Raw genomic sequence first — 115,343 nt, 5'->3', positions numbered from 1 at the left:
GTAAAAGATAATAAGGTTATTTCCACTGGTTACAATGGTTCGGTGTCAGGGACTGAGCATTGTATTGATCACGAATGTTTGGTCATTGAAGGCCACTGTGTTCGCACCCTTCACGCTGAGGTCAATGCTATCCTTCAAGGTGCTGAGCGTGGTGTTCCCAAAGGCTTTACAGCCTATGTAACCCATTTTCCTTGTCTCAACTGTACAAAACAATTGCTTCAGGTCGGCTGCAAGCGCGTGGTTTATATCAACCAGTACCGAATGGACGACTACGCCCAATACCTTTATCAAGAAAAAGGGACAGAATTGACCCATTTACCACTTGAGACAGTACAGACAGCTCTTAAAGAGGCTGATCTAATGTAAAAATTATCAAAAATAAATGGTTTAGAAAGATTTTTAAACCGTTTTTTGGTATAATGAGAAGAATAAATTGAAAGAAGGAATTCCAAAAATGGGAAAAATTGAAGTTATTAATCACCCACTGATTCAACACAAATTGTCAATCTTGCGTCGTACAGATACTTCTACAAAAGCTTTTCGTGAGCTAGTAGATGAGATTGCAATGTTGATGGGGTATGAAGTACTTCGTGATCTTCCACTAGAAGATGTGGAAATCGAAACACCAATTACAAAAACAGTTCAAAAACAATTGGCAGGTAAGAAATTGGCCATCGTCCCAATCTTGCGTGCAGGTATCGGGATGGTTGATGGTCTCTTGAGCTTGGTTCCAGCTGCTAAAGTTGGCCACATCGGTATGTACCGTGATGAAGAAACACTTCAACCAGTTGAATACTTGGTGAAATTGCCTGAGGACATTGACCAACGTCAAATTTTTGTAGTAGACCCAATGTTGGCAACAGGTGGCTCAGCAATCTTGGCTGTTGATTCTCTTAAAAAACGTGGCGCATCAAATATCAAATTTGTCTGCCTTGTATCTGCTCCAGAGGGTGTAAAAGCCCTTCAAGAAGCTCATCCAGATGTAGAAATCTTTACAGCAGCCTTGGATGAACGTTTGAACGAACACGGTTATATCGTTCCAGGTCTTGGAGATGCTGGAGACCGCTTGTTCGGTACAAAATAAGATCGAAAAGAAGAATGACTTGGAAAAGTATTTCCAGTCACGAAAGGAGGTTGGGTTTTTGTTTCTGTCTAATGAAAGCAGAGCAAAAATTTGACCTTTTTTGACCAAGATATTATAATAGTCTTATCTTCAGTCATTTGACCAACAAAATTAAAACTCAAAAGGAGAAATGAATGATTCCTGTAGTTATTGAACAAACAAGCCGTGGAGAACGTTCTTACGATATTTACTCACGTCTTCTCAAAGACCGCATCATTATGCTGACAGGTCCGGTTGAAGACAATATGGCTAACTCTGTTATTGCCCAATTGCTTTTCTTGGATGCCCAAGATAGTACAAAAGATATTTACCTTTATGTCAATACACCAGGTGGTTCTGTTTCAGCTGGTTTGGCAATCGTAGATACCATGAACTTTATCAAGGCAGATGTCCAAACCATTGTTATGGGAATGGCTGCATCTATGGGGACTGTCATCGCATCAAGTGGAGCAAAAGGCAAACGTTTCATGCTTCCAAATGCTGAATACATGATTCACCAACCAATGGGCGGTACAGGTGGTGGTACCCAACAAACTGATATGAGTATCGCTGCAGAACACTTGCTCAAAACTCGTAATACCTTGGAAAAAATCTTGGCTGAAAATTCAGGTCAGTCAATGGAAAAAGTCCATGCAGATGCAGAACGTGATAACTGGATGAGCGCCCATGAAACACTTGAATATGGCTTTATTGATGAAATTATGGCCAACAATTCATTGAACTAATGATGATAGAAGGCAAACTCGACTGGGTTTGCTTTTTTTGGTATAATAGGGAGAGATTTCTTAGAAAGAGGATTTATCATGTTTGAAAAAGTCAATCGCTCTGGCTTGATTATCTATCTTTACTATAATCGTGATGCCAAAAAACTGCAGGATTATGGAGATATTACCTATCATTCCAAGAAACATCGTTACTTACAACTCTATGTTCCAACTCAAGAAGTGGAGCAATTGGTCGGACGCTTGAGCAAGGAAAAATTTATTAAAAAAGTTAGGGTTTGTCATATCCAAGAGTTGGAAACACCCTTTGTGGGCAATCTTTATCGATAGGAAAACGTTATCATCGAAAAAGTTCAAGGAAAACATTGACAATTTTCTGATAATTCGGTATATTCTTAACAGACTATTTAAGAAATAAGGAGACAAAAAGATGAAGAAAAAATTTGCCCTATCGTTTGTGGCGCTTGCAAGTGTAGCACTTCTTGCAGCCTGTGGAGAAGTGAAGTCTGGAGCAGTCAACACTGCTGGTAACTCAGTAGAGGAAAAGACAATTAAAATCGGGTTTAACTTTGAAGAATCAGGTTCTTTAGCTGCATACGGAACAGCTGAACAAAAAGGTGCCCAATTGGCTGTTGATGAAATCAATGCCGCAGGTGGTATCGATGGAAAACAAATCGAAGTAGTCGATAAAGATAATAAGTCTGAAACAGCTGAGGCTGCTTCAGTTACAACTAACCTTGTAACCCAATCTAAAGTATCAGCAGTCGTAGGACCTGCGACATCTGGTGCGACTGCAGCTGCGGTAGCGAACGCTACAAAAGCAGGTGTTCCATTGATCTCACCAAGTGCGACTCAAGATGGATTGACTAAAGGTCAAGATTACCTCTTTATTGGAACTTTCCAAGATAGCTTCCAAGGAAAAATTATCTCAAACTATGTTTCTGAAAAATTAAATGCTAAGAAAGTTGTTCTTTACACTGACAATGCCAGTGACTATGCTAAAGGGATTGCAAAATCTTTCCGCGAGTCATACAAGGGTGAAATCGTTGCAGATGAAACTTTCGTAGCAGGTGACACAGACTTCCAAGCAGCCCTTACAAAAATGAAAGGGAAAGACTTTGATGCTATCGTTGTTCCTGGTTACTATAATGAGGCTGGTAAGATTGTAAACCAAGCGCGTGGCATGGGAATTGACAAACCAATCGTTGGTGGTGATGGATTCAACGGTGAGGAGTTTGTACAACAAGCAACTGCTGAAAAAGCATCAAACATCTACTTTATCTCAGGCTTCTCAACTACTGTAGAAGTTTCAGCTAAAGCTAAAGCCTTCCTTGACGCTTACCGTGCTAAGTACAATGAAGAGCCTTCAACATTTGCAGCCTTGGCTTATGATTCAGTTCACCTTGTAGCAAACGCAGCAAAAGGTGCTAAAAATTCAGGTGAAATCAAGGATAACCTTGCTAAAACAAAAGATTTTGAAGGTGTAACTGGTCAAACAAGCTTCGATGCAGACCACAACACAGTCAAAACTGCTTACATGATGACCATGAACAATGGTAAAGTTGAAGTAGCAGAAGTTGTAAAACCATAATAGAAAAATGTTGAAATAGGGAATGAGCCTTTGACTCACTCCCTGTTTCGATATTTAATACTCTTCGAAAATCTCTTCAAACTGCGTCAACGTCGCCTTGGATTATATATGTGACTGACTTCGTCAGTCTTATCTACAACCTCAAAGCAGTGCTTTGAGCAACCTGCGGCTAGTTTCCTAGTTTGCTCTTTGATTTTCATTGAGTATAAGAACCTATCAAAAAGTGAGGGAAACCCCTCGGAATTATAAATAGAAAGAGTGAATCTTATGCTCCAACAACTCGTAAATGGTTTGATTCTAGGTAGTGTTTACGCGCTGTTAGCCCTAGGATATACCATGGTTTACGGAATTATCAAGCTCATCAACTTCGCCCATGGTGATATTTATATGATGGGAGCCTTTATCGGTTATTTCTTGATCAATTCTTTCCAAATGAATTTCTTTGTAGCGCTTATTGTAGCTATGCTAGCGACAGCTATTCTTGGTGTCGTGATTGAGTTTCTTGCTTACCGACCTTTGCGCCACTCTACTCGTATTGCTGTTTTGATTACGGCTATTGGGGTTTCTTTCCTATTGGAGTATGGAATGGTCTATCTGGTTGGTGCCAATACCCGTGCCTTCCCTCAAGCGATTCAAACAGTTCGATATGATTTGGGACCAATTAGCTTAACAAATGTGCAGTTAATGATTTTGGGCATTTCCTTGATTTTGATGATTTTGTTACAAGTCATTGTCCAAAAGACTAAGATGGGGAAAGCCATGCGTGCAGTATCAGTAGATAGCGACGCGGCGCAATTGATGGGGATCAATGTAAACCGTACGATTAGCTTTACCTTCGCTTTGGGTTCTGCTCTTGCGGGTGCGGCTGGTGTTCTGATTGCTCTTTATTATAACTCTCTTGAGCCTTTGATGGGGGTTACTCCAGGTCTTAAATCTTTCGTTGCCGCAGTACTTGGTGGTATCGGAATTATTCCTGGTGCGGCTCTTGGTGGCTTTGTGATTGGTCTATTGGAAACCTTTGCGACTGCCTTTGGGATGTCAGATTTCCGTGATGCCATTGTTTATGGAATCTTGTTGTTGATCTTGATTGTCCGCCCAGCTGGTATCCTTGGTAAGAATGTGAAAGAGAAGGTGTAAACGATGAAGGAAAATTTAAAAGTTAATATTCTATGGTTACTCCTTTTGTTAGCTGGCTATAGCTTGATTAGTGTACTGGTTTCAGTCGGAGTACTTAATCTATTCTATGTACAGATTTTACAACAAATTGGAATTAATATTATTTTGGCTGTTGGTCTCAACTTAATCGTTGGTTTTTCAGGACAATTTTCACTTGGTCATGCTGGTTTCATGGCGATTGGTGCCTATGCAGCAGCTATTATTGGTTCTAAATCACCAACCTACGGTGCCTTCTTTGGAGCTATGCTTGTAGGGGCTTTGCTTTCAGGAGCAGTTGCCTTACTTGTCGGCATTCCAACCTTGCGCTTGAAGGGGGACTATCTTGCGGTAGCAACTCTAGGTGTTTCTGAAATTATCCGTATCTTTATCATCAATGGTGGAAGCCTTACAAATGGTGCGGCAGGTATTTTAGGGATTCCTAACTTTACAACTTGGCAAATGGTTTACTTCTTTGTCGTGATTACAACCATTGCAACCTTGAACTTCTTGCGTAGCCCAATTGGTCGTTCAACCCTCTCTGTTCGTGAAGATGAAATCGCTGCTGAGTCAGTTGGGGTTAATACGACTAAAATTAAAATCATCGCTTTTGTCTTTGGTGCCATTACTGCAAGTATTGCTGGGTCACTTCAGGCAGGATTTATCGGGTCTGTTGTACCGAAAGATTACACCTTCATCAACTCAATCAACGTTTTGATTATTGTTGTATTTGGTGGACTCGGTTCCATTACAGGTGCGATTGTTTCGGCTATTGTTCTGGGAATTTTAAATATGCTTCTCCAAGATGTTGCTAGTGTGCGTATGATTATTTACGCTTTGGCCTTGGTATTGGTAATGATTTTCAGACCAGGTGGACTCCTTGGAACGTGGGAACTGAGCCTATCACGTTTCTTTAAAAAATCTAAGAAGGAGGAACAAAACTAATGGCATTACTTGAAGTAAAACAGTTAACCAAACATTTTGGTGGTCTAACAGCTGTTGGAGATGTGACTCTTGAATTGAACGAAGGGGAACTGGTTGGATTAATCGGTCCAAACGGAGCTGGGAAAACCACCCTTTTCAACCTTTTGACCGGTGTTTATGAACCAAGCGAGGGAACAGTAACCCTAGATGGTCACCTTTTGAATGGGAAATCACCTTATAAGATTGCCTCTTTGGGACTTGGACGTACTTTCCAAAATATCCGTCTCTTTAAAGATTTAACAGTTTTAGATAATGTTTTGATTGCTTTTGGAAACCATCACAAACAGCATGTTTTTACTAGTTTCTTACGCTTACCAGCTTTTTACAAGAGTGAAAAAGAATTAAAGGCTAAAGCTTTGGAATTGTTGAAAATCTTTGATTTAGATGGTGATGCAGAGACTCTTGCTAAAAATCTTTCCTACGGACAACAACGTCGTTTGGAAATTGTTCGTGCCCTTGCTACGGAACCTAAAATTCTCTTCTTAGATGAACCAGCAGCAGGTATGAACCCACAGGAAACAGCCGAATTGACTGAGTTAATTCGTCGTATCAAAGATGAATTTAAGATTACAATCATGTTGATTGAACACGATATGAATCTGGTCATGGAAGTAACAGAACGTATCTACGTACTTGAATATGGCCGTTTAATTGCTCAAGGAACTCCAGACGAAATTAAGACCAATAAACGCGTTATCGAAGCTTATCTAGGAGGTGAAGCCTAATGTCTATGTTAAAAGTTGAAAATCTTTCTGTGCATTACGGTATGATCCAAGCAGTCCGTGATGTAAGCTTTGAAGTTAATGAAGGAGAAGTTGTTTCCCTTATCGGTGCCAACGGTGCAGGTAAGACAACTATTCTTCGCACCTTGTCAGGTTTGGTTCGACCAAGTTCAGGAAAGATTGAATTTTTAGGTCAAGAAATCCAAAAAATGCCAGCTCAGAAAATCGTGGCAGGTGGTCTTTCACAAGTTCCAGAAGGACGCCACGTCTTTCCTGGCTTGACTGTTATGGAAAATCTTGAAATGGGAGCTTTCTTAAAGAAAAATCGTGAAGAAAATCAAGCAAACTTGAAGAAGGTTTTCTCACGCTTTCCTCGTCTTGAAGAACGTAAGAACCAAGATGCAGCTACTCTTTCAGGAGGGGAACAACAAATGCTTGCCATGGGACGCGCTCTTATGTCAACACCAAAACTTCTTCTTTTAGATGAACCATCAATGGGACTTGCCCCAATCTTCATCCAAGAGATTTTTGATATCATTCAAGATATTCAGAAGCAAGGAACAACCGTCCTCTTGATTGAACAAAATGCCAATAAAGCACTCGCAATCTCTGACCGAGGATATGTATTGGAAACAGGAAAAATCGTCCTATCAGGGACAGGAAAAGAACTCGCTTCATCAGAAGAAGTCAGAAAAGCATATCTAGGTGGCTAAAACAATCCAGTGGATTGTTTTAGTCGGCAGATGAAGATTACGAAGTAATCATCAATATAGTCCGGGGGACCTTTTTAGTCGGTAGATTGAGATTGCAAACAAATATGCATCTACATTGAAAGCTTAATTTCTAATAATTGAAAAAATCGAATGAAAAATTTCTTACCTTCATTCACAGAGCTCTATTTCAGAGCTCTTTTTGCTAGCTTATTCATACTTTTCTGAATTTCGAAAAAGAAATGTAAGCGTTTGATAGATTTACAAAAAGATTGTATAATAGGGATAAGAATAGAAAAGGAGAAGTCTCATGGCAGTTAAAGATTTTATGACCCGCAAGGTAGTTTATATTAGTCCAGATACAACAGTATCTCATGCAGCAGATTTGATGAGAGAGCAAGGTTTGCACCGTCTGCCTGTTATCGAAAATGATCAATTAGTTGGTTTGGTGACTGAGGGAACCATTGCACAAGCAAGTCCATCTAAAGCAACAAGTCTTTCTATCTATGAGATGAATTATCTTCTGAATAAGACAAAAGTAAAAGATGTCATGATTCGCGATGTTGTCACTGTCTCAGGCTATGCTAGTCTAGAAGATGCAACTTATCTGATGTTGAAAAATAAGATTAGTATTCTCCCTGTCGTAGATAACCATCAAGTATACGGAGTTATTACTGACCGTGACGTTTTCCAAGCCTTTCTTGAAATTGCAGGTTATGGCGAAGAAGGGATTCGTGTACGCTTTGTTACAGAAGATGAAGTTGGTGTTCTTGGAAAAATTGTTTCTTTGATTGTAGAAGAAAATTTGAATATCTCCCATACAGTCAATATTCCGCGTAAGGATGGTAAGGTGATTATCGAAGTGCAAATCGATGGATCAATTGATTTACCAGCCTTGAAAGAAAAATTTGAAGCAAATGGTATTCAAGTGGAAGAAATCGCTCGCACTTCAGCAAAAGTCTTGTAAGAAGGGAAGCCCAAAGGCTTCTTTTTTCATGAAAAGGGGATTAGAGCAAAAGATGGAAAGAAATGATAAAATATGCTATAATGAAATAATGTAAAAAAGGAGTATTTATGGACATTTCAGTAATTCGTCAGAAAATTGACGCAAATCGTGAAAAATTAGCTTCTTTCAGGGGGTCTCTTTGACCTCGAAGGGCTAGAGGAAGAGATTGCCATCTTGGAAAACAAGATGACAGAACCTGATTTTTGGAACGATAATATTGCGGCCCAAAAAACGTCGCAAGAATTGAATGAATTAAAAAACACTTACAATACCTTCCATAAGATGGAAGAGTTGCAGGATGAAGTCGAAATTTTATTGGATTTTTTGGCTGAAGACGAGTCAGTGCATGATGAACTGGTAGCGCAGTTAGCCGAACTTGATAAGATAATGACCAGCTACGAGATGACTCTACTATTGTCAGAACCTTATGACCACAACAATGCCATCTTGGAAATCCATCCAGGTTCTGGTGGTACTGAGGCGCAGGACTGGGGTGATATGTTGCTTCGTATGTATACTCGTTATGGTAATGCTAAAGGCTTTAAAGTGGAAGTGTTGGATTACCAAGCAGGTGATGAGGCTGGTATTAAGTCGGTAACTTTATCATTTGAAGGGCCTAATGCCTATGGTCTCCTCAAGTCAGAAATGGGTGTTCATCGCTTAGTGCGAATCTCACCATTTGACTCTGCCAAACGTCGCCATACCTCTTTCACATCTGTAGAAGTGATGCCAGAATTGGATGATACTATTGAAGTGGAAATCCGTGAAGATGATATCAAGATGGATACCTTCCGTTCAGGTGGTGCCGGTGGACAAAACGTCAATAAGGTTTCAACAGGTGTACGTTTAACCCACATTCCAACTGGAATTGTTGTCCAATCAACAGTGGATCGTACCCAGTATGGAAATAGAGATCGTGCCATGAAGATGTTGCAGGCTAAGCTCTATCAAATGGAGCAAGATAAGAAGGCTGCGGAGGTAGATTCTCTCAAAGGTGAGAAAAAGGAGATCACTTGGGGAAGCCAAATCCGTTCTTATGTCTTCACGCCTTATACTATGGTAAAAGATCACCGAACTAGCTTTGAGGTTGCTCAGGTAGATAAGGTTATGGATGGGGACCTAGATGGTTTTATCGATGCTTATCTCAAGTGGCGAATTAGCTAAGATAGAAAGGAACTCACATGTCAATTATTGAAATGAGAGATGTCGTTAAAAAATACGACAACGGAACGACTGCTCTACGCGGTGTTTCGGTTAGCGTTCAACCGGGGGAATTTGCTTACATCGTAGGACCTTCAGGAGCAGGGAAGTCAACTTTTATTCGTTCTCTGTATCGTGAAGTAAAAATCGATAAAGGAAGTCTATCAGTTGCTGGTTTTAATCTGGTTAAGATCAAAAAGAAAGATGTCCCGCTTCTACGTCGTAGTGTTGGGGTTGTCTTCCAAGATTATAAATTGTTACCAAAGAAAACTGTCTATGAAAATATTGCTTACGCTATGGAAGTAATCGGGGAAAATCGCCGTAATATCAAAAGACGAGTGATGGAAGTTTTGGACTTGGTTGGATTGAAGCATAAGGTTCGTTCTTTCCCAAATGAACTCTCAGGTGGGGAGCAGCAGCGAATTGCGATTGCGCGTGCAATTGTAAATAATCCCAAAGTATTGATAGCTGATGAGCCAACAGGAAATCTGGATCCGGATAATTCATGGGAAATTATGAATCTCTTGGAACGGATTAACCTACAAGGGACAACTATTTTGATGGCGACTCATAATAGCCAGATTGTAAATACCTTGCGCCACCGTGTCATTGCCATTGAAAATGGCCGTGTCGTTCGTGACGAATCAAAAGGAGAGTATGGATCCGATGATTAGTAGATTTTTTCGCCATTTATTTGAAGCCTTAAAAAGTTTGAAACGAAATGGTTGGATGACAGTAGCTGCTGTCAGTTCAGTCATGATTACTTTGACCTTGGTGGCAATATTTGCATCTGTTATTTTCAATACAGCGAAACTAGCTACAGATATTGAAAATAATGTCCGTGTAGTAGTTTATATCCGAAAGGATGTGGAAGATAATAGTCAGACAATTGAAAAAGAAGGTCAAACTGTTACAAATAATGACTACCACAAGGTATATGATTCTTTGAAGAACATGTCTACGGTTAAAAGTGTTACCTTTTCAAGTAAAGAAGAACAATATGAAAAATTAACCGAGATAATGGGAGATAACTGGAAAATCTTTGAAGGAGATGCCAATCCTCTCTATGATGCCTATATTGTAGAGGCAAACACTCCAAATGATGTAAAAACTATAGCCGAAGATGCTAAAAAAATTGAAGGTGTCTCTGAGGTTCAAGATGGCGGTGCCAATACAGAAAGACTCTTCAAGTTAGCTTCATTTATCCGTGTTTGGGGACTAGGGATTGCTGCTTTGTTAATTTTTATCGCAGTTTTCTTGATTTCAAATACCATTCGTATTACCATTATTTCCCGCAGTCGCGAAATTCAAATCATGCGCTTGGTTGGAGCTAAAAACAGTTATATCCGTGGACCGTTCTTGTTAGAAGGAGCCTTTATCGGTTTATTGGGAGCTATCGCACCATCTGTTTTGGTCTTTATTGTTTATCAAATTGTTTACCAATCTGTCAACAAATCGTTGGTAGGGCAAAATCTATCCATGATTAGTCCAGATTTATTTAGTCCGTTGATGATTGCCCTACTATTTGTGATTGGGGTTTTCATTGGTTCATTGGGATCAGGAATATCCATGCGCCGATTCTTGAAGATTTAGGTAAAATAGCTGCTTTTATGAGGAGATTGTAAAATCTCCTTTTTTGCTACAAGAGTTTTTGAAAAGAGATGCGTAGAAGAAAAGAGCTTCCAAAGAAGTCCCCCAGAGAAGACTTCTTGATGGCTAATTTGAACTTGAAATTTGGCGCACTAGAAATTTTTTAGAAAAAAGTGTAATTTTTTTATAAAAGCCTTTACAAAAAAAATTAAAGTGGTATAATTAAATCATAGAAGGTGCAAACGTTTTCGTAAAACGTTTGCCTAAATAAAAATAAAGGAGATTTGAATGATGAAAGATACATTCAAAAATGTCTTGTCTTTCGAATTTTGGCAAAAATTCGGTAAGGCTTTGATGGTAGTTATCGCGGTTATGCCGGCTGCTGGTTTGATGATTTCAATCGGTAAGTCTATCGTGATGATTAACCCAACCTTTACACCACTTGTCATCACAGGTGGAATTCTTGAGCAAATCGGTTGGGGGGTTATCGGTAACCTTCACATTTTGTTTGCCCTAGCCATTGGAGGAAGCTGGGCTAAAGAACGTGCTGGTGGTGCTTTCGCCGCTGGTCTTGCCTTCATCTTGATTAACCGTATCACTGGTACAATTTTTGGTGTATCAGGCGATATGTTGAAAAATCCAGATGCTATGGTAACTACTTTCTTTGGTGGTTCAATCAAAGTTGCTGATTACTTTATCAGTGTTCTTGAAGCTCCAGCCTTGAACATGGGGGTATTCGTAGGGATTATCTCAGGTTTTGTAGGGGCAACTGCTTACAACAAATACTACAACTTCCGTAAACTTCCTGATGCACTTTCATTCTTCAACGGGAAACGTTTCGTACCATTTGTAGTTATTCTTCGTTCAGCAATCGCTGCAATTCTACTTGCTGCTTTCTGGCCAGTAGTTCAAACAGGTATCAATAACTTCGGTATCTGGATTGCCAACTCACAAGAAACTGCTCCAATTCTTGCACCATTCTTGTATGGTACTTTGGAACGTTTGCTCTTGCCATTTGGTCTTCACCACATGTTGACTATCCCAATGAACTACACAGCTCTTGGTGGTACTTATGACATTTTAACTGGTGCAGCTAAAGGTACTCAAGTATTCGGTCAAGACCCACTATGGCTTGCATGGGTAACAGACCTTGTAAACCTTAAAGGTACTGATACTAGTCAATATCAACACTTGTTAGATACAGTACATCCAGCTCGTTTCAAAGTTGGACAAATGATCGGTTCATTCGGTATCTTGATGGGTGTGATTGTTGCTATCTACCGTAATGTTGATGCTGACAAGAAACATAAATACAAAGGTATGATGATTGCAACAGCTCTTGCAACATTCTTGACAGGGGTTACTGAACCAATCGAATACATGTTCATGTTCATCGCAACACCTATGTATCTTGTTTACTCACTTGTTCAAGGTGCTGCCTTCGCTATGGCTGACGTCGTAAACCTACGTATGCACTCATTCGGTTCAATCGAGTTCTTGACTCGTACACCTATTGCAATCAGTGCTGGTATTGGTATGGATATCGTTAACTTCGTTTGGGTAACTGTTCTCTTTGCTGTAATCATGTACTTTATCGCAAACTTCATGATTCAAAAATTCAACTACGCAACTCCAGGGCGCAACGGAAACTACGAAACTGCTGAAGGTTCAGAAGAAACCAGCAGCGAAGTGAAAGTTGCAGCAGGCTCTCAAGCTGTAAACATTATCAACCTTCTTGGTGGACGTGTAAACATCGTTGATGTTGATGCATGTATGACTCGTCTTCGTGTAACTGTTAAAGATGCAGATAAAGTAGGAAATGCAGAGCAATGGAAAGCAGAAGGAGCTATGGGTCTTGTGATGAAAGGACAAGGGGTTCAAGCTATCTACGGTCCAAAAGCTGACATTTTGAAATCTGATATCCAAGATATCCTTGATTCAGGTGAAATCATTCCTGAAACTCTTCCAAGCCAAATGACTGAAGCACAACAAAACACTGTTCACTTCAAAAATCTTACTGAGGAAGTTTACTCAGTAGCAGACGGTCAAGTTGTTGGTTTGGAACAAGTAAAGGATCCAGTATTTGCTCAAAAAATGATGGGTGATGGATTTGCAGTAGAACCTGCAAATGGAAACATTGTATCTCCAGTTTCAGGTACTGTGTCAAGCATCTTCCCAACAAAACATGCTTTTGGTATTGTGACGGAAGCAGGTCTTGAAGTATTGGTTCACATTGGTTTGGACACAGTAAGTCTTGAAGGTAAACCATTTACAGTTCATGTTGCTGAAGGACAAAAAGTTGCAGCAGGAGATCTCCTTGTCACAGCTGACTTGGATGCTATCCGTGCAGCAGGACGTGAAACTTCAACAGTAGTTGTCTTCACAAATGGTGATGCAATTAAATCAGTTAAATTAGAAAAAACAGGTTCTCTTGCAGCTAAAACAGCAGTTGCTAAAGTAGAATTGTAATATACTTGAGGTTGGAAGCTGTATTCCAACCTCTTATTTTGGGAGAAAAGAATGAAATTTTTAACACTCAATACTCACAGTTGGATGGAGAAAGAAGCAGAGGAAAAATTCCAGATTTTGCTTGAAGATATTCTTGAAAAGGACTATGATTTGATTTGTTTCCAAGAAATCAATCAGGAGATGACCTCGTCAGAGGTGGAGGTTAATGACCTTTATCAAGCTTTGCCAGCAGCTGAGCCTATTCACCAAGACCATTATGTTAGACTCTTGGTTGAAAAGTTGTTAGAGCAAGGGAAAAATTACTACTGGACCTGGGCTTATAACCATATCGGCTATGACCGCTACCACGAAGGTGTGGCTATCTTGTCTAAAACACCTATTGAAGCCAGAGAAATTTTGGTTTCAGATGTGGATGATCCAACAGACTATCATACTCGCCGTGTTGCCCTAGCTGAAACTGTAGTCGATGGCAAGGAGCTAGCAGTTGCCAGTGTTCATCTCTCTTGGTGGGATAAAGGTTTTCAAGAAGAATGGGCACGATTTGAGGCTGTCTTGAAAAAATTGAACAAGCCACTTTTACTAGCTGGAGATTTTAACAACCCAGCAGGTCAGGAAGGTTACCAAGCTATTTTAGCTAGTCCATTAGGCTTACAAGACGCATTTGAAGTTGCTCAAGAGAAAAGTGGTAGCTATACTGTTCCGCCTGAAATTGATGGCTGGAAAGGGAACACTGAACCCCTTCGAATCGATTATGTCTTTACTACCAAAGAGTTAGCGGTGGAAAATTTACATGTCGTATTTGATGGTAACAAGAGTCCACAAGTGAGTGATCACTATGGCTTGAATGCTATATTAAACTGGAAATAATAACTGAAAAGAGGTTGGAACTATAAAATTCCAGCCTTTTCTTACTAGAGAAGCTACTGGAAATAGCCTAAATAAGTGAGACTACTGTAATGGAATAAAATATGGTATAATTGATAAGATAGATAGAATCGAGGATGTTATGTCATTTACGAAATTTCAATTTAAAAACTATATTAGAGAAGCCTTGAAGGAGTTAAAATTTACAACTCCAACAGAGGTGCAAGACAAGTTGATTCCTATTGTTTTGGCAGGTCGTGACCTAGTAGGAGAATCAAAAACAGGTTCAGGTAAGACTCATACTTTCTTGTTACCGATTTTTCAGCAATTAGATGAAGCTAGCGATAGTGTACAAGCAGTGATTACTGCACCGAGTCGTGAGTTGGCTACTCAAATTTACCAAGTAGCGCGTCAGATTTCAGCTCACTCAGATGTCGAAGTTCGTGTGGTTAATTATGTGGGTGGTACGGATAAGGCTCGCCAGATTGAGAAATTGGAAAGCAATCAGCCTCATATTGTTATTGGAACACCAGGCCGTATCTACGACTTGGTTAAATCTGGTGATTTAGCTATTCATAAAGCCAAGACATTTGTTGTTGATGAAGCAGATATGACCTTGGATATGGGATTCTTGGAAACTGTTGATAAGATTGCTGACAGTCTTCCAAAAGACTTGCAATTCATGGTCTTCTCAGCGACTATCCCACAAAAACTGCAACCATTCTTGAAAAAATACTTATCAAATCCTGTTATGGAGAAAATTAAGACCAAAACGGTTATTTCTGACACCATTGATAATTGGTTGATTTCGACCAAGGGACATGATAAGAATGCTCAAATTTACCAGTTGACTCAGTCGATGCAGCCGTATTTGGCAATGATTTTTGTTAACACTAAAACGCGTGCTGATGAATTGCATTCATATCTGACTGCTCAAGGCTTGAAGGTTGCAAAAATCCATGGCGATATTGCCCCTCGTGAACGCAAGCGAATCATGAATCAGGTGCAAAATCTGGATTTTGAGTATATTGTCGCAACAGATTTGGCAGCACGTGGGATTGACATTGAAGGTGTCAGCCATGTCATCAATGATGCCATTCCGCAAGACTTATCTTTTTTTGTTCACCGTGTTGGTCGTACTGGACGAAATGGCCTACCAGGTACAGCTATTACCCTTTATCAGCCAAGTGATGACTCGGATATCCGTGAGTTGGAGAAATTGGGAATCAAGTTTAGTCCTAAGATGGTCAAAGACGGGGAATTTCAAGATACCTATGACCGTGATCGTCGTGCCAACCGTGAGAAAAAACAAGATAAACTTGATATCGAAATGATTGGTTTGGTTAAAAAGAAAAAGAAAAAAGTCAAACCGGGTTATAAGAAGAAAATTCAATGGGCGGTTGATGAAAAGCGCCGTAAAACCAAGCGTGCTGAAAATCGCGCTCGCGGTCGTGCAGAGCGTAAAGCTAAACGCCAAACATTTTAATAGAAATTGTTGGAGTACTGAGCTCCAACTTTTTTATTTATGAGAACGAACTATCTAAACCGAAACACTACATTAAAGACTGCAAATTGCGATTAAAAATGGTATAATGATAAAGTTATATAGTCCCGATAAGATGGTAGGTATTTATTACGAAGAGTTTTCCTATCAGTAGTTTGCAATTCGCAAAGAATGACGGCTTCGAGGTCGCTCGTCTTTCTACGGTTGCCGCCATACTGCGGTCACCCTATGCGCCTTACTAGCTTCAGAAATAAAAAAGTATCGTTTTTATTTCTGAAGCTAGTAACTCTTAGATAATGGAAATTCCTATCAGTACTTTGTAACTCTATAACAATATTTTTTAAGGGGGGACATTTTTATGTCAGAACGTAAATTATTCACGTCTGAATCTGTATCTGAGGGGCATCCGGATAAGATTGCAGACCAAATTTCAGATGCGATTTTGGATGCTATTTTAGCAAAGGATCCAGAGGCGCACGTTGCTGCTGAAACAGCTGTATATACTGGTTCTGTCCACGTTTTTGGTGAAATTTCTACAAATGCCTATGTGGATATTAACCGTGTGGTTCGTGATACCATTGCAGAGATTGGTTATACCAATACAGAATATGGATTTTCTGCTGAGACGGTGGGAGTACACCCATCTTTGGTGGAACAATCTCCTGACATCGCTCAAGGTGTTAACGAAGCCTTGGAGGTTCGTGGAAATGCTGATCAAGATCCACTGGACTTGATTGGAGCAGGTGACCAAGGGCTCATGTTTGGATTTGCAGTAGATGAAACAGAAGAGCTCATGCCATTGCCAATTGCACTCAGTCATAAATTGGTTCGTCGTCTGGCAGAACTTCGTAAGTCTGGAGAAATTAGCTATCTCCGTCCAGATGCAAAATCACAAGTTACAGTTGAGTACGATGAAAATGACCGTCCGGTACGTGTAGATACAGTCGTTATTTCTACTCAGCATGATCCAGAGGCCACTAATGAACAAATCCATCAAGATGTGATTGACAAGGTCATCAAAGAAGTTATTCCATCTTCTTATCTTGATGATAAGGCAAAATTCTTTATCAATCCGACAGGTCGTTTTGTAATCGGTGGTCCTCAAGGGGACTCAGGTTTGACTGGTCGTAAGATTATTGTAGATACTTATGGTGGCTACTCTCGTCATGGTGGTGGTGCCTTCTCTGGTAAAGATGCGACTAAGGTGGATCGTTCAGCCTCTTATGCGGCTCGCTATATTGCCAAGAATATCGTTGCAGCAGGCCTTGCTAAGAAGGCAGAAGTGCAGTTGGCCTATGCTATCGGTGTTGCGCAACCTGTTTCTGTTCGTATCGATACTTTCGGTACAGGAACAGTAGCTGAAAGTCAACTTGAAAAAGCGGCTCGTCAAATCTTTGACCTTCGCCCTGCAGGGATTATCCAAATGCTGGACCTCAAGCGTCCAATTTACCGTCAAACATCGGCTTACGGTCACATGGGACGTACAGATATTGATCTTCCATGGGAACGTTTGGATAAGGTAGATGCTTTGAAAGAAGCAGTAAAATAAGATTTTAAGAGGGGAACGTCCTCTCTTTTTTATAGTTTTTAACTATACTGGGATACTGTTCTGAAAATCCATTTTGCGAAAGTAGAGATTTACATGTATAATGGATTGAAACTAGAATAGTACACCTCAACTTCTAAAACATTGTTAGAAATCGATTTGACTGTCCTGATCGATTTCTCCTGTTCTTGTTTCATTTTACTATATTTCTTTAAAAATGATAAAGGTTGAGATTTCTCCTCGTAATAGATAATCATGGGGATATTTCAAGCCAAAGTTTTATTCGTTATCACTTGACTATTGCAAGGTTTTCTAGATCAACAGAGTCATGGAATGGACTCATGGTTGAGATTTCTCCTTGTTGCTTGGACTTCATTCAAAAGTCTGTTACCCAAGCCTTGTTCAAACTTCCAATACACTAGCTGTTTCCATAGCATGACTTCTGTACTAGACTTTCTTTTCCGAATAAATAGATAGAACCACAGAATCTAGTAAACCTAGAATTAAAATTATGGTATAATATTAGCAATAAAAGAAATCTGGAGGATTAGAATCATGGTATCAACGAAAACACAAATTGCTGGTTTTGAGTTTGACAATTGCTTGATGAATGCAGCAGGTGTGGCTTGTATGACGATAGAGGAGTTAGAAGAGGTCAAAAACTCAGCGGCAGGAACCTTTGTTACTAAGACAGCGACCTTGGACTTCCGTCAGGGGAATCCTGAGCCACGCTACCAAGATGTTCCACTTGGTTCCATCAACTCTATGGGCTTGCCAAATAATGGCTTAGACTATTATTTGGATTATCTTTTAGATTTGCAGGAAAAAGAGTCGAACCGAACTTTCTTCTTATCTCTGGTCGGCATGTCTCCAGAGGAAACCCATACTATTTTGAAAAAAGTCCAAGAGAGTGATTTTCGTGGTCTGACTGAGCTAAATCTTTCCTGTCCAAATGTTCCAGGTAAACCTCAGATTGCCTATGATTTTGAGACAACAGACCGGATTTTGGCAGAAGTGTTTGCTTACTTCACCAAACCTCTTGGAATTAAATTGCCACCTTATTTTGATATTGTTCACTTTGATCAAGCGGCAGCTATTTTCAACAAATATCCGCTCAAGTTTGTCAACTGCGTTAACTCTATCGGAAACGGCCTCTATATAGAAGACGAATCTGTCGTTATTCGGCCTAAGAATGGTTTTGGTGGAATTGGTGGAGAATACATCAAACCGACTGCTCTAGCCAATGTTCACGCCTTTTATCAACGTTTAAATCCTCAAATCCAAATTATCGGAACAGGTGGCGTTCTGACTGGTCGAGATGCCTTTGAACACATCCTCTGTGGAGCAAGTATGGTGCAGGTGGGAACGACCCTTCACAAAGAAGGCGTCAGTGCTTTTGACCGCATTACCAATGAACTGAAAGCAATCATGGTGGAAAAAGGCTACGAGAGCTTAGAAGATTTCCGTGGGAAATTGCGCTATATTGACTAAATTAAATCAAAAAATCTGAAGAAAGGAGAGACGATGCTAGCCATTGAAGAAAGTCAGAAGTTGACTTTATCAAATTTACCGAGCCTGAGCCTATTTACAGGGACAGATCAGGGTCAGTTTGAAGTGATGAAGAGTCAAATGTTGAAACAGATTGGGTATGATTCTGCTGACCTCAACTTTGCCTACTTTGATATGAAAGAAGTAGTTTACAAGGATGTGGAACTGGAGTTGGTCAGCCTTCCTTTCTTTGCGGATGAGAAAATCGTGATATTAGATTATTTTATGGATATCACGACTGCTAAGAAACGCTTTTTGACAGATGATGAGCTTAAGTCATTTGAGGAATACCTTGACAATCCTTCTCCAACAACCAAGTTGATAATCTTTGCAGAAGGAAAGCTGGATAGCAAAAGACGGTTAGTCAAATTACTTAAGCGTGATGCCAAGGTCTTCGATGCAGTAGAAGTAAAAGAACAAGAATTGCGCCAGTATTTCCAAAAGTGGAGTCAGAAACAAGGTCTGCAGTTTACCAATCATTCTTTTGAAAATCTCCTCATCAAGTCGGGGTTTCAATTTAGCGAAATCCAGAAAAATCTTCTCTTTTTACAGTCCTATAAGGCGAATTCTGTTATTGAGGAAGAGGATATTGTTAACGCAATTCCCAAGACCTTGCAGGACAATATTTTTGATTTAACTCAGTTTATTCTGACTAAAAAGATGGATCAGGCGCGCGATTTGGTGAGAGACTTGACCTTGCAAGGGGAAGATGAAATCAAACTGATTGCAGTCATGCTGGGACAATTTCGGACTTTTACTCAGGTGAAGATTTTGGCGGAGTCTGGCCAAACAGAATCGCAGATTGCAAGTAGTTTAGGTAGTTATCTGGGACGTAACCCAAATCCTTATCAAATCAAGTTTGCATTAAGAGATTCGAGAGGACTTTCTTTGAGCTTTCTGAAGCAAGCTATTTCCTATTTGATTGAGACAGACTATCAGATTAAGACAGGTCTTTATGAAAAAGGTTTCCTTTTTGAAAAGGCACTCTTACAGATTGCTAGTCAGGTCAATTGACATTTGTTGAAACTACAACCCGCGTCAGGATTATCTTGTCGTGGGTTTCTTGCTGATTTGCTTATTTTATTAGAAAGTATGTCAGTGATTTCCTTATCTATAAGCAAAAAACTTGAAAAAAGTGAATGTTTGCGTTATCATTTTCATATAGAAAGAAAAAGAGGTATTACAGATGGCTATTATCTTACCAGAACTTCCATATGCATACGACGCTTTGGAACCATACATCGATGCGGAAACAATGCATTTGCACCATGACAAACACCATCAAACTTATGTCAACAATGCCAATGCAGCTTTAGAAAAACACCCTGAAATCGGTGAAGACCTTGAAGCCTTGCTTGCTGATGTAGAATCTATCCCAGCTGATATCCGTCAAGCACTTATCAACAATGGTGGCGGACACTTGAACCACGCTCTTTTCTGGGAATTGATGACTCCCGAGAAAACAGCTCCTTCAGCAGAACTGGCAGCAGCAATCGATGCAACATTTGGTTCATTTGAAGAATTCCAAGCAGCCTTCACTGCAGCAGCAACAACTCGTTTTGGTTCAGGTTGGGCATGGTTGGTTGTCAACAAAGAAGGGAAACTTGAAGTGACTTCAACAGCAAACCAAGACACACCAATCTCAGAAGGTAAAAAACCAATCTTGGGCTTGGACGTTTGGGAACATGCTTACTACGTGAAATACCGCAACGTGCGTCCTGACTACATCAAAGCTTTCTTTTCAGTAATCAACTGGAATAAAGTAGATGAATTGTACGCAGCTGCTAAATAATGATAGTTGGAGGGAAGAATTGTTCTTCTCTTTTTAGGTTATAAGATTCTGGTCTGACAAAATCGTCAGACTTTTTTCATTTTTATGAGAAACGTGCTAACTGCTAGAAATTATGGTAGAATAAAGTATTAAGTAATCGTGGAAAAAGGATATCTATGCGAAAAGAAATTGCACCTGAATTATACAACTATAACAAGTTTCCTGGTCCGGAGTTCCATTTACACGGGGATAAGGTCGAAACGGAAGGGATAGCTTTTTCCTTGGTTGAAAATATCAAGGATGCCTTTGATGTGACGACTTTTAATCAGCGTTTTTCAGAAGTCTTAACCAAGTTTGATTATATCGTGGGGGACTGGAGCAACGAACAGCTTCGCCTACGAGGTTTTTACAAGGATGACCGAACAGAAGAAAAACTTGAAAAAATCAGTCGTTTACAAGACTACCTTTTAGAGTATTGTAGTTATGGTTGTGCCTATTTTGTCTTAGAAAATGAAGCCCCTAAGCGAGCATCATTTGACAAGAAAATGCGTAAGACGGAAGAAGAAACACCTTCTAGAAAAGGAAAGAAACCGACTCAAACTAAACGAAAGTCGAATGCAGATAAGAAAAATAGACGTCGTCAGAAAGACCAGCATTCTCAGAAAGAGGACAAGGAACAACGTCATTTTGTCATTCGTCAGAAGTGAGTAGAGAATAAGGAGAAGAAATGAAACCCTCAATTCATAGTTTGGCACATCAAACCATGCAGGAATGGGTATTGGAGCAGGGAGAAAAGAAATTCCGTGCAGATCAAATCTGGGAATGGCTCTACCGTAAACGTGTGCAGTCATTTGAAGAAATGACCAACCTTTCCAAGGATTTGATTGCTAAGCTCAATGACCAGTTTGTGGTCAATCCCTTGAAACAAGGTATTGTGCAAGAGTCTGCTGATGGTACAGTCAAATATCTCTTTGAATTGCCTGACGGTATGTTAATTGAGACTGTACTCATGTGTCAACACTATGGTTTATCTGTCTGTGTGACCACTCAGGTCGGCTGTAATATCGGTTGTACCTTCTGTGCCTCTGGTTTGATTAAGAAGCAGCGTGACCTCAATAACGGTGAAATCGTAGCGCAAATCATGCTGGTTCAGAAATACTTTGATGAGCGTGGTCAGGATGAACGCATCAGCCATATCGTTGTCATGGGAATCGGTGAGCCCTTTGATAATTACAACAATGTCTTGAATTTCTTTCGTACTATCAATGATGATAAAGGAATGGCTATCGGTGCTCGTCACATCACGGTTTCAATCTCAGGTTTGGCTCATAAAATTCGTGACTTTGCTGATGAAGGGGTTCAGGTCAATCTTGCCGTGTCTCTTCACGCACCCAACAATGAACTTCGTTCAAGTATCATGAAGATTAACCGTGCCTTTCCGATTGAAAAACTCTTTGCTGCTATTGAATACTACATTGAGACAACAAACCGTCGTGTAACCTTTGAATATATCATGCTTAATGAAGTCAACGACGGTGTGGAACAAGCCTTGGAATTGGCTGAATTGCTCAAGAACATCAAGAAATCGTCTTATGTAAACTTGATTCCTTATAACCCAGTTAGTGAGCATGACCAATATAGCCGTAGTCCCAAAGAGCGCGTGTTGGCTTTCTATGATACGCTTAAGAAAAAAGGGGGCAACTGTGTGGTTCGTCAAGAGCATGGTACAGATATTGACGCAGCTTGTGGACAATTGCTCTTTAACACAATGAAACGTGACCGCCAGAAGGCAGTCGCAGCGGTAAATCCTTAATGATGAAGAAGACTTATAATCATATTTTGGTCTGGGGAGTCATTTTCTATAGCATTTGCATTGTCTATTTTTGCTTTACTCCTCAAGAACAATCTACCGTGGGAGTGGGAACTCCAGATATTCAGCATCTTGGACGCCTGGTTTTTCTTTTGACTCCTTTCAATTCTCTCTGGAAACTGGGCGAAGTGAGTGACATTGGACAATTATGTTGGATTGTTTTACAAAATATCCTCAATGTCTTCTTGTTTTTTCCTCTGATTTTCCAACTCCTTTATCTATTTCCAAATTTGCGGAAAACAAAAAAGGTCCTTCTTTTTAGTTTTCTTGTGAGTCTTGGAATCGAGTGTACGCAATTAATCTTGGACTTTTTCTTTGATTTCAATCGCGTCTTTGAGATTGATGATTTGTGGACCAACACTTTGGGTGGCTATCTGGCTTGGCTCCTTTATAAACGATTACATAAAAACAAGATAAGGAATTAAAATGAGTATTTTAGAAGTTAAAAATCTGAGTCACGGTTTTGGTGACCGTGCAATTTTTGAAGATGTGTCCTTCCGTCTCCTCAAGGGGGAACATATCGGCCTGGTCGGTGCCAATGGTGAAGGAAAATCAACCTTTATGAGTATCGTGACTGGTAAAATGCTGCCAGATGAAGGAAAGGTTGAGTGGTCCAAATATGTGACGGCTGGTTACTTGGATCAGCACTCTGTCCTTGCTGAAAGACAGTCGGTGCGTGATGTTCTCCGTACGGCTTTTGATGAGCTTTTCAAAGCTGAAGCTCGTATCAATGACCTCTATATGGAAATGGCTGAAGACGGTGCGGATGTTGATGCTCTCATGGAAGAAGTAGGAGAACTTCAAGACCGTCTGGAGAGTCGTGATTTCTATACCTTGGATGCTAAGATTGACGAAGTAGCGCGTGCTCTTGGTGTTATGGACTTTGGCATGGATACGGATGTAACTTCTTTGTCAGGTGGGCAAAGAACCAAGGTGCTTTTGGCAAAACTTCTCCTTGAAAAGCCTGATATCTTGCTGTTGGACGAGCCGACCAACTACTTGGATGCTGAGCATATTGATTGGCTCAAGCGCTATCTCCAAAACTATGAGAATGCCTTTGTTCTCATTTCGCACGATATTCCATTCCTCAATGACGTTATCAATATTGTCTATCATGTGGAAAATCAACAGCTGACGCGTTACTCTGGTGACTACTACCAGTTCCAAGAAGTTTATGCTATGAAGAAATCTCAGCTAGAGGCAGCCTACGAACGCCAGCAGAAAGAGATTGCAGACCTCAAGGACTTTGTGGCTCGTAATAAAGCCCGTGTTGCAACTCGTAATATGGCTATGTCTCGTCAAAAGAAATTGGATAAGATGGATATTATCGAACTCCAAAGTGAGAAACCAAAACCATCCTTTGATTTCAAACCAGCTCGTACACCAGGGCGCTTTATCTTCCAAGCCAAGAACTTGCAAATTGGTTACGACCTTCCTCTTACTAAGCCTTTAAATCTTACCTTCGAACGCAATCAAAAGGTTGCGATTATTGGTGCTAATGGTATTGGAAAAACAACTCTCTTGAAGAGTCTCTTGGGCATTATCTCGCCAATCGCTGGGGAAGTGGAGCGTGGAGATTATTTAGAACTTGGTTATTTTGAGCAGGAAGTAGAAGGCGGTAATCGCCAAACTCCTCTTGAAGCTGTCTGGAATGCCTTTCCTGCCCTTAATCAAGCAGAAGTCCGTGCAGCCCTTGCCCGTTGTGGTTTGACAACCAAACATATTGAAAGCCAGATTCAAGTATTATCAGGGGGAGAGCAAGCCAAGGTTCGTTTCTGTCTCTTGATGAATCGTGAAAACAACGTTTTAGTGCTGGACGAGCCGACCAACCATTTGGATGTGGATGCAAAGGATGAGCTCAAACGCGCTCTCAAAGAATATAGGGGATCTATCCTTATGGTCTGCCACGAGCCAGACTTTTATGAAGGCTGGATAGACCAAATATGGGATTTTAATAATTTAACTTAAGAATGAGAGTAAAAGAAATACAGTACCGAATGTGGATACTGTATTTTTTTGGTTTTTAAGATTTAAAATCGTAGTCTTTCACCACTTCGATGCTGTCGATTGTGATAGCAGTAGTTGGCTTGTCTTTTTCATCTTTTTCGGCCTTAGCAATCTTATCCACAACATCCATACCGTCAATCACTTGACCAAAGACTGGGTGTTTGCCATCTAGACTAGGGTTTCCACCTTCTTTGTAGGCTTCGATAATTTTCTGTGGATACTTGCTTGTAGGGAGTTTAGAAGAGGTATCTGTAGAGCTTTGGTTGATGAAGAACTGGCTGCCATTGGTGTTTGGTTGACCAGTATTAGCCATAGCAAGAGCACCACGGATGTTATACAAATAAGGAGTAATCTCGTTCTTGAAACCAGTTCCTTTGTCTTTAGTCTTATCCTTGTCATGCCAGATGGACTGACCACCTGTACCGTCCCCTTTTGGATCTCCAGTTTGGACCATAAAGCCATCGATGACACGGTGGAAGGTAATACCGTTATAGTAGCCTTCTTTGGCGTGAGTGAGGAAATTTTCAACCGCTAGAGGAGCGAGTTTAGGGAAGAGTTTAATGCGAATATCACCTTGGCTTGTGTGGAGAATCACTTCGGCTTCATCTTCAGCAACTTCCTTAGATAGTTGTGGGAAATTGGCGTTTTCGTTTGTTAAAGCATCGTTTAACTCCTTGGCAGATTGGGCAGCTACTTTGGAACTTTCTTCAGCAGCAAGACTGGAATCAACATAATCATCACCACGCAGACTGCGTTGGACGCTGCTACACCCAGCTAGGGCTACAGTAGACAGTAAAAGAAGGGTTGCTAGTTTTTTCATTCTGATCCTCTCAAAAATTCATTTATACCATTGTACCCTAAAAAGAAGTGGATTTCAAATATTAGTAGTTTACAGAACTGGCTTAGATAATAGTTGGGATTTCATCATCATCTTGAAAATCTTCAACTTCTTCAACTTCTTCCCCAGTAAATGGTTTCTGAAAAGAACTTAGTATAAAACGGGCAATTGGTTCAACAATTAGGAAATTTAGAGGAAGAGCTGCAATAAAGTTTACGAACCAGGCGCTTAGATAGGTATTGGGTGTGATAGCAATGCCATTGTAAAAAAGTCCATAGAAGGACATGAAAGTGACCAGCTAATTCTTCTTCTGAAAAATGCTCATGAAGGGCTTGATCCAGGTCGCAAGATTTCATTTTAGAAAGTCCAGTAACTCCCTTCTTCTTCAGGATATTCTTTTTCATGGTATTATTTAGATGGTCAAGTGAGTCAAAAGAAGTTTCGACAAGAGCATACCCTTTTTCTACCAGAGTTTTTAGATGTTTAGGGGCATCAATACCATAAGTGTACTCAAAGTATTTTGGAAACCAGATCTTAAGAAAGCTCGTAAAGCTAGCCAGTTCTCTAAACGCTAAGAACTAGCTACAACACAGCATTTACAACACTTCATGGTTCACACCATGGGGTGCTTTTTAATGATTTTAAGCAAAATTCACACTTAATTGAAAGTTATTTAAATTAGATGAAAATTTATTTTTTGAAAAAGCGGGAAAACATTGATTCTAAGCGAATTTTGAATCATATTCGAATGGGAGTTTTTAAAATCATGTTTCAGTGGTAAAAGTACCAAACTGGATTCTCCATAGTAAAATGATATCTCCTGCTAGTGAATCATCTACTAATAAGTCCATATTTCGCTTGGGAACGGGCTTGGGACTTAGAAGCCAAGTATCCAACTCTCGTTCAGGCGATATGAAGGGTTTGACTTGGTGTTCTTTATAAAATTTTTCTAAAATAGTATTCACGGATAGCATCTTTCAAACATTTATTTCCTATTCTAACAAATTTCTAAATACTTTAAGAAATTTATAGTCTGTCAAGTTTTTTTCTTGACACATGCCAGAAATCTGCTATAATAGAACATGTGCTAAATAGCTCAGCTATTTCACCGAAATAAAAAATTAAAGAAATGAGACTTTAAAAATGGCAGTTAAAATCCGTTTGACTCGTATGGGTTCTAAGAAAAAACCTTTCTACCGTATCAACGTAGCAGATTCACGTTCACCACGTGACGGACGTTTCATCGAAACAGTTGGAACTTACAACCCACTTGTTGCTGAAAACCAAGTAACTTTGAAAGAAGACCGCGTTCTTGCATGGTTGGCTAATGGAGCTCAACCTTCAGACACAGTACGTAACATCCTTTCAAAAGAAGGCGTATTGAAAAAATTCCACGATTCTAAATTCTCAAAATAAGTTTAAAGTAGGTTGACAGATGGATACGATTGAAAATCTCATTATTGCGATTGTGAAACCCTTAATTTCACAACCAGATGCCTTAACTATCAAGATTGAGGATACACCAGAATTTTTGGAATATCATTTGAATCTTGATCAAAGCGATGTGGGTCGTGTAATCGGTCGTAAGGGTCGCACTATTTCTGCGATAAGAACGATTGTCTACTCTGTCCCAACTGAATACAAAAAAGTAAGAATCGTTATTGACGAAAAATAAGAAGGGCGGGACGGATGTCTCGCTTTTTTGTGTGGAATAGAAGATATAGTAAAATGAAATAATAACAGGACAAATCGATCAGGACAGTCAAATCGATTTCTAACAATGTTTTAGAAGTAAAGGTGTACTATTCTAGTTTCAATATACTATAAAAGATTGAACGTTTAGGCAATTCCAAGACTACTTACTCGAACATTAACAGCAGTCTCGGACTGATGAAGGTCTCTTTATGAAGTTAGTGGAGGAAGTCGGAGAAGTAGCCGAGGTTTTGAATAGGCGCTCTGGTCGAAAAGAAGGGATAGGATTCGAACGAGGAACCTGCCATAGAACTGGCTGATATCATTCACTACACCGTCGCTATTGCTGCTATCAAGCATATTGACCTAACTAGAACCATCTTTGAGAAAGACAAAACCGCAGCCGTTAATTACCAACATAAACATGATTTGGAAGGATTCTTGAAGGGAAAGTAGAGATGTTGTCCCCTTCCTCCAACTTGAGAAAATCTTTGGAACGTGATAAAATAAAGGATAAGGATTTTTAATAATTCATTATATAGAATGAGTGGATTTCTTTATGAAGAGGTTTGAAGTATCTACAGAAATTGGTAGCCTCTCTGTTACTTATCAAAAGCAAAAGAAAGTGCTAGTTTGTCTAAACGGAGCAGGTTTGCTACCAAGTTATGAAAATTTTTCACTTATACTTGAAAAACCTCCTCCTACAATTGGTTATTTGACAATTGATTTTCCGAACACAGGTAGGAGTCCGATTCATGACCAAGCTGGAAAAAATCTAGATAATCTTGCAGATGCGGTTTATGAAGTACTTGAAGAATTAGGAATTTCTGAATATATACTTTGTGCACATAGTTGGAGTGGAATTTTAGCTTGCAAATTACTCGAGAAACCAATTAAGCGTCAGACTTTAGTAGCAATTGAACCGACAACTAAAAAAGTCATGTTTGCTGATTTTTCAGAAAATCCTTATCCAGAAATGGAAGAGCAGATGAGGCTGATTGACGAGTGTGGTCCTGAACTTTATTTTAAGAACTTAACTCAAGCAACATTTAGTCCTGAAACGAATAAAAAAATCTGGGAATTAATGCAAGAAAAAGGCTTAGAGTTGGAAAATCAAGATCCAGAATTTCAGATATCTGGAGAGATTACTGAGGAAGATTTTGAGAATTTGTCGATAGAATCTCATGTCCCTGTATTTATTTTTTGTCAGACTTATAGAGAAAAAGAGTACAGAGAATCAGAATATTGGACTTCCAATACTAAACTCATTTTAGGAAGGAATCACCATTATTTACAATGGTCAGAATCGGAAAAAATTGCGGCTATTATTCGAGAATTGTCAGAATAAGATGGAAAAAAGGAGATTACAGGAGACAAGATGAACTACTTTAATGTTGGGAAAATCGTTAATACGCAGGGATTACAGGGTGAGATGCGAGTCTTGTCTGTGACGGATTTTGCAGAAGAACGGTTTAAAAAAGGAGCTGAGCTGGCTTTGTTTGATGAAAAAGATCAGTTTGTCCAAACAGTGACCATCGCTAGCCACCGTAAACAGAAGAACTTTGACATTATTAAATTCAAAGATATGTACCATATCAATACTATCGAAAAGTACAAGGGATACAGTCTCAAGGTCGCTGAGGAAGATTTGAATGACCTAGACGATGGTGAATTTTACTATCACGAGATTATCGGTTTGGAAGTCTATGAGGGTGATAGCTTGGTTGGAACCATCAAGGAAATCCTGCAACCAGGTGCTAATGATGTCTGGGTGGTCAAACGAAAAGGCAAACGTGATTTGCTTTTACCTTATATCCCACCAGTGGTTCTCAATGTTGATATTCCAAATAAACGGGTCGATGTGGAAATCTTAGAAGGGTTAGACGATGAAGATTGATATTTTAACCCTCTTTCCAGAGATGTTTTCTCCACTGGAGCACTCAATCGTTGGAAAGGCTCGAGAAAAAGGGCTCTTGGATATCCAGTATCATAATTTTCGAGAAAATGCTGAAAAGGCCCGTCATGTAGATGATGAGCCCTACGGAGGCGGTCAGGGCATGTTGCTCAGAGCACAACCTATTTTCGATTCCTTTGATGCTATTGAAAAGAAAAATCCGCGCGTTATTCTCCTCGATCCTGCTGGAAAGCAGTTTGATCAGGTTTATGCTGAAGATTTGGCTCAAGAGGAAGAGCTAATCTTTATCTGTGGGCACTATGAGGGTTATGATGAGCGCATTAAGACCTTGGTAACAGATGAGATTTCCCTAGGCGACTATGTCCTCACTGGTGGAGAATTGGCAGCTATGACCATGATTGATGCTACAGTTCGCCTGATTCCAGAAGTGATTGGCAAGGAGTCTAGCCACCAAGATGATAGTTTTTCTTCAGGTCTTTTAGAATATCCTCAGTACACACGTCCCTATGATTATCGAGGCATGGTCGTGCCAGATGTATTGATGAGTGGCCACCATGAAAAGATTCGTCAGTGGCGATTGTACGAGAGTTTAAAGAAAACCTACGAGCGCAGACCGGATTTACTTGAACATTATCAACTGACAGTAGAAGAAGAAAAAATGCTGGCAGAAATCAAAGAAAACAAAGAATAAAGGAGAAACCTATGCAAGTAATCAAACGTAATGGCGAAATTGCTGAATTTAATCCAGATAAGATTTACCAAGCCATCTTGAAGGCAGCCCAAACTGTTTATGTTTTGACAGATGATTTGCGTCAAAATCTTGCTCAAGTCACTAAGAAGGTAGTTTTGGATTTACAAGAAGCCAAGGTGGAACGTGCGACTATCAGTATGATTCAATCTATGGTTGAACATCGTTTATTGGGCGCAGGTTACATTACCATTGCAGAACACTACATTTCCTATCGTTTACAACGTGACTTGGAAAGAAGTGGTTATGGAGATCATATTGCAGTTCATTTACATTTTGAACAAATTCGCTAAGAAAAAAGAGTGGGATGAAGCAACTACATCTCACTCTTTCTTAAATCTATTTTTTTGGGCTGTTTGGACAGTTGAGGGGACAAATCGCAGGCGTTGAATATCGCTTATACGGATAATCCGGCTCACATTTTTGGCAAAATTTTTCACGATAATTTGCTGGCCTTGCTGATCATATTTGATGATATCACCTGTAAAACTTGTCTCAGACAAGATAAGGTGAACAGCGGTTTGTTTCTGGATAGCCTCTTCAATAGTGGCTGTAAGGGAGTTGGTTTCAGTCTGGTCAGGTTGGTCATATCCATTTAAAAAATCATGTATTTTATTTAGAACTTGCTGGAATTTATGTCTCATATTGGCCTCCCTTCTTTTATATCAATATTATATAAAATTTTCCTAAAATCTACAAGATTTTACGAATAAACTAATGAAACTAAAAAAGGAGAAGAAAATGGCAGAATTTACATTTGAAATCGAAGAGCACTTGTTGACTCTTTCTGAAAACGAAAAAGGTTGGACCAAGGAAATTAACCGTGTGAGCTTTAATGGTGCCCCTGCAAAGTTTGATATTCGTGCTTGGAGTCCAGACCATACTAAAATGGGCAAAGGGATTACTCTCTCAAATGAAGAATTTCAAACGATGGTGGATGCCTTTAAAGGCAACTAATACTCTTCGAAAATCTCTTCAAACCGCGTCAGCTTTGCCTTGCCGTATGTATGGTTACTGACTTCGTCAGTTTCATCCACAACCTCAAAACAGTGTTTTGAGCAGCCTGCGGCTAGCTTTCTAGTTTGCTCTTTGATTTTCATTGAGTATAAGTTTTCAAAATAAAAGAAAAGGATATTGAGTCATGATAACTCGATATCCTTTTTTAGTTAGTAAAGTAAGCCTGATTTTTAAGGCGTTGAAGTAGGGGACGGCTAATAAAACTAATAGCCAGAAGTTTGCCAAGGTCTGGAATGATAAAGGGAAGAACCCCCACAGCAAGAGCTTTTTCAAATGCCATTCCAGCTAGGAAATGCAAGCTGAGAATCCCGCCGACAAAGACAAGGGCATCACCCAAGAGGTTTGCAAGAAAAATCTTAACAACACCACTCTTGCTGTTGGTTAGAGAGGAAGTAAGTCCAGAGTAAACGAGATAAAACCAAAGATAGCCTGCAGTAGGGCCAACTAAAGCCTGAAAACCAGCTCCACCTCCTGCAAAGACAGGAAGACCGATAGCACCTAGAAGAAGATAGAGTCCAGCAGAAAGTACAGCCTCTCTAGGTCTAAAGACAGTAGCAATCAAGCCGATTGCAAAGTTTTGCAGAGTGAAGGGAACAGGTCCAATTGGAAGACTGATTTGTGCCAAAACAGCAATGAGAGCAGCCCCAATAGCAGGGATAGCATAAACGTGAGCTTTTTTCAAAATAGTTAACCTCTTTTCTAATGTATAGTAACTATTATACTCATATAGGAGTCGATGTCAACCATTTTTTAAAAACAAGGTAACAAAAACTGTAACAGCCGATTTTCGTGACTAGTCAAGTTGGATAATTTTTTGTTGATTCGAAAATCATTAAAAAAGAAGCAGACATATTTATATCAGCTTCTTTTGTTTCGATTAACGCATGGTTACAAATTCTTCAGATGAAGTTGGGTGAATCGCTACAGTTGCGTCAAAGTCAGCCTTGGTTGCTCTCATTTTGATAGCAACAGCAAATCCTTGAATCATTTCATCAACGCCGTAGCCAATTCCGTGAAGTCCGACAACTTTTTCTTCTGAACCAGCTGTGATCAATTTGAAACGAGTTTCTTGACGGTTGCAAGTGCAAGCAGAGTACATAGAAGTAAAGCTTGATTTGTAAACCTTGATTTGGTCTTGACCGTATTCTTTAATAGCTTGTTCTTCTGTCAAACCAACAGTTCCGATAGCAGGGTGTGAAAAGACAACAGTTGGAATAGTTGAGTAATCCATTTTTGCAGTTGTTTTTCCGTTAAAGAGACGTTCTGATAGGGTACGCCCAGCCTTGATTGCAACTGGAGTCAGTTCTTTTTCACCTGTTACATCACCTAGAGCATAGATTCCCTCAACAACAGTATTTTGGTATTCATCTACTTGGATAAAGCCACGTTCATTCAGAGTCACTCCAGCTTTTTCAAGTTGCAAGCTCTTAACGTTTGGACGGCGACCTGTAGCCCAGATAACTTGGCTAGCTGTGTGACTGGTACCATCCTCGAAATGAATGGTAATGCCTTTAGCAGTTTTTTCTAACTTGGCAGGGACTTTGTGAGTATGAAGTGGCAAGTTTATTCTTTCCATTTCCTTGACCAAACCTTCAACGATGTAGGAATCAAAACCACGTAAAGGACGATCGCGGCGAACAAAGAGATCTGTCTTGACACCAAAAGTGTGGAGTACGCCAGCTAATTCAACGGCGATATAACCAGCGCCTAGAATGGCAACTGACTCTGGAAGTTCTTCCCAGGCAAATACATCATCAGAAGAGCCACCTAGCTCAGCACCAGGAATATTAGGAATACTTGGATGGGCACCTGTAGCAATCACGATATGTTTAGCACGAATCAGTTCACCATTTACGCTTACAGTATGAGAATCTACAAATTCAGCATGACCTTCAATCAAGTCTACACCGTTGCGTTTAAAACTACTATCATAAGAAGAACGAGCGCGATCAATGTAGGCTTCACGATTGCGACGTAGGGTTGCAAAGTCAAAGTTAAGATCAGTAGTCTTAAAGCCGTAGTCTTCTCCAAATTGATGGAAAGTCTCAGCGATTTGCGCCCCGTACCACATGATTTTTTTAGGAACACAACCGACGTTGACACAGGTTCCACCTAATTTCTTTTCCTCAATAACGGCTGCTTTGGCTCCATGTTCACCAGCACGGTTCATGGTAGCGATTCCTCCGCTACCTCCACCGATAGCAATGATATCATATTCTCTCATTGAAAACTCCTTTGTAATCTTTTAAATAGTAGAGCGTCTTTTTTGATAGTTATATTTTATTCTTTTTTTGATTTGATTGCAAAAATCTGCTACGCACAAAAAATTGCAAAAAAGCTTGCCAAATAAGTCAAGATAGTGTATTATATATCTAGTACAATAGAAAAGAAAAATTCCGAACGATTGCTTAATCCTGAACTGTATTGTTTGCTGGAGGGAAATTTGGTATAATAGCAAAGTATTGTAAAAAAGAAAAGGAGTTTCATTATGAAGAAAAAGAATGGTAAAGCTAAAAAGTGGCAACTGTATGCAGCAATCGGTGCTGCGAGTGTAGTTGTATTGGGTGCCGGGGGGATTTTACTTTTTAGACAACCTTCTCAGACTGCTGTAAAAGATGAGCCTACTCATCTTGTTGTTGCCAAGGAAGGAAGCGTGGCATCCTCTGTTTTATTGTCAGGGACAGTAACAGCAAAAAATGAACAATATGTTTATTTTGATGCTAGTAAGGGTGATTTAGACGAAATCCTTGTTTCTGTGGGCGATAAGGTCAGCGAAGGGCAGGCTTTAGTCAAGTACAGTAGTTCAGAAGCGCAGGCGGCCTATGATTCAGCTAGTCGAGCAGTAGCTAAGGCAGATCGTCATATCAATGAACTCAATCAAGCACGAAATGAAGCCGCTTCAGCTCAGGCTCCACAGTTACCAGCGCCAGTAGGAGGAGAAGATGCAACGGTGCAAAGCCCAACTCCAGTGGCTGGAAATTCTGTTGCTTCTATTGATGCTCAATTGGGTGATGCCCGTGATGCGCGTGCAGATGCTGCAGCGCAATTAAGCAAGGCTCAAAGTCAATTGGATGCAACAACTGTTCTCAGTACCCTAGAGGGAACTGTAGTCGAAGTCAATAGCAATGTTTCTAAATCTCCAACAGGGGCGAGTCAAGTTATGGTTCATATTGTCAGCAATGAAAATTTACAAGTCAAGGGAGAATTGTCTGAGTACAATCTAGCCAACCTTTCTGTAGGTCAAGAAGTAAGCTTTACTTCTAAAGTGTATCCTGATAAAAAATGGACTGGGAAATTAAGCTATATTTCTGACTATCCTAAAAACAATGGTGAAGCAGCTAGTCCAGCAGCCGGGAATAATACAGGTTCTAAATACCCTTATACTATTGATGTGACAGGCGAGGTTGGTGATTTGAAACAAGGTTTTTCTGTCAACATTGAGGTTAAAAGCAAAACTAAGGCTATTCTTGTTCCTGTTAGCAGTCTAGTAATGGATGATAGTAAAAATTATGTCTGGATTGTGGATGAACAACAAAAGGCTAAAAAAGTTGAGGTTTCATTGGGAAATGCTGACGCAGAAAATCAAGAAATCACTTCTGGTTTGACAAATGGTGCTAAGGTCATCAGTAATCCAACATCTTCCTTGGAAGAAGGAAAAGAGGTGAAGGCTGATGAAGCAACTAATTAGTCTAAAAAATATCTTCAGAAGCTACCGTAATGGTGACCAAGAACTGCAGGTTCTCAAAAATATCAATCTAGAAGTGAATGAGGGTGAATTTGTAGCCATCATGGGGCCATCTGGTTCTGGTAAGTCCACTCTGATGAATACGATTGGCATGTTGGATACACCAACCAGTGGAGAATATTATCTTGAAGGTCAAGAAGTGGCTGGGCTTGGTGAAAAACAACTAGCTAAGGTTCGTAACCAACAAATCGGTTTTGTCTTTCAGCAGTTCTTTCTTCTATCGAAGCTCAATGCTCTGCAAAATGTAGAATTGCCCTTGATTTACGCAGGAGTTTCGTCTTCAAAACGTCGCAAGTTGGCTGAGGAATATTTAGACAAGGTTGAATTGACAGAACGTAGTCACCATTTACCTTCAGAATTATCTGGTGGTCAAAAGCAACGTGTAGCCATTGCGCGTGCCTTGGTAAACAATCCTTCTATTATCCTAGCGGATGAACCGACAGGAGCCTTGGATACCAAAACAGGTAACCAAATTATGCAATTATTGGTTGATTTGAATAAAGAAGGAAAAACCATTATCATGGTAACGCATGAGCCTGAGATTGCTGCCTATGCCAAACGTCAGATTGTCATTCGGGATGGGGTCATTTCGTCTGACAGTGCTCAGTTAGGAAAGGAGGAAAACTAAGATGCAGAATCTGAAATTTGCCTTTTCATCTATCATGGCTCACAAGATGCGTTCTTTGCTTACTATGATTGGGATTATTATCGGTGTTTCATCAGTTGTTGTGATTATGGCTTTGGGTGATTCCCTATCTCGTCAAGTCAATAAAGATATGACTAAATCTCAGAAAAATATTAGCGTCTTTTTCTCTCCTAAAAAAAGTAAAGATGGGTCTTTTACTCAGAAACAATCAGCTTTTACGGTTTCTGGAAAGGAAGAGGAAGTTCCTGTTGAACCGCCAAAACCGCAAGAATCCTGGGTTCAAGAGGCAGCTAAACTGAAGGGAGTGGATAGTTACTATGTAACCAATTCAACGAATGCCATCTTGACCTATCAAGATAAAAAGGTTGAGAATGCTAATTTGACAGGTGGAAACAGAACTTACATGGACGCTGTTAAGAATGAAATTATTGCAGGTCGTAGTCTGAGAGAGCAAGATTTCAAAGAGTTTGCAAGTGTTATTTTGCTAGATGAGGAATTGTCCATTAGTTTATTTGAATCTCCTCAAGAGGCTATTAACAAGGTTGTAGAAGTCAATGGATTTAGTTACCGGGTCATTGGGGTTTATACTAGTCCGGAGGCTAAAAGGTCAAAAATATATGGGTTTGGTGGCTTGCCTATTACTACCAATATCTCCCTTGCTGCGAATTTTAATATAGATGAAATAGCTAGTATTGTCTTTCGAGTGAATGATACCAGTTTAACCCCAACTCTGGGTCCAGAACTGGCACGAAAAATGACAGAGCTTGCAGGCTTACAACAGGGAGAATACCAGGTGGCAGATGAGTCCGTTGTATTTGCAGAAATTCAACAATCGTTTAGTTTTATGACGACGATTATTAGTTCCATCGCAGGGATTTCTCTCTTTGTTGGAGGAACTGGTGTCATGAACATCATGCTGGTTTCGGTGACAGAGCGCACTCGTGAGATTGGTCTTCGTAAGGCTTTGGGCGCAACACGTGCCAATATTTTAATTCAGTTTTTGATTGAATCCATGATTTTGACCTTGTTAGGTGGCTTAATTGGCTTGACAATTGCAAGTGGTTTAACTGCCTTAGCAGGTTTGTTACTGCAAGGTTTAATAGAAGGTATAGAAGTTGGAGTATCAATCCCAGTTGCCCTATTTAGTCTTGCAGTTTCGGCTAGTGTTGGTATGATTTTTGGAGTCTTGCCAGCCAACAAGGCATCGAAACTTGATCCAATTGAAGCCCTTCGTTATGAATGAGATCAACAAGATGGACACTCGTCTATCTTGTTTTTGTATGGATTTCCCTATCGAAATTCATTAAAAATGTGATATAATGAAGTGTTAGAAAAACAGGTTTCATTTGCCTGGAAAGGAAAAATTATGTCTGAAAAAAATTTTTATATTACAACGCCGATTTACTATCCATCTGGGAAACTTCATATCGGTTCTGCCTACACAACTATCGCATGTGATGTCCTAGCACGTTACAAACGCCTGATGGGCTACGATGTATTTTATCTGACAGGTCTTGATGAACATGGTCAGAAAATCCAGCAGAAAGCGGAAGAAGCTGGTATTACACCTCAAGCCTATGTTGATGGAATGGCGGTTGGAGTTAAAGAACTCTGGCAATTACTAGATATCTCATACGATAAATTTATCCGTACAACTGATGACTACCATGAAAAAGTTGTCGCACAAGTCTTTGAACGCTTACTTGCTCAAGATGATATCTACTTGGGTGAATACTCTGGTTGGTATTCAGTATCAGACGAAGAATTCTTTACAGAAAGCCAGCTGGCAGAAGTTTTCCGTGATGAAGCTGGAAATGTGACTGGTGGTATTGCTCCATCAGGCCATGAGGTTGAATGGGTTTCTGAAGAATCATACTTTCTTCGCCTTAGCAAATACCAAGACCGTTTGGTCGAATTTTTCAAAGCTCATCCTGAATTTATCACGCCAGATGGTCGCCTTAATGAAATGCTACGCAACTTCATCGAGCCAGGTTTGGAAGATTTGGCGGTATCTCGTACAACCTTTACATGGGGAGTGCCTGTCCCATCAAATCCAAAACACGTTGTCTACGTTTGGATTGATGCCCTTCTTAACTATGCGACAGCTCTTGGCTACGCTCAAGACGAACATGGTAACTTTGACAAGTTCTGGAATGGAACAGTCTTCCATATGGTAGGAAAAGATATCCTTCGCTTCCACTCTATCTACTGGCCAATCCTTCTTATGATGTTGGATGTTAAATTACCTGATCGTTTGATTGCCCATGGTTGGTTTGTCATGAAAGACGGAAAAATGTCTAAGTCAAAAGGGAATGTCGTTTACCCTGAAATGTTGGTAGAGCGTTATGGACTAGATCCACTTCGTTACTACCTCATGCGTAACCTTCCAGTTGGTTCAGACGGAACCTTTACTCCTGAAGACTATGTCGGCCGTATCAACTATGAATTGGCTAATGACCTTGGGAACCTCCTTAACCGTACGGTTTCCATGATTAATAAGTACTTTGATGGACAAATCCCTGCCTATGTAGAAGGTGTGACTGAATTTGATCATGTTCTTGCTGAGGTTGCAGAACAATCAATCGCAGACTTCCATACACACATGGAAGCAGTTGACTATCCACGTGCGCTTGAAGCAGTCTGGACTCTGATCTCTCGTACCAATAAATACATCGATGAGACCGCACCATGGGTCTTGGCCAAGGATGAAGCTCTTCGTGACCAATTGGCAAGTGTCATGAGCCACTTGGCAGCCAGCATTCGTGTAGTTGCTCACTTGATTGAACCATTTATGATGGAAACTAGTCGTGCAGTTTTGACTCAACTTGGTTTGGAAGAAGTTTCTAGTCTTGAAAACTTGAGTTTGGCTGACTTCCCAGCAGATGTGACTGTAGTTGCCAAAGGAACACCTATCTTTCCACGTCTAAATATGGAAGAAGAAATCACCTATATCAAGGAACAAATGGAAGGCAATAAACCAGCAGTCGAAAAAGAATGGAATCCGGACGAAGTTGAGCTCAAACTAAACAAGGATGAAATCAAGTTTGAAGACTTTGACAAGGTTGAAATCCGTGTCGCAGAAGTCAAAGAAGTGTCTAAAGTAGAAGGTTCAGATAAGTTGCTTCAATTCCGCTTGGATGCTGGTGATGGAGAAGATCGTCAGATTCTTTCAGGAATTGCAAAATACTATCCAAATGAACAAGAATTGGTCGGCAAGAAAGTTCAAATCGTTGCTAACCTCAAACCACGTAAAATGATGAAAAAATATGTCAGCCAGGGTATGATTCTATCAGCTGAACATGATGGCAAATTAACCCTTCTCACAGTTGATCCAGCTGTACCAAATGGAAGTGTGATTGGGTAAAAGTAGACAGGACTAGTTCAGACTAGTTCTGTTTTTTTATTTATACTCAATGAAAATCAAAGAGCAAACTAGGAAGCTAGCCGCGGGTTGATCAAAGCACTGCTTTGAGGTTGTAGATAGAACTGACGAAGTCAGCTCAAAACATGTTTTTGAGGTTGTAGATGAAACTGACGAAGTCAGCTCAAAACACTGTTTTGAGGTTGTAGATGAAACTGACGAAGTCAGCTCAAAACACTGTTTTGAGGTTGTAGATGAAACTGACGAAGTCAGTAACCATACATACGGTAGGGCGACGCTGACGTGGTTTGAAGAGATTTTCGAAGAGTATTAACTATTATGCTTTACAAACTAGTGTAGAAGTGATATACTATAGGTGAAGTTACTAGTAGGTATTACAAAATAGATTAGAAGGGAGAAGTGATGAAAGAAACTCAGCTATTAAAAGGTGTTCTTGAAGGTTGTGTCTTGGATATGATTGGTCAAAAAGAGCGGTATGGTTATGAGTTGGTTCAGACTTTGCGAGAGGCTGGATTTGATACTATCGTTCCAGGAACTATTTATCCTTTGTTGCAAAAGTTAGAAAAAAATCAATGGATAAGAGGCGACATGCGCCCGTCGCCAGATGGTCCAGATCGGAAGTATTTTTCATTAATGAAAGAAGGAGAAGAGCGTGTCTCAGTCTTTTGGCAACAATGGGACGATTTGAGTCAAAAAGTAGAAGGGATTAAGAATGGGGGTTAAACCATGAAGAAAATGAAGTATTACGAAGAAACAAGCGCTTTGCTACATGAGTTTTCTGAGGAGAATCAAAAGTATTTTGAGGAGTTGTGGGAAAGTTTTAATCTTGCTGGATTTCTCTATGATGAAGACTATCTCAGAGAGCAGATCTATTTGATGATGCTAGATTTCTCAGAAGCAGAACGAGATGGCATGAGTGCAGAGGATTATCTAGGTAAGAATCCTAAAAAAATAATGAAAGAGATTCTCAAGGGAGCACCTCGCAGTTCTATCAAAGAGTCCCTTTTGACGCCAATTCTTGTCCTGGCGGTATTACGTTATTATCAACTACTAAGTGATTTTTCTAAAGGTCCTCTCTTAACAGTCAATTTGCTCACATTTTTAGGGCAACTTCTTATTTTTCTGATTGGATTTGGACTTGTGGCCACAATTTTACGAAGAAGTTTAGTCCAAGATTCTCCTAAAATGAAAATTGGCACTTACATTGTTGTTGGGACTATAGTTCTTTTAGTTGTTTTAGGATATGTAGGAATGGCAAGCTTCATACAAGAAGGAGCCTTTTATATTCCGGCTCCCTGGGATAGTTTGTCTGTCTTTACGATTTCGCTAGTTATCTGTATTTGGAATTGGAAAGAAGCGGTCTTTCGTCCATTTGTCAGTATGATTATTGCCCATCTTGTGGTGGGTTCTCTGCTCCGTTATTATGAGTGGATGGGAATTTCAAATGTTTTCCTTACAAAAGTTATTCCTTTAGCTGTCCTCTTTATTGGAATCTTTGTCTTGTTCCGTGGGTTTAAGAAGATAAAATGGAGTGAAGTATAGTCAAAAAGCCGTTGCAAAGCGGTTTTTTGTTATAATGAAGGGAAGAATGTTAGAAATTAAAGGAGAAAAATTTGATGAGATACATAACTCTTGGTCAAGATGACAAAGAATTATCAGAAATTGTTCTCGGAATGATGAGAATAAAAGATAAGTCTGTAAAAGAAGTTGAAGAGCTTGTAGAAACAGCACTTTCTGTTGGAATCAATGCCTTCGACTTGGCTGATATTTATGGTCGTGGTCGTTGTGAAGAACTGTTAGGTCTTGTCCTAAAAAATCGTCCAGATTTAAGAGAAAAGATGTGGATTCAGTCCAAATGTGGCATTCGCATTGAAGAATTTACCTATTTTGATTTTTCTAAGGACTATATTATAAAATCAGTAGACGGTATTTTGCAAAGATTGAAGATTGATCATCTAGATAGCTTGCTCCTTCATCGACCAGATGCTTTGATGGAATCTGACCAAGTAGCAGAAGCCTTTGATCTCCTTTATAAACAAGGTAAAGTTCGAGATTTTGGAGTTTCTAATCAAAATCCTATGATGATGGAGTTGCTTAAAAAAGATGTCAAGCAGCCGTTAGCTGTTAATCAGCTACAATTGAGTGCGGCTTTTACTCCAGGATTTGAATCAGCTTTTCATGTTAATATGGAAGATAGTCAAGCAGCTATGCGAGATGGCAGCATTTTTGAATATTGCCAATTACACGATGTGGTCATTCAAGCATGGTCTGTCTTACAATTCGGGTATTTTAAAGGGAATTTTGTTGGAAATGAGAAATTTCAAGCTTTAAATCAAGTACTTGATCGTTTAGCTATTAAATATGGAGTAACCTCTTCAACTATTGCCATTTCTTGGATATTGCGTTATCCAGCAAAAATGCAGGCAGTTGTAGGTACCACAAATCCTAAGCACTTGAGAGAAGTTAGCCAAGCGGCAAACTTTAGCTTAACAAGAAAAGAATGGTATGAAATTTATCTTGCTGCAGGGAATAATTTGCCGTAAGTAGAAGAAGATGTAAATAAATCACAGTCAAAAAGCCGTTTTAAAGCGGTTTTTTTGTTATAATGAAGGGGAGAATTATTGACATTAAAGGAGAAAAACATGACATTTGAAGAAATTCTACCTGGCTTAAAGGCTAAGAAAAAATATGTACGAACTGGTTGGGGAGGTGCTGAAAACTATGTCCAACTCTTTGATACCATCGAGCAAAATGGGCTTGCACTTGAAGTGACACCTTATTTCTTAATCAACGTGTCTGGAGAAGGAGAAGGTTTTTCCATGTGGAGCCCGACAGCTTGTGATGTTTTGGCAACGGATTGGGTAGAAGTGCATGACTAAACGTGTACTCATTACAGGAGTGAGTTCAGGGATCGGATTGGCTCAAGCTCGCCTCTTTTTAGAGAAGGGCTATCAAGTTTATGGAGTTGACCAAGGTGAAAAGCCACTCTTAGAGGGTGATTTTCACTTTTTACAGAGAGATTTGACCTTGGACTTGGAACCTATTTTTGACTGGTGCCCTCAGGTGGATGTTTTGTGTAATACTGCCGGAGTTTTGGATGATTACAAACCACTGTTGGAACAAACGGCGCAGGACATTCAAGAGATTTTTGAAATCAACTACATTATTCCAGTAGAGTTGACTCGGTATTATTTGACACAAATGCTGGAAAATAAAAAGGGAATCATCATCAATATGTGTTCCATTGCTTCTAGCCTAGCAGGTGGAGGTGGTCACGCCTATACTTCATCCAAGCATGCCTTGGCTGGCTTCACCAAGCAGTTGGCTCTAGACTATGCTGAAGCTGGGATTCAGGTCTTTGGTATCGCTCCAGGAGCAGTCAAGACAGCTATGACCGCTGCGGATTTTGAACCAGGTGGTTTGGCTGACTGGGTGGCTAGTGAAACCCCAATCAAGCGCTGGATTGAGCCAGAGGAAATAGCAGAGCTTAGTCTTTTTTTAGCAAGTGGAAAAGCGAGCGCCATGCAAGGACAAATCTTGACAATAGATGGTGGCTGGTCTTTGAAGTAGGAGGAGTTGGATGGAAATCAAAAAACACTTTGGAGTCTACGCTGTTTGCTTAGAAAATGGGAAGTTACTCTGCATTGAAAAAACGAGAGGCCCTTATCAACATCGGTATGATCTACCTGGAGGCAGTCAGCAACTTGGTGAAGGACTGACGGAAACGCTGACTAGAGAAGTTATGGAAGAGACGGGATTTACTGTTAGAAGCTACTCTAATCCTCGAATCTACGATGTTTTCGTCAGAGAAGAGTTAAAAAATTTTATGGTTCACCATGTCATGGCCTTGTATGATGTTGAAATGAATGAGAGTGCACCTCAAGTTACGATTTCGGAAGCTGTGTCTGATGGTGCGAATGATTCACTTGGATATATTTGGATGGATATTCAAGAGATTACAGAAGAAAATGCATCGCCATTAGTCTTTAAGGTTAAGTCTGAATTATTAGGATTTCCAGAACTGGACAAGACTTCTTACATGAATTGGAAGGTGAATGATGAGAAATCAACTTGCCCTTAGTGGCGAAAAAATTCTTGAAAAAATTTATCCTCAACTATTTCACCACGTCGGCATGATTCGTGGGGAATATTTGTTGAGAGAGCTTAATCAAAACATCATATTAGCAAGTTGTCAGCAATTTGTAAAAGATTATCTAGAGACTATCTGCTCCCTGTACTCAGATGAAGAAGTTTGGTATCGTTTTACTGAATTAACGAATACAGAAGCCAATTGTTTAGTGGGGACTAAAGAGTTTTTTGACGAAGGGCATCCCTTGTTTGGCTATAGAGGAACTAGGCGTTTACTGGCGTGTTTGGATGAATTTCAGGCTGAAGCACATGTCGTTACAGAAGTTTATCAAACCAACCCCAATCTATCTGTTATCTTTCCTTTTGTCAATGATGCCGACCAATTAAAACAAGCTATTACAGTATTGCGTCAGTATGGCTTTACTGGGAAAGTCGGAACGATGATTGAATTACCGTCAGCGTATTTTGACTTATCTAGTATACTGGAAACGGGCATTTCAAAGATTGTAGTTGGAATGAATGATTTGACTTCCTTTGTTTTTGCGACTATGAGAAACAGTCAATGGCATGATATGGAAAGTCCAATAATGTTAGATATGCTAAGAGATATGCAGGATAAAGCAAGAAAGAACAAGATTAATTTTGCTGTAGCAGGCTATCTGAATACTTCTTTCATACAAAAAATGAATCAGTTGGGTATCAAGTGCATTATCCACTACAGTTCTATTCCAGAGATTTTTGATTTAGAGATTGACCATCCAGATCATCTTAAACACATAAAAGAAGAAAGTAAAAAATTACAAAGGAGTACCCATGACACCGCAAGAAATGTGGAATAAATACAAGCAAATCAATCCTTTGATCGGAGATGAAATCGATGCTTGGGCTTTTGGAGTTGAACCAGACCTTTTAGCGGATTTGGTGTTTAAAGGAGAAAAGACAGCAACAGCATCAGCCTATGACCTCTATGTACTAGAAGACGAACCACTTCCCCAAGTAGGGACCTTCGATGTCATTTTAGATAGTCAAAATCAGGCTGTCTGCATTGTCGAAATTACAAAGGTTTCTGTTGAACTCTTCAATCAAGTTTCTGCGCAACATGCCTTTAAGGAAGGTGAGGGAGACAAATCACTTGCCTATTGGCGCCAGGTTCATGAGGACTTTTTCACAGACTGTTTGGGTGAAGTAGGGCTGACTTTTACACCTGAAAGCAAGGTTGTTTTAGAAGAATTTCGCAAGGTCTACCCACTGTAGACTATTAGAAGGAAGAAAGTTTTGGAAATCGCTGTCCAATCCTTTTTTCTCAAGCAAAATATGATATAATAAGTTTGTTTGAAGAAGAGCAGCAGCTCTTAAACTTAGAATAGGAGAAAACTATGCAAGCAGTTGAACATTTTATTAAGCAATTTGTTCCTGAACATTATGATTTATTTTTAGATTTGAGTCGTGAGACCAAGACTTTTTCTGGGAAAGTGACCATCACTGGTCAAGCACAGAGTGACCGCATCTCCCTCCACCAAAAAGACTTGGAAATCACCTCTGTAGAAGTTGCAGGTCAAGCTCGTCCATTTACAGTTGACCATGACAATGAAGCCCTTCATATCGAATTGGCTGAGGCTGGTCAAGTTGAATTGGTTCTTGCCTTTTCTGGTAAAATTACAGACAACATGACAGGGATTTACCCTTCTTATTATACAGTTGATGGAGTCAAGAAGGAGGTCTTGTCTACTCAGTTCGAGAGCCATTTTGCGCGCGAAGCTTTCCCATGTGTGGATGAGCCTGAAGCCAAAGCAACTTTTGACCTCTCTCTTCGCTTTGACCAAGCAGAAGGTGAATTGGCCTTGTCAAACATGCCAGAAATCGATGTTGAAAACCGTAAGGAAACAGGTATCTGGAAGTTTGAGACAACACCTCGCATGTCTTCTTACTTGTTGGCCTTTGTTGCTGGTGATTTGCAAGGGGTGACCGCTAAAACTAAAAATGGTACCCTGGTAGGTGTCTACTCAACCAAAGCACATCCACTTTCAAATCTTGATTTCTCACTGGATATCGCTGTTCGCTCTATCGAGTTTTACGAAGATTACTATGGAGTTAAGTACCCAATTCCTCAATCTCTCCACATCGCCCTTCCTGACTTCTCAGCTGGTGCTATGGAAAACTGGGGTCTTGTGACCTACCGTGAAGTTTACTTGGTTGTCGATGAAAACTCTACATTTGCTAGCCGTCAACAAGTTGCCCTTGTTGTGGCTCATGAATTGGCTCACCAATGGTTTGGGAACCTCGTGACTATGAAATGGTGGGATGACCTTTGGCTCAATGAAAGTTTCGCTAATATGATGGAATACGTCTGTGTGGATACCATCGAACCAAGCTGGAATATCTTTGAAGATTTCCAAACAGGTGGAGTACCTCTTGCTCTTGAACGTGACGCTACTGATGGCGTTCAGTCTGTCCACGTCGAAGTTAAACATCCAGATGAAATCAATACACTCTTTGACGGCGCTATCGTCTATGCCAAAGGAAGCCGTCTCATGCACATGCTTCGCCGTTGGCTAGGAGATGCTGATTTTGCTAAAGGTTTGCACGCCTACTTTGAAAAACACCAATACAGCAACACCATTGGTAGTGACCTTTGGGATGCCCTTGGTCAAGCGTCAGGACGTGATGTCGCAGCCTTCATGGATTCTTGGTTGGAACAGCCTGGTTACCCAGTTCTTACTGTCAAAGTTGAAAATGATGTCTTGAAGATTTCACAAAAACAATTCTTCATCGGTGAGAACGAAGACAAGAACCGTCTCTGGGTGGTGCCCCTCAATAGCAACTGGAAAGGCTTGCCTGATACACTCGAAACTGAAAGTATCGAAATCCCTGGCTACGCAGCTCTTCTTGCTGAAAATGAAGGAGCTCTTCGTCTCAACACTGAAAATACTGCCCACTATATTACCGACTATCAAGGAGACTTGTTAGAAGCTGTTCTTGCTGAGCTAGAGACACTTGATAACACAAGCAAACTGCAAATTGTTCAAGAACGTCGTTTGTTGGCTGAGGCAGGGCACATTTCTTATGCAGACTTGCTTCCAGTTCTTGATAAACTTGCTAAGGAAGAGTCTTATCTGGTGGTTTCAGCTGTTTCTCAAGTGATTTCAGCTCTTGAGCGCTTTATTGATGAAGGAACGGATGCTGAAACAGCCTTCAAAGGACTGGTTGCTAAATTGGCTCGTCATAACTATGACCGTCTTGGTTTTGAAGCTAAAGACGGAGAATCAGATGAGGATGAATTGGTTCGTCAGCTGGCTGTTTCGATGATGATTCGCTCAAATGATGCAGAAGCTAGTCAAGTCGCTAGCCAAATCTTCGCAACACACAAGGAGAATCTTGCAGGACTCCCAGCAGCTATTCGTTCACAAGTTCTGATTAATGAGATGAAACATCATGAGACTAAAGACTTGTTAGCACTTTATCTTGATACTTATACTCACGCAACAGATGCTGTCTTTAAACGCCAGTTGGCAGCAGCTCTTGCATACAGTACAGATGCGGATAATATCCAAAACTTGATTACTTCTTGGAAGGACAAATTTGTGGTCAAACCACAGGACTTGTCTGCTTGGTATTACCAATTCCTAGCTCATCAAGCAACTCAGAAAACAGCTTGGTCTTGGGCGCGTGAAAACTGGGCTTGGATTAAGGCAGCCCTTGGAGGAGATATGAGCTTTGATAGCTTTGTTATCCTTCCTGCTCATGTATTTAAGACTCAGCAACGCTTGGCGGAATACAAGGAGTTCTTTGAGCCGCAACTTTCTGACCTTGCTCTTAGCCGTAACATCGGTATGGGAATCAAGGAAATTGCAGCACGTGTTGACTTGATTAGCCGTGAAAAAGCTGCAGTCGAAGCAGTTGTTCTTCAATACGGAAATGCATAAATAAGCCTAAAATAAAAAGAAAACTCAGCTATCTCATGTAAAATGCAGAGAGTTGAGTTTTTTTTAAGGCAAATTTGGTATAATAGTTTTAATAAGGAGGAGTTTCTCATGATAAAAATCTTATTGGTTGAGGATGACCTAGGTCTGTCAAATTCAGTATTTGACTTTTTAGACGATTTTGCGGATGTTATGCAGGTATTTGATGGAGAAGAAGGTCTCTACGAAGCTGAGAGTGGTGTCTATGACTTGATTTTGCTGGATTTGATGTTGCCAGAAAAAAATGGTTTCCAAGTCTTAAAAGAATTGCGTGAAAAGGGAATTACGACACCAGTTCTGATTATGACTGCCAAGGAAAGTTTGGATGACAAGGGACATGGATTTGAACTGGGAGCGGATGATTATCTGACCAAACCTTTCTACCTAGAAGAACTTAAAATGCGGATTCAGGCCCTTCTCAAACGTTCAGGGAAGTTTAATGAAAACACCTTGACTTATGGGAATATCGTGGTTAATTTATCAACCAATACCGTTAAAGTTGAAGATACTCCTGTCGAATTGCTGGGGAAAGAGTTCGATTTACTAGTTTATTTCCTTCAAAATCAAAATGTGATTTTGCCTAAGACGCAGATTTTTGACCGTCTATGGGGATTTGATAGTGATACAACGATTTCGGTTGTCGAAGTCTATGTTTCAAAAGTCCGTAAGAAATTAAAGGGAACCACTTTTGCAGAGAATTTGCAAACCTTGCGTAGTGTTGGGTATCTTTTAAAAGATGTTCAGTAAACTTAAAAAAACATGGTATGCGGATGACTTTAGTTATTTTATCCGCAACTTCGGTGTCTTCACCCTGATTTTTTCTACAATGACTCTGATTATTTTACAAGTCATGCATTCGAGTCTTTATACTTCGGTGGACGATAAGCTTCATGGACTGAGTGAAAATCCTCAAGCAGTTATTCAGCTGGCTATAAATAGGGCAACAGAAGAGATTAAAGATTTAGAAAATGCTAGGGCGGACGCTAGTAAAGTAGAAATAAAACCTAATGTCAGTTCCAATACGGAAGTCATTCTCTTTGATAAGGACTTTACTCAACTTCTTTCTGGAAATCGATTTTTGGGCTTGGATAAGATTAAGTTAGAAAAGAAAGAACTAGGACATATCTACCAGATTCAGGTTTTTAATAGCTATGGGCAGGAAGAAATCTATCGTGTGATTTTGATGGAGACCAATATTAGTTCGGTTTCAACCAATATCAAGTATGCTGCTGTCTTGATTAATACCAGTCAGTTGGAGCAGGCTAGTCAAAAGCATGAGCAATTGATTGTGGTCGTGATGGCTAGTTTCTGGATTTTGTCTTTACTTGCCAGTCTCTATCTAGCTAGGGTCAGTGTTAGGCCCCTGCTTGAGAGTATGCAGAAGCAACAGTCTTTTGTGGAAAATGCCAGTCATGAGTTACGAACTCCACTCGCAGTTTTGCAAAATCGCTTAGAGACCCTTTTTCGTAAGCCAGAAGCTACCATTATGGATGTGAGTGAAAGCATTGCATCGAGTTTGGAAGAAGTCCGAAATATGCGTTTTTTAACGACAAGCTTGCTGAACTTAGCTCGGAGAGATGATGGGATTAAGCCAGAGCTTGCAGAAGTTCCAACTAGCTTTTTTAATACAACTTTCACAAACTATGAGATGATTGCTTCGGAAAATAATCGTGTCTTCCGTTTTGAAAATCGTATCCATCGAACAATTGTCACAGATCAGCTTCTTCTGAAACAACTGATGACCATTCTTTTCGATAATGCCGTCAAGTATACTGAGGAGGATGGTGAAATTGATTTTCTTATCTCGGCGACCGATCGCAATCTTTATTTACTTGTTTCTGATAATGGAATCGGTATTTCGACAGAAGATAAAAAGAAAATTTTTGACCGTTTTTATCGAGTAGACAAGGCTAGAACCCGGCAAAAAGGTGGTTTTGGTTTAGGATTATCCCTAGCCAAGCAAATTGTAGATGCTCTAAAAGGAACTGTTACTGTCAAAGATAATAAACCCAAGGGAACAATCTTTGAAGTGAAGATTGCCATTCAGACACCATCTAAAAAGAAAAAATAAAAATATCGCTCCAACTGGGGCGATATTTTGGATTTATCTTCTACGTTTTCGTTTGATAATAGACCGTTGAACTTTTAAAACAAGTAAGCTGAATCCGATTGCTGCGGCAAAGGCAAGAGCAGTTGATAATTTTAATGCTAAAAAGATAAAACTAAAGATAGCAATACAGATACAAAAAACAGCGATATTAATAAAAAATAGGATTTCCTTGAGATTGGCATCAGATTGCGCTTCAGGTGTATAAGCTTGGTAATGAGGAAGCTGCTGGTTTAATTCTTCTTGATAGTCTACCTCATAGGATTGTAATTTTCTTACGGGCATAATTCTCTCCTTAACAGTACATACCTATTTTATCATTTTTTCGGCAGAGAATTATTACAGAAAGGTTACAAAAAGAATAAAGTCCCTTTTCATTTTCAAAGCATGGATGATTTTGGAGAAATGTGGTATAATTTTTCTTATGGAAAAGATTGTCATTACAGCAACTGCTGAAAGTATTGAACAAGTTGAACAACTACTCGAAGCTGGCGTAGACCGTATCTATGTCGGTGAGAAAGATTTTGGCCTTCGTCTGCCAACGACCTTTAGTTATGACCAATTACGTGAAATCGCTAAGTTGGTTCATGATGCTGGTAAGGAATTGATCGTTGCGGTCAATGCTCTCATGCACCAAGATATGATGGACCGTATCAAGCCTTTCTTAGACTTCTTGGAAGAAATCAAGACAGACTATATTACGATTGGGGATGCAGGCGTCTTTTACGTAGTTAACCGCGATGGTTATTCATTTAAGACCATCTACGATGCTTCAACCATGGTAACTAGCAGTCGTCAGATTAACTTCTGGGGACAAAAGGCTGGCGCATCTGAGGCTGTTTTGGCGCGTGAAATTCCATCAGCTGAACTTTTCAAAATGCCAGAGATTTTGGAAATTCCTGCTGAAGTTTTGGTTTACGGTGCTAGCGTCATCCATCATTCTAAACGTCCACTCTTGCAAAACTACTATAACTTTACACATATCGATGATGAAAAGACGCATAAACGTGACCTCTTCTTGGCTGAGCCAAGTGATCCAGAGAGCCACTATTCCATTTTTGAAGATAATCATGGGACCCATATCTTTGCCAACAATGACCTTGATTTGATGATCAAATTAACAGAATTGGTGGAGCATGGCTTTACTCGCTGGAAACTAGAAGGGCTCTACACTCCTGGTCAGAACTTTGTTGAGATTGCAAAACTCTTTATCCAAGCGCGTAACTTGATTCAAGAGGGCAACTTTAGCCATGATCAAGCCTTCTTGCTGGATGAAGAAGTTCGTAAACTTCACCCTAAAAACCGTTTCCTTGATACAGGATTTTATGACTACGATCCTGACATGGTTAAATAAAATACATGATTCGTTGAGAGAAGGAAGATGCAAACATTTCTTCTCTCAATTTTTCGTATTTCTTCACTATTTTACAAAAATCAGCAGGCTAGAATGCTCTATTCGATGGGATTTTTAAGAAAAGTAGTGTTCTTGAGTTTGAAAATTATCCTATGTTTGTAGGTGCCAAATGGCCCTTTTTTTGGTATAATTTTTTATAATGAAAACGATTGGTAATCGCTATGTTGTGGTGGATTTAGAGGCAACTAGCACAGGTAGTAAGGCTAAAATTATCCAAGTGGGAATTGTCGTGATTGAGGATGGAGAAATCGTCGATCACTATACGACGGATGTCAATCCACATGAACCCTTGGATGCTCATATCAAAGAACTGACAGGATTGACAGACCAACGTCTGGCGCAAGCACCTGATTTTTCGCAAGTTGCCAGAAAAATATTTGACTTGGTGGAGGATGGGATTTTTGTAGCCCATAATGTTCAGTTTGATGCTAATCTCTTGGCGGAAAATTTATTTTTTGAAGGCTATGAGCTAAGAAACCCTCGTGTTGATACGGTCGAATTGGCCCAGGTCTTTTTCCCTGAACTGGAAAAATATAGCTTGCCGATTTTGTGTCGAGAATTAGGAATTCCTCTTAAACACGCACACACAGCCCTTTCAGATGCCCAAGCTACAGCAGAATTACTTCTTTTTTTACGGGAAAAGATGACCCAGCTTCCTAAAGGTCTCTTGGAACGCTTGCTGGAAATGGCTGACGCTCTCCTATATGAGTCCTACCTGGTTATTGAGGAAACTTATCGCAACCAATCTATCCTGAGTTCTCCAGACTTGGTCCAAGTTCAAGGTCTGTATTTTAAGAAAATGGCAGCTTCTCTGGAGCCACGAAAACTATCTCAAGACTTTTCTAAAAATATTTCTCTGTTGAACCTTGAAGTGAGGGAGGAACAAGAAAGTTTTGCTAAAGAGGTTGGCTTGCTATTGAAAGATGAACCTGTCTCTCTGATTCAAGCGCCGACAGGGATTGGGAAAACCTATGGCTATCTCTTACCCGCTTTATCTCAATCCAAAGAGCGACAAATTGTTCTTAGTGTTCCGACAAAGATTCTTCAAAATCAAATCATGGAAGAAGAAGGTAAACGCCTCAAGGAAGTGTTCCATACAGATATTCATAGCTTAAAGGGACCACAAAATTATCTGAAGTTGGATGCCTTTTATCATTCCTTGCAGGAAAATGATGAAAATCGCTTATTTAGACGCTTTAAAATGCAAGTCTTGGTCTGGCTTACTGAGACAGAGACAGGAGATTTGGATGAAATCGGGCAACTCTACCGTTACCAACATTTTCTAGCAGACCTTCGTCATGATGGGAATTTATCATCCCAGAACTTATTTGTGACGGAAGATTTTTGGAAACGTAGTCAAGAAAGGGCAGAGACTTGCAAGCTTTTAGTGACTAATCATGCCTATCTCGTAACCAGACTTGAAGATAATCCTGAATTTGTCAGTGACCGTTTACTGATTATTGATGAAGTCCAAAAGATTTTGTTAGCTCTAGAAAATCTGCTTCAAGAGACCTACGATATACAATCTATTATCGATTTAATTGATAAGGCTTTAGTAGGAGAAGAAAACAGGGTTCAACAACGGATACTAGAAAGTATTCGCTTTGAGTGTCTCTACTTGATAGAACAATTTCAGTCTGGTAAATCTAGGAAAAATATCTTAGATTCTCTGGACAATCTCCATCAGTATTTTTCAGAATTAGAAGTAGAAGGCTTTGATGAGCTGGTTCGCTATTTTACAGCTGAAGGTGATTACTGGCTTGAAGTAACTGAAACGAGTCAAAAGAAAATTCAGATTTCTTCTACAAAATCAGGCCGTACTCTTCTGTCCTCTTTACTTCCTGAGAGTTGCCAAGTCTTGGGAGTATCAGCTACTCTTGAGATTAGTCAGAGGGTTTCTTTGGCAGACCTTTTAGGCTATCCTGAAGTCAAATTTGTCAAGATTGAATCTCGGGGAAAACAGGAACAAGAAGTGGTTATGGTCAAAGATTTCCCTCTGGTAACAGAAACCTCCTTAGAAGTCTATGCCAGAGAGGTAGCTGCTTTACTAGTGGAAATTCAAGCTTTCCAGCAACCGATTTTGGTTCTCTTTACCGCTAAAGACATGCTTCTAGCAGTATCGGATTTACTTACAGTTAGCCACTTGGCCCAGTATAAAAATGGGGATGTTCATCAGCTAAAGAAACGCTTTGAAAAAGGTGAACAACAAATCTTGCTTGGTGCAGCAAGTTTCTGGGAGGGAGTTGATTTTTCAAGCCATCCTTTTGTGATTCAAGTTGTACCGAGGCTTCCTTTCCAAAATCCTCAAGAACCCTTGACGAAAAAGATTAATCAAGAACTGAATCAAGAAGGGAAAAATGCCTTTTATGATTATCAATTGCCAATGGCCATTATTCGTTTAAAACAGGCTTTGGGAAGAAGTATGAGACGTGAATACCAACGTTCCTTAACTCTTATTTTGGATAGGAGAATCGTCGGAAAACGATACGGCAAACAAATAGTAGCATCTCTAGCAGAAGAAGCGACTGTTAAAACCATCTCTCGATCCGAAGTTGACGAGGCTATTGATAGATTTTTTAATGAACTTTGATAAATAGTATTGTATGAAAGTATAAGGTTAGTATATATGAAACGTTCTCTCGACTCAAGAGTCGATTACAGTTTGCTCTTGCCAGTATTTTTTCTACTGGTCATCGGTGTGGTGGCTATCTATATAGCCGTTAGTCATGATTATCCCAATAATATTCTGCCCATTTTAGGGCAGCAGGTCGCCTGGATTGCCTTGGGGCTTGTGATTGGTTTTGTGGTCATGCTCTTTAATACAGAATTTCTTTGGAAGGTGACCCCCTTTCTATATATTTTAGGCTTGGGACTTATGATCTTGCCGATTGTATTTTATAATCCAAGCTTAGTTGCATCAACGGGTGCCAAAAACTGGGTATCAATAAATGGAATTACCCTATTCCAACCGTCAGAATTTATGAAGATATCCTATATCCTCATGTTGGCTCGTGTCATTGTCCAATTTACAAAGAAACATAAGGAATGGAGACGCACGGTTCCGCTGGACTTTTTGTTAATTTTCTGGATGATTCTCTTTACCATTCCAGTCCTAGTTCTTTTAGCACTTCAAAGTGACTTGGGGACGGCTTTGGTTTTTGTAGCCATTTTCTCAGGAATCGTTTTATTATCAGGGGTTTCTTGGAAAATTATTATCCCAGTATTTGTGACTGCTGTAACAGGAGTTGCTGGTTTCTTAGCTATCTTTATTAGCAAGGACGGACGAGCTTTTCTTCACCAGATTGGAATGCCGACCTACCAAATTAATCGGATTTTGGCTTGGCTCAATCCCTTTGAGTTTGCCCAAACAACGACTTACCAGCAGGCTCAAGGACAGATTGCCATTGGGAGTGGTGGCTTATTTGGTCAGGGATTTAATGCTTCGAATCTGCTTATCCCAGTTCGAGAGTCAGATATGATTTTTACGGTTATTGCAGAAGATTTTGGCTTTATTGGCTCTGTCCTGGTTATTGCCCTCTATCTCATGTTGATTTACCGTATGTTGAAGATTACTCTTAAATCAAATAACCAGTTCTACACTTATATTTCCACAGGTTTGATTATGATGTTGCTCTTCCACATCTTTGAGAATATCGGTGCTGTGACTGGACTACTTCCTTTGACGGGGATTCCCTTGCCTTTTATTTCGCAAGGGGGATCAGCTATTATCAGTAATCTGATTGGTGTTGGTTTGCTTTTATCGATGAGTTACCAGACTAATCTAGCTGAAGAAAAGAGCGGAAAAGTCCCATTCAAACGGAAAAAGGTTGTATTAAAACAAATTAAATAAGGAGAAAATCATGGTAAAAGTAGCAGTTATGTTAGCTCAGGGCTTTGAAGAAATTGAAGCCTTGACAGTTGTAGATGTCTTGCGTCGAGCCAATATCACATGTGATATGGTTGGTTTTGAAGAGCAAGTAACGGGTTCGCATGCAATCCAAGTAAGAGCAGATCATGTCTTTGATGGAGATTTATCAGACTATGATATGATTGTTCTTCCTGGAGGTATGCCTGGTTCTGCACATTTACGTGATAATCAGACCTTGATTCAAGAATTGCAAAGCTTCGAGCAAGAAGGGAAGAAACTAGCAGCCATTTGTGCGGCACCAATTGCCCTCAATCAAGCAGAGATATTGAAAAATAAGCGATACACTTGTTATGACGGCGTTCAAGAGCAAATCCTTGATGGTCACTACGTCAAGGAAACAGTAGTGGTAGATGGTCAGTTGACAACCAGTCGGGGTCCTTCAACAGCCCTTGCCTTTGCCTACGAGTTGGTGGAGCAACTAGGAGGGGACGCAGAGAGTTTACGAACAGGAATGCTCTATCAAGATGTCTTTGGTAAAAATCAGTAAAACGGGAGTTATTCTCTCGTTTTTTATGTGGAAAACTCAGGGAAATCATCGCTTTTTTCATAAAAAAATGCTATAATGAAGGATATGAAATATCACGATTACATCTGGGATTTAGGTGGAACTTTACTGGATAATTATGAAACTTCAACAGCTGCATTTGTTGAAACATTGGCACTGTATGGTATCACACAAGACCATGACAGTGTCTATCAAGCTTTAAAGGTTTCTACTCCTTTTGCGATTGAGACATTCGCTCCCAATTTAGAGAATTTTTTAGAAAAGTACAAGGAAAATGAAGCCAGAGAGCTTGAACACCCGATTTTATTTGAAGGAGTTTCTGACCTATTGGAAGTCATTTCAAATCAAGGTGGCCGTCATTTTTTGGTCTCTCATCGAAATGATCAGGTTTTGGAAATTTTAGAAAAAACCTCTATAGCAGCTTATTTTACAGAAGTGGTGACTTCTAGCTCAGGCTTTAAGAGAAAGCCAAATCCCGAATCCATGCTTTATTTAAGAGAAAAGTATCAGATTAGCTCTGGTCTTGTCATTGGTGATCGGCCGATTGATATCGAAGCAGGTCAAGCTGCAGGACTTGATACCCACTTGTTTACCAGTATCGTGAATTTAAGACAAGTATTAGACATATAAGAAAAAGGAATAAGATGACAGAAGAAATCAAAAATCTGCAGGCACAGGATTATGATGCCAGTCAAATTCAAGTTTTAGAGGGCTTAGAGGCTGTTCGTATGCGTCCAGGGATGTACATTGGATCAACCTCAAAAGAAGGTCTTCACCATCTAGTCTGGGAAATTGTTGATAACTCAATTGACGAGGCCTTGGCAGGATTTGCCAGCCATATTCAAGTTTTTATTGAGCCAGATGATTCGATTACTGTTGTGGATGATGGGCGTGGTATCCCAGTCGATATTCAGGAAAAAACAGGCCGTCCTGCTGTTGAGACCGTCTTTACAGTCCTTCACGCTGGAGGAAAGTTCGGCGGTGGTGGATACAAGGTTTCAGGTGGTCTTCACGGGGTGGGGTCGTCAGTAGTTAATGCCCTTTCCACTCAATTAGACGTTCATGTTCACAAAAATGGTAAGATTCATTACCAAGAATACCGTCGTGGTCATGTTGTCGCAGATCTTGAAATAGTTGGAGATACGGATAAAACAGGAACAACTGTTCACTTCACACCGGACCCAAAAATCTTCACTGAAACAACAATCTTTGATTTTGATAAATTAAATAAACGGATTCAAGAGTTGGCCTTTCTAAATCGCGGTCTTCAAATTTCAATTACAGATAAGCGCCAAGGTTTGGAACAAACCAAGCATTATCATTATGAAGGTGGGATTGCTAGTTACGTTGAATATATCAACGAGAACAAGGATGTAATCTTTGATACACCAATCTATACAGACGGTGAGATGGATGATATCACAGTTGAGGTAGCCATGCAGTACACAACAGGTTACCATGAAAATGTCATGAGTTTCGCCAATAATATTCATACCCATGAAGGTGGAACGCATGAACAAGGTTTCCGTACGGCACTGACTCGTGTTATCAATGATTATGCTCGTAAGAATAAGTTACTGAAAGACAATGAAGATAATTTAACAGGGGAAGATGTTCGCGAAGGATTAACTGCAGTTATCTCAGTTAAACACCCAAATCCACAGTTTGAAGGACAAACCAAGACCAAATTGGGAAATAGCGAAGTGGTCAAGATTACCAATCGCCTCTTCAGTGAAGCCTTCTCCGATTTCCTCATGGAAAATCCACAGATTGCCAAACGTATCGTAGAAAAAGGAATTTTGGCTGCCAAGGCTCGTGTGGCTGCCAAGCGTGCGCGTGAAGTCACACGTAAAAAATCTGGTTTGGAAATTTCCAACCTTCCAGGGAAACTAGCAGACTGTTCTTCTAATAACCCTGCTGAAACAGAACTCTTCATCGTCGAAGGAGACTCAGCTGGTGGATCAGCCAAATCTGGTCGTAACCGTGAGTTTCAGGCTATCCTTCCAATTCGCGGTAAGATTTTGAACGTTGAAAAAGCAAGTATGGATAAGATTCTAGCTAACGAAGAAATTCGTAGTCTTTTCACAGCCATGGGAACAGGATTTGGCGCAGAATTTGATGTTTCGAAAGCCCGTTACCAAAAACTCGTTTTGATGACCGATGCCGATGTCGATGGAGCCCACATTCGTACCCTTCTTTTAACCTTGATTTATCGTCATATGAAACCAATCCTAGAAGCTGGTTATGTTTATATTGCCCAACCACCAATCTATGGTGTCAAGGTTGGAAGCGAGATTAAAGAATATATCCAGCCGGGTGCAGATCAAGAAATCAAACTCCAAGAAGCTTTAGCCCGTTATAGTGAAGGTCGTACCAAACCGACTATTCAGCGTTATAAGGGGCTAGGTGAAATGGACGATCATCAGCTGTGGGAAACAACCATGGATCCCGAACATCGCTTGATGGCTAGAGTTTCTGTAGATGATGCTGCAGAAGCAGATAAAATCTTTGATATGTTGATGGGGGATCGAGTAGAGCCTCGTCGTGAGTTTATCGAAGAAAATGCTGTCTATAGTACACTTGATGTCTAAAAAATAGGGAGAAGTAGTTCCCTTGGTCTAAAAAATATGATATAATCGTTACGATTGTTTCAAGTAAAAAAGGAGTTTGATATGTCTAATGGACAACTAATTTATTTAATGGTTGCAATTGCAGTCATTTTAGTTCTGGCTTATGTAGTGGCAATCTTTCTACGTAAGCGAAACGAGGGGAGATTAGAGGCGCTAGAAGAAAGAAAAGAAGAACTATACAATCTTCCAGTAAATGATGAAGTAGAAGCTGTAAAAAATATGCACTTGATTGGACAAAGTCAAGTGGCTTTCCGTGAATGGAATCAAAAATGGGTCGATTTATCTCTCAACTCTTTTGCCGATATTGAAAATAATCTCTTTGAAGCAGAAGGCTATAACCATTCATTTCGTTTTCTCAAGGCCAGTCATCAAATTGACCAAATTGAGAGTCAAATTACTTTGATTGAAGAAGATATTGCGGCAATTCGCAATGCTTTGGCAGACTTAGAGAAGCAAGAATCTAAAAATAGTGGTCGTGTTCTTCATGCTTTGGATTTATTTGAGGAACTTCAGCATAGAGTTGCTGAAAATTCAGAACAGTATGGTCAAGCCTTGGATGAAATTGAAAAACAATTAGAAAATATCCAATCTGAATTTTCACAATTTGTAACCTTGAATTCATCGGGTGACCCTGTGGAAGCCGCAGTGATTTTGGATAATACAGAAAATCACATTTTGGCCTTAAGTCATATTGTGGATCGTGTTCCAGCCTTGGTTACGACGCTTTCTACAGAATTGCCAAATCAATTACAGGATTTGGAAGCCGGTTATCGTAAACTAATTGATGCTAAGTATCATTTTGTTGAAACGGATATTGAAGCGCGTTTCCACTTGCTTTATGAAGCATTCAAGAAAAACCAAGAGAATATTCGTCAGTTGGAATTGGATAATGCCGAATATGAGAATGGACAGGCACAAGAGGAAATCAATGCCTTGTATGATATTTTTACTCGAGAAATTGCTGCTCAGAAAGTAGTGGAAAATCTACTTGCAACTCTTCCAACTTACCTTCAACATATGAAAGAGAATAATACTTTATTGGGAGAAGATATTGCACGTTTGAACAAGACCTATTTACTTCCTGAGACAGCTGCAAGCCATGTTCGTCGTATTCAGACAGAATTAGAGAGTTTTGAGGCAGCTATTGTTGAGGTAACTTCGAATCAAGAAGAACCAACCCAAGCTTATTCAGTTCTTGAAGAAAATCTTGAGGATTTACAAACTCAACTAAAAGATATTGAAGATGAGCAAATTTCAGTTAGTGAGCGCCTGACACAAATTGAGAAAGATGATATTAATGCACGTCAAAAGGCCAATGTTTATGTCAATCGTCTCCATACTATCAAGCGATACATGGAAAAACGCAATCTGCCAGGTATTCCACAAACTTTCTTGAAGTTATTCTTTACGGCAAGCAATAATACCGAGGATTTAATGGTTGAGTTAGAACAAAAAATGATTAACATTGAATCTGTTACCCGAGTTCTTGAAATTGCAACGAATGATATGGAAGCTTTAGAAACGGAAACTTATAATATTGTACAATATGCAACTTTGACAGAGCAACTCTTGCAATATTCTAACCGCTATCGCTCATTTGATGAACGCATTCAAGAAGCATTTAACGAAGCTTTAGATATTTTTGAAAAAGAATTTGATTATCACGCTTCATTTGACAAGATTTCTCAAGCATTGGAAGTGGCAGAGCCTGGTGTAACCAATCGCTTTGTTACCTCATATGAGAAAACACGTGAAACGATTCGTTTTTAATAAAAGAAAAAGATTTTATTGTGTGAGGAGCAGAATCAAATCTTTTTCTATAGTTGTGGGGAGATTTACTTCATTTTCTCCTGAGATTGAGTTTTTGCCCAGCCGATTTATCCACCACCTCAAAACAGTGTTTTATACTCTTCGAAAATCTCTTCAAATCACGTCAGCGTCGCCTTACCGTACTCAAGTACAGCCTGAGGCTCTTAGTTTGCTTTTTGATTTTCATTTAGTATTAAAGTGATTTCGTCAGTCTTATCTGCAGCTTCAAATCTGTACTTTGAGTAACTTGGTAACCGTTCAATAACGAAGTCTATTGAAAAATCTCCAGACTAGAGAACTCACGGATAGTTCCTAATCTGGGCTCTTTGTCAACTGTAGTGGGTTGAAGTCAGCTAAGCTTGAGAAAGGACAAATTTCGTCCTTTCTTTTTTGATGTTCAAAGCGATAAAAATCCGTTTTTTGAAGTTTTCAAAGTTTCGAAAACCAAAGGCATTGCGCTTGATAAGTTTGATGAGATTATTGGTCGCTTCCAGTTTGGCATTAGAATAGTGTAGTTGAAGGGCGTTGATAATCTTTTCTTTATCTTTGAGGAAGGTTTTAAAGACAGTCTGAAAAATAGGATGAGCCTGCTTAAGATTGTCCTCAATAAGTCCGAAAAATTTCTCTGGTTCCTTATTCTGGAAGTGAAACAGCAAGAGCTGATAGAGCTGATAGTGGTGTTTCAAGTCTTCCGAATAGCTCAAAAGCTTGTTTAAAATCTCTTTATTGGTTAAGTGCATACGAAAAGTAGGACGATAAAATCGCTTATCACTCAGTTTACGGCTATCCTGTTGAATGAGTTTCCAGTAGCGCTTGATAGCCTTGTATTCATGGGATTTTCGATGAAACTGATTCATGATTTGGACATGCACACGACTCATAGCACGGCTAAGATGTTGTACAATATGAAAGCGATCAAGAACGATTTTAGCATTCGGGAGTGAAACAGCCTGGGAGACTGTTTCAGCCTGAGCCTAGAAATTTGAAAGCGAAGCTGTTTAGCCAAGTCATAGTAAGGGCTAAACATATCCATAGTAATGATTTTGACGCGACATCGGACGGCTCTATCATATTTAAGAAAGTGATCTCGGATGACAGCTTGTGTTCTACCTTCAAGAACAGTGATGATATCGAGCTTTTCAAAATCTTGCGCAATGAAGCTCATCTTTCCCTTTGTAAAAGCATACTCATCCCAAGACATAATCTCAGGAAGACAAGAAAAATCATGTTTAAAGTGAAAATCATTGAGCTTTCGAATGACAGTTGAAGTTGAAATGGCCAGCTGATGGGCAATATCGGTCATAGAATTCTTTTCAATTAACTTTTGCGCAATTTTTTGGTTGATGATACGAGGGATTTGGTGATTCTTCTTGACGATAGAAGTTTCAGCGACCATCATTTTTGAACAGTGATAGCACTTGAATCGACGCTTTCTAAGGAGAATTCTAGTAGGCATACCAGTCGTTTCAAGATAAGGAATTTTAGAAGGTTTTTGAAAGTCATATTTCTTCAATTGGTTTCCGCACTCAGGGCAAGATGGGGCGTCGTAGTCCAGTTTGGCGATGATTTCCTTGTGTGTATCCTTATTGATGATGTCTAAAATCTGGATATTAGGGTCTTTAATGTCTAGTAATTTTGTGATAAAATGTAATTGTTCCATATGATTCTTTCTAATGAGTTGTTTTGTCGCTTTTCATTATAGGTCATATGGGACTTTTTTTCTACACAAAAATAGGCTCCATAATATCTATAGTGGATTTACCCACTACAAATATTATAGAGCCCTAATCTGGAGATTTCTTATTTGCACTTTTCTTGTACAACTTTAGTCCACGGTAAATAGGCCTCTAAAACCTCTTTGTTTACGAGAGTTTCCTCGTTTGGAAGACATTCTAGAAGATAGGATAGATATTTCTCGCTATTTATACTAGACTAAAATCAAAAAGCATTATATAATAGTGATATGAAATCAACTAAAGAAGAAATCCAAACCATCAAAACACTTTTAAAAGACTCTCGTACAGCTAAATATCATAAACGCCTTCAAATCGTTCTATAGTAAAATGAAATAAGAACAGTACAAATCGATCAGGACAGTCAAATTGATTTCTAACAATGTTTTAGAAGTAGAGGTGTACTATTCTAGTTTCAATCTATTATATTTCGTCTGATGGGCAAATCTTATAAAGAGATTATAGAACTTTTATAGTAGTTTGAAATAAGATGTGAACAACTCTATCAGGAAAGTCAAATTAATTTATAGAAATATTTTAGCAGCCAAGGTGTACTGTTATAGATTCAATACACTATAGACTGTAATCAAACAACGATTTGGCGAAATGTAAAAAAATATGAGGAGTTCGGACTCGACTCTCTCCTTCAAGAAACACGTGGTGGTCGTAACCATGCATATATGACGGTTGAGGAAGAGAAAGCCTTTCTTGCCCGTCATTTGAAGGCTGCAGAGGCAGGAGAATTTGTTACAATTGATGCCTTATTTCAGGCTTATAAAAAGGAGTTAGGTCGTTCCTACACACGTGATGCCTTCTATCAACTGTTGAAGCGCCATGGTTGGCGAAATATTATGCCACGTCCAGAACATCCTAAGAAAGCAGACGCTCAAACCATTGTCGCGTCTAAAAATAAAATTTCAATTCAAGAAGAAAAGAAAGCGCTTTAAAACCAGTAGACGTTTTCATAAGGTTCGCTTGATGTACCAAGATGAGGCTGGCTTCGGTAGAATCAGTAAACTGGGATCTTGTTGGTCTCCAATAGGAGTAGGTCCACATGTCCATAGTCACTATATACGAGAATTTCGCTATTGTTATGGACCCATACAGGCGAATCATTTTTCTTAATAGCTGGTGGATGTAATACTGAGTGGATGAACGTCTTTTTAGAAGAGCTTTCACAAGCTTATCCAGATGATTATCTTTTATTCGTTATGGACAATGCTATATGGCATAAATCAAGTACCTTAAAGATTCCGACTAATATTGGCTTTGCATTTATTCCTCCATACACACCAGAGATGAACCCCATTGAACAAGTGTGGAAAGAGATTCGTAAACGTGGATTTAAAAATAAAGCCTTTCAAACTTTGGAAGATGTCATGAATCAACTTTAAGATATCATACAAGGACTGGAGAAGGAGGTGATAAAGCCCATCGTTAATCGGAGATGGACTAGAATGCTTTTTGAAAGCAGATGAGTATAAAAAGAAAGTCCTCATTTCAATAGAAATCACGACTTTCTGATGGATTTATTTTTGGAGTGATAGAAAAGCCCTTCATAAGCCAGTCTACTTGTTCAGGTGTGAGAGCTTTGACATCCTTTTCTGTACTGGGCCAAGTCAGTCTGCCGTTCTCAAAGCGTTTATATAGTAGCCAAAATCCTTGACCATCCCAGTAAAGGGCTTTAAAGCGGTCTTTACGTCCACCACAAAAGAGAAAGACTTGACCGGAGAAAGGATCCAATTCAAAGTGGGTTTTAACTACATAGGCTAATGAGTCTATTCCCTGCCTCATATCTATCTTGCTACAAACAAGGTGAACTTGACCTAAATCACTTAGTTGAATTATCATAGTACAATACCTTTCCTCCGATAATTATTTTTTATCTAGTATACTGGAAGTTGGGGAATTAGGATAGATACCTTGTTATGACGCGCTTACGTAACTTGTAACTAGCTGCCTAGTTTGATCTTTGCTTCTTCATTGATTAGCAGTAGATTTCAAAATGATAAAAACGCATAATAGTGGGTGTAGAATGAACTGCCCCCCAAAAGTTAGACAGAAAAAATCTAACTTTTGGGGTGTTTTTATTATGAAATTGAGTTATGATGATAAAGTTCAGATCTATGAACTTAGAAAACAAGGATATAGCTTAGAGAAGCTTTCAAATAAATTTGGGATAAACAATTCTAATCTTAGGTATATGATTAAATTGATTGATCGTTACGGAATAGAGTTCGTCAAAAAAGGAAAAAATCGTTACTATTCTCCTGATTTAAAACAAGAAATGATTAATAAAGTCTGACATGAAGGCTGGACTAAAGATAGAGTTTCTCTTGAATACGGTCTCCCAAGTCGTACGATACTTCTTAACTGGCTAGCACAATACAGGAAAAACGGGTATACTATTGTTGAGAAAACAATAGGGAGAGTACCTGAGAGCGGAAAATGCCATCCTAAAAAAGTTAAGAGAACTCCGATTGAAGGAGGAAAAAGAGAAAGAAGAAAGACAGAAATTGTTCAAGAATTAATGACTGAGTTTTCGTTAGATCTTCTTCTAAAAGCCATTAAACTAGCTCGTTCGACCTACTACTATCACTTGAAACAGCTAGACAAAACAGATAAGGACCAAGAGCTTAAAGCTGAAATTCAATCCATTTTTATCGAACACAAGGGAAATTATGGTTATCGTCGGATTTATTTAGAACTAAGAAATCGTGGTTATCTGGTAAATCATAAAAGAGTTCAAGGCTTGATGAAAGTACTCAATTTACAAGCTAAAATGCGACAGAAACGAAAATAAAGGAGACGTTGGTAAGAAGGCAGAGAATCTCATTCAAGGCCAATTTGAAGGCTCTAAAACAATGGAAAAGTGCTACACAGATGTGACAGAATTTGCCATTCCAGCAAGTACTCAAAAGCTTTACTTATCACCAGTTTTAGATGGCTTTAACAGCGAAATTATCGCCTATAATCTTTCTTGTTCGCCTAATTTAGAACAAGTACAAACAATGTTGGAACAGGCATTCAAAGAGAAGCACTATGAGAATACGATTCTCCATAGTGACCAAGGCTGTCAATACCAACACGATTCTTATCATCGGTTCCTAGAGAGTAAGGGAATTCAAGCATCCATGTCACGCAAGGGAAACAGCCAAGACAACGGTATGATGGAATCTTTCTTTGGCATTTTAAAATCCGAAATGTTTTATGGCTATGAGAAAACATTTAAATCACTTAATCAATTGGAACAAGCCATTATAGACTATATTGATTATTACAACAACAAGAGAATTAAGGTAAAACTAAAAGGACTTAGCCCTGTGCAATACAGAACTAAATCCTTCGGATAAATTAATTGTCTAACTTTTGGGGTGCAGTTCATTTCGGCACCTGCTACTATGCGTTTTATTATGGAAAGACTTATTGGACTTTCTCTCAAATCGAGTTTTTACTCAATTTTCTTACTTGATTGGGATTGAAATTCCAATTAATTTCTCTGAGTAGAGTGTCTTGATATTGGCTTCATCAACAGAGGTCTTATCAATTTTACGTTTCAAGAAAAATTCTTGAATGGTTTCGATTTCAGGCTCACGAATAGCACGGTGTTTGTTTGAGATGAGGATTTCATAGTGAAGCGGAGCTTGGGTAAAAATAACATCTGTATTCCCTGCAGAATAAACCTCAACAAGGGTTGCATCGGTACTTTCTAGCTGACTTTTTACAAGTTGCGAGTGTGAGTTTGTCGTATTGATAAGCTTCATAATATTTCCTCCGATTTTCTAATTCTATTATAGCACTTTTTGAATAAAGTCGCTTGATTTATACTCAATGAAAATCAAAGAGCAAACTAGGAAGCTAGCCGCAGGCTATACTTGAGTACGGTAAGGCGACGCTGACGTGGTTTAAATTTTATTTTCGAAGAGTATTAGTCAATCTTATGCTGTTTTTTCCAAGATTCAATGGCCCATTTATGGCTACCACGTTTAAGGTTTTGGATAGCCTCGTCAATAGGGAACCAGGCAATATGATTAAAGTTTTCTAGTGGCTTTTGTACTTCTTTGAAAGAAGTTGCTTCATAGAGGTAGGCAGGATTGTAGTAGTAGGTATCACGATGACGAGAATAGAAATATTCGTCAGCTTGTCCGTAATAGGTACCAATTTCTGCTGTGAAACCAAGCTCTTCAATCAACTCACGCTTTAGGGCTTCCTGATGATTTTCACCTGCTTCAATTTCTCCACATGGTAGGAACCAAGCACCATTTGGTTCTTGAACAAGAACAATTTGTTTTTGTTCAGGATTAGGGATAACTGCATATACGCCATAGCGAGCAATATAGTCTGTATTCGCTTTTTTTCTCCGAAAGTTGGGTTTGCCATTGCATTTTCCTCATTATCTAGTATCGTTATTATTATAGTGAAATGAACCAAAAATAGTACACAATGTGGTATAATCTTCTTATGGCATATTCAATAGATTTTCGTAAAAAAGTTCTCTCTTATTGTGAGCGAACAGGTAGTATAACAGAAGCATCACACGTTTTCCAAATCTCACGTAATACCATTTATGGCTGGTTAAAGCTAAAAGAGAAAACAGGAGAGCTAAACCACCAAGTAAAAGGAACAAAACCAAGAAAAGTTGATAGAGATAGACTTAAAAACTATCTTACTGACAATCCAGATGCTTATTTGACTGAAATAGCTTCTGAATTTGGCTGTCATCCAACTACCATCACTATGCGCTCAAAGCTATGGGCTACACTCGAAAAAAAAGAACCACACCTACTATGAACAAGACCCAGAAAAAGTAGCCTTATTTCTTAAGAATTTTAATAGTTTAAAGCACCTAGCACCTGTTTAGATTGATGAAACAGGATTCGATACTTATTTTTATCGAGAATATGGTCGCTCATTAAAAGGTCAGTTAAGAAGAGGCAAAGTATCTGGAAGAAGATATCAGAGGATTTCTTTGGTTGCAGGTCTAACAAATGGTGAGTTAATCGCTCCAATGACTTACGAAGAGATGATGACGAGCGACTTTTTTGAAGCATGGTTTCAGAAGTTTCTCTTACCAACATTAACCACACCATCGGTTATTATTATGGATAATGCAAGATTCCATAGAATGGGTAAGTTAGAACTTTTATGCGAGGAGTTTGGGCATAAACTTTTACCTCTTCCTCCCTACTCACCTGAGTACAATCCTATTGAGAAAACATGGGCTCATATCAAAAAGCACCTCAAAAAGGTATTACCAAGTTGTTGCAATACCTTTTACGAGGCTCTTTTGTCCTGCTCTTGTTTCAATTGACTATAGCAGATTGAAATAAGATGAGAACAAATCGATTGGGAAAGTAAAATTAATTTCTATAAATGTTTTAGCAATTGTTTCGTACTATTTCAGATTCAGTCTACTATATATCATAATGGACAAAGGGCAAGCTGTCAAGAAATTACAGTTATTTTAGTAAAAAAAGAAGCAGAAAAATTTCATTTTCTACTCCTTTTCTATAGGATTTATTTTTCTTTTTCAGAACTTTTAACTTCAGCTTTTTTGGCAGATTTAATCTGAATGTTTCCCTTGCTAGTCATAACTGCTTTGAGATCTTTTTCGCTTGGATTTTCAAGGTAGTAGTCAGTGATTGTGTCCTCAATATAGTCTTGAATAGTCCGACGAAGTGGGCGTGCTCCCATTTTTGGATCATAACCTAGGTCAACCAACTTTTCCTTGACCTTGTCAGTTACATCCAAACGAATGTTGTTGCTAGAGAGGCGCTTGTTAACATCTGCTAGCATGAGCTCGACAATCTGAAGGAGGTTATCCTTGCTGAGAGCCTTAAATTCGATAATGCCATCAAAACGGTTCATAAACTCTGGGCTAAAGAAGTTACCGAGTTCACCGAGGACAGAATTGGTACGTCCTTCTCTAGCAGCACCAAATCCAACGCTAGCTTCGGTCTTTCCTGTACCTGCATTTGAGGTCATGATAATGATGGCATCCTTGAAGCTAACGGTGCGTCCTTGCCCGTCTGTCAAACGACCATCGTCCAAGACTTGAAGAAACATGTGCATAACATCTGGGTGAGCTTTTTCCACTTCATCGAGAAGGATGAGAGAATATGGATTGTGGCGAACTTTTTCAGTTAATTGACCAGCCTCATCATAGCCAACATAACCTGGAGGAGCGCCGACCAACTTAGCCACACTATGTTTTTCCATGTATTCACTCATATCAAAGCGAATCATACTATCAGCAGAACCAAAAAGTTCGATAGCCAGTTGTTTGGAAAGTTCTGTCTTACCGACACCAGTTGGCCCAACGAAGAGGAAGCTTCCGATTGGGCGGTTAGGGGTACCAAGTCCGACACGATTACGGCGAATAGCCTTGGCAATCTTATCGACTGCATCATCTTGGCCAATAACATGAGACTTGAGATCTTCGGCTAGATGGATGAGTTGAGATTGTTCTTTCTCTTTCAAATCACCAACAGGGATATTGGTTTTCTGCTCGATAATGTGCTCAATAGTTTTCTCGCTGATGATAGGAGTATCCTGGTCTGTGATCTTTTTCTTTTGCATTTCCTTATACTTGGCAATCTGGTCGCGGAAGTAGGCCGCCTTCTCAAAATCTTCTTCTCGTGTAGCTTGAGACTTGAGATTTTCAGCCTCAATCAAGCGCTGATCAATTACTTTAGGATCCACAAAATTCAAGGTCAAGTTCATCTTAGAACCAGCTTCATCTAGGAGGTCAATGGCCTTGTCAGGCAAGAAGCGATCTTGGATGTAGCGATTGGAAAGAGTTGCAGCTGCTTCAATCGCAGCATCGGTATATTGAACGTGGTGGTAATCTTCGTATTTCTTTTGAATCCCTTTGAGAATAGTGATTGTTTCATCCACCGTTGGTTCATCGACTTTAACAGGCTGCATACGACGCTCGAGGGCAGCATCCTTTTCAATGATACGGTATTCATTGAGGGTAGTAGCACCGACTAGTTGCAGTTCTCCACGAGCAAGGGCTGGCTTGAGGATATTTCCTGCGTCCATATTACCATCACTCGCAGAACCAGCACCAACAATTTCATGGATTTCATCGATAAAGAGGATGATGTCTTCACGTTTGCGAATTTCTTCCATGAGTTTTTGCATGCGTTCTTCAAATTGTCCTCGAATCCCCGTTCCTTGAACTAAGCTAACCACATCCAGACGGATGACTTGTTTACCTTGGAGTTTATGTGGCACATCGCCATCGACAATTTTCTGAGCTAGACCTTCGACAACGGCCGTTTTTCCGACACCAGGTTCACCGATAAGGACAGGATTATTCTTCGTTCTACGATTGAGAATCTCGATGACACGGATAATCTCATCGTCGCGCCCAATAACGGGGTCAATGTCTCCACGACGGGCAATTTCAGTTACATTAATACCAAATTCTTCCAGCAGGCCTTTTTCTTGGCTAGGTGGCGGAGTTTGAGCAGATCCACGATTTTGGGAACCATAACCGCCGTTTCCACCGTAACCTCCACCTGATTGGGTTGGGGGAATAGGAGGAGTATTGCTAGAAGGTCTGAAATTGTTTAGATCATTGAAGAAATCACCAAAGGGATCGAAGTCACGATTGTTCAGATCCGTCATACCTTTGAAGAGGCTATTGTTAGGATCTGTTTTGATAATCTTATAGCAGTTTTGACAGAGGTCAATTTGTTTTTGTTTTCCATTGAGATTGGTGTAAAGATGAATTGTTGAGTCGTTAATTTTACAGTTTTGACAAAGCATACATCTACCTCATTTCTTTCTTTAGCCTGACTTGTTTAAAGGTCAAAAATAGTCAAATTCTATACTCTCATTATAACAGGATTGGGGTGTAAAGCAAGTAAAAAGATTGAAGCTTTGAGAAGTTGTTACAATGAAAATTTTTGTGAATTTGGACTATAAAAAAATCCTATTTGTGAGACAAAAAGGATTTTACTTAGACATGCAGGGACAATCCCAGCTTGTTTTAGATTAGTAGAGAAGTTCGTAAATTTCCATTGCGATTAAGTCAATGCTATCAAACGTATACGTTTCGCGATCTTCTACGTCACGAAGGGTAAAGATTGGGCCGTTTTCTTCGTCGTGGCTGTACGCAACTTCTGCAACAACAACTCCTTCGCGTTCAAAATTACGTTTTAAATTTCCGCCATCGTTTGCCATTGCTTCAAGGCGGTTGATGATTCTAACCAAATGTGATTCCATTTTGATTCTCCTTCATTTCTTATCGTTACTATTTTACCATAAAGGAGGCCAACTTGACTAGAAAAAACTAAGATTTCTCGCTAATTCTGCTAGTTTAAAGATTTTTAAATAAATTGGATAAAAAATTTAAATTTTAATTCAAAACATGTTATAATCATACAGTATTCTATTTTAGAAAGCAGTGTGACTATGAATTTTTCTTTTTTACCTAAGTATTTACCTTATTTTAACTATGGGGCTGTTGTGACGATTCTTATTTCTATCTGTGTTATCTTTTTGGGAACTATTTTGGGTGTTGTCTTGGCTTTTGGGCAACGTTCAAAGTTTAAACCGCTTGTTTGGTTGGCCAACTTGTACGTTTGGATTTTCCGTGGGACACCGATGATGGTTCAAATTATGATTGCCTTTGCTCTTATGCATATCAATGCTCCGACTATTCAGATTGGAATTTTAGGTGTTGATTTTTCGCGTCTGATTCCAGGGATTTTGATTATCTCTATGAATAGTGGTGCTTATGTTTCGGAGACTGTTCGTGCCGGAATCAATGCGGTTCCAAAAGGTCAGCTAGAGGCGGCTTATTCGCTAGGGATTCGTCCTAAAAATGCGATGCGTTATGTGATTTTGCCACAAGCAATCAAAAATATCTTGCCAGCATTGGGGAACGAATTTATCACCATTATCAAGGACAGCTCCCTCTTATCAGCTATTGGGGTCATGGAGTTGTGGAATGGGGCTACAACAGTTTCTACAACAACCTATCTACCTTTAACACCGCTTTTATTTGCAGCATTTTATTACTTGATTATGACCTCTATTCTGACAGTAGCCTTGAAAGCTTTTGAAAAACATATGGGACAAGGAGATAAGAAATAATGACAGAAACCTTGATAAAAATTGAAAATTTACATAAATCTTTTGGAAAGAATGAAGTATTGAAGGGAATCAACCTCGAGATTAAAAGAGGAGAAGTTGTCGTTATCATCGGTCCTTCAGGGAGTGGGAAATCTACCTTGCTTCGCTCTATGAATTTGTTGGAGGAAGCAACCAAGGGGAAGGTTATCTTTGAGGGAGTCGATATTACGGACAAGAAGAATGACTTGTTTGCCATGCGTGAGAAGATGGGCATGGTTTTCCAACAATTTAACCTCTTTCCTAATATGACTGTGATTGAAAATATTACCTTGTCACCTATCAAGACCAAAGGTGAAAGCAGGGAAGTTGCTGAGAAGAGAGCCCAAGAGCTTTTGGAAAAAGTTGGTTTGCCAGATAAGGCAGACGCTTATCCACAGAGTCTGTCGGGTGGGCAGCAACAACGGATTGCCATCGCGCGTGGGTTGGCTATGGAACCAGATGTTTTGCTCTTTGACGAACCAACTTCAGCCTTGGATCCTGAAATGGTAGGTGAGGTATTGGCTGTTATGCAAGACCTTGCCAAGTCAGGGATGACTATGGTTATCGTAACACATGAGATGGGATTTGCCCGTGAGGTGGCAGATCGTGTTATCTTTATGGCAGACGGTGTGGTTGTTGAAGATGGGACACCTGAGCAGATTTTTGAACAAACCCAAGAACAACGGACTAAAGATTTCTTGAGTAAGGTTTTATAATCTATTTTAAAATTTCAAGACAAGATTAGTGAAAAGTTCAACCAGAGCTTTTTCTTATAGTTTGAAACTATAGGATAACCTAGGAAAGAAGTGTTAGAGGGCACTAGCAGTTTTTGGTATAATGGAAGATATTTGAAAGAAAAGAGAAGTGATATGACACAGATTATTGATGGGAAAGCTTTAGCGGCCAAATTGCAGGGGCAGTTGGCTGAAAAGACTGCAAAATTAAAGGAAGAAACAGCTCTAGTGCCTGGTTTGGTAGTGATTTTGGTTGGGGATAATCCAGCCAGCCAAGTCTACGTTCGCAACAAGGAGAGGTCAGCTCTTGCGGCTGGTTCCCGTAGCGAAGTAGTGCGAGTTCCAGAGACCATTACTCAAGAGGAATTGTTAGACCTGATTGCTAAATATAATCAGGATCCAGCTTGGCATGGGATTTTGGTCCAGTTGCCATTACCAAAACATATCGATGAAGAGGCGGTTTTATTAGCCATTGACCCAGAAAAGGATGTGGATGGTTTCCATCCCCTAAACATGGGACGTCTTTGGTCTGGACATCCAGTCATGATTCCCTCGACACCTGCAGGAATTATGGAAATGTTTCATGAATATGGGATTGACTTGGAAGGTAAAAATGCGGTCGTAATCGGTCGTTCAAATATCGTTGGAAAACCTATGGCTCAGCTTCTTTTGGCTAAAAATGCGACAGTAACCTTGGCCCACTCACGAACTCATAATCTTGCCAAGGTGGCTGCTAAAGCAGATATTCTTGTAGTCGCAATCGGCCGCGCCAAGTTTGTGACTGCTGACTTTGTCAAACCAGGTGCGGTTGTCATTGACGTTGGGATGAACCGAGATGAAAATGGGAAGCTCTGTGGAGATGTTGATTATGAGGCAGTTGCACCACTTGCTAGCCATATCACGCCAGTCCCTGGAGGTGTCGGTCCTATGACCATTACCATGCTGATGGAGCAAACTTATCAAGCAGCACTTCGGACATTGGATAGAAAATAAGAGAAACATTCGATTAATAGAGTGTATTTTCTATAGCTATATCTAAAATGGCAGAAATGAATATTAAATTTTAGATATAAGATTACAAAAGGAGGTCTGCGTCTCCTTTTTGTTGTATAATAAAAGTGAGAGGGAAAAAGGATGAAAGTGATTAATCAAACCTTACTAGAAAAAGTTATTATTGAACGTTCTCGTTCAAGTCATAAAGGAGATTATGGTCGTCTGCTGCTGCTTGGTGGTACTTATCCTTATGGAGGTGCCATCATCATGGCTGCTTTAGCAGCTGTAAAAAGCGGTGCAGGATTGGTGACCGTTGGAACGGACAGGGAAAATATCCCGGCTCTGCACAGCCATTTACCTGAGCCTATGGCCTTTTCTCTTCAAGACCAGCAATTGTTAAAAGAGCAATTGGAGAAGGCAGAAGTTATCTTGCTGGGGCCTGGTTTACGAGACGATGCTTCTGGAGAAAATCTAGTAAAACAGGTCTTTGTTAATTTAAGCCAAAATCAGATTTTGATTGTAGACGGAGGTGCCTTGACCATTCTTGCTAGGACAAGTTTGTCATTTCCCTCAAGCCAGCTTATCCTAACTCCTCACCAAAAAGAATGGGAAAAATTATCTGGAATTACGATTGAAAAGCAAAAGGAAGATGCAACGGCTAGTGTTCTGACTTCCTTCCCTCAAGGAACAATTTTGGTGGAGAAAGGCCCAGCTACTCGTATTTGGGAAGTTGGCCAATCTGATTATTACCAGTTACAGGTTGGTGGTCCTTATCAGGCGACTGGGGGAATGGGAGATACTCTGGCTGGGATGATCGCAGGATTTGTAGGCCAATTCCGACAGGCCAGTCTCTACGAGCGTGTGGCAGTAGCGACCCATCTTCATTCAGCCATAGCCCAAGAACTATCTCAAGAAAATTATGTGGTCTTACCGACGGAAATCAGCAGGTATCTTCCCAAAATAATGAAAATTATTTGTCAACAAGATAGGGTAAGCAAAGATAAACTTGTTTAAAATAGACAGATAAATCTACTTCCTTCTCTTAATTTATGATTCTTGAAATGCGCCTGCTTTAAGGCTAAACTAGACGTATCAAAGTTAAGAGTTTGTTTTTGTAACTGGAATGAGATGAACAAATCAAATACATAAAAGATAAACTCATTTTTATTCGTTTGGTAAAAATAAAATGCATATTTTTAAAGAAAGATTGATGAAAAATGTAGATTTGATGTTTTTACTTGAATAAAAAGCGGTTTCATAGTAAAATAAGAACTGAGAATGATGGAGGTAAATCGGTGGAAAATCTGAAGAAAATGGCAGGTATCAAGGCTGCTGAGTTCGTGAGCGATGGAATGGTCGTTGGACTTGGAACAGGCTCGACTGCCTATTATTTTGTCGAAGAAATCGGTCGTCGTATCAAGGAAGAAGGATTGCAGATTACAGCTGTAACAACTTCTAGTGTGACCACTAAACAGGCAGAAGGCCTTAATATCCCGCTCAAGTCTATTGACCAAGTAGACTTTGTCGATGTGACGGTTGATGGCGCGGATGAAGTGGATAGTCAGTTTAATGGAATCAAAGGCGGTGGTGGTGCCCTTCTCATGGAAAAGGTGGTCGCAACACCATCAAAAGAATACATTTGGGTGGTGGATGAAAGCAAGCTGGTCGAAAAACTAGGTGCTTTTAAATTGCCAGTAGAAGTGGTTCAGTATGGTGCAGAGCAGGTCTTTCGTCATTTTGAACGAGCTGGCTACAAACCAAGTTTCCGTGAAAAAGACGGCCAACGTTTTGTGACGGATATGCAGAATTTTATCATTGACCTCGCCTTGGATGTCATTGAAAATCCAATTGCTTTTGGACAAGAATTGGACCATGTCGTTGGTGTTGTGGAGCATGGTTTATTCAACCAAATGGTGGATAAGGTAATCGTTGCTGGACGAGATGGAGTTCAGATTTCAACTTCAAAAAAAGGAAAATAGAAGGGGGCATAAGATGTCTAAATTTAATCGTATTCATTTGGTGGTACTGGATTCTGTAGGAATCGGTGCAGCACCAGATGCTAATAACTTTGTCAATGCAGGGGTTCCAGATGGAGCTTCTGACACACTGGGACACATTTCAAAAACAGTTGGTTTGAATGTCCCAAACATGGCTAAAATAGGTCTTGGAAATATTCCTCGTGAAACTCCTCTTAAGACTGTAGCAGCTGAAAGCAATCCAACTGGATATGCAACAAAATTAGAGGAAGTATCTCTTGGTAAGGATACTATGACTGGACACTGGGAAATTATGGGACTCAACATTACTGAGCCTTTCGATACTTTCTGGAACGGATTCCCAGAAGAAATCCTGACAAAAATCGAAGAATTCTCAGGACGCAAGGTTATTCGTGAAGCCAACAAACCTTATTCAGGAACGGCTGTTATCGATGATTTTGGACCACGTCAGATGGAAACTGGAGAGTTGATTATCTATACTTCAGCTGACCCTGTTTTGCAGATTGCTGCCCACGAAGACATTATTCCTTTGGATGAATTGTACCGTATCTGTGAATACGCTCGTTCGATTACCCTTGAGCGTCCTGCCCTTCTTGGTCGCATCATTGCTCGCCCTTATGTAGGTGAACCAGGTAACTTCACTCGTACGGCAAACCGTCGTGACTTGGCTGTATCTCCATTTTCCCCAACTGTTTTGGATAAATTGAATGAGGCTGGTATCGATACTTATGCTGTGGGTAAAATCAACGATATCTTTAACGGTGCTGGTATCAACCATGACATGGGTCACAACAAGTCAAATAGTCATGGAATTGATACACTATTGAAGACTATGGGACTTGCTGAGTTTGAAAAAGGATTCTCATTCACAAACCTAGTTGACTTTGATGCCCTTTACGGCCATCGTCGTAATGCTCACGGTTACCGTGATTGCTTGCATGAGTTTGATGAACGCTTACCTGAAATTATCGCAGCTATGAGAGAGAATGACCTTCTCTTGATTACTGCGGACCATGGAAATGACCCAACGTATGCAGGAACGGATCACACTCGGGAATATATTCCATTGTTGGCCTATAGCCCTGCCTTTAAAGGAAATGGTCTCATTCCAGTAGGACATTTTGCAGATATTTCAGCGACTGTTGCCGATAACTTTGGTGTGGAAACTGCTATGATTGGGGAAAGTTTCTTAGATAAATTGGTATAAGATGACGCGCTATGCTTTGCTGGTGAGAGGTATCAATGTTGGTGGTAAGAATAAGGTCGTCATGGCGGAACTTCGTCAAGAATTGACAAACTTGGGACTGGAAAAGGTTGAGAGCTACATCAACAGTGGCAATATTTTCTTTACTTCGATAGATTCCAAAGCCCAATTGGTTGAAAAGCTAGAGACTTTCTTTGCAGTCCATTATCCATTTATTCAGAGCTTTTCTTTACTGAGTCTAGAGGACTTTGAGGCGGAACTTGAAAATCTACCAGCTTGGTGGAGCAGAGACTTGGCACGAAAAGATTTTCTCTTTTACACTGAGGGTTTGGATGTGGACCAAGTCATCGCGACAGTTGAAAGTTTAGAGCTGAAAGATGAAGTGCTTTATTTTGGAAAACTTGGGATTTTCTAGGGGAAATTTTCTGAAGAATCCTATTCTAAGACTGCCTATCATAAGTACTTGCTGAAGGTGCCTTTCTACCGCCACATTACTATTCGTAATGCTAAAACCTTTGACAAAATTGGTCAAATGCTAAAAAAATAATAAAGGAGACACACAATGACATTTTTAAACAAAATCCATGAAACTGCTACTTTCCTGAAAGAAAAGGGAATTGCAGCCCCTGAGTTCGGTCTAATCCTTGGATCAGGACTTGGAGAATTGGCAGAAGAAATCGAAAATCCAGTTGTAGTAGACTATGCTGAGATTCCAAACTGGGGCCGTTCAACAGTAGTCGGTCATGCTGGTAAATTGGTATATGGTGAACTGGCAGGTCGCAAGGTCTTGGCTCTTCAAGGTCGTTTCCATTTCTATGAAGGGAATCCTCTGGAAGTGGTGACTTTCCCAGTTCGTGTGATGAAAGTTCTTGGATGTGAAGGTGTTATTGTAACCAATGCAGCTGGCGGTATCGGATTTGGTCCTGGTACCTTGATGGCTATCTCAGACCATATCAACATGACGGGGCAAAATCCATTGATGGGTGAAAACTTGGATGACTTTGGCCCACGTTTCCCAGATATGTCTAGGGCCTACACACCAGAATACCGTGCCACTGCCCATGAAGTGGCTAAAAAACTTAATATCAAGCTTGATGAAGGTGTCTATATCGGAGTTACTGGTCCGACTTATGAAACACCAGCAGAAATTCGTTCCTATAAGACACTGGGAGCAGATGCAGTTGGTATGTCTACGGTTCCTGAAGTTATCGTGGCAGCCCACTCTGGCTTGAAAGTTCTGGGAATTTCATGTATCACTAACTTTGCGGCTGGTTTCCAAGAAGAACTCAATCACGAAGAAGTTGTAGAAGTGACTGAACGTGTTAAAGGTGATTTCAAAGGCTTGCTTAAAGCGATTCTTGCTGAATTGTAAGAAAAAAGATTTAAAAGGGGGAGTGCCTCTGTCTTTTCAGGATTGACTGCCTATCCGTATTAAAGAAGAAACAGAGGAATACTATGAGCTTCTTCCTGCTCTTATAACTGAAAGAAGCGGAAGAATAGGTATGTCTGATCTGATAGCCAGCATTGTGAAAGACAAGATTCTAGGATACTAGCATTAGCTTCCTAGCCAAGCAGACTAGTATGATAAGGAGAGATGAGAATGAATTGACTTTCTGAATTTCTCAGTCTTATCATATATAGCACAATGAGATTTCGCTTGAGTCTGCTTGTAAATAAACGAAAAGAAAGATAAGAAATAATGAAAATTGGTCAACGAATTATGCGCTTTGGCATAAAAAATTAAGTATCGGAGTTGTATCTGTTGTAGTCGGCTTTGATTTCTAGCTCCAGCTGGAATTTCAGCCAATGAAGTAAAGCAAGATGTAACATCTGAAGTGGTAATAGGTGTGCTAGATTCTAAGGAGGAATTGAAAGAGTCAGAAAATGATGCTCCAAAACTAGAAACTCCTCTTAGAGAGGAGCCAAGACTAGCTCCTCAAACGCTTCCGGAAGCAAGTGAAGTTCTTGAAAACAAAAGGGAAGAGTCAAAAGTAGAGATAACAGAGCCAGCTCAAGCGGATGATATCCGCAAGGTTGTTGGGGAATTAGCCAAGGATATAAGTATTACTAAGTTGTATATGACAGGTCATTCTCTTGGATGCTACCTAGCTCAGATTGCAGAGGTTGAAGCTTACCAAAAATATCCTGATTTTTATAACCATGTATTGAGGAAAGTGACAACTTTCAGTGCTCCTAAAGTGATTACTTCCAGAACTGTTTGGAATGCTAAGAATGGTTTCTGGGATGTTGGTTTGGAAAGTCGTAAATTAGCTGTTAGTGGAAAAATTAAGCATTATGTGGTTGATAATGACAATGTTGTGACTCCCTTGATTCATAATGATCGTGATATTGTTACATTTACAGGTAATTCACGCTTTAAACACCGTTCTCGTGGCTATTTTGAAAGTCCAATGAATGATATTCCTAACTTTAATATTGGTAAACAAGCTACCTTGGATAAACATGGTTATCGTGATCCGAAATTGGATAAAGTGCGATTCTTTAAGAAACAGGCTCTGCCTCGATCTTCTAGTCAACCAAGCGCTGAACCAATGGAAAATATTGCCTTAGGAAAATAGGTTACTCAAAGTTCGACAGCTTTCGGAGGAGATGCTAGAAGAGCTGTGGATGGCAAAGTCGATGGTAACTATGGTCACAATTCTGTCACTCATACAAACTTTCAATCTAAGCCTTGGTGGCAAGTAGATTTGGCTAAAGAAGAAACCATTCGCCAAATCAATATTTACAACCGAACAGACACTGCCCAGGATAGATTGGCAAACTTTGATGTCATTCTTTTAGACAGTTCTGGTAAAGAAATTGAGTGAAAACGTATAACATCTCCTAAAGATGTGTCAGCACAAATTACGATTAACCATAAAAAAGCGCGCTATGTTCGGATTGAGCTAGAAGGCTATAATGCCCTCAGTCTTGCAGAAGTTGAAGTTTTCCGCTTTATAGCTACGAATGGTGAAACGGCGATACAAGTTTCTAAGTCAGTTCAACCAATCAGTCAGACTCCTGTGAAGGATAAAACATTGACAATTCAACACAGTGGAGCTTACATTGCCCGCTACTCCATAACTTGGGAAGAAGTTACAGTAGATAAAGATGGAAACCAAGTTGTTCGTAGTCATTCTTGGGAAGGAAACGGTCGCAACCAGACTGCAGGTTTTGTCCTCAACCTCCCAATCAAAGAAAATATGAGAAATCTGCGAGTTAAGATTGAGAAAAAGACGGGCCTACTATGGAATAGATGGCAAACAATCTATGAAAACAGACCAATTTTAGCTCAACCCCACCGTAAAATTACCCATTGGGGTACGACATTGAATTCCAAGGTGAGTGACGATGATGTCTTGTAATCTGATGGTACAATGATAGTTAGTTTGTCTAGTTTATAAGAAAGTACTACCTGAGCTTGAATAGGACTCAGGTAGCTCTCTGTGAAAGAACAAAATTAATACTCAATGAAAATCAAAGAGCAAACTAGGAAACTAGCCGCAGGTTGCTCAAAGCACTGCTTTGAGGTTGTAGATAAGACTGACGAAGTCAGTCACATATATAATCCAAGGCGACGTTGACGTGGTTTGAAGAGATTTTCGAAGAGTATAAACAGAAAGGTAGAGCGCGTGTTCTAATTTGAACACGAGTAGAAAACTTTTCTAAAAATAAAAACGAAAGGATGGGTAAACTGTATTCGCTGAACTGAATACGGGCGACTCTCCTCTAAATCAAAATTAAGAAAGAAAGGAATTGACCCCACCCTAAAAGCAGTGGGAAAAAGATAGTTGGTCTAGCGAGCATCGCTCACTGCGCCCAACTCCTATTTTCCCTTCGCTTTTTGATGGGTTTGGTATCTTTCTCAATATAAAATATAAAATAAAGAAAGGTAGAGCGTGTGTTTTGATTTGAACACGAGCGGAAAACTCGGAAAATAGATAATCTGACTGAAAAATCAGGATTTCTCGTCAGGTTCCTAATTTTCAGTCGTTTTCTTCTCGCTCTTTGTATCATAAATTATGTCTATCCATATTGCTGCTCAGCAGGGTGAAATTGCTGATAAAATTCTTCTTCCTGGGGATCCTCTTCGTGCTAAGTTTATTGCGGAGAATTTCCTTGGTGATGCTGTTTGTTTTAACGAAGTGCGTAACATGTTTGGTTACACTGGTACTTACAAGGGTCACCGTGTATCTGTCATGGGAACTGGGATGGGAATGCCATCTATTTCGATTTATGCGCGTGAGTTAATCGTAGACTACGGTGTGAAGAAATTGATTCGTGTGGGAACTGCAGGTTCTTTGAATGAAGAGGTTCATGTTCGTGAATTAGTTTTGGCGCAGGCGGCTGCAACCAACTCAAACATCGTTCGTAATGACTGGCCACAGTACGATTTTCCACAAATTGCTAGCTTTGATTTGCTTGATAAAGCCTACCATATCGCCAAAGAACTTGGTATGACTACTCACGTTGGGAACGTTTTGTCATCTGATGTCTTTTACTCAAATTACTTTGAAAAGAATATCGAGCTTGGTAAATGGGGAGTCAAGGCTGTGGAAATGGAAGCAGCAGCTCTTTACTATCTTGCTGCCCAATACCATGTTGATGCGCTAGCTATCATGACCATCTCTGATAGCTTGGTCAATCCAGACGAAGACACAACTGCAGAAGAACGTCAAAATACCTTCACTGATATGATGAAGGTTGGTTTGGAAACCTTGATTGCAGAATAATTATAGCCAAAAAGGAAGCCCTTTATGAATTGTAGGACTTCCTTTTCTTATCCAGAAATTGATCTAGCTCTCTCTGATTTCGAAGAATAGTGACTTTATGTGAATATTCTTGGCAAAGTTTTTGGTAATTTTCTTTTTGAGTTTTGCTACGCCCATCCCAAAGAATCCATCTGATAAACTCCCAGTCAAAGCGTTCAGGGCAATCTGCCGCCATACTTTCTCTGACTTTTCCACGGTATTTAAGATAACGCTTAAAGGCTCTAAAGAGACAGGTCAATGGCAAAAAATTGAGAAAGATGATTTGGTCAGCTTCTTGCATTCGTTCTTGGTAGTAGCACCAAGAATAATTACCATCGATGACCCAAGCTTTATGCTTGGTGAGAAAGTTTTTTATCTCGGTTAACATCCATTCGCAGTCACTGTCTTGCCAACCAGGTTGAAATTGGAGTGTGTCCATGTGCAGTTTTGGAATGGAGTAGTAGTTAGATAACTTTTCTGCTAGAGTTGACTTACCAGAACCAGAATATCCGATAATTGTGATTTTCATTTTCTACCTTTTCCTATTTGGAGACAAAAAAACAGCCTCTATGGACTGTTTCTTATTTAGCAAGTTTAGCTGAAAGACGAGCTTTATCGCGGCTTGCTTTGTTTTTGTGAATCAAACCTTTAGTTTCTGCTTTATCGATAGCTGAGCTAGCAGCACGGAAAAGTTCTTCAGATGGGTTTGCTTCGAAAGCTTTTATAGCAGTACGCATAGCTGATTTTTGAGCTGAGTTCTTTTCGTTTTGTTTAACGTTCAATTCAGCGCGTTTGATAGCTGATTTAATGTTTGCCAATGTTCTTACCTCCATATTTACTAACTATACCATTATATATGAAAACTTACGTTTTGACAAGGGAAAATTATTTTTTTAAGTAAATTTCATCGATTTCATGGTTCTTGCTTTTATGAAGAATCACTTCTGCACGATTTCTGGTTGGTTCAATATAATTTTGTAGATTTGTGAGATTGATACTGGTCCAGACCTGATGGGCAAAGGCTTCCACTTCCCCAATCGGCATCTGAGTAAAACGATAATAGTAGCTATCAGGGTCGTTTTGGGCTAGGCTCAGCATTTTCAAGAAACGGTCCAGATACCAACTTTCAATATCATCCACTCCAGCATCTACATAGATGGAAAAGTCAAAGAAGTCAGTGATATAGAGACGATCGTTTTGTGGATTTTGAAAGACATTGATTCCCTCAACAATTACAAAATCAGCAGCTTTGACACTTTGTTTCTCTTCGGGTACGATGTCGTAAACTTCATGAGAATAGACAGGAATATCTACATCTTGTCCATTTTTGATGCGGTCCAAGAAGTTGAGAAGAGCTTCCATATCATAGCTTTCAGGAAATCCTTTACGATTTAAAATCCCCTGCTCAATCAAGGTTTGATTGGGATAGAGAAAACCATCAGTTGTAACCAACTCAACCGTAGCATCTGTAAACGTACGGGACAGTAGGATTTGAAGTAGGCGACTGGTTGTGGATTTTCCAACGGCAACACTCCCAGAAACCCCAATAATAAAAGGTTGAGATTTACTTTCACGTTGGAGGAAAATTCCTTTTGAAAAGGCTAAATCTTCCTTAGTTCGCTTGTAAATCTGAATCAGATGAGCCAAGGGGAGATAGATATCTGTAACGTCTTGGAGACTGATTTGGTCATTAAAACTCTTGATAGATTCCAATTCTTCTTCTGTCAAAGGAGGTGTTGTCTTTCGATGTAAAGATTGCCAAGTCTGGCGGCTGATTTTTTCAAAATGTAAAAATTCGTTGGTCATTTGTTTTCCCCTAGATATTTTGTCTATCATACCATAAAAATCTAAAAAAATAAAGCGGTTTCTTGAATGTGGTAAGTCAATGGTATATAGTATAAGTGATCAATTTATTGATGAAATAGGAGATAGATTCTACTGATTTATAAGTTTATAAGCTTATAAAGGGGGCTTTTTAGTTCACAACTTATAGGAGGTGTACTATGAAAATCTTAAAACGTTACATATTGGAACTCTGTTTTATTTTAAGTTTTGCTTTACCTTTTATAAAAGGAGCCAATGCAGATAATGGTATATGCTTTGTGGAAACCTATTACGGTTTTACTTTTTTGATGGAACATGCTATTGTAACAGCTGTCTTTATCTATTCGTTTTTAATTGCTTTCTTACTAAAAAAACGATGGGCGAAATGGATTGCTGCTGGTAGTTATTGCTTTTTAGTCCTATGGATTGCGACAGAGGGTTATTTCTTCCGCATGTCACTAGAAGATTTGATACGACTTTGGACAAGTTTGGAAATCCTGACACAAACGTATCAGTTGGGCTTTTATCTAAACATTTTGTTAGGAATTTTGTTGATAATAAAGTATTTTAAGGTTAAGCAATAGAAATAATAATCTGCCTGATTATAGATGATAAACTTTTTGTTTTTATCTGGACTGTGATATTTATAGTTCTAAATGGTTTATTATTTATAAGTGTTGAAAGAGATTGAAGAAAATGGCTTCGTGACTTGCTTTCTTCGGTCTTTTTCGTTTTATTATCAATTTGTAAACGATTTACAATTTGAGTCAAATTATGGTAAAATAGTGTCATGAGTAAAATGTATTATGCAGAAAATCCTGACGCTGCTCACGACATTCATGAGTTGAGAGTAGAGTTGTTGGGACAAAAAATGACCTTTTTAACGGATGCGGGTGTTTTTAGCAAGAAAATAGTTGACTTTGGAAGTCAACTATTGCTCAAGTGTCTTGAGGTCAACCAAGGAGAAACTGTCCTTGATGTAGGCTGTGGTTACGGACCTTTGGGTTTGTCCTTAGCTAAGGCTTATGGAGTTCAGGCTACTATGGTTGATATCAACACTCGTGCCTTGGATTTAGCTCGGAGAAATGCTGAAAAAAATAATGCAAAAGCGACGATTTTCCAGTCCAACATCTATGAACAAGTTGAAGGACATTTTGATCATGTCATTTCCAATCCTCCTATCCGTGCGGGCAAGCAAGTCGTTCATGAAATCATTGAGAAAAGTAAAGATTTCTTGGAAACTGGTGGGGATTTGACAATCGTCATCCAGAAAAAACAAGGGGCTCCAAGTGCTAAGTCCAAGATGGAGGATGTGTTTGGTAATTGTGAAATCCTTAAAAAAGACAAGGGATACTATATCCTTAGAAGTGTGAAAGAATGAGAGCAGTTGATTTAATACAAAAAAAACGAGACGGTCAAGAACTGACTTCAAGTGAAATTGAATGGCTGGTAGAAGGCTATGTGTCAGGAACTGTTCCTGATTATCAGATGTCTGCCTTTGCTATGGCTGTTTATTTTAAAGGAATGACGACTCGTGAAATTTCTGATTTAACGATGAATATGGTTAAGACTGGGCAAGAGTTTGACCTGTCAGCCATTGATGGTGTGAAAGTTGACAAGCATTCTACTGGTGGTGTCGGCGATAAGGTAACCTTGATTCTAGCTCCTCTTGTTGCTAGCTTCGGTGTGCCTGTAGCAAAAATGAGTGGTCGTGGTCTTGGCCATACAGGCGGAACAATTGATAAATTGGAGTCCATTAAGGGCTATCAAGTAGAACGTAGTCAAGAGGATTTTATTCGTCAGGTTCAGGATATTGGAGTATCTGTCATTGGGCAATCAGACCAGCTGGTCAAAGCAGATAAGCTTCTCTATGCCCTTCGTGATGTGACCGCAACTGTCGACACGATTCCTTTGATTGCGAGTTCGGTGATGAGCAAGAAAATTGCGGCAGGGGCGGATGCTATTTTGCTAGACGTGACTGTCGGTGAGGGTGCCTTCATGAAGACGGTTGATGAGGCGCGTGAGTTGGCTCAAACTATGGTAGATCTTGGTAAGGTTGTTGGACGGAAGACAGTAGCAGTGATTACGGATATGAGCCAGCCTTTGGGACGAGCGATTGGAAATCGTCTGGAAATCCTTGAAGCATTGGAGATTTTGCAAGGTCAAGGACGTCAGGATATTACCCACTTTATTTGTGAATTGGCTCAAATTATGCTTGGTTTGGCAAATGTTAACAAGACTGTTGAAGAAGTTCGCCAACATCTTGAGAATGGTCAAGCACTGGCTAAGTTTGAGGAAATGGTGCAAGCCCAAGGTGGAGACTTGGAAGACCTCTATCGTCCTGTAAATGTAGCTCATGTGGTGGAAATCCCTGCTCAGGAAACGGGTGTCATTTCAGCTCTTCCAGCTATGGACTTTGGTCTTTATGCCATGAGGCTGGGTGCTGGTCGTGCAGTTAAGTCTGATGCCTTGGACTATGAAACAGGAATTGTTTTTGAAAAGAAGATTGGAGACTCCGTTCAAAAGGGTGAAATTGTTGCAAAAGTATACACAAATGAAAAAATTCCACCTCAACTAGTTACAGATTTCCAAAAATGTGTTAAAATAAGTGATGAAGTGAAAAAAATCCGTGAAATTGTAGAAATCATCTCCTAAATGGAGGGAAAACCGAAATGAAATTAAATAAATATATAGATCATACGCTTTTAAAACAAGATGCAAAGAAAAAACAAATTGATAGTTTGTTGTCTGAGGCTAGAGAGTATGACTTTGCCAGTGTTTGCGTTAATCCGACCTGGGTTGAACATGCTAAAAAAGGACTTGAAGGCACAGATGTTAAGGTTTGCACAGTAGTAGGTTTCCCTTTGGGAGCAACAACTTCAGCCGTGAAAGCATTTGAGACAAAAGAAGCTATCCAAAATGGTGCAGATGAGATTGATATGGTGATCAATGTTGGAGCTCTCAAATCAGGTAATTTAGCCTTGGTTGAGTCAGATATTCGCGCAGTAGTGGAAGCAAGTGGTGATAAGTTAGTGAAAGTCATTATTGAAGCTTGCCTTCTGACAGACCAAGAAAAAATTGTTGTTTGCCAATTGGCCCAAAAAGCTGGGGCTGACTTTGTTAAAACATCTACTGGTTTTTCAACTGGTGGTGCTACGATAGCAGATGTTACATTAATGCGTGAAACAGTTGGATCTGATATGGGAGTCAAGGCTGCTGGTGGAGCTCGTTCTTATGCAGATGCTCTTGCCTTTGTCGAAGCAGGTGCGACCCGTATCGGAACGTCAGCTGGGGTAGCTATTTTAAAAGGAGAATTGGCAGATGGCGACTACTGAGTTGATTGAACTGGCAATTGAAACCAGCAAACATGCCTATGTCCCCTATTCTCACTTTCCTATCGGAGCAGTTTTAGTAGCCAAAGACGGAAATGTTTACACGGGAGTGAATATCGAAAATGCTAGCTATCCTTTGACCAATTGCGGTGAGAGAACAGCTATTTTTAAGGCTATATCTGAAGGCCAAAGAGAATTTTCAGAATTGATTGTCTATGGTCAAACTGAAAAACCGATTTCACCATGTGGTGCTTGTCGCCAAGTAATGGTCGAATTTTTTGAACAAGATTTAAAAGTGACCTTAGTCGCAAAAGATAAATCGACGGTCGAGATGACGGTCGGGGAGTTACTTCCATATTCTTTTACAGACTTAAATTAGTCTGAGTCGCTCTTTGAGTGGCAAGGGTCTTTGTGACCAATCAATCCATACTTGCAACATCGTTGCACATCTTATTTAGGAGGTTCAGTAATGAACAAGAAACAATGGCTAGGTCTTGGCCTAGTTGCAGTGGCAGCAGTTGGACTTGCTGCATGTGGTAACCGCTCTTCTCGTAACGCAGCTTCATCTTCTGATGTGAAGACAAAAGCAGCAATCGTCACTGATACTGGTGGTGTTGATGACAAATCATTCAACCAATCAGCTTGGGAAGGTTTGCAGGCTTGGGGTAAAGAACACAATCTTTCAAAAGATAACGGTTTCACTTACTTCCAATCAACAAGTGAAGCTGACTACGCTAACAACTTGCAACAAGCGGCTGGAAGTTACAACCTAATCTTTGGTGTTGGTTTTGCCCTTCACAATGCAGTTGAAGAAGCAGCTAAAGAACACACTGACTTGAACTATGTCTTGATTGATGATGTGATTAAAGACCAAAAGAATGTTGCGAGCGTAACTTTCGCTGATAATGAGTCAGGTTACCTTGCAGGTGTGGCTGCAGCAAAAACAACTAAGACAAAACAAGTTGGTTTTGTAGGTGGTATCGAATCTGAAGTTATCTCTCGTTTTGAAGCAGGATTCAAGGCTGGTGTTGCGTCAGTAGACCCATCTATCAAAGTCCAAGTTGACTACGCTGGTTCATTTGGTGATGCGGCTAAAGGTAAAACAATTGCAGCCGCACAATACGCAGCCGGTGCAGATATTGTTTACCAAGTAGCTGGTGGTACAGGTGCAGGTGTCTTTGCAGAGGCAAAATCTCTCAACGAAAGCCGTCCTGAAAATGAAAAAGTTTGGGTTATCGGTGTTGACCGTGACCAAGAAGCAGAAGGTAAATACACTTCTAAAGATGGCAAAGAATCAAACTTTGTTCTTGTATCTACTTTGAAACAAGTTGGTACAACTGTAAAAGATATTTCTAACAAGGCAGAAAAAGGAGAATTCCCTGGCGGTCAAGTGATCGTTTACTCATTGAAGGATAAAGGGGTTGACTTGGCAGTAACAAACCTTTCAGAAGAAGGTAAAAAAGCTGTCGAAGATGCAAAAGCTAAAATCCTTGATGGAAGCGTAAAAGTTCCTGAAAAATAATGGATGGAAGTCATTTCTTAGGAAGCGGCCAAGGGCCGCTTTTTTAAGAGTTGAGACAAAGTCATTTTGTCTCAGTAAAGCTTGCTACTAGACAAACTAGCAAGTTTTATTGAAATAAAATAAGACTCTGAAAGGAAGAGCACATGGCACACGAAAATGTCATTGAGATGCGTGATATTACCAAGGTGTTTGGTGGATTTGTTGCCAACGACAAAATCAACTTGCACCTACGAAAAGGTGAAATTCATGCACTTTTAGGAGAAAATGGGGCTGGTAAGTCCACGCTAATGAACATGTTAGCAGGGCTTCTTGAACCAACTAGTGGTGAAATCGCGGTCAACGGTCAAGTTGTCAATCTCGACTCCCCATCTAAAGCAGCTAGCTTGGGAATCGGGATGGTTCACCAGCACTTTATGTTGGTTGAAGCCTTCACAGTGGCTGAAAACATCATTTTAGGTAGTGAATTGACTAAAAATGGTGTGCTAGATATCGCTGGAGCTAGCAAAGAAATCAAGGCTCTTTCTGAACGTTATGGCTTAGCTGTTGACCCTTCTGCCAAGGTAGCAGATATCTCAGTTGGAGCCCAACAACGTGTAGAAATTTTAAAAACACTTTATCGGGGGGCTGATATCCTTATCTTTGACGAACCAACGGCTGTTTTGACTCCATCAGAAATTGATGAGTTGATGGCTATTATGAAAAATCTTGTCAAAGAAGGAAAATCAATTATCTTGATTACCCACAAATTGGATGAAATTCGCGCAGTTTCTGACCGTGTTACAGTTATCCGTCGTGGGAAATCAATTGAAACCGTTGAAATTGCAGGGGCTACCAATGCTGATTTGGCGGAAATGATGGTAGGGCGTTCTGTTTCCTTTAAAACAGAGAAGCAAGCCTCTAAACCAAAAGAAGTGGTTTTGTCTATCAAAGATTTGGTGGTCAATGAAAACCGTGGTGTTCCAGCTGTTAAAAATCTGTCCTTGGATGTTCGTGCTGGAGAGATTGTTGGTATTGCGGGGATTGATGGAAATGGTCAGTCTGAACTGATTCAAGCCATTACAGGTCTTCGTAAGGTTGAATCTGGTAGCATTGAGCTAAAAGGAGATTCAATTGTAGGCTTGCACCCACGTCAGATTACAGAACTAAGTGTTGGGCACGTTCCAGAAGACCGTCACCGTGATGGCTTGATTTTGGAAATGATGATATCTGAAAATATTGCCCTTCAAACCTACTATAAAGAACCACATAGTAAAAATGGAATTTTGAATTATTCAAATATTACTTCTTATGCTAAAAAGCTGATGGAAGAGTTTGATGTTCGCGCTGCCAGTGAATTAGTTCCTGCAGCTGCACTCTCAGGAGGAAATCAACAAAAAGCAATTATTGCTCGTGAAATTGATCGAGATCCTGATCTCCTTATCGTTAGCCAGCCAACTCGTGGGTTGGATGTCGGTGCCATTGAGTATATCCACAAACGCTTGATTGAAGAGCGTGATAATGGCAAGGCTGTCCTTGTTGTCAGCTTTGAATTGGATGAGATTTTAAACGTCTCAGACCGTATTGCCGTTATCCACGATGGTAAGATTCAAGGTATTGTATCACCAGAAACAACCAATAAACAAGAACTTGGTGTCTTGATGGCTGGTGGAAACTTGGGAAAGGAGAAGAGTGATGTCTAAAAAATTACAACAAATTTCGGTTCCCTTGATTTCTGTATTTCTAGGAATTTTACTCGGAGCCATTGTCATGTGGATCTTCGGTTATGATGCTATTTGGGGCTACGAAGAATTGTTCTATACAGCCTTTGGCAGTCTGCGTGGGATTGTCGGAGCGATTCCAGGTATTCTTAGGGCCTATCTAGGGACGTCAGAGGTTATTGTAACCATCATGATGAACTACATTGTCTTGTATGTAGGGAATGCCTTTATCCATGCTTTCCCTAAAGACTTCATGCAAAGTACAGATTCGACCATTCGTGTTGGGGCTAATGCAACTTATCAGACACCTTGGTTGGCTGAGTTGACTGGTAACTCACGGATGAATATTGGTATTTTCTTTGCCATCATTGCCGTTGCAGTTATTTGGTTCATGCTCAAGAAAACAACTCTTGGTTTTGAAATCCGTGCAGTTGGTCTTAATCCACATGCTTCAGAATATGCTGGTATTTCTGCCAAGCGGACTATTATCCTATCTATGATTATTTCAGGTGCCTTGGCAGGTCTTGGTGGAGCTGTTGAAGGTTTGGGAACCTTCCAGAACGTCTATGTTCAAGGTTCGTCATTAGCTATCGGATTTAACGGAATGGCGGTTAGTTTGCTTGCGGCCAACTCACCAATTGGTATACTCTTTGCAGCCTTCCTATTTGGCGTTCTCCAAGTTGGGGCTCCTGGTATGAATGCGGCGCAGGTACCATCTGAGCTTGTCAGCATTGTAACAGCGTCTATTATCTTCTTTGTCAGTGTTCATTACCTTATCGAACGCTTTGTCAAACCGAAAAAACAAGTTAAAGGAGGTAAGTAAAGATGTCTATTATAACCTTGCTCCCCCTCTTGGTGTCTTCTATGCTGATTTACTCAGCACCTCTCATCTTTACAAGTATCGGTGGTGTTTTCTCTGAACGTGGTGGTGTGGTAAACGTTGGCCTTGAAGGAATTATGGTTATGGGTGCCTTTTCTGGAGTTGTCTTTAACCTTGAATTTGCAGAACAATTTGGAGCAGCAACTCCATGGCTATCCTTGCTTGTAGCAGGATTGGTTGGTAGTGTTTTCTCTATCATCCACGCAGCAGCGACGGTTCATTTCCGTGCAGACCATGTTGTCAGCGGTACGGTATTGAACTTGATGGCGCCTGCCTTGGCTGTTTTCTTAGTTAAAGTTCTTTATAACAAAGGACAAACCGACAACCTAAGTCAAACTTTTGGACGCTTTGATTTCCCAGTCTTGGCAAATATCCCAGTGATTGGTGATATCTTCTTCAAGTCAACTAGTCTACTTGGTTATCTGGCGATTGCCTTCTCATTCCTTGCTTGGTTTATTCTCTTTAAGACTCAATTTGGTCTTCGTCTCCGCTCTGTCGGTGAACATCCTCAAGCAGCGGATACCTTGGGAATCAACGTCTACAAGATGAGATATTTAGGGATTATTATTTCAGGTTTTCTAGGTGGAATTGGCGGAGCGATTTATGCGCAATCAATCTCAGTTAACTTCTCAGTGACAACTATTGTTGGACCTGGATTTATCGCCCTTGCTGCGATGATCTTTGGGAAATGGAATCCAATCGGTGCTATGCTTTCTAGTCTCTTCTTTGGACTTTCACAAAGTTTGGCTGTTATCGGTTCTCAATTGCCGTTCCTACAAGGAGTGCCAGCGGTTTATCTTCAAATTGCACCTTATGTTTTGACAATTCTTGTCTTAGCAGCCTTCTTTGGAAAAGCAGTCGCACCAAAAGCAGATGGTATCAACTACATCAAATCAAAATAAGCATACAAAAAAACGTCAGTCCAATGACTGAACTGCCCCCCAAAAGTTAGACAGAAAAAATCTAACTTTTGGGGTGTTTTTATTATGAAACTAACTTATGATGATAAAGTTCAGATCTATGAACTTAGAAAACAAGGATATAGCTTAGAGAAGCTTTCAAATAAATTTGGGATAAACAATTCTAATCTTAGGTACATGATTAAATTGATTGATCGTTACGGAATAGAGTTCGTCAAAAAAGGAAAAAATCGTTACTATTCTCCTGATTTAAAACAAGAAATGATTCATAAAGTCTGACATGAAGGCTAGACTAAAGATAGAGTTTCTCTTGAATACGGTCTCCCAAGTCGTACGATACTTCTTAACTGGCTAGCACAATACAGGAAAAACGGGTATACTATTGTTGAGAAACCAAGAGGGAGAGTACCTAAAATGGGACGTAAGCCAAGAACGAGACCTGAAGAGAGGACAGAATTAGAACGTCTTCAAGCAGAAAATGAGTACCTGAGAGCGGAGAATGCCATCCTAAAAAAGTTAAGAGAACTCCGATTGAAGGAGGAAAAAGAGAAAGAAGAAAGATAGAAATTGTTCAAGAATTAATGACTGAGTTTTCGTTAGATCTTCTTCTAAAAGCCATTAAACTAGCTCGTTGGACCTACTACTATCACTTGAAACAGTTAGACAAACCAGATAAGGACCAAGAGCTTAAAGCTGAAATTCAATTCATTTTTATCGAACACAAGGGAAATTATACTTATCGCCGGGTTCATTTAGAACTAAGAAATCGTGGTTATCTGGTAAATCATAAAAGAGTTCAAGGCTTGATGAAAGTACTCAATTTACAAGCTAAAATGCGACAGAAACGAAAATAAAGGAGACGTTGGTAAGAAGGCAGAGAATCTCATTCAAGGCCAATTTGAAGGCTCTAAAACAATGGAAAAGTGCTACACAGATGTGACAGAATTTGCCATTCCAGCAAGTACTCAAAAGCTTTACTTATCACCAGTTTTAGATGGCTTTAATAGCGAAATTATCGCCTATAATCTTTCAACTTCACCCAACTTAGAACAAGTACAAACAATGTTGGAACAGGCATTCACAGAGAAGCACTACGAGAATACGATTCTCCATAGTGACCAAGGCTGGCAATATCAACACGATTCTTATCATCGGTTCTTAGAGAGTAAGGGAATTCAAGCATCCATGTCACGCAAGGGAAACAGCCAAGACAATGGTATGATGGAGTCCTTCTTTGGGATTCTGAAATCGGAAATGTTTTACGGTTATGAGAAGTCGTTTCAGTCGCTTAAGCAATTGGAACAAGCCATTATAGACTATATTGATTACTACAACAACAAGAGAATTAAGGTAAAACTAAAAGGACTTAGCCCTGTGCAATACAGAACTAAATCCTTCGGATAAATTAATTGTCTAACTTTTGGGGGGCAGTTCACAGAACTGGCATTTTATTTTTTAGGATCTTGATGGGTTAGGTTCAATCCCCAAGGGACCAAATTTTCAGTTTTATTTTTGATACGAGCTATATTGTCCTTATGACGAATGATAATCAAACTAGCAAGTGCTAAGATAATAGCGATGAAGAGAGAGTCATAGTTACTCAGGATAAAACCAAAAAGTGGAAAGAGCAGAACCCCGATAACAGCCGCGATCGATGCTGTGACACTAGACAGTGAAATCATACTGCCAAGATAGAGAGCTCCAAAGAAGATAATCGCAAGGTAGAGACAGAAGATAGGCGCAAATCCGAAAATTACTCCAGCACTGGTTGCGACAGCCTTACCACCTTTAAATCCTGCAAAGATAGGGAAGGTATGGCCGATAACAGCCAAAAGTCCAAAGATGAGAGGAGAAACGCCTTGTAGATGAAAAATAATCGGAAGCAGCGTTGCTAGGGTTCCTTTGAAAAAGTCAATCACAAAGGTTGCCATACCAGCTTTCTTACCTAAAATGCGGAAGGTATTGGTCGTTCCAGTGTTACCAGAACCATGCTCGCGTAGATTGATTTGAAAGAATACTTGTCCAATCCAGAGACCAGATGGAATCGAACCCAGCAGATAGGCTAGGATTAATAAAACTATTGTAATCATACTCCTATTATATCATGAATTGGGAAAGAAAAGCAGAGAATCTCTGCTAAAATTGTCACATCGGAGAAAGAAAAATTTTGCAAAATCCTTGGAAAACCTGTAGAATAGTAAAGATGAACGAATAGGAGGTTCCTTGTGTCAAAAAAGGAAATCAATATTAACAATTATAATGATGATGCTATTCAGGTGCTAGAAGGGTTGGATGCGGTCCGAAAACGTCCAGGGATGTATATTGGATCGACCGATGGCGCTGGTCTTCATCACCTAGTTTGGGAAATCGTTGATAATGCAGTCGATGAAGCCTTGTCTGGGTTTGGTGATCGTATCGATGTAACCATCAATAAAGACGGTAGTCTAACGGTTCAAGACCATGGACGTGGGATGCCGACAGGTATGCACGCTATGGGAATTCCAACTGTTGAGGTTATCTTTACCATTCTTCATGCCGGAGGGAAATTCGGTCAAGGTGGCTATAAGACATCAGGTGGACTTCACGGAGTGGGTTCTTCCGTTGTTAACGCCCTTTCTAGCTGGTTAGAAGTTGAAATTACCCGTGATGGCGCAGTTTACAAGCAACGTTTCGAAAATGGTGGAAAACCTGTCACGACTTTGAAGAAAATCGGTACAGCACCCAAGTCTAAAACAGGCACCAAAGTTACTTTTATGCCTGACGCGACTATATTTTCTACGACAGATTTCAAGTACAATACCATTTCAGAGCGCCTTAATGAATCAGCCTTTCTCTTGAAAAATGTGACCTTGTCTTTAACGGACAAGCGAACAGATGAAGCGATTGAGTTCCACTATGAGAATGGAGTACAAGATTTTGTTTCTTATCTCAACGAAGATAAGGAAATCTTGACGCCAGTTCTTTACTTTGAAGGGGAAGACAATGGTTTTCAAGTGGAAGTAGCCCTCCAGTACAATGACGGATTCTCAGATAACATTCTATCCTTTGTCAATAACGTTCGCACCAAGGACGGTGGAACGCACGAGACAGGACTCAAGTCTGCCATTACCAAGGTCATGAATGACTATGCACGTAAAACAGGTCTTCTCAAGGAAAAAGATAAAAACCTTGAAGGTTCAGACTATCGTGAGGGACTAGCGGCCGTTCTTTCTATCTTAGTTCCTGAAGAACACTTGCAGTTTGAAGGACAGACCAAGGATAAACTAGGAAGCCCCCTAGCTCGCCCAGTTGTGGATGGAATAGTGGCTGATAAGTTGACCTTTTTCCTTATGGAAAATGGGGAATTAGCTTCTAACCTCATCCGCAAGGCTATCAAGGCCCGTGATGCTCGTGAAGCAGCACGTAAGGCGCGTGATGAGAGCCGAAATGGGAAGAAAAACAAGAAAGATAAGGGCTTGTTGTCTGGGAAATTGACCCCAGCCCAATCTAAGAATCCTGCTAAGAATGAACTCTATCTAGTTGAGGGGGACTCTGCCGGTGGTTCTGCCAAACAAGGTCGTGACCGCAAGTTCCAGGCTATTCTACCTCTTCGTGGTAAGGTTATCAATACAGCCAAGGCCAAGATGGCGGATATCCTCAAAAATGAAGAGATCAATACCATGATTTATACCATTGGTGCGGGTGTTGGAGCAGACTTCTCTATTGAAGATGCCAACTATGATAAGATCATTATCATGACCGATGCGGATACCGACGGTGCCCATATCCAGACCTTGCTCTTGACATTTTTCTACCGTTACATGCGTCCGCTAGTCGAGGCAGGTCATGTCTATATTGCCCTCCCACCTCTTTACAAGATGTCCAAAGGTAAAGGAAAGAAAGAAGAAGTGGCCTACGCTTGGACGGACGGAGAACTAGAAGAACTCCGTAAACAGTTCGGTAAAGGCGCTACCCTCCAACGATACAAAGGACTTGGTGAGATGAATGCGGACCAGCTCTGGGAAACAACCATGAACCCAGAAACACGTACCCTCATCCGTGTCACAATTGAAGATTTAGCGCGCGCCGAACGCCGCGTCAATGTTCTCATGGGAGATAAGGTAGAACCACGCCGTAAATGGATTGAAGATAATGTCAAGTTTACGCTAGAAGAAGCGACAGTGTTTTAATGAAAGAAAATAATATGTTAGTAAACTGGAAATTAGAGTCGGATGTGAATGACTATGTGAAAAAGCAGTTTGAAAATCTTGGTTTGAAAAAATTGCAGGATTATTAATGAAGAATCTGCTATGAGTGCTTATCTCAAAGAGGCGCTTAAGGGAGCGGCTAAGACACAAACTAAGACTAATTTTGGAAAACCAGATTTTCATATTGAAAAATACAAACAGGATAGTTTGGTTACTTATCGTAACTGAACACGGGAGGAATTCCCGTAAAATATCTTTTACTGCATAAAAACCTACTCTACATTCTTTGAAAGGAGTTGAACACGCCCTAGATACTGTGTGAAAAAGATAAATTCTCTTGTGAGTTTGCTTACTTCAAGAATTTTCTATTTTCACTTGGTATTTTATGGGCTTTGTATCTTATGTCTAACATTCAAAACATGTCCCTGGAGGACATCATGGGAGAGCGCTTTGGTCGCTACTCCAAGTACATTATTCAAGACCGGGCTTTGCCAGATATTCGTGATGGGTTGAAGCCGGTTCAGCGCCGTATTCTTTATTCTATGAATAAGGATAGCAATACTTTTGACAAGAGCTACCGTAAGTCGGCCAAGTCAGTCGGGAACATCATGGGGAATTTCCACCCACACGGGGATTCTTCTATCTATGATGCCATGGTTCGTATGTCACAGAACTGGAAAAATCGTGAGATTCTAGTTGAAATGCACGGTAATAACGGTTCTATGGACGGAGATCCTCCTGCGGCTATGCGTTATACTGAGGCACGTTTGTCTGAAATTGCAGGTTACCTTCTTCAGGATATCGAGAAAAATACAGTTCCTTTTGCATGGAACTTTGACGATACGGAGAAAGAACCAACGGTCTTGCCAGCAGCCTTTCCAAACCTCTTGGTCAATGGTTCGACTGGGATTTCGGCTGGTTATGCCACAGACATTCCTCCCCATAATTTAGCTGAGGTCATAGATGCTGCAGTTTACATGATTGACCACCCAACTGCAAAGATTGATAAACTCATGGAATTCTTGCCTGGACCAGACTTCCCTACAGGGGCTATTATTCAGGGTCGTGATGAAATCAAGAAAGCTTATGAGACTGGGAAAGGGCGCGTGGTTGTTCGTTCCAAGACTGAAATTGAAAAGCTAAAAGGTGGTAAGGAACAAATCGTTATTACTGAGATTCCTTATGAAATCAATAAGGCCAATCTAGTCAAGAAAATCGATGATGTTCGTGTTAATAACAAGGTAGCTGGGATTGCTGAGGTTCGTGATGAGTCTGACCGTGATGGTCTTCGTATCGCTATCGAACTTAAGAAAGACGCTAATACTGAGCTTGTTCTCAACTACTTATTTAAGTACACCGACCTACAAATCAACTACAACTTTAATATGGTGGCGATTGACAATTTCACACCTCGTCAGGTTGGGATTGTTCCAATCCTGTCTAGCTACATCGCTCACCGTCGAGAAGTGATTTTGGCGCGTTCACGCTTTGACAAAGAAAAGGCTGAGAAACGTCTCCATATCGTCGAAGGTTTGATTCGTGTGATTTCGATTTTGGATGAAGTCATTGCTCTTATCCGTGCTTCTGAGAATAAGGCGGACGCCAAGGAAAACCTCAAAGTTAGCTATGATTTTACGGAAGAACAGGCTGAGGCTATCGTAACTTTGCAACTGTACCGTTTGACCAATACCGATGTGGTTGTCTTGCAGGAAGAAGAAGCAGAGCTTCGTGAGAAGATTGCTATGCTGGCGGCTATTATCGGTGATGAAAGGACTATGTACAATCTCATGAAGAAAGAACTTCGTGAGGTCAAGAAGAAATTTGCAACTCCTCGTTTGAGTTCTTTAGAAGACACTGCGAAAGCAATTGAGATTGATACAGCTAGTCTTATCGCTGAGGAAGATACCTACGTCAGCGTGACCAAGGCAGGTTACATCAAGCGTACCAGTCCACGTTCCTTTGCGGCTTCCACCTTGGAAGAAATTGGCAAGCGTGATGATGACCGTTTGATTTTTGTTCAATCTGCCAAGACAACCCAGCACCTCTTGATGTTCACAAGTCTTGGAAATGTCATCTACAGACCAATCCATGAGTTGGCAGATATTCGTTGGAAGGACATCGGAGAGCATCTGAGCCAAACCATCACAAACTTTGAAACGAATGAAGAAATCCTTTATGTGGAAGTACTGGATCAGTTTGACGATGCGACAACCTACTTTGCAGTGACTCGCCTTGGTCAAATCAAACGGGTAGAGCGAAAAGAATTCACTCCATGGCGGACCTATAGATCTAAGTCTGTCAAGTATGCTAAGCTCAAAGACGATACAGATCAGATTGTAGCAGTGGCTCCGATTAAACTAGATGATGTTGTCTTGGTTAGTCAAAATGGTTATGCCCTGCGTTTCAATATCGAAGAGGTTCCGGTTGTCGGTGCTAAGGCAGCAGGTGTCAAGGCTATGAATTTGAAAGAAGATGATGTCCTCCAATCTGGCTTTATCTGTAATACTTCGTCCTTCTACCTCTTGACCCAGCGTGGAAGCTTGAAACGTGTTTCTATTGAGGAAATTCTAGCAACCAGCCGTGCCAAACGAGGATTACAAGTCTTGCGTGAGTTGAAAAACAAACCGCATCGTGTCTTCTTGGCAGGAGCAGTTGCAGAGCAAGGATTTGTTGGCGATTTCTTCAGTACGGAAGTGGATGTGAACGACCAAACTCTGCTTGTCCAATCCAATAAAGGAACAATCTATGAAAGCCGATTGCAAGACTTGAACTTGTCAGAACGCACTAGCAATGGAAGCTTCATTTCTGACACGATTTCAGATGAAGAAGTTTTTGACGCTTATCTTCAGGAAGTAGTTACTGAAGATAAATAAGTGAAATGAAGAATCAGTTCTAAGAGCTGGTTTTTATTGGAGAAATTTTCTGAAAATTACAAAATATACTTGCTATTTTAGAAAAATAGTGTAGAATATAAGAAATAGGTTTTTAGAATAAGGAGTGGAATATGACAGTAACGATTGATTGGGAAAACCTCGGTTTTTCCTATATGAAATTACCTTATCGCTATCTTGCTCATTTCAAAAATGGACAATGGGATCAAGGAGAGCTTACAGAGGATGCAACTTTGCATATTTCAGAGTCTTCTCCAAGTCTTCACTATGGACAACAAGCATTTGAAGGTTTGAAAGCTTATCGTACTAAGGATGGCAGTGTTCAACTGTTCCGTCCTGATGAAAATGCTAAACGTCTGCAACGTACATGTGACCGTCTCTTGATGCCACAAGTTCCGACAGACATGTTTGTAGAAGCTTGTAAAGCAGTTGTCCGTGCGAATGAAGAATACGTACCACCATACGGAACAGGTGGAACCTTATATCTTCGCCCTCTTTTGATTGGTGTCGGAGATATTATCGGGGTAAAACCGGCAGAAGAGTACATTTTCACCATCTTTGCTATGCCAGTTGGAAATTACTTTAAAGGTGGTTTGGTCCCAACCAACTTCTTGATTCAGGATGAGTACGACCGTGCAGCACCAAATGGTACAGGTGCGGCTAAGGTTGGTGGAAACTATGCTGCAAGTCTCTTACCAGGAAAAATGGCCAAGTCACGTCATTTCTCAGATGTTATCTATCTGGACCCATCAACTCATACAAAGATTGAAGAAGTCGGATCAGCTAACTTCTTTGGAATTACAGCTGATAATGAATTTGTAACACCATTGAGTCCATCTATCTTGCCATCTATTACCAAGTATTCCTTGCTTTATTTGGCAGAACATCGCTTGGGATTAACTCCTATTGAGGGTGATGTTCCAATTGATAATCTTGACCGTTTTGTAGAGGCAGGTGCCTGTGGTACAGCAGCGGTTATTTCTCCAATTGGAGGTATTCAACATGGTGATGATTTCCATGTATTCTATAGTGAAACAGAAGTAGGTCCTGTGACGCGTAAATTATATAATGAATTGACGGGTATTCAGTTTGGCGATATTGAAGCGCCAGAAGGTTGGATTGTAAAAGTAGATTAAAATAAACCAAAGGAGATTTTTTATGAAATAGAAAAAGTGGCTCTTAACAGCAGGAGTGGTCCTGAGCACGTCAGCTATTTTAGTGGCTTGTGGAAAAACTGATAAAGAAGCAGATGCACCGACAACATTTTCTTATGTCTATGCAGTAGATCCAGCATCATTGGGCTACAGTATAGCGACTCGAACATCGAGGACAGACGTTATTGGAAATGTTATTGATGGTTTGATGGAAAATGATAAATACGGCAATGTTGCTCCTTCTCAAAAAGACTATGATTTGAACGGTACAGGATGGGCTCCAAGCTATCAAGATCCAGCGTCTTACTTGAATATTATGGATCCAAAATCTGGTTCTGCCATGAAACACCTTGGCATTACGAAAGGAAAAGATAAGGATGTTGTAGCTAAACCTGGTTTGGATAAATATAAGAAATTGTTAGAAGATGCTGTTTCTGAGACCACTGACCTAGAGAAGAGATATGAAAAATATGCCAAAGCTCAAGCTTGGTCGACAGATAGTTCATTATTGATGCCAACAGCTTCATCTGGTGGTTTTCCAGTTGTAAGTAACGTAGTACCATTCTCAAAACCATACTCACAAGTTGGTATTAAGGGGGAACCATATATCTTTAAAGGAATGAAATTGCAAAAAGATATTGTTACAACAAAAGAATATAACGAGGTTTTTAAAAAATGGCAAAAAGAAAAATTGGAATCCAATAGCAAATACCAAAAAGAACTAGAAAAATACATTAAATAAGGAATGGTATTGATCTTGATAAAATTTTTAAAATACTGTCATTTTGAATATAAAGGAGTTTGATATGGAGTGGATTAGATTAATAGGAATAGCAATCATTGTTGTGGGTTTTATTTTAAAATTTGATACAATTGCAACAGTAGTCTTAGCTGGTTTGGTTACAGCTTTAGTTTCAGGTGTTTCTCTCGTTGAATTTTTGGAGATTTTGGGAAAAGAATTTAGCAATCAGCGAGTGCTCACGATTTTTATGGTTACCTTGCCTCTTGTGGGGCTGTCAGAAACCTTTGGACTCAAGCAACGATCAATCGATTTGATTCGAAAGATTAAAGGTCTGACAGTTGGAAACTTCTATACAGTTTATTTCTTTATTCGAGAGTTAGCTGGTTTCTTTTCAATTCGTCTAGGAGGACACCCTCAGTTTGTCAGACCTTTGGTTCAACCTATGGGAGAAGCAGCTGCAGAGTCTCAATTAGGTAGAAAGTTAACAGAGGTTGAAGATGAGACAATAAAAGCGCGTGCGGCTGCGAATGAAAATTTTGGAAATTTCTTTGCTCAAAATACGTTTGTAGGTGCTGGGGGAGTCCTCTTGATAGGGGGAACATTAGATCAGTTAGGCTATGAAAGCAATTATGCAGGGATTGCTTCTACATCTATTATTGTTGCTGTTATAACACTTATTGTAGTGGGGATTTACAATTATTTATTTGATAAAAAATTGATATCAAAAAAGACTAGGGGAGGAGAACAAAAATGACAGAGTTGGCAAAGCAACTATTAGAGTTGACCTATATTGTGATTGGTTGTCAATTTCTCCATACAGCCTATTGTAGTTATAAAGATAAAACAAACCCAGTTCGACTTGGGACATCTGCATTTTGGACTCTATTGTCTATTACGTTTATAGGTGGTTCCTATATGCCAAATATGAGTATTGGTATTATTGTAATCCTATTATCGCTGTTAACATTGTTTAAGCAAGTCCGTATCGGAACCTTGCCATCCTTAGATGAAATGAAAGCCAATATTGAATCTAACAGGTTGAAAAATAAAATTTTTATTCCAGTTATGCTGATGGCAATACTTGCGTTGGTCTTAGCGCAAATGATTCCAGAATTTAGCAAGATTTCGATTAGCCTTGCCGCCTTGTTTGCTACAATTTCTGTTCTTGTGATTACCAATAGTCACCCTAAGAGTCTGTTATCAGAAAATAATCGAATGACTCAGCAAGTTTCAACAAGTGGGATTGTTCCTCAATTATTAGGGGCTTTGGGGGCTATTTTTACTGTAGCAGGTGTTGGTGATGTTATCTCTCATCTGATTAGCGGTATTGTTCCTTCAGATAGTCGCTTTATAGGAGTTTTGGCTTATGTTCTTGGAATGGTTCTATTCACAATGATTATGGGAAATGCTTTTGCAGCATTCACCGTTATTACAGCAGGTGTTGGAGTTCCCTTTGTATTTGCTCTGGGAGCTAATCCAATTGTGGCTGGTGCTCTTGCCATGACAGCAGGTTATTGTGGGACCTTATTGACCCCAATGGCTGCTAATTTTAACGCTCTACCAGCAGCATTGATGGATATGAAAGATCAGAATGGCGTTATAAAGGCTCAAGCAGGTGTTGCTCTAGTAATGATTGTTATTCACATATTCTTAATGTACTTTCTCGCATTTTAGTAAAGGAAAATAAAATGAAAATATTGGTTACAGGTTTTAATCCTTTTGGAGGTGAAAAGATTAATCCAGCTTTGGAGGCTGTAAAATTATTACCATCTGAGATTAATGGGGCTGAAGTTCGCTGGGTAGAAATTCCAACGGTTTTTTATAAGTCGTCAGAAGTTTTAGAGGCAGAAATATTACGATATCAACCAGATGCTGTACTTTGTATTGGACAAGCAGGCGGCAGGACCGGCTTAACACCTGAACGAGTGGCTATTAATCAAGATGATGCTCGCATACCTGATAACGAAGGCAATCAACCAATTGATACACCGATTCGTATTGATGGAGCATCGGCCTATTTTAGTAGTTTACCTATCAAAGCGATGGTACAAGCTATCAAAAAACAGGGACTTCCGGCAGTTGTATCCAATAGTGCAGGAACCTTTGTTTGCAATCATTTGATGTACCAAGCTCTTTATTTAGTGGATAAAAAATTCCCTAATATGAGAGCAGGTTTCATGCATATTCCATATATGATGGAACAAGTAGTAAATAAGCCGAATACTGCAGGAATGAGTCTATGTGATATTGTAAGAGGCATAGAGGTAGCTATTGAAGCTATTGTAGACTACAAAGATAAGGATTTGCAGTTAGTAGGCGGTGAGACTCACTGATAACCTAAAAAGGATAGTCAATTATGCTTGTTTACTAACTATTAACTATGCTAAATCAATTGAGGTTGTTTACATAAAACTCTATATCAGAGAAGCCTGATATAGAGTTTTTTCTTGCTAGTTTTAGGATTTTCTTGTAAAATAGAAAAAGTGAAGAGAGGTATGAAATGAGCAAGAAAGATAAAAAAATCGAAATTCAAGTAGCGGATGCCAAAGTTAATGTTGGTAAAGACAGTTTTGAAGGTTATACATTGACTATCGGTAAAAAAGTTATCGGAGAAATTGCCGAATTAGACGGACAATTTGCCATTATAAAGAATGGGAATGTCGATAGTTTTTATAAAAAATTGGAAAAAGCTGTGGAAATTTTGATTGAAAATTATAATTTAGCAAAATAAGTCTTGTTTTTTTGAAATTTTCATGATATAATAGTCCATGTTGATTGTAGGAGAGATAGCGAAGAGGCTAAACGCGGCGGACTGTAAATCCGCTCCTTCGGGTTCGGGGGTTCGAATCCCTCTCTCTCCATTTCATTAATGGGGTATAGCCAAGCGGTAAGGCAAGGGACTTTGACTCCCTCATGCGTTGGTTCGAATCCAGCTACCCCAGTTCTTAGGTAATAATCAAGATAAAAAGCAAAATATCTTAGGGTATTTTATTTTTATAATTGAAAGACGTGAATGATATGAACATGTCCTTGCGGGTGCTTAGGAAAAAAATTATAAGTATGTCAAGTTTAAGAAAAACTTGATTGTTGGAGGATTTTTTAGATGAACGAATTTGAAGATTTGCTAAATAGCGTTAGTCAAGTTGAGACTGGTGATGTTGTTAGTGCTGAAGTATTGACAGTTGATGCGACTCAAGCTAACGTTGCAATCTCTGGAACTGGTGTTGAAGGTGTCTTGACTCTTCGCGAATTGACAAACGATCGTGATGCAGATATCAATGACTTTGTTAAAGTAGGAGAAGTATTGGATGTTCTTGTACTTCGTCAAGTAGTTGGTAAAGATACTGATACAGTTACATACCTTGTATCTAAAAAACGCCTTGAAGCTCGCAAAGCATGGGACAAACTTGTTGGTCGCGAAGAAGAAGTTGTTACTGTTAAAGGAACGCGTGCCGTTAAAGGTGGACTTTCAGTAGAATTTGAAGGTGTTCGTGGATTTATCCCAGCTTCAATGTTGGATACTCGTTTCGTACGTAACGCTGAGCGTTTTGTAGGTCAAGAATTTGATACTAAAATCAAAGAAGTTAACGCTAAAGAAAACCGCTTCATCCTTTCACGTCGTGAAGTTGTTGAAGCAGCTACTGCAGCAGCTCGCGCTGAAGTATTCGGTAAATTGGCTGTTGGTGATGTTGTAACTGGTAAAGTTGCTCGTATCACAAGCTTCGGCGCTTTCATCGACCTTGGTGGTGTTGACGGATTGGTTCACTTGACTGAATTGTCACATGAACGTAACGTATCACCAAAATCAGTTGTAACTGTTGGTGAAGAAATTGAAGTGAAAATCCTTGATCTTAACGAAGAAGAAGGACGTGTATCACTTTCACTTAAAGCAACAGTACCAGGACCATGGGATGGCGTTGAGCAAAAATTGGCTAAAGGTGATGTAGTAGAAGGAACAGTTAAACGTTTGACTGACTTCGGTGCATTTGTTGAAGTATTGCCAGGTATCGATGGACTTGTTCACGTATCACAAATTTCACACAAGCGGATTGAAAATCCAAAAGAAGCTCTTAAAGTTGGTCAAGAAGTTCAAGTTAAAGTTCTTGAAGTTAACGCAGATGCAGAACGCGTGTCACTTTCTATTAAAGCTCTTGAAGAACGTCCAGCCCAAGAAGAAGGACAAAAAGAAGAAAAACGTGCTGCTCGTCCACGTCGTCCAAGACGTCAAGAAAAGCGTGATTTCGAACTTCCAGAAACACAAACAGGATTTTCAATGGCTGATTTGTTTGGTGATATCGAACTTTAATCAAATTGAAAATTCACAAAATCCTTTGTTTACTAAACAAGGGATTTTTCTTTTGTCTCTGCTCCTTTTTTGATATAATAGTTCTATGTTAAAATCAGAAAAACAATCACGTTATCAAATGTTAAATGAAGAATTGTCCTTCCTATTGGAAGGCGAAACCAATGTTTTGGCTAATCTTTCCAACGCCAGTGCTCTTATAAAATCACGTTTTCCTAATACCGTATTTGCAGGCTTTTATTTGTTCGATGGAAAGGAATTGGTTTTAGGTCCCTTCCAAGGAGGTGTTTCCTGCATCCGTATTGCACTAGGCAAGGGTGTTTGTGGTGAGGCAGCTCACTTTCAGGAAACTGTTATTGTTGGAGATGTGACGACCTATCTCAACTATATTTCTTGTGATAGTCTAGCTAAAAGTGAAATTGTGGTGCCGATGATGAAGAATGGTCAGTTACTTGGAGTTCTGGATCTGGATTCTTCAGAGATTGAGGATTACGATGCTATGGATCGAGATTATTTGGAACAATTTGTCGCTATTTTGCTTGAAAAGACAACATGGGACTTTACGATGTTTGAGGAAAAATCTTAATGTATCAAGCACTTTATCGAAAATATAGAAGTCAAAACTTCTCCCAGTTAGTTGGTCAAGAAGTTGTGGCTAAGACTCTTAAACAAGCGGTGGAGCAAGAGAAAATAAGTCACGCTTATCTTTTTTCTGGTCCTCGTGGAACGGGAAAAACCAGTGTTGCTAAAATCTTTGCCAAGGCTATGAACTGTCCCAATCAAGTGGGTGGCGAACCTTGCAATAACTGCTATATTTGTCAAGCAGTGACGGACGGTAGTTTAGAAGATGTCATTGAAATGGATGCAGCTTCTAATAATGGGGTAGATGAAATTCGCGAAATTCGTGATAAATCTACCTATGCGCCTAGCCTTGCTCGTTATAAGGTTTATATCATAGATGAGGTTCACATGCTGTCTACAGGGGCTTTTAATGCCCTCCTAAAGACGCTGGAAGAACCAACACAGAATGTAGTCTTTATTTTGGCCACTACTGAATTGCACAAGATTCCTGCTACTATTCTATCCCGTGTGCAACGTTTTGAGTTTAAATCAATTAAGACACAGGATATTAAGGAACATATTCACTATATCTTAGAAAAAGAAAATATCAGTTCTGAACCAGAGGCTGTGGAAATCATTGCCAGACGGGCGGAAGGTGGAATGCGGGACGCCTTGTCTATTTTGGATCAAGCCCTGAGTTTGACACAGGGAAATGAGCTGACGACTGCTATCTCTGAAGAAATTACTGGCACCATTAGCCTATCAGCCTTGGATGATTATGTGGCGGCCTTGTCTCAACAGGATGTTCCCAAAGCTTTGTCTTGCTTGAATCTTCTTTTTGACAATGGTAAGAGCATGACTCGTTTTGTGACCGATCTTTTGCACTATTTAAGAGACTTGTTAATTGTTCAAACAGGGGGAGAAAATACTCATCATAGTTCAGTCTTTGTAGAAAATTTGGCACTTCCTCAAAAAAATCTGTTTGAAATGATTCGCTTAGCAACAGTGAATTTAGCAGATATTAAGTCTAGTTTGCAGCCCAAGATTTATGCTGAAATGATGACCGTCCGTTTGGCGGAAATCAAGCCCGAACCAGCTCTATCAGGAGCGGTTGAAAATGAAATTGCTACGCTGAGACAGGAAGTTGCCCGTCTCAAACAAGAGCTTTCTAATGCAGGTGCGGTTCCTAAACAAGTTGCACCAGCTCCTAGTCGACCAGCTACGGGCAAAACAGTCTATCGTGTCGATCGCAATAAAGTGCAATCTATCTTACAAGAGGCCGTCGAAAATCCTGATTTAGCACGTCAAAATCTAATTCGTTTGCAGAATGCCTGGGGAGAGGTAATTGAAAGTCTAGGTGGGCCGGACAAGGCTCTGCTAGTTGGTTCTCAACCGGTTGCTGCCAATGAACACCATGCTATTCTTGCTTTTGAGTCTAACTTCAATGCTGGTCAAACTATGAAACGAGACAATCTCAATACCATGTTTGGTAATATCCTCAGTCAGGCGGCAGGTTTTTCACCTGAGATTTTAGCTATTTCCATGGAGGAATGGAAAGAAGTTCGCGCAGCCTTTTCAGCCAAAGCCAAATCTTCTCAAACTGAAAAAGAAGTAGAAGAAAGCCTGATTCCAGAAGGATTTGAATTTTTGGCTGATAAAGTGAAGGTAGAGGAAGACTAAAGAAAGATTTCATGATACAATAAGTTTATGAATAAACAACAATTTATTATTATGGCGCTATTTACAGCTGCTGAGACCTATTTTTTCAATGAAGCCTGGATGACTGGCCGCTATATTATGGCAGCCTTTTGGGCAATTTTACTCTTTAGAAATTTCCGAGTCAGTTATGTGATGGGTAAAATTGTTGATGTCATCGATCAGCATTTTAATAGGAAAGACTAGCCCTCAGCTTCCAGACAAAATCAAAGCCTTTTAGGCTTTTTTTTGTTATACTAGAAAAGTATATTTATAGAATTTTTGCTCTATTTCTGGGGAAATCAGACGTTTTTCTAGTAAGTACTGTAAAAGTTTTGAAAAAGAAAGGAACTATCATGTCAGTAATAGAGATCAAAGATCTTCACGTTGAGATTGAAGGAAAAGAAATTTTAAAAGGGGTTAACCTGACCCTGAAAACAGGAGAAATTGCCGCTATCATGGGACCAAATGGTACAGGTAAATCGACTCTTTCTGCCGCTATCATGGGAAATCCAAACTATGAAGTAACTAAAGGTGAAGTTTTGTTTGATGGCGTAAACATCCTTGAGTTGGAAGTGGATGAGCGTGCGCGTATGGGACTTTTCCTTGCTATGCAATACCCATCAGAAATCCCTGGAATTACCAATGCTGAGTTTCTTCGTGCCGCTATGAATGCGGGTAAAGAAGATGATGAGAAGATTTCAGTTCGTGAGTTTATTACTAAGCTAGATGAAAAAATGGAATTGCTCAACATGAAAGAAGAAATGGCAGAGCGTTACCTCAACGAAGGCTTCTCTGGTGGTGAGAAAAAACGCAATGAAATTCTTCAACTTTTGATGTTGGAGCCAACATTTGCTCTTTTGGACGAGATTGACTCAGGTCTTGATATTGACGCTCTTAAAGTTGTGTCTAAAGGTGTCAATGCCATGCGTGGTGAAGGTTTTGGTGCTATGATCATCACTCACTACCAACGTCTTTTGAACTATATCACACCTGATGTGGTACACGTGATGATGGAAGGTCGTGTTGTCCTTTCTGGTGGTCCAGAATTGGCTGCGCGTTTGGAACGTGAAGGATACGCAAAACTAGCTGAAGAACTTGGCTACGACTACAAGGAAGAATTGTAATTCCCTCGTATCTTTTAGGAGAAGTAAATGACTAGAGAAAATATTAAACTTTTTTCAGAAATGCACGCTGAACCAAGCTGGTTGGCTGATCTCCGTCAAAAAGCTTTTGACAAGATTGAGACTTTGGAATTACCAGTTATTGAGCGTGTCAAATTCCACCGTTGGAATCTGGGTGATGGAACGATTACAGAAAATGAGCCATCAGCAAATGTTCCATATTTCACAGCTTTAGATCATCACTTGAAGTTGGTGCAAGTAGGAACTCAAACTGTTTTCGAACAAACTCCAGTTGAGTTAGCTGAACAGGGTGTTGTCTTCACAGACTTTCACTCAGCTTTAGAAGAAATTCCAGAGCTGATCGAAGAATTCTTCATGTCATCTGTTAAGTATGATGATGACAAGTTGGCGGCTTACCACACAGCTTACTTTAACAGTGGTGCTGTACTCTATATTCCAGATAACGTAGAAATCACAGAGCCAATTGAAGGAATTTTCTACCAAGATAGCGATAGCAATGTGCCGTTTAACAAGCATATTATGATTATCGCTGGTAAAAATTCTAAGATTAGTTATCTGGAGCGTTTAGAGTCACGCGGTGAAGGAAGTGACAAAGTAACTGCCAATATCACAGTGGAAGTGATTGCACGTTCTGGTGCGCAAGTCAAGTTTGCTGCTATCGACCGTCTAGGTGAAAACGTCACTGCCTACATTAGCCGTCGTGGTAAATTAGGCAACGATGCAAGTATTGACTGGGCTATCGGTGTCATGAACGAAGGAAATGTCGTTGCTGATTTTGATAGTGACTTGATTGGTAATGGTAGCCATGCTGACCTCAAGGTTGTAGCTCTTTCAAGTGGTCGTCAGGTACAAGGGATTGATACTCGTGTAACTAACTATGGCTGCAACTCTATCGGAAATATCCTACAACATGGGGTTATCCTTGAAAAAGCAACTTTGACTTTCAATGGTATCGGCCACATCATCAAGGGTGCTAAGGGAGCAGATGCGCAACAAGAGAGCCGTGTTCTCATGCTTTCAGACCAAGCGCGTTCAGATGCTAACCCAATTCTTTTGATTGATGAAAATGATGTCACTGCAGGACACGCAGCGTCTATCGGACAAGTTGATCCAGAAGACATGTATTACCTCATGAGTCGTGGATTGGATAAGGCAACTGCAGAGCGTTTGGTTGTTCGTGGTTTCCTTGGATCTGTTATCGTGGAGATTCCAGTCAAGGAAGTTCGTGATGAAATGATTGCAACTATCGAAGAGAAATTGTCAAAACGCTAAGGGGCAGCCTATGTTAGATGTAGAAGCGATTCGCAAGGATTTTCCAATTTTAGATCAGATTGTCAATGATGAACCTCTGGTCTATCTGGACAATGCTGCGACGACACAAAAACCACTAGTAGTTCTGAAAGCTATTAACAGCTACTATGAGCAGGACAATGCCAATGTTCACCGTGGTGTCCATACCTTAGCGGAACGAGCGACAGCTTCTTATGAAGCTGCTCGTGAAACCATTCGTAAGTTTATTAATGCAGGCTCTACAAAGGAAGTTCTCTTTACCAGAGGAACGACAACCAGCCTTAACTGGGTGGCACGCTTTGCTGAGGAAATTCTCACTGAGGGAGACCAGGTCTTGATTTCAGTAATGGAACACCATTCTAATATCATTCCATGGCAGGAAGCTTGTCGAAAGACTGGAGCAGAGCTTGTCTATGTCTATCTTAAAGACGGTGCCTTGGATATGGAGGATTTGCGAGCTAAATTGACTGATAAGGTTAAATTTGTTTCCCTAGCTCATGCCTCCAATGTTCTTGGTGTGGTCAATCCGATCAAGGAAATCACTCAATTAGCCCACCAAGTTGGGGCAATCATGGTAGTGGATGGTGCTCAATCTACACCTCATATGAAGATTGATGTCCAGGACTTGGATCTGGACTTTTTCGCCTTTTCGGCTCACAAGATGGCTGGTCCGACTGGTATCGGTGTCCTTTACGGCAAAGAAAAGTATCTTGAGCAAATGTCTCCAGTAGAATTTGGCGGCGAGATGATTGATTTTGTCTACGAGCAATCTGCTAGTTGGAAGGAATTGCCTTGGAAATTTGAGGCTGGAACGCCAAATATGGCAGGAGCTATTGGACTTGCGACTGCAGTTGATTATCTGGAAAAGATTGGTATGGATGCCATTGAAGCTCATGAACAGGAATTGATTGCGTACGTCTATCCAAAACTGCAGGCAATTGAGGGATTGACCATTTACGGTTCTCAGGATTTGGCTCAACGTTCGGGTGTTATTGCCTTTAACCTAGGTGATCTCCATCCTCACGATCTTGCGACGGCTCTGGATTATGAAGGAGTGGCTGTTCGTGCTGGTCACCATTGTGCGCAACCCTTGCTTCAGTATTTGGAAGTCCCAGCAACAGCTCGTGCAAGTTTTTATATCTACAATACCAAGGCAGATTGCGACAAACTAGTCGATGCCCTACAAAAGACAAAGGAGTTTTTCAATGGCACTTTCTAAACTAGATAGCCTTTATATGGCAGTGGTAGCAGACCATTCGAAAAATCCACATCACCAAGGGAAGTTAGAAGACGCTGAGCAAATCAGTCTCAACAATCCGACTTGTGGGGATGTCATCAACCTCTCTGTCAAGTTTGATGCAGAGGACCGTTTGGAAGATATTGCTTTTCTAAATTCAGGATGCACGATTTCAACTGCTTCTGCTAGTATGATGACAGATGCCGTTTTAGGAAAAACCAAACAAGAAATTTTAGAACTGGCGACTATTTTTTCTGAAATGGTTCAAGGGCAAAAAGATGAGCGTCAAGACCAACTTGGAGACGCGGCATTCTTGTCAGGTGTTGCCAAATTCCCTCAAAGAATCAAGTGTGCAACCCTAGCTTGGAATGCCCTTAAGAAAACAATTGAAAATCAAGAAAAACAGTAAGACAAGTTTCTTTTGTCTTATGAATTATTAGAAATGAAGAAAGAAAGGATATTATGGCTGAAGAAAGAGTAGAACCAAAACCAATTGACCTTGGTGAATATAAATTTGGTTTCCATGACGATGTAGAGCCTGTCTTATCGACAGGAAAAGGACTCAACGAAGGTGTTATTCGTGAATTATCTGCTGCTAAGGGTGAGCCTGAGTGGATGTTGGAGTTCCGTTTGAAGTCTTATGAAACCTTCAAAAAAATGCCCATGCAAACTTGGGGAGCAGACTTGTCAGAGATTGACTTTGATGACTTAATCTACTACCAAAAACCATCTGACAAACCAGCCCGTTCTTGGGATGATGTACCTGAAAAGATTAAAGAAACCTTTGAACGTATCGGGATTCCAGAAGCTGAACGTGCTTATTTAGCAGGGGCTTCTGCCCAGTACGAGTCAGAAGTGGTTTACCACAACATGAAGGAAGAGTTCCAAAAATTAGGTATTATCTTTACAGATACAGATTCCGCACTCAAGGAATACCCAGACTTATTTAAACAATACTTTGCGAAGTTGGTACCGCCGACTGATAACAAGTTGGCAGCCCTCAACTCAGCAGTATGGTCGGGTGGAACTTTTATCTACGTGCCAAAAGGTGTCAAGGTAGATATTCCACTTCAAACTTATTTCCGTATCAATAACGAAAATATAGGTCAGTTCGAACGTACCTTGATTATCGTTGATGAGGGAGCAAGCGTCCACTACGTAGAAGGATGTACAGCACCAACATATTCAAGCAATAGCTTACACGCTGCCATTGTAGAAATTTTTGCTTTGGACGGAGCTTATATGCGTTATACAACTATCCAAAACTGGTCTGATAACGTCTATAACTTGGTAACAAAGCGTGCTAAGGCTCAAAAGGATGCCACTGTTGAGTGGATTGATGGAAACTTGGGTGCCAAAACGACTATGAAATATCCATCTGTTTACCTTGATGGAGAAGGAGCGCGTGGTACCATGCTCTCTATCGCCTTTGCTAATGCAGGGCAACACCAAGACACGGGTGCTAAGATGATTCACAATGCTCCACATACCAGCTCGTCTATTGTGTCTAAATCCATCGCTAAAGGTGGAGGAAAGGTTGACTACCGTGGACAAGTCACCTTTAACAAGAACTCTAAGAAATCTGTTTCCCACATTGAATGTGATACCATTATCATGGATGACTTGTCAGCATCAGATACTATTCCATTTAATGAAATTCACAACTCGCAAGTGGCTTTGGAACACGAAGCCAAAGTATCTAAGATTTCAGAAGAGCAATTGTATTATCTCATGAGCCGTGGATTGTCAGAATCTGAGGCAACTGAAATGATTGTCATGGGATTTGTAGAACCCTTTACAAAAGAACTTCCAATGGAATACGCAGTTGAGCTGAACCGCTTGATTAGCTATGAAATGGAGGGATCAGTTGGATAAAATTTGATTTTATACTCTTCGAAAATCTCTTCAAACCACGTCAGCATCGCCTTATCGTATGTATGGTTACTGACTTCGTCAGTTTCATCTACAACCTCAAAACAGTGTTTTGAGCAACCTGCGGCTAGCTTCCTAGTTTGTTCTTTGATTTTGAAGATGAACTTGTATCAAAAAATCGCGGTTTAAAATCGCGATTTTTTATAATTTCTCGTTAACAAAGCGGACAAACTGATTCCACCAAACTTTTAAGAAGAAGGCTTTTTCAATTTTCTTGTCTGCTACCATTTCGAAACTAGGGCGCTCTGTGGTGATGTAACCTTGACCAATCAAGTCCTTGTCTTCATAAGTCAAATGGCCAACCACTGTTCCAGCTTCAAGTGGTGCTGGGATTGCTTTGGAATCAGGTGTGAATTGAACAGATTGAGAAGATTGATTCCCAACACGTTCGATTAGATAGATATCCTCTGGAGCCACTGCAGTTACTGTATCTTCTTTTCCATCTTGTACAGGGGCTTTGCTATCTTGATAGGCATCGCCTTGTTGAACGATTTTGCGAAGTGTAAATGTAGAAGAAATATAATCCATTAGGGAAGATGTAGCTGTAAATCGAGCGTAAGGATTATTGTCTTGATGATCTGCATTTAAAACAACTGTGATGACTCTCATGCCTTTTTCGACAGTAGTACCAACAAAAGACTCTCCAGCCTTATCTGTTGTTCCTGTTTTTAGCCCATCAAAACCACCACGGTAAGCAGGCATACCTTCTAACATGTAGTTGGTTGAAGTGATTGTCATCCCAGCAAAAGTAGAAGAAGGTTTTTTGGTGATTTCTAAGACTTGTGGGTATTTTTTGATGAGGTTGCGAGCAACGATAGCGACATCATAAGCACTAAGCTTATTTTCCTCATCTTTTTTAGAACCTGGGTAAATGTTATCCCCTAGAGTTTCATTGTTAAGACCTGTCGTATTGACAACAGTGGCATCCTGAATTCCCCATTCCAAGAGTTTTGCCCGCATCATATCGACGAAATCTTTTTCTGAGCCAGCAATTTTCTCAGCTAGGGCAATAGCGGCGCTGTTGGCACTAGATACCAGAGTTGCTTCAAGCAACTCTTCGACAGTATAATTACGGGCCTCCATAGGAATATTACTGGCTTCAGAATTTGTCGTCAATTGATAAGGATAATCAGAAATATCTACAGGAGTGGAGAGGGTAATACTTCCGTTTTCCAAAGCTTCATAGACTAGATAAACAGTAATCAATTTTGTTATGGAAGCAATTTCGACAGGTTGCGTTGCATCCTTCTCATAGAGAATTTTACCAGTATTTGCCTCAACAGCAATCGCATGTTTAGCGGCAATGGTAAAATCTTGAGCAACAGCAGTAGAAACACCCCCTAAAAGAGAGACAGTTAACAAAGTTAAAAATATTTTTTTCATAGTAGTCTTATTCTATCATAAAGAAAAAAAATATTCTTGCTTTAATAATTCATCTGTTAAGCTTTTTGAAAATATGGTAAAATAAAGTGAGGGAGGTAACTCATGTTTCGTAGAAATAAATTATTTTTTTGGACCACAGAAATTTTACTCTTAACCATCATCTTTTACCTATGGAGACAGATGGGATCTTTGATTAACCCTTTTGTTAGCGTGCTTAATACAATTATGATTCCATTTTTATTAGGGGGCTTTCTTTATTATTTGACAAACCCTATTGTTACTTTCTTAAATAAAGTCTGTAAACTCAATCGTTTGCTTGGTATTTTAATTACCTTGTGTACTTTGGTCTGGGGAATGGTCATAGGTGTTGTCTATCTCTTACCTATTTTGATTAATCAGTTATCTAGTTTGATTATATCTAGTCAAACTATTTATAGTCGAGTACAAGACTTAATCATAGACTTATCTAATTATCCTGCGCTCCAGAATTTGGATGTAGAAGCTACAATTCAGCAGTTAAACTTATCCTATGTTGATATTCTTCAAAATATCCTAAATAGCGTATCAAATAGTGTGGGGAGCGTCTTGTCAGCTCTTATCAGTACTGTTTTGATTTTGATTATGACTCCAGTTTTTTTGGTTTATTTCTTATTAGATGGACATAAATTCTTGCCCATGCTTGAAAGAACGATTCTAAAGAGGGATCGCTTGCATATTGCAGGCTTATTAAAGAATTTAAATGCGACGATTGCTCGCTATATTAGTGGAGTTTCGATTGACGCAATCATTATAGGTTGTTTGGCTTATATTGGCTATAGTATTATTGGTTTAAAATATGCTTTAGTTTTTGCCATTTTTTCTGGTGTAGCCAATTTAATTCCTTATGTGGGGCCAAGTATTGGTTTGATTCCTATGATCATCGCAAATATATTCACTGATCCCCATAGACTGCTGATTGCAGTGATTTATATGCTTGTTGTTCAGCAGGTAGATGGCAATATCTTATATCCTCGAATTGTAGGAAGTGTTATGAAGGTTCATCCAATCACGATTTTAGTTTTACTTTTGTTGTCAAGCAATATCTATGGTGTAGTTGGAATGATTGTCGCAGTGCCAACCTATTCTATCTTGAAAGAAATTTCTAAGTTCTTATCCCGTTTGTATGAAAATCATAAAATAATGAAAGAACGAGAAAGAGAATTAGCTAAGTAAAAGTCAGGAGAACCCTGATTTTTCTTTACTGGAAGTGGCCTTTAGATTAGAAGACTGAAAATAAGTTAAAGTCTTAAACTAATTTTCACAGCTAAGAATAGTAGAAGTTAATCTGATAAAAATCGAAAAAACCAGTGGAATTCCGTGTCAGGGTAAGTTCCACTGGTTTTCATAGTCTATTAAAGTTCGAATGAAACCTATTTATAGTATATTGAAACTAGAATAGTACACCTCTAATTCTAAAACATTGTTAGAAATCGATTTGACTGTCCTGATCTATTCGTCCTATTCTTATTTCATTTTACTATATTTTGGTGCAATAAGTGAAAAGTAGTCCGAATAATATAAGGATTGATTTTATAGTTTTTAAACTCAAATGAATTAAAATAAAGAGAGTACGAAAATTCTCATCTGAAAGTATTTTAGAATAATTCTCTTCGTGAATTTCTTCAAAACAGATAGCTTCATCTTAGGTATGTGTTAATTGGATTTCGTAAGCTCTATTTACAATCGTAAAGTTATGCACTGAAAAAGTTGTAGTTAGTCTTCCAGTTTGCTAAATTTCTCGAATAGTATCTTTTTTAGGTATGTGATTTCTTTTTGCATTTTTGAGTTAGATAAGGTATAATGGTTTTATTGTCTTTTGGGGTCGTTACGGATTCGACAGGCATTATGAGGCATATTTTGCGACTCGTGTGGCGACGTAAACGCTCAGTTAAATATAACTGCAAAAAATAACACTTCTTACGCTCTAGCTGCCTAAAAACCAGCAGGCGTGACCCGATTTGGATTGCTCGTGTTCAATGACAGGTCTTATTATTAGCGAGATACGATTAAGCCTTGTCTAGCGGCTTGATAAGAGATTGATAGACTCGCAGTTTCTAGACTTGAGTTATGTGTCGAGGGGCTGTTAAAATAATACATAACCTATGGTTGTAGACAAATATGTTGGCAGGTGTTTGGACGTGGGTTCGACTCCCACCGGCTCCATTATTCCTTTGCATTCTTTTGCATTCCTTGGTAAAACGTTGTTAAATCAACGTTTTTTATTTTTATCTTTGGTATTCCTTTGCATTCTTTTGCTAAAAAGGGAGTCACAAACAGACCCTATTTTAAAAAAAGGATAGAAAAAAGGATACAACATTTGTCGCATCCTAAAAATAATCTTTTTTCGACGGAAGACATGGGATTCGAACCCACGCACGCTATTACACGCCTACCGCGTTTCCAACACGGCCTCTTAAGCCTCTTGAGTAATCTTCCAATACTTACTCAAATAGTCTACCATAAAGGCTCTTATCTTGCACTAAAAATTCTAGAAATAAGAAAAATGATAGATTTTGAAAGAAAATGATAAAAAATGCTTGACTTCAAAAGAAAGTATGATAGAATGAATAGTGTAAACGATAACAGGAGGTGATTCGGTGTTAAAAACAGAGCGGAAGCAACTGATTTTAGAGGAGTTAAATCAACATCATGTAGTTTCTCTAGAAAAATTAGTTAGTTTGCTAGAAACGTCAGAATCAACGGTTCGAAGAGACTTGGATGAGTTGGAAGCGGAAAACAAGCTTCGTCGTGTGCATGGTGGAGCAGAACTCCCCCACTCCTTACAGGAAGAAGAAACCATTCAAGAAAAATCGGTCAAAAACCTTCAAGAAAAGAAGTTGCTGGCTCAGAAAGCAGCCTCTCTCATTAAAGAAAAAGATGTCATCTTTATCGATGCTGGAACAACAACTGCTTTTTTGATTCATGAATTGGTCAATAAGAATGTTACAGTTGTGACCAACTCCATTCACCATGCCGCTCAGTTGGTTGAAAAGCAGATTCCAACTGTCATGGTTGGAGGAAACGTCAAGACGGCGACAGATGCTAGTATCGGGGGCGTTGCTCTTAACCAGATTAACCAATTGCACTTTGACCGTGCCTTTATCGGAATGAATGGTGTTGACGATGGCTATTATACGACTCCTGATATGGAGGAGGGAGCTGTGAAAAGAGCTATTTTGGAGAATGCCAAGCAGACCTACGTCTTGGTGGATTCGTCAAAAATTGGACAAACTTGCTTTGCCAAGGTAGCACCACTCAAACGCGCTAT

Annotated in this window: 107 protein-coding genes, 3 tRNA genes, 1 other RNA gene and 11 pseudogenes (2 of these 122 only partly in view); 102 read left to right on the top strand and 20 right to left on the bottom strand. The window is 39.9% G+C overall.

What is annotated here, in order from left to right:
• From AT689_RS10085 to AT689_RS09970, 24 genes are all read left to right on the top strand, one after another.
• Positions 1–366, top strand: the 3' portion of a protein-coding gene (locus AT689_RS10085; protein WP_000136976.1) for a deoxycytidylate deaminase. The gene continues 102 nt to the left of window position 1, outside the view; only the last 366 of its 468 coding nucleotides appear in the window; the start codon falls outside the window, past its left edge; it ends in the stop codon at positions 364–366.
• An 88-nt stretch (positions 367–454) separates the two neighbouring features.
• Positions 455–1,084, top strand: coding sequence for a uracil phosphoribosyltransferase (upp, locus tag AT689_RS10080; protein ID WP_000515974.1), 630 nt, complete (start codon positions 455–457; stop codon positions 1,082–1,084).
• 173 nt (positions 1,085–1,257) lie between these two features.
• Entirely contained in the window at positions 1,258–1,848 is a 591-nt protein-coding gene (gene clpP, locus AT689_RS10075; protein ID WP_000613479.1) for an ATP-dependent Clp protease proteolytic subunit ClpP, read from the top strand.
• A gap of 78 nt (positions 1,849–1,926) precedes the next feature.
• Positions 1,927–2,175 (top strand): YlbG family protein, encoded by a 249-nt coding sequence (locus tag AT689_RS10070; protein ID WP_000462126.1) that lies wholly within the window; start codon positions 1,927–1,929, stop codon positions 2,173–2,175.
• Positions 2,176–2,275: 100 nt separating this feature from the next.
• Positions 2,276–3,436 (top strand): ABC transporter substrate-binding protein, encoded by a 1,161-nt coding sequence (locus AT689_RS10065; RefSeq protein ID WP_000726147.1) that lies wholly within the window; start codon positions 2,276–2,278, stop codon positions 3,434–3,436.
• Between the two features lie 267 nt (positions 3,437–3,703).
• Positions 3,704–4,573 carry a branched-chain amino acid ABC transporter permease gene (locus AT689_RS10060; protein ID WP_000941426.1) on the top strand — a complete coding sequence of 290 codons (870 nt, stop codon included), beginning with the start codon at positions 3,704–3,706 and terminating at the stop codon, positions 4,571–4,573.
• Between the two features lie 3 nt (positions 4,574–4,576).
• Positions 4,577–5,533 (top strand): branched-chain amino acid ABC transporter permease, encoded by a 957-nt coding sequence (locus tag AT689_RS10055; RefSeq protein ID WP_000662293.1) that lies wholly within the window; start codon positions 4,577–4,579, stop codon positions 5,531–5,533.
• Positions 5,533–6,297, top strand: coding sequence for an ABC transporter ATP-binding protein (locus tag AT689_RS10050; RefSeq protein ID WP_001186003.1), 765 nt, complete (start codon positions 5,533–5,535; stop codon positions 6,295–6,297). Before AT689_RS10055 ends, AT689_RS10050 begins: the two co-directional genes overlap by 1 nt.
• Positions 6,297–7,007 (top strand): ABC transporter ATP-binding protein, encoded by a 711-nt coding sequence (locus AT689_RS10045; protein ID WP_000062219.1) that lies wholly within the window; start codon positions 6,297–6,299, stop codon positions 7,005–7,007. Before AT689_RS10050 ends, AT689_RS10045 begins: the two co-directional genes overlap by 1 nt.
• A 307-nt stretch (positions 7,008–7,314) precedes the next feature.
• Positions 7,315–7,971: a CBS domain-containing protein gene (locus AT689_RS10040; RefSeq protein WP_000268677.1), complete on the top strand. Its 657-nt coding sequence runs from the start codon at positions 7,315–7,317 to the stop codon at positions 7,969–7,971.
• Positions 7,972–8,078: 107 nt separating this feature from the next.
• Positions 8,079–9,174, top strand: a protein-coding gene (prfB, locus tag AT689_RS10035; RefSeq protein WP_010963246.1) for a peptide chain release factor 2 whose coding sequence is annotated in 2 segments (ribosomal slippage) — positions 8,079–8,150 and positions 8,152–9,174 — 1,095 coding nt in all. Because the reading frame shifts where the segments join, the coding sequence is not laid out codon by codon here.
• A gap of 17 nt (positions 9,175–9,191) precedes the next feature.
• Complete coding sequence (ftsE, locus tag AT689_RS10030) at positions 9,192–9,884, top strand: cell division ATP-binding protein FtsE (RefSeq protein ID WP_000022267.1); 693 nt, start codon at positions 9,192–9,194, stop codon at positions 9,882–9,884.
• Positions 9,877–10,803 carry a permease-like cell division protein FtsX gene (gene ftsX / locus AT689_RS10025; RefSeq protein ID WP_000625536.1) on the top strand — a complete coding sequence of 309 codons (927 nt, stop codon included), beginning with the start codon at positions 9,877–9,879 and terminating at the stop codon, positions 10,801–10,803. Before ftsE ends, ftsX begins: the two co-directional genes overlap by 8 nt.
• A gap of 285 nt (positions 10,804–11,088) precedes the next feature.
• The gene (locus tag AT689_RS10020; protein WP_000974082.1) at positions 11,089–13,269 is read left to right on the top strand and encodes a PTS transporter subunit IIBC; all 2,181 of its coding nucleotides are present in this window, start codon (positions 11,089–11,091) and stop codon (positions 13,267–13,269) included.
• A gap of 51 nt (positions 13,270–13,320) precedes the next feature.
• The gene (locus AT689_RS10015; protein ID WP_000670830.1) at positions 13,321–14,136 is read left to right on the top strand and encodes an endonuclease/exonuclease/phosphatase family protein; all 816 of its coding nucleotides are present in this window, start codon (positions 13,321–13,323) and stop codon (positions 14,134–14,136) included.
• A 139-nt stretch (positions 14,137–14,275) separates the two neighbouring features.
• Positions 14,276–15,619, top strand: a complete 1,344-nt coding sequence (locus tag AT689_RS10010; protein ID WP_000011013.1) for a DEAD/DEAH box helicase — start codon at positions 14,276–14,278, stop codon at positions 15,617–15,619.
• A gap of 376 nt (positions 15,620–15,995) precedes the next feature.
• A complete protein-coding gene (gene metK / locus AT689_RS10005; protein WP_000003933.1) occupies positions 15,996–17,186 on the top strand; it encodes a methionine adenosyltransferase in 1,191 nt (396 codons plus the stop codon).
• A 552-nt stretch (positions 17,187–17,738) separates the two neighbouring features.
• Positions 17,739–18,674 (top strand): dihydroorotate oxidase, encoded by a 936-nt coding sequence (locus AT689_RS10000; RefSeq protein WP_000255160.1) that lies wholly within the window; start codon positions 17,739–17,741, stop codon positions 18,672–18,674.
• A 33-nt stretch (positions 18,675–18,707) separates the two neighbouring features.
• On the top strand, positions 18,708–19,745 hold the full coding sequence (gene holA, locus AT689_RS09995) for a DNA polymerase III subunit delta (RefSeq protein ID WP_000879647.1): 1,038 nt from the start codon (positions 18,708–18,710) through the stop codon (positions 19,743–19,745).
• 172 nt (positions 19,746–19,917) lie between these two features.
• The gene (gene sodA, locus AT689_RS09990) at positions 19,918–20,523 is read left to right on the top strand and encodes a superoxide dismutase SodA (RefSeq protein ID WP_000974746.1); all 606 of its coding nucleotides are present in this window, start codon (positions 19,918–19,920) and stop codon (positions 20,521–20,523) included.
• Between the two features lie 155 nt (positions 20,524–20,678).
• Positions 20,679–21,209 carry a YutD family protein gene (locus tag AT689_RS09985; RefSeq protein WP_001224351.1) on the top strand — a complete coding sequence of 177 codons (531 nt, stop codon included), beginning with the start codon at positions 20,679–20,681 and terminating at the stop codon, positions 21,207–21,209.
• 20 nt (positions 21,210–21,229) lie between these two features.
• Positions 21,230–22,315, top strand: a complete 1,086-nt coding sequence (rlmN, locus tag AT689_RS09980; protein ID WP_000804620.1) for a 23S rRNA (adenine(2503)-C(2))-methyltransferase RlmN — start codon at positions 21,230–21,232, stop codon at positions 22,313–22,315.
• A complete protein-coding gene (locus AT689_RS09975; RefSeq protein ID WP_000976717.1) occupies positions 22,315–22,797 on the top strand; it encodes a VanZ family protein in 483 nt (160 codons plus the stop codon). Before rlmN ends, AT689_RS09975 begins: the two co-directional genes overlap by 1 nt.
• A gap of 1 nt (position 22,798) precedes the next feature.
• Positions 22,799–24,340 carry an ABC-F family ATP-binding cassette domain-containing protein gene (locus tag AT689_RS09970; RefSeq protein WP_000025389.1) on the top strand — a complete coding sequence of 514 codons (1,542 nt, stop codon included), beginning with the start codon at positions 22,799–22,801 and terminating at the stop codon, positions 24,338–24,340.
• Positions 24,341–24,395: 55 nt separating this feature from the next.
• On the opposite strand, the gene AT689_RS09965 is transcribed toward AT689_RS09970, so the two are convergent.
• The 3 genes from AT689_RS09965 to AT689_RS09955 all read right to left on the bottom strand — a co-directional run bounded on the left by AT689_RS09965 (position 24,396) and on the right by AT689_RS09955 (position 26,191).
• Positions 24,396–25,199 carry a peptidylprolyl isomerase gene (locus AT689_RS09965; protein ID WP_000731922.1) on the bottom strand — a complete coding sequence of 268 codons (804 nt, stop codon included), beginning with the start codon at positions 25,197–25,199 and terminating at the stop codon, positions 24,396–24,398.
• Positions 25,200–25,281: 82 nt separating this feature from the next.
• On the bottom strand, positions 25,282–25,503 hold the full coding sequence (locus AT689_RS09960) for a hypothetical protein (protein ID WP_000011699.1): 222 nt from the start codon (positions 25,501–25,503) through the stop codon (positions 25,282–25,284).
• 478 nt (positions 25,504–25,981) lie between these two features.
• Positions 25,982–26,191 (bottom strand): hypothetical protein, encoded by a 210-nt coding sequence (locus tag AT689_RS09955; protein ID WP_000953865.1) that lies wholly within the window; start codon positions 26,189–26,191, stop codon positions 25,982–25,984.
• A 169-nt stretch (positions 26,192–26,360) separates the two neighbouring features.
• Between AT689_RS09955 and rpsP the strand changes: the two genes are divergently transcribed.
• The 7 genes and pseudogenes from rpsP to AT689_RS09925 all read left to right on the top strand — a co-directional run bounded on the left by rpsP (position 26,361) and on the right by AT689_RS09925 (position 29,865).
• The gene (rpsP, locus tag AT689_RS09950; protein WP_000268761.1) at positions 26,361–26,633 is read left to right on the top strand and encodes a 30S ribosomal protein S16; all 273 of its coding nucleotides are present in this window, start codon (positions 26,361–26,363) and stop codon (positions 26,631–26,633) included.
• 19 nt (positions 26,634–26,652) lie between these two features.
• Positions 26,653–26,892, top strand: coding sequence for an RNA-binding protein KphA (gene kphA, locus AT689_RS09945; protein WP_000379621.1), 240 nt, complete (start codon positions 26,653–26,655; stop codon positions 26,890–26,892).
• Positions 26,893–27,052: 160 nt separating this feature from the next.
• A pseudogene (locus AT689_RS12990) lies at positions 27,053–27,365 on the top strand (MazG nucleotide pyrophosphohydrolase domain-containing protein); the annotation flags it as partial.
• 103 nt (positions 27,366–27,468) lie between these two features.
• The gene (locus AT689_RS09940) at positions 27,469–28,257 is read left to right on the top strand and encodes an alpha/beta hydrolase (protein ID WP_000819200.1); all 789 of its coding nucleotides are present in this window, start codon (positions 27,469–27,471) and stop codon (positions 28,255–28,257) included.
• 30 nt (positions 28,258–28,287) lie between these two features.
• Complete coding sequence (gene rimM / locus AT689_RS09935) at positions 28,288–28,806, top strand: ribosome maturation factor RimM (protein ID WP_001105899.1); 519 nt, start codon at positions 28,288–28,290, stop codon at positions 28,804–28,806.
• Positions 28,796–29,515, top strand: coding sequence for a tRNA (guanosine(37)-N1)-methyltransferase TrmD (gene trmD / locus AT689_RS09930; RefSeq protein WP_000686923.1), 720 nt, complete (start codon positions 28,796–28,798; stop codon positions 29,513–29,515). Before rimM ends, trmD begins: the two co-directional genes overlap by 11 nt.
• Before the next feature lie 11 nt (positions 29,516–29,526).
• On the top strand, positions 29,527–29,865 hold the full coding sequence (locus AT689_RS09925; protein WP_001196049.1) for an ATP cone domain-containing protein: 339 nt from the start codon (positions 29,527–29,529) through the stop codon (positions 29,863–29,865).
• Between the two features lie 30 nt (positions 29,866–29,895).
• Here AT689_RS09925 and AT689_RS09920 read toward each other — a convergent pair whose 3' ends face one another.
• Positions 29,896–30,216 carry a hypothetical protein gene (locus tag AT689_RS09920; RefSeq protein ID WP_001216106.1) on the bottom strand — a complete coding sequence of 107 codons (321 nt, stop codon included), beginning with the start codon at positions 30,214–30,216 and terminating at the stop codon, positions 29,896–29,898.
• 97 nt (positions 30,217–30,313) lie between these two features.
• Between AT689_RS09920 and AT689_RS09915 the strand changes: the two genes are divergently transcribed.
• Positions 30,314–30,529, top strand: coding sequence for a YdbC family protein (locus AT689_RS09915; RefSeq protein WP_000807422.1), 216 nt, complete (start codon positions 30,314–30,316; stop codon positions 30,527–30,529).
• On the opposite strand, the gene AT689_RS13110 is transcribed toward AT689_RS09915, so the two are convergent.
• The 3 genes from AT689_RS13110 to gor form a co-directional block, all read right to left on the bottom strand.
• Entirely contained in the window at positions 30,526–30,672 is a 147-nt protein-coding gene (locus AT689_RS13110; RefSeq protein WP_000692983.1) for a hypothetical protein, read from the bottom strand. The genes AT689_RS09915 and AT689_RS13110 overlap by 4 nt on opposite strands.
• A 62-nt stretch (positions 30,673–30,734) precedes the next feature.
• Positions 30,735–31,271: a biotin transporter BioY gene (locus AT689_RS09905; protein WP_000709035.1), complete on the bottom strand. Its 537-nt coding sequence runs from the start codon at positions 31,269–31,271 to the stop codon at positions 30,735–30,737.
• A gap of 195 nt (positions 31,272–31,466) precedes the next feature.
• A complete protein-coding gene (gene gor, locus AT689_RS09900) occupies positions 31,467–32,813 on the bottom strand; it encodes a glutathione-disulfide reductase (protein WP_001209584.1) in 1,347 nt (448 codons plus the stop codon).
• Positions 32,814–33,077: 264 nt separating this feature from the next.
• On the opposite strand from gor, the gene AT689_RS09895 reads away from it, so the two are divergent.
• The 15 genes from AT689_RS09895 (at position 33,078) to ciaH (ending at position 48,481) form a co-directional block, all read left to right on the top strand.
• Positions 33,078–34,277: an efflux RND transporter periplasmic adaptor subunit gene (locus AT689_RS09895; protein WP_000728652.1), complete on the top strand. Its 1,200-nt coding sequence runs from the start codon at positions 33,078–33,080 to the stop codon at positions 34,275–34,277.
• Complete coding sequence (locus AT689_RS09890; RefSeq protein WP_000811482.1) at positions 34,261–34,962, top strand: ABC transporter ATP-binding protein; 702 nt, start codon at positions 34,261–34,263, stop codon at positions 34,960–34,962. Before AT689_RS09895 ends, AT689_RS09890 begins: the two co-directional genes overlap by 17 nt.
• A 1-nt stretch (position 34,963) precedes the next feature.
• Positions 34,964–36,223, top strand: coding sequence for an ABC transporter permease (locus AT689_RS09885; RefSeq protein WP_001180421.1), 1,260 nt, complete (start codon positions 34,964–34,966; stop codon positions 36,221–36,223).
• 123 nt (positions 36,224–36,346) lie between these two features.
• The gene (gene metG / locus AT689_RS09880; RefSeq protein ID WP_001291372.1) at positions 36,347–38,344 is read left to right on the top strand and encodes a methionine--tRNA ligase; all 1,998 of its coding nucleotides are present in this window, start codon (positions 36,347–36,349) and stop codon (positions 38,342–38,344) included.
• Positions 38,345–38,764: 420 nt separating this feature from the next.
• On the top strand, positions 38,765–39,085 hold the full coding sequence (locus AT689_RS09875; protein WP_000665420.1) for a PadR family transcriptional regulator: 321 nt from the start codon (positions 38,765–38,767) through the stop codon (positions 39,083–39,085).
• A 3-nt stretch (positions 39,086–39,088) separates the two neighbouring features.
• Positions 39,089–39,904, top strand: coding sequence for a hypothetical protein (locus AT689_RS09870; RefSeq protein WP_000738402.1), 816 nt, complete (start codon positions 39,089–39,091; stop codon positions 39,902–39,904).
• A 74-nt stretch (positions 39,905–39,978) separates the two neighbouring features.
• Positions 39,979–40,905 carry an aldo/keto reductase gene (locus tag AT689_RS09865; RefSeq protein WP_001269465.1) on the top strand — a complete coding sequence of 309 codons (927 nt, stop codon included), beginning with the start codon at positions 39,979–39,981 and terminating at the stop codon, positions 40,903–40,905.
• Positions 40,906–41,004: 99 nt separating this feature from the next.
• Positions 41,005–41,241: a DUF2829 domain-containing protein gene (locus tag AT689_RS09860; protein ID WP_000141910.1), complete on the top strand. Its 237-nt coding sequence runs from the start codon at positions 41,005–41,007 to the stop codon at positions 41,239–41,241.
• The gene (locus AT689_RS09855) at positions 41,234–41,932 is read left to right on the top strand and encodes a 3-oxoacyl-ACP reductase (protein ID WP_000167112.1); all 699 of its coding nucleotides are present in this window, start codon (positions 41,234–41,236) and stop codon (positions 41,930–41,932) included. Before AT689_RS09860 ends, AT689_RS09855 begins: the two co-directional genes overlap by 8 nt.
• Positions 41,933–41,942: 10 nt before the next feature.
• On the top strand, positions 41,943–42,443 hold the full coding sequence (locus AT689_RS09850; protein WP_000403345.1) for an NUDIX hydrolase: 501 nt from the start codon (positions 41,943–41,945) through the stop codon (positions 42,441–42,443).
• Entirely contained in the window at positions 42,421–43,290 is an 870-nt protein-coding gene (locus AT689_RS09845) for a putative PEP-binding protein (RefSeq protein ID WP_012677086.1), read from the top strand. Before AT689_RS09850 ends, AT689_RS09845 begins: the two co-directional genes overlap by 23 nt.
• Complete coding sequence (locus AT689_RS09840) at positions 43,265–43,705, top strand: ASCH domain-containing protein (RefSeq protein ID WP_000188826.1); 441 nt, start codon at positions 43,265–43,267, stop codon at positions 43,703–43,705. Before AT689_RS09845 ends, AT689_RS09840 begins: the two co-directional genes overlap by 26 nt.
• A 122-nt stretch (positions 43,706–43,827) precedes the next feature.
• On the top strand, positions 43,828–46,374 hold the full coding sequence (locus tag AT689_RS09835; RefSeq protein WP_001149118.1) for a M1 family metallopeptidase: 2,547 nt from the start codon (positions 43,828–43,830) through the stop codon (positions 46,372–46,374).
• A gap of 108 nt (positions 46,375–46,482) precedes the next feature.
• A complete protein-coding gene (gene ciaR, locus AT689_RS09830; protein WP_000590640.1) occupies positions 46,483–47,157 on the top strand; it encodes a two-component system response regulator CiaR in 675 nt (224 codons plus the stop codon).
• Positions 47,147–48,481 (top strand): two-component system sensor histidine kinase CiaH, encoded by a 1,335-nt coding sequence (gene ciaH, locus AT689_RS09825; RefSeq protein WP_000491790.1) that lies wholly within the window; start codon positions 47,147–47,149, stop codon positions 48,479–48,481. The genes ciaR and ciaH overlap by 11 nt, the downstream gene beginning before the upstream one ends.
• A 33-nt stretch (positions 48,482–48,514) precedes the next feature.
• On the opposite strand, the gene AT689_RS09820 is transcribed toward ciaH, so the two are convergent.
• Positions 48,515–48,802 carry a DUF3270 domain-containing protein gene (locus AT689_RS09820; protein WP_001145225.1) on the bottom strand — a complete coding sequence of 96 codons (288 nt, stop codon included), beginning with the start codon at positions 48,800–48,802 and terminating at the stop codon, positions 48,515–48,517.
• Between the two features lie 139 nt (positions 48,803–48,941).
• Here AT689_RS09820 and AT689_RS09815 point away from each other — a divergent pair, with 139 nt between their 5' ends.
• The 7 genes from AT689_RS09815 to ezrA all read left to right on the top strand — a co-directional run bounded on the left by AT689_RS09815 (position 48,942) and on the right by ezrA (position 58,764).
• Entirely contained in the window at positions 48,942–49,871 is a 930-nt protein-coding gene (locus AT689_RS09815) for a peptidase U32 family protein (RefSeq protein ID WP_000411850.1), read from the top strand.
• 199 nt (positions 49,872–50,070) lie between these two features.
• Positions 50,071–52,521 carry a bifunctional DnaQ family exonuclease/ATP-dependent helicase gene (locus AT689_RS09810; RefSeq protein WP_000848690.1) on the top strand — a complete coding sequence of 817 codons (2,451 nt, stop codon included), beginning with the start codon at positions 50,071–50,073 and terminating at the stop codon, positions 52,519–52,521.
• Positions 52,522–52,557: 36 nt separating this feature from the next.
• Entirely contained in the window at positions 52,558–53,781 is a 1,224-nt protein-coding gene (locus AT689_RS09805; protein WP_000830659.1) for an FtsW/RodA/SpoVE family cell cycle protein, read from the top strand.
• 10 nt (positions 53,782–53,791) lie between these two features.
• Positions 53,792–54,346 carry a DJ-1 family glyoxalase III gene (locus AT689_RS09800; RefSeq protein ID WP_000241397.1) on the top strand — a complete coding sequence of 185 codons (555 nt, stop codon included), beginning with the start codon at positions 53,792–53,794 and terminating at the stop codon, positions 54,344–54,346.
• 84 nt (positions 54,347–54,430) lie between these two features.
• Positions 54,431–54,994, top strand: a complete 564-nt coding sequence (locus tag AT689_RS09795) for an HAD family hydrolase (protein ID WP_000873702.1) — start codon at positions 54,431–54,433, stop codon at positions 54,992–54,994.
• Between the two features lie 14 nt (positions 54,995–55,008).
• Positions 55,009–56,955: a DNA topoisomerase (ATP-hydrolyzing) subunit B gene (gene gyrB, locus AT689_RS09790; protein ID WP_000134038.1), complete on the top strand. Its 1,947-nt coding sequence runs from the start codon at positions 55,009–55,011 to the stop codon at positions 56,953–56,955.
• An 81-nt stretch (positions 56,956–57,036) separates the two neighbouring features.
• Positions 57,037–58,764 (top strand): septation ring formation regulator EzrA, encoded by a 1,728-nt coding sequence (ezrA, locus tag AT689_RS09785; RefSeq protein WP_000064828.1) that lies wholly within the window; start codon positions 57,037–57,039, stop codon positions 58,762–58,764.
• Between the two features lie 392 nt (positions 58,765–59,156).
• Here the strand turns inward: ezrA and AT689_RS12060 are convergent.
• Positions 59,157–60,463, bottom strand: a pseudogene (locus tag AT689_RS12060) (transposase).
• 648 nt (positions 60,464–61,111) lie between these two features.
• Between AT689_RS12060 and AT689_RS12050 the strand changes: the two are divergent.
• Positions 61,112–62,014, top strand: a pseudogene (locus AT689_RS12050) (IS630 family transposase); the annotation flags it as partial.
• A 22-nt stretch (positions 62,015–62,036) separates the two neighbouring features.
• Here AT689_RS12050 and tnpB read toward each other — a convergent pair.
• The gene (gene tnpB, locus AT689_RS09760; protein WP_000586654.1) at positions 62,037–62,387 is read right to left on the bottom strand and encodes an IS66 family insertion sequence element accessory protein TnpB; all 351 of its coding nucleotides are present in this window, start codon (positions 62,385–62,387) and stop codon (positions 62,037–62,039) included.
• A 241-nt stretch (positions 62,388–62,628) separates the two neighbouring features.
• Between tnpB and AT689_RS12650 the strand changes: the two are divergent.
• A pseudogene (locus AT689_RS12650) lies at positions 62,629–63,889 on the top strand (IS3 family transposase).
• 111 nt (positions 63,890–64,000) lie between these two features.
• Here AT689_RS12650 and AT689_RS09740 read toward each other — a convergent pair.
• Together AT689_RS09740 and AT689_RS09735 are read right to left on the bottom strand one after the other, a co-directional pair.
• Positions 64,001–64,300 (bottom strand): DUF1827 family protein, encoded by a 300-nt coding sequence (locus AT689_RS09740; protein ID WP_000767195.1) that lies wholly within the window; start codon positions 64,298–64,300, stop codon positions 64,001–64,003.
• Positions 64,301–64,464: 164 nt separating this feature from the next.
• A pseudogene (locus tag AT689_RS09735) lies at positions 64,465–64,916 on the bottom strand (NUDIX hydrolase).
• A gap of 81 nt (positions 64,917–64,997) precedes the next feature.
• On the opposite strand from AT689_RS09735, the pseudogene AT689_RS12045 reads away from it, so the two are divergent.
• Positions 64,998–65,847 (top strand): annotated as a pseudogene (locus AT689_RS12045) (IS630 family transposase).
• Positions 65,848–66,053: 206 nt separating this feature from the next.
• On the opposite strand, the gene AT689_RS09720 reads toward AT689_RS12045, so the two are convergent.
• Complete coding sequence (locus AT689_RS09720; RefSeq protein ID WP_000882517.1) at positions 66,054–68,312, bottom strand: ATP-dependent Clp protease ATP-binding subunit; 2,259 nt, start codon at positions 68,310–68,312, stop codon at positions 66,054–66,056.
• A 228-nt stretch (positions 68,313–68,540) separates the two neighbouring features.
• Positions 68,541–68,771: a YkuJ family protein gene (locus AT689_RS09715; RefSeq protein WP_000443573.1), complete on the bottom strand. Its 231-nt coding sequence runs from the start codon at positions 68,769–68,771 to the stop codon at positions 68,541–68,543.
• 189 nt (positions 68,772–68,960) lie between these two features.
• Between AT689_RS09715 and AT689_RS09710 the strand changes: the two genes are divergently transcribed.
• The 12 genes and pseudogenes from AT689_RS09710 (at position 68,961) to deoD (ending at position 79,323) form a co-directional block, all read left to right on the top strand.
• The gene (locus AT689_RS09710) at positions 68,961–69,644 is read left to right on the top strand and encodes an amino acid ABC transporter permease (RefSeq protein WP_001011635.1); all 684 of its coding nucleotides are present in this window, start codon (positions 68,961–68,963) and stop codon (positions 69,642–69,644) included.
• Complete coding sequence (locus AT689_RS09705) at positions 69,644–70,378, top strand: amino acid ABC transporter ATP-binding protein (protein WP_000140949.1); 735 nt, start codon at positions 69,644–69,646, stop codon at positions 70,376–70,378. The genes AT689_RS09710 and AT689_RS09705 overlap by 1 nt, the downstream gene beginning before the upstream one ends.
• A gap of 153 nt (positions 70,379–70,531) precedes the next feature.
• The gene (locus tag AT689_RS09700; RefSeq protein ID WP_000192078.1) at positions 70,532–71,389 is read left to right on the top strand and encodes a bifunctional methylenetetrahydrofolate dehydrogenase/methenyltetrahydrofolate cyclohydrolase; all 858 of its coding nucleotides are present in this window, start codon (positions 70,532–70,534) and stop codon (positions 71,387–71,389) included.
• A 141-nt stretch (positions 71,390–71,530) separates the two neighbouring features.
• Positions 71,531–72,403 carry an NAD(P)H-hydrate dehydratase gene (locus tag AT689_RS09695; protein WP_000864683.1) on the top strand — a complete coding sequence of 291 codons (873 nt, stop codon included), beginning with the start codon at positions 71,531–71,533 and terminating at the stop codon, positions 72,401–72,403.
• A gap of 281 nt (positions 72,404–72,684) precedes the next feature.
• On the top strand, positions 72,685–73,368 hold the full coding sequence (gene rpiA / locus AT689_RS09690; protein WP_000429299.1) for a ribose-5-phosphate isomerase RpiA: 684 nt from the start codon (positions 72,685–72,687) through the stop codon (positions 73,366–73,368).
• A 13-nt stretch (positions 73,369–73,381) separates the two neighbouring features.
• Positions 73,382–74,593: a phosphopentomutase gene (locus tag AT689_RS09685; protein ID WP_000033102.1), complete on the top strand. Its 1,212-nt coding sequence runs from the start codon at positions 73,382–73,384 to the stop codon at positions 74,591–74,593.
• A gap of 1 nt (position 74,594) precedes the next feature.
• Positions 74,595–75,137: pseudogene (locus tag AT689_RS09680) on the top strand (DUF1697 domain-containing protein).
• A gap of 15 nt (positions 75,138–75,152) precedes the next feature.
• Positions 75,153–75,962 carry a purine-nucleoside phosphorylase gene (locus AT689_RS09675; protein ID WP_000143443.1) on the top strand — a complete coding sequence of 270 codons (810 nt, stop codon included), beginning with the start codon at positions 75,153–75,155 and terminating at the stop codon, positions 75,960–75,962.
• Positions 75,963–76,437: 475 nt separating this feature from the next.
• Positions 76,438–76,830: pseudogene (locus AT689_RS13555) on the top strand (lipase family protein); the annotation flags it as partial.
• A 12-nt stretch (positions 76,831–76,842) separates the two neighbouring features.
• A pseudogene (locus AT689_RS13550) lies at positions 76,843–77,418 on the top strand (galactose-binding domain-containing protein).
• A 24-nt stretch (positions 77,419–77,442) separates the two neighbouring features.
• Entirely contained in the window at positions 77,443–77,955 is a 513-nt protein-coding gene (locus AT689_RS09660) for a thiol-activated cytolysin C-terminal domain-containing protein (RefSeq protein WP_001275919.1), read from the top strand.
• A gap of 657 nt (positions 77,956–78,612) precedes the next feature.
• Positions 78,613–79,323: a purine-nucleoside phosphorylase gene (gene deoD, locus AT689_RS09655; RefSeq protein ID WP_000022100.1), complete on the top strand. Its 711-nt coding sequence runs from the start codon at positions 78,613–78,615 to the stop codon at positions 79,321–79,323.
• 22 nt (positions 79,324–79,345) lie between these two features.
• On the opposite strand, the gene AT689_RS09650 is transcribed toward deoD, so the two are convergent.
• From AT689_RS09650 to coaA, 3 genes are all read right to left on the bottom strand, one after another.
• On the bottom strand, positions 79,346–79,870 hold the full coding sequence (locus tag AT689_RS09650) for a DNA topology modulation protein (protein ID WP_000704760.1): 525 nt from the start codon (positions 79,868–79,870) through the stop codon (positions 79,346–79,348).
• Between the two features lie 52 nt (positions 79,871–79,922).
• A complete protein-coding gene (gene rpsT, locus AT689_RS09645) occupies positions 79,923–80,159 on the bottom strand; it encodes a 30S ribosomal protein S20 (RefSeq protein ID WP_001274000.1) in 237 nt (78 codons plus the stop codon).
• A gap of 67 nt (positions 80,160–80,226) precedes the next feature.
• Positions 80,227–81,147 (bottom strand): type I pantothenate kinase, encoded by a 921-nt coding sequence (gene coaA, locus AT689_RS09640; RefSeq protein ID WP_000180485.1) that lies wholly within the window; start codon positions 81,145–81,147, stop codon positions 80,227–80,229.
• Positions 81,148–81,344: 197 nt separating this feature from the next.
• On the opposite strand from coaA, the gene AT689_RS09635 reads away from it, so the two are divergent.
• From AT689_RS09635 to AT689_RS12645, 10 genes and pseudogenes are all read left to right on the top strand, one after another.
• Positions 81,345–81,749: a hypothetical protein gene (locus tag AT689_RS09635; protein WP_000698094.1), complete on the top strand. Its 405-nt coding sequence runs from the start codon at positions 81,345–81,347 to the stop codon at positions 81,747–81,749.
• Between the two features lie 206 nt (positions 81,750–81,955).
• A complete protein-coding gene (locus tag AT689_RS09630; RefSeq protein WP_001809399.1) occupies positions 81,956–82,546 on the top strand; it encodes a class I SAM-dependent methyltransferase in 591 nt (196 codons plus the stop codon).
• Positions 82,543–83,820 carry a pyrimidine-nucleoside phosphorylase gene (locus AT689_RS09625; RefSeq protein WP_001202966.1) on the top strand — a complete coding sequence of 426 codons (1,278 nt, stop codon included), beginning with the start codon at positions 82,543–82,545 and terminating at the stop codon, positions 83,818–83,820. The genes AT689_RS09630 and AT689_RS09625 overlap by 4 nt, the downstream gene beginning before the upstream one ends.
• 17 nt (positions 83,821–83,837) lie before the next feature.
• Positions 83,838–84,500, top strand: a complete 663-nt coding sequence (deoC, locus tag AT689_RS09620) for a deoxyribose-phosphate aldolase (protein ID WP_000773673.1) — start codon at positions 83,838–83,840, stop codon at positions 84,498–84,500.
• Positions 84,487–84,876, top strand: a complete 390-nt coding sequence (locus tag AT689_RS09615; RefSeq protein ID WP_000246083.1) for a cytidine deaminase — start codon at positions 84,487–84,489, stop codon at positions 84,874–84,876. Before deoC ends, AT689_RS09615 begins: the two co-directional genes overlap by 14 nt.
• A gap of 90 nt (positions 84,877–84,966) precedes the next feature.
• Complete coding sequence (locus AT689_RS09610) at positions 84,967–86,019, top strand: BMP family lipoprotein (protein WP_001036128.1); 1,053 nt, start codon at positions 84,967–84,969, stop codon at positions 86,017–86,019.
• A 143-nt stretch (positions 86,020–86,162) separates the two neighbouring features.
• Positions 86,163–87,698: an ABC transporter ATP-binding protein gene (locus AT689_RS09605; protein ID WP_000929853.1), complete on the top strand. Its 1,536-nt coding sequence runs from the start codon at positions 86,163–86,165 to the stop codon at positions 87,696–87,698.
• Complete coding sequence (locus tag AT689_RS09600; protein WP_000038687.1) at positions 87,691–88,539, top strand: ABC transporter permease; 849 nt, start codon at positions 87,691–87,693, stop codon at positions 88,537–88,539. The genes AT689_RS09605 and AT689_RS09600 overlap by 8 nt, the downstream gene beginning before the upstream one ends.
• Before the next feature lie 2 nt (positions 88,540–88,541).
• On the top strand, positions 88,542–89,498 hold the full coding sequence (locus tag AT689_RS09595; RefSeq protein ID WP_000022878.1) for an ABC transporter permease: 957 nt from the start codon (positions 88,542–88,544) through the stop codon (positions 89,496–89,498).
• An 84-nt stretch (positions 89,499–89,582) separates the two neighbouring features.
• Positions 89,583–90,920: pseudogene (locus tag AT689_RS12645) on the top strand (IS3 family transposase).
• Positions 90,921–90,964: 44 nt separating this feature from the next.
• On the opposite strand, the gene plsY reads toward AT689_RS12645, so the two are convergent.
• Entirely contained in the window at positions 90,965–91,606 is a 642-nt protein-coding gene (gene plsY / locus AT689_RS09570; protein ID WP_000628789.1) for a glycerol-3-phosphate 1-O-acyltransferase PlsY, read from the bottom strand.
• Between the two features lie 135 nt (positions 91,607–91,741).
• Between plsY and parE the strand changes: the two genes are divergently transcribed.
• The 20 genes and pseudogenes from parE (at position 91,742) to sufB (ending at position 110,596) form a co-directional block, all read left to right on the top strand.
• The gene (gene parE, locus AT689_RS09565; protein WP_000037275.1) at positions 91,742–93,685 is read left to right on the top strand and encodes a DNA topoisomerase IV subunit B; all 1,944 of its coding nucleotides are present in this window, start codon (positions 91,742–91,744) and stop codon (positions 93,683–93,685) included.
• A gap of 14 nt (positions 93,686–93,699) precedes the next feature.
• A pseudogene (locus AT689_RS13545) lies at positions 93,700–93,904 on the top strand (N-6 DNA methylase); the annotation flags it as partial.
• 200 nt (positions 93,905–94,104) lie between these two features.
• The gene (parC, locus tag AT689_RS09555) at positions 94,105–96,576 is read left to right on the top strand and encodes a DNA topoisomerase IV subunit A (RefSeq protein ID WP_001821666.1); all 2,472 of its coding nucleotides are present in this window, start codon (positions 94,105–94,107) and stop codon (positions 96,574–96,576) included.
• Positions 96,577–96,707: 131 nt separating this feature from the next.
• Positions 96,708–97,730 (top strand): branched-chain amino acid aminotransferase, encoded by a 1,023-nt coding sequence (locus AT689_RS09550; protein ID WP_000219018.1) that lies wholly within the window; start codon positions 96,708–96,710, stop codon positions 97,728–97,730.
• Positions 97,731–97,785: 55 nt separating this feature from the next.
• On the top strand, positions 97,786–98,490 hold the full coding sequence (locus AT689_RS09545) for a peptide ABC transporter substrate-binding protein (protein WP_012677109.1): 705 nt from the start codon (positions 97,786–97,788) through the stop codon (positions 98,488–98,490).
• A gap of 64 nt (positions 98,491–98,554) precedes the next feature.
• The gene (locus tag AT689_RS09540) at positions 98,555–99,244 is read left to right on the top strand and encodes a DUF969 domain-containing protein (protein ID WP_000454809.1); all 690 of its coding nucleotides are present in this window, start codon (positions 98,555–98,557) and stop codon (positions 99,242–99,244) included.
• On the top strand, positions 99,241–100,164 hold the full coding sequence (locus AT689_RS09535) for a DUF979 domain-containing protein (RefSeq protein WP_000137265.1): 924 nt from the start codon (positions 99,241–99,243) through the stop codon (positions 100,162–100,164). The genes AT689_RS09540 and AT689_RS09535 overlap by 4 nt, the downstream gene beginning before the upstream one ends.
• 14 nt (positions 100,165–100,178) lie before the next feature.
• On the top strand, positions 100,179–100,823 hold the full coding sequence (pcp, locus tag AT689_RS09530) for a pyroglutamyl-peptidase I (RefSeq protein ID WP_000699369.1): 645 nt from the start codon (positions 100,179–100,181) through the stop codon (positions 100,821–100,823).
• Positions 100,824–100,990: 167 nt separating this feature from the next.
• The gene (locus AT689_RS09525; RefSeq protein ID WP_000037113.1) at positions 100,991–101,221 is read left to right on the top strand and encodes a DUF2969 domain-containing protein; all 231 of its coding nucleotides are present in this window, start codon (positions 100,991–100,993) and stop codon (positions 101,219–101,221) included.
• Positions 101,222–101,270: 49 nt separating this feature from the next.
• Positions 101,271–101,351: transfer RNA gene (locus tag AT689_RS09520), tRNA-Tyr, on the top strand.
• A 9-nt stretch (positions 101,352–101,360) separates the two neighbouring features.
• A tRNA-Gln gene (locus AT689_RS09515) sits at positions 101,361–101,432 on the top strand.
• Positions 101,433–101,593: 161 nt separating this feature from the next.
• The gene (gene rpsA, locus AT689_RS09510) at positions 101,594–102,796 is read left to right on the top strand and encodes a 30S ribosomal protein S1 (RefSeq protein WP_001001623.1); all 1,203 of its coding nucleotides are present in this window, start codon (positions 101,594–101,596) and stop codon (positions 102,794–102,796) included.
• An 85-nt stretch (positions 102,797–102,881) separates the two neighbouring features.
• Complete coding sequence (locus AT689_RS09505; protein ID WP_000920158.1) at positions 102,882–103,379, top strand: GAF domain-containing protein; 498 nt, start codon at positions 102,882–102,884, stop codon at positions 103,377–103,379.
• Positions 103,379–105,034, top strand: a complete 1,656-nt coding sequence (gene dnaX / locus AT689_RS09500) for a DNA polymerase III subunit gamma/tau (protein ID WP_000283785.1) — start codon at positions 103,379–103,381, stop codon at positions 105,032–105,034. Before AT689_RS09505 ends, dnaX begins: the two co-directional genes overlap by 1 nt.
• A 27-nt stretch (positions 105,035–105,061) precedes the next feature.
• Positions 105,062–105,256, top strand: a complete 195-nt coding sequence (locus AT689_RS09495) for a DUF3272 domain-containing protein (RefSeq protein WP_001041547.1) — start codon at positions 105,062–105,064, stop codon at positions 105,254–105,256.
• A 149-nt stretch (positions 105,257–105,405) separates the two neighbouring features.
• Complete coding sequence (gene sufC / locus AT689_RS09490; protein WP_000110904.1) at positions 105,406–106,176, top strand: Fe-S cluster assembly ATPase SufC; 771 nt, start codon at positions 105,406–105,408, stop codon at positions 106,174–106,176.
• Positions 106,177–106,203: 27 nt separating this feature from the next.
• Positions 106,204–107,466: a Fe-S cluster assembly protein SufD gene (sufD, locus tag AT689_RS09485; protein WP_000196418.1), complete on the top strand. Its 1,263-nt coding sequence runs from the start codon at positions 106,204–106,206 to the stop codon at positions 107,464–107,466.
• Positions 107,467–107,476: 10 nt separating this feature from the next.
• Positions 107,477–108,703, top strand: coding sequence for a cysteine desulfurase (locus tag AT689_RS09480; protein WP_000887724.1), 1,227 nt, complete (start codon positions 107,477–107,479; stop codon positions 108,701–108,703).
• A complete protein-coding gene (gene sufU / locus AT689_RS09475) occupies positions 108,690–109,130 on the top strand; it encodes a Fe-S cluster assembly sulfur transfer protein SufU (protein ID WP_001218480.1) in 441 nt (146 codons plus the stop codon). The genes AT689_RS09480 and sufU overlap by 14 nt, the downstream gene beginning before the upstream one ends.
• Before the next feature lie 53 nt (positions 109,131–109,183).
• The gene (sufB, locus tag AT689_RS09470; protein WP_000797065.1) at positions 109,184–110,596 is read left to right on the top strand and encodes a Fe-S cluster assembly protein SufB; all 1,413 of its coding nucleotides are present in this window, start codon (positions 109,184–109,186) and stop codon (positions 110,594–110,596) included.
• A 198-nt stretch (positions 110,597–110,794) separates the two neighbouring features.
• Here the strand turns inward: sufB and pbp3 are convergent, their stop codons facing one another.
• Entirely contained in the window at positions 110,795–112,036 is a 1,242-nt protein-coding gene (pbp3, locus tag AT689_RS09460) for a D-alanyl-D-alanine carboxypeptidase PBP3 (protein ID WP_000719174.1), read from the bottom strand.
• 102 nt (positions 112,037–112,138) lie between these two features.
• Between pbp3 and cozE the strand changes: the two genes are divergently transcribed.
• Both cozE and ssrA read left to right on the top strand, forming a co-directional pair.
• Positions 112,139–113,248 carry a cell elongation protein CozE gene (cozE, locus tag AT689_RS09455; protein ID WP_000489841.1) on the top strand — a complete coding sequence of 370 codons (1,110 nt, stop codon included), beginning with the start codon at positions 112,139–112,141 and terminating at the stop codon, positions 113,246–113,248.
• 645 nt (positions 113,249–113,893) lie between these two features.
• Positions 113,894–114,241: a transfer-messenger RNA gene (gene ssrA, locus AT689_RS09450) on the top strand.
• 182 nt (positions 114,242–114,423) lie between these two features.
• Here the strand turns inward: ssrA and AT689_RS09445 are convergent.
• Positions 114,424–114,511: transfer RNA gene (locus AT689_RS09445), tRNA-Ser, on the bottom strand.
• 161 nt (positions 114,512–114,672) lie between these two features.
• Here AT689_RS09445 and AT689_RS09440 point away from each other — a divergent pair.
• On the top strand, positions 114,673–115,343 hold the 5' portion of the coding sequence (locus tag AT689_RS09440; protein ID WP_000920643.1) for a DeoR/GlpR family DNA-binding transcription regulator. Its footprint extends 70 nt past the window's final position; the window shows 671 of its 741 coding nt (coding positions 1–671); the start codon lies at positions 114,673–114,675; the stop codon falls past the right edge of the window.

Origin of the sequence: Streptococcus pneumoniae (assembly GCF_001457635.1) — a bacterium.
In the GTDB taxonomy this organism is placed as follows: domain Bacteria; phylum Bacillota; class Bacilli; order Lactobacillales; family Streptococcaceae; genus Streptococcus; species Streptococcus pneumoniae.
This window is presented reverse-complemented; position numbering and strand designations above follow the sequence as displayed.

Bases quoted from the DNA above. Each gene is read 5' to 3' on its own strand.
- AT689_RS09800 (WP_000241397.1), top strand. From the start codon at position 53,792: ATGGTAAAAGTAGCAGTTATGTTAGCTCAGGGCTTTGAAGAAATTGAA.
- metG (WP_001291372.1), top strand. From the start codon at position 36,347: ATGTCTGAAAAAAATTTTTATATTACAACGCCGATTTACTATCCATCT.
- metK (WP_000003933.1), top strand. From the start codon at position 15,996: ATGTCAGAACGTAAATTATTCACGTCTGAATCTGTATCTGAGGGGCAT.
- pbp3 (WP_000719174.1), bottom strand. From the start codon at position 112,036: ATGAAAAAAATATTTTTAACTTTGTTAACTGTCTCTCTTTTAGGGGGT.
- AT689_RS09625 (WP_001202966.1), top strand. From the start codon at position 82,543: ATGAGAGCAGTTGATTTAATACAAAAAAAACGAGACGGTCAAGAACTG.
- AT689_RS09915 (WP_000807422.1), top strand. From the start codon at position 30,314: ATGGCAGAATTTACATTTGAAATCGAAGAGCACTTGTTGACTCTTTCT.
- ftsE (WP_000022267.1), top strand. From the start codon at position 9,192: ATGTCAATTATTGAAATGAGAGATGTCGTTAAAAAATACGACAACGGA.
- trmD (WP_000686923.1), top strand. From the start codon at position 28,796: ATGAAGATTGATATTTTAACCCTCTTTCCAGAGATGTTTTCTCCACTG.
- AT689_RS09685 (WP_000033102.1), top strand. From the start codon at position 73,382: ATGTCTAAATTTAATCGTATTCATTTGGTGGTACTGGATTCTGTAGGA.
- AT689_RS10055 (WP_000662293.1), top strand. From the start codon at position 4,577: ATGAAGGAAAATTTAAAAGTTAATATTCTATGGTTACTCCTTTTGTTA.
- gor (WP_001209584.1), bottom strand. From the start codon at position 32,813: ATGAGAGAATATGATATCATTGCTATCGGTGGAGGTAGCGGAGGAATC.
- rlmN (WP_000804620.1), top strand. From the start codon at position 21,230: ATGAAACCCTCAATTCATAGTTTGGCACATCAAACCATGCAGGAATGG.
- AT689_RS09970 (WP_000025389.1), top strand. From the start codon at position 22,799: ATGAGTATTTTAGAAGTTAAAAATCTGAGTCACGGTTTTGGTGACCGT.
- dnaX (WP_000283785.1), top strand. From the start codon at position 103,379: ATGTATCAAGCACTTTATCGAAAATATAGAAGTCAAAACTTCTCCCAG.
- AT689_RS10070 (WP_000462126.1), top strand. From the start codon at position 1,927: ATGTTTGAAAAAGTCAATCGCTCTGGCTTGATTATCTATCTTTACTAT.
- AT689_RS09540 (WP_000454809.1), top strand. From the start codon at position 98,555: ATGGAGTGGATTAGATTAATAGGAATAGCAATCATTGTTGTGGGTTTT.
- kphA (WP_000379621.1), top strand. From the start codon at position 26,653: ATGGATACGATTGAAAATCTCATTATTGCGATTGTGAAACCCTTAATT.
- deoC (WP_000773673.1), top strand. From the start codon at position 83,838: ATGAAATTAAATAAATATATAGATCATACGCTTTTAAAACAAGATGCA.
- AT689_RS09805 (WP_000830659.1), top strand. From the start codon at position 52,558: ATGAAACGTTCTCTCGACTCAAGAGTCGATTACAGTTTGCTCTTGCCA.
- upp (WP_000515974.1), top strand. From the start codon at position 455: ATGGGAAAAATTGAAGTTATTAATCACCCACTGATTCAACACAAATTG.
- sufD (WP_000196418.1), top strand. From the start codon at position 106,204: ATGACTAGAGAAAATATTAAACTTTTTTCAGAAATGCACGCTGAACCA.
- plsY (WP_000628789.1), bottom strand. From the start codon at position 91,606: ATGATTACAATAGTTTTATTAATCCTAGCCTATCTGCTGGGTTCGATT.
- AT689_RS10010 (WP_000011013.1), top strand. From the start codon at position 14,276: ATGTCATTTACGAAATTTCAATTTAAAAACTATATTAGAGAAGCCTTG.
- AT689_RS09480 (WP_000887724.1), top strand. From the start codon at position 107,477: ATGTTAGATGTAGAAGCGATTCGCAAGGATTTTCCAATTTTAGATCAG.
- AT689_RS09605 (WP_000929853.1), top strand. From the start codon at position 86,163: ATGGCACACGAAAATGTCATTGAGATGCGTGATATTACCAAGGTGTTT.
- AT689_RS10020 (WP_000974082.1), top strand. From the start codon at position 11,089: ATGATGAAAGATACATTCAAAAATGTCTTGTCTTTCGAATTTTGGCAA.
- AT689_RS09630 (WP_001809399.1), top strand. From the start codon at position 81,956: ATGAGTAAAATGTATTATGCAGAAAATCCTGACGCTGCTCACGACATT.
- AT689_RS09840 (WP_000188826.1), top strand. From the start codon at position 43,265: ATGACACCGCAAGAAATGTGGAATAAATACAAGCAAATCAATCCTTTG.
- ciaH (WP_000491790.1), top strand. From the start codon at position 47,147: ATGTTCAGTAAACTTAAAAAAACATGGTATGCGGATGACTTTAGTTAT.
- AT689_RS10065 (WP_000726147.1), top strand. From the start codon at position 2,276: ATGAAGAAAAAATTTGCCCTATCGTTTGTGGCGCTTGCAAGTGTAGCA.
- AT689_RS09705 (WP_000140949.1), top strand. From the start codon at position 69,644: ATGACAGAAACCTTGATAAAAATTGAAAATTTACATAAATCTTTTGGA.
- rpsA (WP_001001623.1), top strand. From the start codon at position 101,594: ATGAACGAATTTGAAGATTTGCTAAATAGCGTTAGTCAAGTTGAGACT.
- AT689_RS09940 (WP_000819200.1), top strand. From the start codon at position 27,469: ATGAAGAGGTTTGAAGTATCTACAGAAATTGGTAGCCTCTCTGTTACT.
- AT689_RS09850 (WP_000403345.1), top strand. From the start codon at position 41,943: ATGGAAATCAAAAAACACTTTGGAGTCTACGCTGTTTGCTTAGAAAAT.
- AT689_RS09810 (WP_000848690.1), top strand. From the start codon at position 50,071: ATGAAAACGATTGGTAATCGCTATGTTGTGGTGGATTTAGAGGCAACT.
- AT689_RS10040 (WP_000268677.1), top strand. From the start codon at position 7,315: ATGGCAGTTAAAGATTTTATGACCCGCAAGGTAGTTTATATTAGTCCA.
- AT689_RS09650 (WP_000704760.1), bottom strand. From the start codon at position 79,870: ATGAAAATCACAATTATCGGATATTCTGGTTCTGGTAAGTCAACTCTA.
- AT689_RS09715 (WP_000443573.1), bottom strand. From the start codon at position 68,771: ATGGAATCACATTTGGTTAGAATCATCAACCGCCTTGAAGCAATGGCA.
- AT689_RS09535 (WP_000137265.1), top strand. From the start codon at position 99,241: ATGACAGAGTTGGCAAAGCAACTATTAGAGTTGACCTATATTGTGATT.
- AT689_RS09855 (WP_000167112.1), top strand. From the start codon at position 41,234: ATGACTAAACGTGTACTCATTACAGGAGTGAGTTCAGGGATCGGATTG.
- AT689_RS09875 (WP_000665420.1), top strand. From the start codon at position 38,765: ATGAAAGAAACTCAGCTATTAAAAGGTGTTCTTGAAGGTTGTGTCTTG.
- AT689_RS09550 (WP_000219018.1), top strand. From the start codon at position 96,708: ATGACAGTAACGATTGATTGGGAAAACCTCGGTTTTTCCTATATGAAA.
- AT689_RS09920 (WP_001216106.1), bottom strand. From the start codon at position 30,216: ATGAGACATAAATTCCAGCAAGTTCTAAATAAAATACATGATTTTTTA.
- sodA (WP_000974746.1), top strand. From the start codon at position 19,918: ATGGCTATTATCTTACCAGAACTTCCATATGCATACGACGCTTTGGAA.
- AT689_RS10000 (WP_000255160.1), top strand. From the start codon at position 17,739: ATGGTATCAACGAAAACACAAATTGCTGGTTTTGAGTTTGACAATTGC.
- AT689_RS09525 (WP_000037113.1), top strand. From the start codon at position 100,991: ATGAGCAAGAAAGATAAAAAAATCGAAATTCAAGTAGCGGATGCCAAA.
- AT689_RS09615 (WP_000246083.1), top strand. From the start codon at position 84,487: ATGGCGACTACTGAGTTGATTGAACTGGCAATTGAAACCAGCAAACAT.
- AT689_RS09925 (WP_001196049.1), top strand. From the start codon at position 29,527: ATGCAAGTAATCAAACGTAATGGCGAAATTGCTGAATTTAATCCAGAT.
- AT689_RS09955 (WP_000953865.1), bottom strand. From the start codon at position 26,191: ATGCTATCCGTGAATACTATTTTAGAAAAATTTTATAAAGAACACCAA.
- parC (WP_001821666.1), top strand. From the start codon at position 94,105: ATGTCTAACATTCAAAACATGTCCCTGGAGGACATCATGGGAGAGCGC.
- gyrB (WP_000134038.1), top strand. From the start codon at position 55,009: ATGACAGAAGAAATCAAAAATCTGCAGGCACAGGATTATGATGCCAGT.
- AT689_RS09635 (WP_000698094.1), top strand. From the start codon at position 81,345: ATGAAAATCTTAAAACGTTACATATTGGAACTCTGTTTTATTTTAAGT.
- AT689_RS09595 (WP_000022878.1), top strand. From the start codon at position 88,542: ATGTCTATTATAACCTTGCTCCCCCTCTTGGTGTCTTCTATGCTGATT.
- AT689_RS10050 (WP_001186003.1), top strand. From the start codon at position 5,533: ATGGCATTACTTGAAGTAAAACAGTTAACCAAACATTTTGGTGGTCTA.
- sufC (WP_000110904.1), top strand. From the start codon at position 105,406: ATGTCAGTAATAGAGATCAAAGATCTTCACGTTGAGATTGAAGGAAAA.
- coaA (WP_000180485.1), bottom strand. From the start codon at position 81,147: ATGACCAACGAATTTTTACATTTTGAAAAAATCAGCCGCCAGACTTGG.
- AT689_RS09505 (WP_000920158.1), top strand. From the start codon at position 102,882: ATGTTAAAATCAGAAAAACAATCACGTTATCAAATGTTAAATGAAGAA.
- AT689_RS09600 (WP_000038687.1), top strand. From the start codon at position 87,691: ATGTCTAAAAAATTACAACAAATTTCGGTTCCCTTGATTTCTGTATTT.
- cozE (WP_000489841.1), top strand. From the start codon at position 112,139: ATGTTTCGTAGAAATAAATTATTTTTTTGGACCACAGAAATTTTACTC.
- AT689_RS09695 (WP_000864683.1), top strand. From the start codon at position 71,531: ATGAAAGTGATTAATCAAACCTTACTAGAAAAAGTTATTATTGAACGT.
- sufB (WP_000797065.1), top strand. From the start codon at position 109,184: ATGGCTGAAGAAAGAGTAGAACCAAAACCAATTGACCTTGGTGAATAT.
- ezrA (WP_000064828.1), top strand. From the start codon at position 57,037: ATGTCTAATGGACAACTAATTTATTTAATGGTTGCAATTGCAGTCATT.
- AT689_RS09700 (WP_000192078.1), top strand. From the start codon at position 70,532: ATGACACAGATTATTGATGGGAAAGCTTTAGCGGCCAAATTGCAGGGG.
- pcp (WP_000699369.1), top strand. From the start codon at position 100,179: ATGAAAATATTGGTTACAGGTTTTAATCCTTTTGGAGGTGAAAAGATT.
- AT689_RS09495 (WP_001041547.1), top strand. From the start codon at position 105,062: ATGAATAAACAACAATTTATTATTATGGCGCTATTTACAGCTGCTGAG.
- AT689_RS09985 (WP_001224351.1), top strand. From the start codon at position 20,679: ATGCGAAAAGAAATTGCACCTGAATTATACAACTATAACAAGTTTCCT.
- deoD (WP_000022100.1), top strand. From the start codon at position 78,613: ATGTCTATCCATATTGCTGCTCAGCAGGGTGAAATTGCTGATAAAATT.
- AT689_RS10015 (WP_000670830.1), top strand. From the start codon at position 13,321: ATGAAATTTTTAACACTCAATACTCACAGTTGGATGGAGAAAGAAGCA.
- AT689_RS13110 (WP_000692983.1), bottom strand. From the start codon at position 30,672: ATGAAAATCAAAGAGCAAACTAGAAAGCTAGCCGCAGGCTGCTCAAAA.
- rpsP (WP_000268761.1), top strand. From the start codon at position 26,361: ATGGCAGTTAAAATCCGTTTGACTCGTATGGGTTCTAAGAAAAAACCT.
- AT689_RS09890 (WP_000811482.1), top strand. From the start codon at position 34,261: ATGAAGCAACTAATTAGTCTAAAAAATATCTTCAGAAGCTACCGTAAT.
- AT689_RS09795 (WP_000873702.1), top strand. From the start codon at position 54,431: ATGAAATATCACGATTACATCTGGGATTTAGGTGGAACTTTACTGGAT.
- rimM (WP_001105899.1), top strand. From the start codon at position 28,288: ATGAACTACTTTAATGTTGGGAAAATCGTTAATACGCAGGGATTACAG.
- ftsX (WP_000625536.1), top strand. From the start codon at position 9,877: ATGATTAGTAGATTTTTTCGCCATTTATTTGAAGCCTTAAAAAGTTTG.
- AT689_RS09965 (WP_000731922.1), bottom strand. From the start codon at position 25,199: ATGAAAAAACTAGCAACCCTTCTTTTACTGTCTACTGTAGCCCTAGCT.
- AT689_RS09885 (WP_001180421.1), top strand. From the start codon at position 34,964: ATGCAGAATCTGAAATTTGCCTTTTCATCTATCATGGCTCACAAGATG.
- clpP (WP_000613479.1), top strand. From the start codon at position 1,258: ATGATTCCTGTAGTTATTGAACAAACAAGCCGTGGAGAACGTTCTTAC.
- tnpB (WP_000586654.1), bottom strand. From the start codon at position 62,387: ATGATAATTCAACTAAGTGATTTAGGTCAAGTTCACCTTGTTTGTAGC.
- holA (WP_000879647.1), top strand. From the start codon at position 18,708: ATGCTAGCCATTGAAGAAAGTCAGAAGTTGACTTTATCAAATTTACCG.
- AT689_RS09740 (WP_000767195.1), bottom strand. From the start codon at position 64,300: ATGAAGCTTATCAATACGACAAACTCACACTCGCAACTTGTAAAAAGT.
- AT689_RS09975 (WP_000976717.1), top strand. From the start codon at position 22,315: ATGATGAAGAAGACTTATAATCATATTTTGGTCTGGGGAGTCATTTTC.
- AT689_RS09610 (WP_001036128.1), top strand. From the start codon at position 84,967: ATGAACAAGAAACAATGGCTAGGTCTTGGCCTAGTTGCAGTGGCAGCA.
- AT689_RS09865 (WP_001269465.1), top strand. From the start codon at position 39,979: ATGAGATACATAACTCTTGGTCAAGATGACAAAGAATTATCAGAAATT.
- AT689_RS09960 (WP_000011699.1), bottom strand. From the start codon at position 25,503: ATGTCCTTCTATGGACTTTTTTACAATGGCATTGCTATCACACCCAAT.
- AT689_RS09895 (WP_000728652.1), top strand. From the start codon at position 33,078: ATGAAGAAAAAGAATGGTAAAGCTAAAAAGTGGCAACTGTATGCAGCA.
- sufU (WP_001218480.1), top strand. From the start codon at position 108,690: ATGGCACTTTCTAAACTAGATAGCCTTTATATGGCAGTGGTAGCAGAC.
- ciaR (WP_000590640.1), top strand. From the start codon at position 46,483: ATGATAAAAATCTTATTGGTTGAGGATGACCTAGGTCTGTCAAATTCA.
- AT689_RS09675 (WP_000143443.1), top strand. From the start codon at position 75,153: ATGACATTTTTAAACAAAATCCATGAAACTGCTACTTTCCTGAAAGAA.
- AT689_RS09710 (WP_001011635.1), top strand. From the start codon at position 68,961: ATGAATTTTTCTTTTTTACCTAAGTATTTACCTTATTTTAACTATGGG.
- AT689_RS09720 (WP_000882517.1), bottom strand. From the start codon at position 68,312: ATGCTTTGTCAAAACTGTAAAATTAACGACTCAACAATTCATCTTTAC.
- AT689_RS09845 (WP_012677086.1), top strand. From the start codon at position 42,421: ATGAGAAATCAACTTGCCCTTAGTGGCGAAAAAATTCTTGAAAAAATT.
- AT689_RS09870 (WP_000738402.1), top strand. From the start codon at position 39,089: ATGAAGAAAATGAAGTATTACGAAGAAACAAGCGCTTTGCTACATGAG.
- AT689_RS10060 (WP_000941426.1), top strand. From the start codon at position 3,704: ATGCTCCAACAACTCGTAAATGGTTTGATTCTAGGTAGTGTTTACGCG.
- AT689_RS09820 (WP_001145225.1), bottom strand. From the start codon at position 48,802: ATGCCCGTAAGAAAATTACAATCCTATGAGGTAGACTATCAAGAAGAA.
- AT689_RS09815 (WP_000411850.1), top strand. From the start codon at position 48,942: ATGGAAAAGATTGTCATTACAGCAACTGCTGAAAGTATTGAACAAGTT.
- AT689_RS09835 (WP_001149118.1), top strand. From the start codon at position 43,828: ATGCAAGCAGTTGAACATTTTATTAAGCAATTTGTTCCTGAACATTAT.
- AT689_RS10045 (WP_000062219.1), top strand. From the start codon at position 6,297: ATGTCTATGTTAAAAGTTGAAAATCTTTCTGTGCATTACGGTATGATC.
- AT689_RS09860 (WP_000141910.1), top strand. From the start codon at position 41,005: ATGACATTTGAAGAAATTCTACCTGGCTTAAAGGCTAAGAAAAAATAT.